The organism is Pseudomonas sp. UTLPPB19802, assembly GCF_059730225.1.
Genome location: NZ_AP048545.1, coordinates 5700132 through 5812627, shown reverse-complemented (window position 1 = coordinate 5812627; position 112496 = coordinate 5700132). Strand labels below are relative to the sequence as shown.

The window sequence follows — 112496 nt, the reverse complement described above, 5'->3', positions numbered from 1 at the left end:
GCGAAGCGCGGCAACTCATTCAGGCCGGGCAGCAACTGGTTGAGAGTCTGATCCTGGTACAGGCCGTTGATGACGCCATGGAACTGATGCTGCAACTTCAGGAAATAGCCGTAGCGCTCCAGGCTCTCGAACGGGCGGGCGGCCATGACCAGATTGTCGACGCTGTCGTGGTCGCTGCTGGTACCGCTTTTCAGTTGTTTGCTCAGGGGCAGTTGGGGGGCGTGCTGGACGATGGCGTTCATGGGCGGGTTCCAAGGGGTGTGTAGAGTTGCGCCCATCATGGGCAGGCCCGCGTCGCGGAACAACGAGCCAACTATTAAGAATGCTTAACCGTCTAGAACGATGATTCGCGGATCAGCAGCGCCAGGGCCGACTGCCAGGCGCGCATGACCAGGCTCTGGGCCTGGCCCTCGATGATCACTGTGCCGCGTAGTGCCTGACGGGTGTCCTGGGTATCGTTGGTGGGGCTCAGAAGTGCCCGGTAGAGTGCCTGTTCCGGTTCCGGCAAACGCTCGTGATCCAGCGTAGCAGCAATCGCGCCCTGATAGGGCGAGGCCAGTTCCGGCGCCGAGGAAAGGCGTCGCACTGCGGTTTGCTCCAGCTCGTCGAGGTTCAGGTCGACCGGGGCACGGTCGAACGCCTCGGGATAGAAACGCGCCGGATTGCCTACGGCCAGGCGGGCCAGGTCATGCTCCTCGATGAAGGCTTCCACTTGGCGGCCCTGGTGTCCGACCAGGGTCCCCAGCCATTCCCCGGCCGGCAGCCATTCCCCGGCCTGCAGCGGGTCGGCAAGATCCACCAGCATGCCATCGAAAGGTGCACGCACCGTCAGTTGTTCCTGCTGCTGGCGCAGCAGCGCCTGGCGCTCCAGCGCGGCGGCGAGCTCCTGGCGCACCACCCGCAGGTTGGCGGCGGTTTCCCGGTTGAGCAATTGGAAGCTGTTCTGCCATTGCAGGGTGACGATGCGCCGATCAAGGCTGGCCAGCTCCTGCTCAAGCTCCGGTGATACCAGTTGGAACAGCGCCTGGCCGCGCTGAACCCTGGCGCCGGGCTCCAGCAGGATCTGCTCGATTCGGCCACCGACCGGCGCGAACAGGCTGGCCTGTTGTTGCGCACGCAGCAGCGCTGCGGCGTGTATGTCGCTGCGCCATGGCACGCAGGCCAGCAGGAGCAGGGTGGCGGTAACGGACAGGGTGACCAGGGCGTTGCGGTTCATGCGGTAGTCCTTGCGCCGGGCGTACCATTCGCGCAGCTCGTTGACGATGGGCATCAGCAGGAAATAGATGATTTCGACGATAAACAGCAGGATGCCGAGCAGCTTGAAGGCGAAGTGATACACCAGCAGGGCAATCCCCAGGAACAGGAAGAAGCGGTAGATCCAGGTGCCGAACGAGTAGACCAGTAAGGTGCGCTCCAGCCACGGCGAAAAATGCTCGGGGCGCGGTTCGTCGAAGCGGAACAACCATTCGCGCAGGCGCCAGCGGGCCAGGCGGAACGCGCGGATCTGCAGGTTGGGCACATCCAGCAGGTCGGACAGCAGGAAGTAGCCGTCGAAACGCATGAACGGGCTCAGGTTCACCGCCAGGGTCAGAATCCAGGTGGTGGTCGCCAGCATGAAGGCGGCGCTGCGTAGCATACCGTCCGGCAGGAAACTCCAGGCCAGGGTTGCCCAGGCTGCCAGGGCTGTTTCGCTGAGCATGCCGGCCGCGCCGATCGCCAGGCGCTGGTGCCGCTGTTTCAGGCGCCAGGCACCGGAGGTGTCGGTGTAGAGCACCGGCCACATCACCAGCAGGGCCACGCCCATGGTCGCCACTCGCCCGCCGAAGCGCTTGCAGGTGTAGGCGTGCCCCAGTTCGTGCAGCACCTTGGCCAGGCCCAGGGTGATGCCGGCAATGGCTGCGCCTTCCAGGGTGAAGAAATGCAGGAAGGTATGGACGAAGGTGTCCCATTGCCGCGCGGCGAGGAACAGCCCGAGGCCACCGGCCAGCAGGGTCAGGTAGAGAAAGGTCAGGCTGTAGAACGGCTCCACCAGCGGCAGGGTCCGTTGCAGGAAGGCATCCGGGCGCAGCAGCGGAATGCGCACGAACAGGTAGTTCTTCAGCAGCCACTTGGCCCAGCCGGCTTTCTGCGCTTCGGCGATGCGTTGCAGGCGCGCGTTGTCTTCGGCACCGCAGCTTTGCAGCAACTGGTTGTTCTGCAGGAACTGGCGAAATTCCTCGACGTCCTGCGAGTCCAGCTCCAGGGTGGTGTCGGTGTCGATACTGCGGGCGATGGCGCCGACGTCGCCGTGGTGCCAGCGCGAGAGCATTTCCAGTTCGGCCCAGCCCAGGCGGAAGAACTGCCCGCGGGCAGGGTCTTCCAGGGTCCAGGTCGGCGAACCATCGCGATTGCGCGGGCCTTCGTGCAGGCGCAGTTCTTCACGCAGTGCTGGCAGCCTGGCCGGCTGTGGCGCCGCAGAGGGCAGCGCCATGCCGGCCGGTGCGAGGGCAGGGGCGTTCACAAGGCCAGCCAGATACGCAGGGCCGACAGCGGTCGGCGCATGACGTAGTAGAACAGGCTGGTGCGCTCACCATAGAGTTTCGCCGTGCCCTTGAGGCCCACGCGGATCAGCGGGTCGCTGCCTTCGAAGTCGGCTTTCAGGCGATAGGCCATGCTGCCTTCGGCGGTCGGGCTGGCGCGGTAGGAGAGGCGCTTGAGGCTGGCCTCCAGCGGCGAGGCGGGCGCGGTATTGAGGAACAGCTTGACCTCGGCGCCAGGCTCCAGGGAGATCGCGTCGCTCACCGGCAGGTGGATCTCCAGTTGCGCTTCGTTGGGCTGGGCCACGGACATGATCCGTTCGCCCAGCGACACCGGTCGGCCGACCCAGTCACTGGGGTCATCGAAGACCGCCACCCCGGCACGGGGCGCGACAATGTTCATCCGTTGCAGGTTGGCCTGCAGGTAGTCGACTTCGCCCTGGGCCTGCTCGCGCCGTCCCTGTAGCACCGCCAGGCTGGCCTTGCTGCGATCGTCGCTCAGGGCCTGCTGCTGGGCCTGGCGGAATTCCGCATCGGCGACTGCCAGGGCCTGGCGTGACGACTCCAGGCGGCTCTGCATCTCGCGGGCGTCCAGCAGCGCCAGCGGCTGGCCGACCTGCACCCGCTCGTTGGGCTGCACCAGGATGCGTTCCACTACGCCCTGCAGGGGCGCGCGCAGCACGCTGGGGTGCAAGGCCACGATCTCTGCGGGGGCCAGCACCGATTGCCGTACGGGCAAGGCCAGGATTACTACGGCAGCGGCGCCGACCAGCCACCAGACGCGTCGGCGGTTGTGCTTGAGCAGTGCCGGCTTGGTCTTGCCCAGCAGCGAGGCCCAGGCATGGCCATAGGCGTCGAGCAGCAGTTCCAGCAGGCCCAACTGGGCTTGCGTCGGCGGCTCTTCGCAGGCCAGCAGCAACGCGCCGAGCGGGCTGGCGTCCGGGCGCCGCAAGGGTAGCCAGGCCAGGTGTGCGGGCAGGTGTTCATCCCAGTGTTGCCGGGCTTCACCGGCCAGTTCATCGCGGCTGAGGAAGCGGATCTGCGTGCCTTGGGCAGCGTCCTGCCAGCCCCGGCACTGCTCGCGCAGCCAGACGTTGAAGGGCGCGTCGTGCTCGACCACGGCCAATCCGGAGACGGCCTGCAGGCGCTGGCTTTGCGCGTTCCACAGGAACGCCTGGCGGTAGGGCAGCAGCAGGCGGGTGTCATTGACCATGACAAAGGCCAGGGCCTGCTCGCCCTGGGCGTGGCGAGCCTGTTTCTCCAGTTGCAACAGTTGGCCCAGGCCGTTCAGGGCGTGGTTGGCGGCACCCGCCGTGGTAGTCATGGTGCGCTGACCGCGGGTTGCTCGCTGAGGCTGGCGACCCCGCTCATGCCCGGCAGCAGTTGGCCGTCGACCCGGGTGAGGCGACCGAAGACCTTGATCGACTGGCTCAGCGGGTCGACCACCGAACCCACGCGCACCACCTTGGCCGGGTAGCTCTGGCCGGTTTCATCGAGGCTGACGCTGAACGGGTGGTCGGGCTTTAGCCAGGTCAGCCAGCGTGAAGGGACGATCAGCTCGACATCGAAGGCGCTGTCGTCATAGATATCCAGCAGCTTCTCGCCCTCGGCCACGTATTCGCCCGGCTGGACCTTGCGCTCGGCGACTCGCCCGGAAAACGGTGCGGTGATGCTGCAGCGTTGCACCATGACCCGGCCCACGCCGCTTTCCGCCCGCGCCATGGTCAACGCCGCCTGTGCCTGGTCGATCTCGCTGAGGCTGATGGACTGCAACTGGTTGAGCCGCCTGGCCACCTCCAACTTCTTGCTTGCGGCCGCTTCGGCGGCGGTCGAGTGATTGAGGCGAGCCTGGTGAACCGCGCAATCGAAGCTGACCAGCCGCTCTCCCTGCTTGAAATGCTCGCCTTCCTTGACCTCCAGCTGCGTGATCTTGCCCGCCAGTTCGCTGGAGATCACCGTGTGGCGGCTGGCACTCAACTGCACGCGGATATCCGGCGAGCTGCCGGTGGTACTGACTGTGGTGGGTGGTGGCGCCAGCAGCGGGGTTTGGGCAAGGCTGGCGGTGCTCAGCAGCGCGAGCAGCAGCGGCGACAGACGTAGCAGTGGGGCAGGGTGCATGGAAGGGCATCTCGATAGAACCCGGCGCGCAGGCGCACGCCGGTTTGGGGCGGTGGTGGGGGGAGGGATCAGCGCAGGGCGCTGACTTCCACCGGTACGGTGCTTTGCAGGGAACCCAGGCTGTTCCACATGTCCAGCCGTTCGACGGCGGGCTGGGCCGGGCGCAGCGGCGCGGGTGGCTGGGCGACCACCATCAGGTTCTGCGCCCCCGGCAGGCGTGGCACGGCCACGGCGCCCTGGGCCAGGGCCAGGCTGTTGCGGCTGATCGCCTGGGTCAGGGCGGCGACACTGCTGTCGGTGAGTTTCGCCGGCAGCGGATCGAGGCCGGCGGCCTGGTAGATGGCGCCATAGGCGCTCTGCAGTTCGGCGAAGCTGCGGTCACGGGTACGCGTGGCCAGCACGGTTTCGGTACTGGTACGGATGCGCTCGACCAGGGTCTGCGCGTCGCTCTGCACGGCGTTCTCGGTCTGGGTGAGAATACCGCGCTGCACCCGCTGCAGTTCATTGGAGCGTTCGAATACCGCGCTGGCGCGCTGGTATTGCTGCCAGGCGACGTTTACCTGGGTCAGTACGGTCATGCGCAGCGCCTGGCGACGGATATCGGCCACGGCTTCGCGGGCTTCGCCAGCGCGGCTGATGGCCGGGTAGGAGAGCACGCTGAGCAGGTTCCAGCTGACCTGGACACCAGCATCGGCCCAGTTGTGGTTGGCCAGGTAGCTGTTGCTGTCGTAGTTGCTGCCGACGAACAGCGAGGCCCCCGGTAGCAGGCGCAACATTGCGCTGCGGGTTTCCAGCACGGCATTGCGCGCCTGGTAGGCCTCTTCGCTGACCTCGGGACGCTTGACCATGGCCATGGTTTCCAGGTCGTCGAGGTTGTAGGCCAGGTTCGGACGTACCAACTGCTGTTCGGTGGGTAGTACCAGGCTGTACCGGGTCGCCGGCGGCAGGTTCATCAGGGCGGCCAGGCGCGACTTGGCGGTGGCCAGTTCGCTGTCCACGGCTTCCAGCTGGCGGACCATTTCCAGCAGGCCCTTCTGGAAACGCAGGGCTTCCAGTGGCGCCAGCAGGCGTTGCTGTTCGGTCTGGCGGGCACGCTCCAGGGCCACGCGAGCGTCAGCCAGGGCGTGTTTCACTTCCGGTTGCAGGCGCTCGGCGGTGGCCGCTTCCCAATAGGCCGAACGCACCTGCTGGATGATGTCGGCGACAATGCGCCGGCGGCGCTCCTCGGCGGCCAGGCTCTTGTTGGCCTGGGCCTTGGCATTGAAGTAGCCGAGGCCGAAATCGAGGACGTTCCACGACATCTGCAGGTCGGCGGTGCGGCTTGAACGGTCCTGGCTGGTGGAAGGCACCACCGACTGCCTGCCGGTGCTGATCGATTGGCTCGACGACGCCTGGGTGTTGTCGCGTCCGCGCCAGCCGGCGCGGGCGGTCAGCTTGGGCAGCATGTCGAGGTTCTGCACATCCAGCAGGTTGTCTTCCAGGGCGCGTTCCATCAGGCCCAGGCGCTGCTGCAGGTTGTACTTCACGGCACGGGCCATGGCCTCTTCCAGGCCGATCGGGTGGCTGACCGGCTCCTGCCCGTCGAACATCTTGATGCGGTCGGCGGTGGCCTGGGCAATCTGCTGGTCCAGGTTCACCGGTTCCGGTTTCACTGCACAGGCGCTGAGGCCGAAGATCGCCAGGCCGATGGACAGGCGCAGCATGGCGCCGCTGGTGACCCCCGGCAGTTTATGGTTGCTCACAAGATTTCCCCTAAGTGCGATTCACGCCATCTGTTTGGCTGTGTCGTTGCGCAGTGGCGGCAAAGATAAGAATTATTCCCATCTCTAGGCAATCGCGGGTTCATTAAGAATGGTTAATGAACCCGCGTTCGTTGCGGTCAGGCCCGATCGCGTGGTTTCGTTTCCGGTTGTTCGGGCGTATTGCCCAGCAGCGTGGCGATCAGTGCCTGGGCACGGCTCAGCAGGCTGTCCTGGCTGGCGCCTTGCAGGTGCTGGCTGAGGTTGTGCCGCGCCGCCTCGCCGTGGTTTCGGTCAGTACTGCGATCGGTGCGCGGGAGCGGTTCCGCGGCTTGCCGGTTGGGCGTGGCCTGCGGTTCCACCTGCAGCTCGACCGGTACCCGCAACGGCTTGTCGCCCGGGCCCTTGCCCACCAGTTGCAAGTGCAGGCGCTGGGCCTTGATCATTGCCGTGCGGTCCAGCTCGATGGCGCCGGTGCGGCTGTCGTGGCGGACCCATTGCGGCAATGGCAGGCCGTTGCTCAGGCGCAGGCTGTAGCCTTCGCTGTAGCTGTTGAGCAGGCGTGCCGGCAGTTGGAAGTGCAGCGTGTTCGCCGCGCCATTCACCTGCAGCAAGGCACTGATGCGCGCAAGGCCTGCGCTGTCGTCCAGCGTAGTGCGGCTGTAGTGGGGTTGATCGAGGTCCAGGTTGTCGTCCAGGCCGCTGGTTTCGCCCAGCCCGGCCAGGCTCGACAGGCGCAGCTCAATCGGGTTGGCCGGATGGCTGTCGATCCCGCGTGCCATGGGCGTCCAACTGCCCGGCGCGGTTTGGTGAGGGGCAGGCGCACTGAAGTGTGGTGCCGGGTTCGCCAGGATCACCGGCGCCACGCTGTTGTTGCTGTTGCCACTGTTGCTGGTGTTGTCACCTGGCACCGGCACGTCCACGTTGGCCTGTGCCACTTCGAGGGTGATGCTGCGCGAGGCCGTCTCACCCTTGGCATCGCTGACACTGACAACCAGCACATAACGGCCGGCACTGCCGATGGTGCCGGACAAGGTACGGCTGTCCGGGTCGAAGCTGAGGCCGGACGGCAGGCCACTGGCGCTCCAGGTCAGGCGATCGCCATCGGCATCGCTGAACAGCCCGGCCGGAATCACCGCGTTGTAGGCCTGGCCGCTGACGGCCGGAGCGGGCGTGTAGGCCACCCCGGTGTCGACTGGGGCGTGGTTGCCCGACAGCAGCGTGACCTGCACGTTGTAGGCATTGCCATTGTCCTCGCCATCGTTGAGTTGCAGGACCACCGTACGGGACCCAGCCTGCTCGCTGCTGCTGGCATAGGTGAGCTGATGGAGAAGGGCATTGGCCTGTTCGCTGCTGGCGGCGCCGGTGAAACGTAGTACTGCGGTGTTGCCGGTCTGCTCCAGGGTGGCGATCACGCTGCCGTTCAGCGAAATGTTGTTGCCGGACACGGTGTAGCCGGCGCCTTCCTGGAAGCCGAACGTGTCGCCGCTCTGGCCGCTGATGGTCAGCGTTGCGCCCTGGTAGTTGTTGGCGGCATCCAGTTCGGCGTCGCCCAGGTGCAGGGTCGGTGCCAGCAGGGTCGGATTACCGCCGATCAGCACGCTGGGCGCCGGAATGCTTGGCGCGTCGAGCACATCGAGACGGCTGCCCACCACCAGCACGCCTTCGCCGACGCGCAGCACCTGGTGCACGTCATTCAGGCCGGCTTGCGAACCGACCAGGGTCAGTTGGTTGCCCGCCGTGGCGTAGTAGTTGAGGCTGCCATCGGCGAGGCTGACGAACAGCGCGTTGCCGTTGGCGGACAGGCTGATGTCGTTGATCGCGAGTCCCTGGGCCAGGGTGCCCAGGTGGGTGAGGGCGCCGGTACCGGTGTCCAGGCGGAAGGCGTCGATCTGGCTGGCGCTGGCGACATACAGGGTACGGCCATCGCTGCTGACGCTGACATGCTGCAAGTCATCGAGGGTGATGGTCTGGCCGCTGGCGTCGGGTTCGCCCGAGTGGATATTGCCCAGGGCCGTCAGGCTGCCATCCGCCGCACGTTGATAGACGATCAGCGTCGCGCTCTGGTAGGCGTTGGTGACCACGTACAGCAGGTCGCCCTGCATCGTGACGGCGGTGGGTTGCCACAGGTACGGCGGGCTGGACATGCTGCCTTCCAGGGCCGAGCTGTAGGTCAGTGCACCTGTCTGCGCGTCGCGGGTGAACGTCAGCAGGTTGTAGCTATTGGTGACGTAGAGGTTCTTGCCGTCCGCGGAGAGCGCCATGTCCTTCATGTAGAACAGGTTGCCGCCGGTGGCCTCGTTATCGACCAGGGTCGCCTGCAGGGTCAGGTTGCCGCTGCTGTCGCGGCTGAACCAGGCGAGGGCATTGCCTTCGCTGTTCAGGGCATACACGCTGCTGCCGTCGCCGGAGACCTGCATATGCGCGATGCCGCCCAGGGCGCTGACGGCGCTGAAGGTGCGCACGTAGGTCAGCTGGCCGCTGCTGGCATCACGGCTGAACAGGGCGATGGCGCCCTGGCTGTCGGCCAGGTAGACGCTGCTGCCATCGCTGCTGACCACGCTGCTGGACAGCTGGCCCAACCCGGCGATGCTGGCCAGCGACTGTACCGACTGCAGGTCGCCCAGTGACAGGCGCGGGTCGACGCTGATGACCGGGGCATCGTTGACGGCCGTGATGCGCAGGGTCAGTGCCAGCGCCGTGGAGGCCAGACCGCGCTGGTCGCTCAGGGTAATGCTCACCGCGAGGCTGGCTACCGGCACGTCGCTGCTGTTGGCGTAGGTGATCTGGCGCAGGGTGTTCTGCACGTCGGCGCTGCTCGGGCGGGTGCCGGCCGCATCGCTGAAGGTCACGGTCAGCACGCCGTTGGCGGTGCTCAACTGGCCGATGACCACGCCATCCTTCATCAGGTTGCCGCCACTGAGTGTCAGGCCGTTGCCGCTACGGAAGCCCAGGCTGTCGGCGCTGCTGGTGCCGCTGCCCAGGGTGAGGGTGAGCACGGCGCCGTCATAGTTGCCGGCGCCGCCGTTGAAGGCATCCATCTGGGTGTCGTGGACCGTCGCCGTCGGGGCGATCAGCACGGCGTTGGCCTGTTCGGTGTAGCTGACGTCGCTGCCGCCGCCGAGCACCGGTGCGGTGTTGCTGGACAGGGCGCCCGCCAGGGTGACCACGGCCTGCTGGCTGAAGGTGCTGACATCGTTCAATGGTTGCGGCTGGCTGGTATCGACACTCTCCCTGACCTGCAGGGTGATCGTCCGCGTGCCGCTGGTGGCGTTGCCACTGTTGCCGTAGGTCAGGCTGTCGATGACCTGCTGGGCGCGTTCCGCGCTGCTCTGCAGGAACAGGGTGACGGTGGTCTTGCCACCTTCGGTCGTCACCATGTAGGTGAGGCCGGTAGCGGTGGTCTGTGTGCCGCTGGTGTCCTTGTCCAGCAGGATCCTGCCGTTCTCCACACCCAGTACGTCACCGCGGTTGGCCGGTTCGAGAATGACGATCACCTGGGCGATGGCCTGGCCTTGCTCCACCGTATCGATCCGGGTGTTTTCAAACAGCTTTACCCGTTCACCCTCGGCGTTGTAGGTGGGCGAGAGGGCACTTGTCTGCACGATGGCCGGGTCGTTGCGGCCCTCCAGTTGCACGTCCACGACCAGATTGTCGCTGTGGCCGTCGCCGTCGTTGAGCTGTACGTCGAAGTGGGCCACGTCGCCATTGCGGGTCGGGTCGCTGTTGCTGTTGCCATAGGTAATGTGCTGCAGCACCCGTTGGGCGTCGGCGTGGCTGATGGCGCCGGTGAAGGTCAGGGTCAGGCTGCCGTTGCTGCTGGCGAAGGTGCCCACCACCACGTTGTCGAGCAGGATCTGCCCGCCGCTCAGGGTCAGGCCTGCACCGTCGCTGAAGCCGAAGGTGTCATCGCTGTTGGCGCCGCCCTGGCGTTGCACCACGATGCTGGCGCCCTGGTAGTTGCCCAGGCCGTTGTTCAGCGCATCGAGCTGCGGGTCGCTCAGGGTGCCGCCCGGCAGCAGGGTTACCTGCGTGCCTTTCTCGATGAAGGTCGAGGACTGGCGGGCCAGGTCGAGCAGCAGCAGGCCGTCGGCCCAGCCGAAGGTGCCGCTCAGGTACAGCTGCTTGCCGTCGCCGCTCAGGCGGGCGCCGGTAATTTCGTTGATGCCGGTGCCTGCGAAGCTGTCGAGCGTGCTGCGCAGGGTCAGGGAGCCGTCAGTAGCGCGATCATATAGATCGATCCGCTTCTCGCCGATGACGAACAGGATCGCGCCATCCGGCGAGGCGACCACGCTACTGGCCGCAGCGGACAGGGCCACGTTGCCCAGCGCGGTGACTCGACCGTCACTGGCGATCGACAGGCTTTGCAGGGCATAGCCATTGCCATCGGTGGTGATGGCGTAGAGGGTCTTGCCGTCGGCGGAGAAACTCAGGCTGCTGGCGTAGTATTCACCGCTGCCCTGGGCGGCCATGAGGAACGTCAGGGCACCACCGCTGCCGACCTGGAACACGCTGACCAGGCTGCCGCCACCCGAGGTGGCGACATACAGGTAGTGGCCGTCGGCCGACAGCAGAAGTTTGTTGGCGGCATCCAGTTGCACGCCGCTACTGCCTTCGTCGCTGTAGCTGTGCAGCAGGCTGAAGGTACCGTTGGCCTGGCTGTACACCTTTAGGCTGTCGCCGCTGGTGAGGTAGACATTGCCATCTTGCACCAGCACGTCGCGGATCAGTGCGGACGGGCCCACCTGCGTCGCGTCGAGGCTGCCCAGGGCAGTCAGCGCGTGGGTGCTGCTGTCGCGGCTGAACAGCGTTACGCCTTCGTCGGCGAGCACATAAACAGTGTTGCCGTCGGCGGAAACCCCCACGCCAGTGGCGGCGGCCAGGCTGGCGCGGTCGCTGCTGCTGAAGGTCTCCTGCAGGCTCAGGGAACCGTCCGAGCCACGCAGGTAGACCGACAGGGTGCTCACCGATTCGCTGTTGGTGCTGATCACGAAGACCTGGTCACCGAGGGTGGTGACGCCGCGGATGCCGGTGAGGTCGCCGCTGACCAGATCGGCATAGGTCAGCGTGCCGGTGCTGGCGCCGAGCTCGGGGCTTTGCCCGACCTGGACGTTGACCTTGGCCTGCAGGGCCGGGCTGGCGGTGTCCTGCCCACCGTTGTCCGTGCCGCCACTGTCCTTCACTGCGCTGAGGGTAATGGTCCGCTCGCCAACGCTGGCCGCTGCGCTGTTGGCGTAGGCCAGGCCGTCGATCAGGGCGGCAGCGGCCTGGCCGCTCATGCCCGCGCTGCTGATGACGAGGGTGGCGGTGCTGCCATTGAGCGTGACGGTGTAGCTGTAGCCATCGACGGTGGTCCCGGAACCCGTCACCAGGTTGATGGTGCTGCCGTTGACCCGCAGGGTTTCGTTGGCACCGTCCAGCAGGCCGCCGATGGTCAGGGTCAGGCTGCTGATGGTCTGCCCGCTTTCCACGGTGGAGACACTGCTGGCGCTGAACAGGCTGACCGCGCTCTTGCCGGCGTCGTAGTTGGCGCTGGTCACCGGGGTGGCCGTCACTACGGGGGCGTCGTTGACACCGGTGACGGCCAGCGCAATGGTGAAGTGGCTGACGCCGCTGACGAACTGGTCGGCCACGGTCAGGGTCAGGCGGATGGCGGCTTGCGGGTCGTTGCTGGCGTTGTCATAGGTGATCTGGTGCAGCACCGCATTGGCGGTGGCGGTGCTGACATCGGCAGTGAAGACGATGGTCAGCTTGCCGTTGGCGCTGCTGAAGTCGGCGATCTTCACATCGTTGAGCAGCAGGCTGCTGCCGTCTACCCGCAGGCCGCTCCCGGCGGCGAAGCCGAACAGGTCGTCGCTGTTGGCACCGGCCTCGCGCGCCAGGCTCAAGGTGGCGCCCTTGTAGTTGCCGGCGCCGCCAGCCAGGGCGTCGTACTCGACGTCGGCCAGGTTGAGGCTGGCCCCCGGCTTGAGGGTGGTGCCTTCGGTGTACTTGAGGTTGATCAGGTCGCTGGGGCTGAGCTGGCCCAGGCCGGTGGAGCCACCGTTGACGTTGTTGCCGATGAACACCTGGCCGTCCGCAGTCGCCTGAATCCGGTAGATGCGGGTGATGCCGGTGTCCACGGTCTGCGACAGGCTCAGGGTGCCGTCGGCAGCGACGTTGTAGATCATCAGGCTGGAGGTGAAGCCGTTGCCCACGTAAAGGAGCTTGCCGTCGGCCGACATCGCGACGCTTGAGGGGTAGATGTTGGGGTTGAGAGTGACGACGGTCTGCACCTGGGTGACGGTATTGCTCGCCGCATCGTACTTGAGCACCAGTACCGTGAAGTTGCTGTAGGTGGTGATGTAGATATAGCCGTTGTCCGAGGCGGTCAGCGAGTAGGCGGTGCTGAAAGCGCCGGAGCTGCCGGCGGTGAGGCTGGTGAGTGTGCCGTTGCTGTCGTACTGCCGGTAGACCAGGCCACCGGAGTTCTGCAGCGTGCCGCGGTAGGTCAGTTGGCCGTTGTTGGTGTCGTAGGTGAAGATCGCCATGCGCCCGTTGCTCATGGCGTAGACGGTGCCGTCGCTGGTGACCGTCATGTCGCGCGTCAGCGAGTTGAAACCACCGGTGTAGGTAGGCACCAGCGATTGCTTGAGGGTCAGGCTGCCATCGCTGCCGACGGTGTAGTTGTACAGGGTGTTGGTCGACAGCACGAACAACTGCTTGCCGTCGCTGGAGGCGCTGATCTCGACGATCTTCTGCTCGAGGTTGGCGACGCTGCCGACCCGTTCCAGGGCTCCGTCGGCAGCGACCTTGAAGGTGACCACGGTGTAGTGTGAGTCATTGCCGCTGGCGCCGTAGCCCGCCACGTACAGGTACTTGCCGTCTGCCGAGAAGGCAATCGAGGTGACCGCGGACAGTCCGTCGGCCTCGATGCCATTGCTGGCGTTGCCGTCGTCGCTGGTGCCCTGCACGAAGGTCTGCAACAGGGTCAGTTCGCCGGTGGCGAGGTTGCGGCTGTACACGCCGAGCACGTTGCTGCCCTGGCTGGAGACGCTGCCGACGGCGCTGGTACCGGTACTGCCGGCGATCACCACCAAGGTACCGTCCTTGGACACCTGCACGCTGTTGACGTAGTAGTTGTAGCCGCTGAGGGTGCCGTCGCTGGCGTAGACGAGCTTGTCCGGGTCGGCATGCACGCTGGGCGCGTTGTTGCTCGACTCGGCCTGGGAAATCACCCGCAGGGTCAGGGTCTGCTCGGCGCTGGCGCCATGCTCGTCGGTGGCCTTGACCACGATGCTGTAGTCGCCCAGCACGGTCGGCGTGCCGCTGAGGGTGTGACTGCCGGCGTCGAAGGTGAGGCCGGCCGGCAGGCCGCTGACCGACCAGGTCAGGGTGCTGTCGCTGTAGATACTGTCGGGGTCGCTGAACAGCTTGCTGTCGAGCACGGCGCTGTAGCTGCCATTGACCACCACGGCGCTGAGGGTCTTCGCCGCATCGGCGTTGGCCACCGGCGCGCGGTTGGCAATCTGCGCCACCTCCAGCGTCAGGGCCAGCTCGGCCTTGGCGCCGGAGGCGTCGGTGGCGCGGATCACCAGGTTGAAGCTGCCGATCTCGCGGGTGGTGCCGGAAATGGTGCGGGTCGCGGGGTCGTAGCTGAGGCCGCTGGGCAGGCCGCTGACCGTCCAGCTCAGGATATCGCCGTCGGCGTCCTTGAACAGGTTGGCCGGCAGGGTGACGCTGTAGCCGGTTTCCGTGGTGGCGGCGCCGAGGCTGTAGCCATTGGCGACGCTGCTGTCGACCTGCGGCGTGCTGTTGATGCGCAGGGTCAGCACCTGGCTGTTACTGCTCAGGGCGCTGTCCTTGGCCCGGACGGTGAGGGTCAGCAGGCTGCCCGCTGCGGCACTGGCATTGGCGTAGGTGAGCTGGTGCAGCACCTGGTTGGCCACGGCCTTGCTGGTGTCGCCGGTGAAGCTGACGGCCAGGCTGTTGCCGCTGGTGGTGAAGGTGCCGATGACCGTGCCGTTGAGCAGCAGGTTGTTGCCATTGCGTGTCAGGCCATTGCCCTCGACCAGGGCGAAGGTGCCGCCGCTGACGCTGGCATCGATGGTCAGGCTGGCACCCTTGTAGTTGCCCAGGGCGTCGTAGTTGCTGTCGGCCACGCTCAGGCCATGGGCGAAGTTCAGCGCCTGGTCCTGGCTGAGCGACTGGATGCTGCTGTAGCGGTTCAGGCTGCTGCCGGCGACCAGCACCGACAGCCCGTCGCCGGAGACGGCGATGTCACCGCCGCCGGTTCCGCTGAGGGTGGAGCCCAGGCTCAGGGTGCCATTGGCGGCGACCTGGTAGATGTTCACCGTGCCGTTGCCGTTGCTGGCATAGAGCAAGCTGCCGTCCGGGCTCAGGGCGATGTCCCTGATGCCGCTCTGGCTGATGTTGGCGACTTCGCTCAGTTGCCCGTTGTTGAAGCGGAAGACGGTCAGGGTGCCGGCGTTGGGGTTGCTCGCATACAGGTACTGGCCATCGGCCGAGGTGAGCAGGGTGTAGTCGGTTGGCGTGTAGCCCGTGGCGCTGGTGCTCAGGCTGTCCACCAGGCTCAGCAGCCCATCGCTGCCACGCTGGTAGACAGTGAGGTTGTGCGGCGAACCGACGTACAGGATGTAGACGTAGTCGCCACGGCTGGTGATGACCCCGGCGCGGCTGTTGCCGTCGCTCACCGCGCGCCCCAGGTAGCTCAGTTCACCCGTGCTGGAACTGCGGTTGTAGATCACCACGTCGTTGTATTCGGTACCCACATAGACCTGGCGGCCATCGGCAGAGATCGCCAGGCCGCCGTTGGCGTTACCGTTCTGTGTCGCGATGGTAGCGCTGTAGCTGAGCCTGCCATCGCCATCCACCTGCAGTTGCACGATATTGCTGGCGCCGGAAGCCAGGGTGTAGGCCGACTTGCCATCGGCGCTCAGCACCAGTTGGCTGACACTGCCCAGGTGGCTGTCGCTGAAACTTTGTACTGCCGTCAGGCGTCCGTTGGCATCGACACTGAACACATCGATGCCGTTGCTGCCGCTGACATAGGCGTACTTGCCATTGCTGGAATAGGCCACGTCGGTGCCGCTGCCGATATCGCCCAGGCTGATGTTTTCCCGGCTGTCCAGGCCGCCATCGCTGCCCAGGGTCGGGGCCACGTTGATATCGCTGGTGATGGTCAGGGTGGAGCGGATGTTGAGCTGCGCGGTGTCGCCGCCGTCGTCGCTCAGGCTGGCCAGGGTGACGTTGACGGTGCTGTTGGGCACCGTGTTGTCCAGGGAGCGGTAGGCGATACTGTCGATCAGCTTGCCGACATCGGTGGGGTCGGTTTTATCCGAGGAGGCGATACTCAGGGTGATGGTGGTGGTGTTGCCGCTGACGGTCACACTATAGGCGTACTTGTTGTTGGCCGTGCTGACCGGGTCGTCGGTGGCCTGCAGGGTGATCTGCGTGCCATCGATCACCAGTGCCTGGTTGCTGCCCGTGGTATTGACCGTGACCACCAGATTGTCCAGGGGCTGGTCGGCCTTGTCGCGGCTTACGCTGACATCGCTGAACAGGTCCACGGTTTCAGTGGTGCTGTTGTCATGGAGGGCGACCGTTGCATCCACGCCCTTGGCCGTGACGCCAGGGGTCGTGTCGGTGGCCGCGACCACTTGCGCGGCGGTGGCCACGGCGGCAGCGTCGAACATCATCCGAGGCTCCAGGGCCAGGGCGAGGCTGTTGTGCTTGCTGCGTTTGCGCGGTGCGTTCATGGTGCGGTCCTTTTGCAAATGGCGTGATCGGCCACAGGCCGGGTCGTTACTCGACCAGGCGGGCGTAGTATTCGTGTTTGATTTTCTTGGCGATGTCTTCGAGCAGGGTGTGGATCTGCTTTTCGCCTTCGACGAAGTTCGTGGCATTGGCAAACACCATGCCGCCGGTGCCCTGGGTGCAGATGCTCAGGCCCGGGACGGCCACGCGGCCGAACAGCCCGCGGCCGAAGTCCTCCGGATCACCCGGGCGTACGCCAATGAAGTAGAACTTCAGCTTGCGGTCCTTGAAGCTGTTGCACAGGCTGATGAAGCGCTTCTGGGCCTCGTCCACGGCCCCTTGCGTGCCGGCCTGGGCACCGCCGATGGCCTGGCCGACCACGGCGGTGTTGTAGGCATCGGTGTCGAACCAGTCGCCCGTGGTATTGGCGAGCATGACCATGATCTTCACGTTCTTGTCGCTCTCGCCGTCGCTGAAATCCAGCGGCAACTCGCTGTCGCCCCAGCCCGCACTGCCGCGAAACTTCGGCGACAGGGTCATCGCACCCCAGCCCATGGCAATGGCGTAGTTGGTGTTGAAACCGGTGCGCATGTTGTCCAGGCGCTCGTCGATATCATCGATCTTTTTGCTCAGCGGCAGCACGGCGGCCTTCGGGCAGCCCTTGTCGGCGACGATCCAGCGGGTGTCGTTGGTGCCGTTGGCCTGGCCGAAGTCGGGGTTGGGACCGACCCAGGACACCGAGGCTGCGGTGGGATCGTTTTCCGGCAGGTCGTGGCGGTAGTAGACCCGGGTGAACTGGCCGGCTGGCGCGCGATCCCAGAAGTAGTTTTCGCCCAGGAGCAGGCCGCGGTTGAGACAGGTGAGGCGGGTCTTGAGATCGGGAGTACGTTGGTCACTCAGGCTTGAGACCTTGCCGGAGCGGAACAGCGACCTGAGCTCGACCGGGTTCAGCGCCTGCGAGGTCGCCCAACTGCTGACTCGACGCGGGTCCTTGGTGTCATACACGTTGACTGCCTGGCTGTAGGGGACCAGCGACAGCCAGGTGCGCTGCTGGTCGTTGCCGTCGTCGAGCAGGCTGCTGGCGAAGAACTTGCCCAGGCGACGCAATGCCGCCAGTTCATTGTCGTTTTCGGTGCCGGTGTTGGGCAGCACCAATGCCACTTCGGTAGCCCGTGATACCACCTCCACCGTGGAGTGCACTTGCAACAGCTGGCGTTCGCCGCCGAGCAGTTCGGGGTCGGCATGGAACTCGACCTGCACCTTGTAGCGGGTGTGGCCCTCGTCGTCTTCGCTCTCGGTCAGGGTGAGGCTGTCGCGGTCGATCTGTTGGGCCAGCTCACTGTCCATGCCGAGGTTGTTGGTGACGTAGTTGTAGGCCAGCAGGTTGAGGCTTTCCCGGGTCGCGTCCTTGTTGATCAGGCGCTCGTTGCCAACGGCCATGGCGGCGGCATCGGTCGCCCGTTTCACCTGCGCGGCGCCATTGACCATGCGGCTGGTGTCGAGGGCGTAAGCGGTGGCCATGAGCACGCCGCCCATGGCCAGGGCCATGAACGGGGCGATGTTGCCACGTTGCCGGGCCCGTTGGCCGAGGGCCGCGCCAAAAGCGGCACCGCCTGGACCCGACCGCGCCGGCTTTGGAGTACTGAGGGTTGTCATGGACGTGCGTGATTCCTGCCCGGTGGAGCGCCGGCACCAAAGAGGGCCGGCAAAGTGCGGGAAAGATAAGAATTATTCGCAACTTCAGGCAATCACGGCTTCATTAAGATTGCTTAATGCGTTGCCGAATCCGGGCGGGCAGCCTGCCTTTCAGCAGGCCTTTTCGGCACGGCAGAATGCCGGTACATGAGGTGCCAATTGCTCCGGGCGCGACCAGATGTACAGCGCACCGCAAGCCATGCCGCCGCCGGCGCACAGCAGCAGCCAGAGTGGTGGCTGGTGCCAGAGCAGGATCGCCAGGCACACGCTCATGCTCAGGCTCGCCAGGCACTTGCTGCGCCGGCTGATCACGCCGCCATTGCGCCAGTTGTGCAGCAGCGGCCCGAACAGTCGATGCTGTTCGAGCCAGAGGCTCAGGCGTGGGGAGCTTTTGGCCGCGGCCCAGGCGCTGAGCAGCACGAATTCGGTGGCCGGCAGTCCAGGCAGGATCACGCCGAGAATGGCGCAGCCCAGGCTGGCATAGGCCAGCAGCAGAAAGGCCCAGCGCTTGAGGCCCTTGGCGACAGGTGGTCCACTGGTGTCACGGGGGTTGCAGCTGGGGGCTGGGGCACGGCGCATCATGGGCAACGGAACTCATCCGGGTTGTGGCACAAGGTCCGTCCAGTAGAAATTCTTGCCCTCCCGCGGGCAAGTTAAGATGGCTTAAGTTTTGCCCGGCGCCGGGCCTATTGCTCGTTCTTGTCCGGCTCCTGGCCGACTTCCTGGGCCAGGGCATCGTCGAGCTTCAGATCGTCGTAGCTCATGCGGCTGAATGCGATGGAATGCATGGTCTTGTCTACCAGCAGGCCGCTGCTCAAGGCCAGGTTGTCGCTGTTGCGGCACAATTGCACCACCAGGATGCTGGTGGTGCTGGTGCTTTTGGTGGCTTCGTTTTTCTGTTCCTCGGCCGGCTTTTCCTCAGGCAGTTCGCCGGTGTAGTACTTGGCATCGCTGTAGGTCGGACACAGTTCGGTCATGCTGCCACGATACAGCGGCTTCCAGGGCATGGCCCGGTCGAGGCTGACCCGGCTGATCACCAGTTCGTAGTCGCCCAGCAGGGCAGGGGCGGCAGCCTGGTCGATGAGCGCCTGCAGGCCGTTGCTGTCCATGCGATTCTGCATGGCCAGCACCGAGGCGATGTTGTGCGCCGACTGTTCCATGTAGCTGCGGGCCTGGCTGACGTTGTAGAGGTCGGCAGCGATCAGCGCGGTGCCGATCAGCAGTGGCATGATCAGTGCGGTTTCCAGCAGGGCATTGCCACGCTGGCGGGCGGGGCCGAAGGATTTCATTCAGCCGTCTCCTTGTCGCTGGTGAGGTTGCCCAGCAGGTGTCGATATTGGTACTGGAAGGCATTGCCGAGGCCGAAGAGCGCGGGCAACGGAGTCATGAACTGCTGGGTCAGGTCCACGGTGATGCTGAGAATCGGTGGCGACTTGTCCTGCTTGTCCACTTCCTCGTCGGGCGCCCCGCCGCCGAATTGGCGCAGCGTGTCGAAGGCGAGCACGTCGACGTTGAAGTTGTCCTCGGTGAGAAAACCATAGGAGGAGTCGACCATGCGCTTTTCTATCTCGTCCTGCAGTTGCGCGGCACCCAACTGGTAGTAGGTGGGATTGCTGCGAAAATCCTGCACGGCGCGCTCCAGCGACAGGCTGCCGACGCCGATCATCAGGGCGATGCGTGCCAGCTCGAACAGCATCATCACGCCAAACAGCAGCACCGGCAGGATCAGCGCGGTTTCCACGGCGGTGACGCCATCCTGTTCACGCAGCAGGCGGTTGGGGCCCAGGGACTTGCGCATGCTCAGGCTCAGTCCTTGTCGTTGAGGGTGAACGGGTGCTGGCTGGCGGCAAGCAGTTCACTGGCCAGCGGCGTACCGTTGCGTACGCGTTCGCGGGCGGACTGGAACGCCTCTAATACGGTGCGGGTACGGTCAGCGGGGAGCTTCTCCAGCAGCACCTTTTGCGCGGTGTCGTCGTGCCCGGCCAGCACGTAGGCCAGCGCCAGGTTCAGTTCGATCGCCACGTCACCGCTGCTGCGCGACTGGTTGAGCAGGCCGATGGCGCGGCTGCTGTCGCCGTCGGCCAGCCAGGCCAGGGCCAGGTTGTTCACCGCCGCGCTGTAGCCGGGGTCGATCTCCAGGGCCTTCTCGAAGTAGCTGCGGGCCTGTTGCCCCTTGCCCTGCAGGTTCAGGGCGACGCCCATGCCGTTGAGCGCCTGCGGGTTGTTGCCCTTGACGTCCAGCGCGCACTGGAAATCGCGCTCGGCCTGGGCGGCCATGCCCAGTGCCAGGTGGGCGCGGCCGGTGCCGCTGCATAGGGTCTGGCGTTGGGCCGGCGGCATGGCCGAGAGGTCCTGGCCGAGTTCGCCGGCGGCACGGCGGAACAGCTCCAGGGCCTGCTTCGGTGGGCGTATGGTGGAGGCGACACTGGCGTACTCCAGCATATAGGCACCGTGCAGTTGCCGGCGCTCGTCCATGCGCTCGTACACTTCGTAAGCCGCCTCCAGGCGGCCGTTGTCACGCAGCACATGGGCCAGGCGCAGGGCTTCCTGGGCTTCCTTGCCGCTGGGGGCGGCGCTGTTGCCGGTGTGCAGTTGGGCGAGGTTGCTGCAGCCGCCGAGGGGCAGCAGGGCGAGCAGGAGCAGGTGGGGTTGCAGGCGTGGCATGGGCGATGGGTTCCGTAACGGTATAGGGGGTCAACTGCCCAGCAGGCGGATGATGCGCACCATGGCAGGTGCGCCCATCATCGCCACGATGGGCGGCAGGATCAGGGTCATCAGGGGCACGCTGAGCTGCGCAGGCAACTTGCCGGCACGCTCTTCGAGGTCGAGGATCAGCGCGGTGCGGCTCTCGTCGGAGATGGTCCGCAAGGCCTGGGACAGTGGCGTCCCGTAGCGCTCGGCCTGGATCAGGGTGGCGACCATGCTTTCGATGCCACTGACGCCGGTCCTTTCGGCCAGGTTGAGCAGGGCACGGGTGCGGTCGCTGAGAATCTGCAGCTCGGCGAAGGTGTAGCGCAGTTCGTCGGCCATCTCCGGCGCGGACAACGCCAGCTCCTTGGATACCACCTGCAGTACGCGGCCCAGCGGCAGGCCGGCCTCGGCGCAGATCACCATCAGGTCGAGGGCATCCGGCAGGCTGCGCGACAGCCGTCCACCGCGCCGGGCGCTGCGCACCTTCAGCCACAGTTCCGGCAGGGTGGTGCCGACGAACAGGGCGATCAGGCCCGCGGCGAGGCCATTCAGACCAAAGCGCGAATGGCTGTCGAGCAGGCCGAACAGCACCAGCGCCGCCATCAGCAGGCCCAGGCCGTACTTGGCGACCATCAACAGCCCCAGCGCTTCCTGGCTGCGGATGCCGGCCATGGCGAGCAGGCGGAGCAGCTTCTGGCGGTCGCTGGCGGTGCCGGCCAGGCCGTCGCCGAAGCGCGCCATGGGCAGCAGCACCGCCTGCAGGCGCGGCGACAGTTGCAGGCCCTGGTTGCGCAGGATGTTCTGCCGGGGCTCCGCTGCGCTCTCGGCCTTGGGCTTGGCCAGGCGCGAGCTGAGCGGGCTGCCCTGGCGCCGGCTGTGCAGGCCGATCAGGGTGATGCCGATACCGGCCAGCAGGGTGGCCAGGGCGCCTTGCAGCGCAGGATCGTCGAACAGCGCGGTCATGCGACCCTCCGTACCATCATCTGGGTGATCGTCAGGCCCAGGGCCACGCTGCCAAAGGCGTAGAACAACACGCTGTTGCCCGTGGCATCGTTGAGCAGGAAATGAAAGTCCTTCGGCGAATTCAGGTACATGTAGCCGAGGGCGAGCGGTACCAGGGACGCGACGATCTTGGCCGAGGCACGGGCTTCGGAGGTCTTGGCCTGGATCTTCAGTTGCAGCTCCTGGCGTTCGCGCAGGGTCTTGGCGAGGCGGTCGAGGGTTTCCCCCAGGCGGCCACCGGCTTCCTGGTTGATGATCAGGATCACCGCGAAGAAACGATACTCGTTGAGCGGAATGCGCTTGGCCGAGTCCTGCATCGCCTGGCGCAAGGGCAGGCCCAGGCGCAGCCAGTTGTCGATCAGGGCAAACTCGACGGCCAGGGCGCCCGGGATGTTCTCCGCGACCAGGGCAAAGGCGTTGCTCACCGGGACCCCGGCACGGGCGGTACGGGTAATCGCGTCGATGGCTTCCGGCAAGCTCTGCTTGAGTTGCTTGAGGTGCTTGGCCAGGGCCGAGCGATAGATCAGGTTGCCCAGGCCGGCAAAGGCGAGTAGCGCCAGCAGGCTGCCGAACAGCCAGGGCATCGGCGTCTCGCGGCCCAGCAGGGTACCGATCATCAGGCTGACCAGGCCCAGCAGCACCAGGCGTGTGCGCAGGGAGTTCTTCCAGCCCAGCACATTGAGGTTGAGCCAGACTCTTGCGAGCACGGGGCCGACGATCGGTGCGTTGGCCAGCGGCGTGCGCTCCATGTCCCGCAGGATGTCGTGGGTCTGGGCGAAGGTGCGCAGGCTGTCGTTGGCATCACCACCGCTCAGCCGGCCCTTGAGTCGCGCCAGGTGTTGCACGGCGGCCTTGTCCTGCTTGCGCCGGCCATTGAGGCTGCGGGCGAAGAAATAGGCCAGCAGCACGCTGGCGAAGACCAGCAGGGTGAGCAGATCGAGAACGGCGTCCATCAGGCTTGACCTTCGAACAGGTGCGCATGGCTGGTGTAGAACTGCGGTCGCTGGCCACTGGCGACGAACTGGCCGCTGAGGCGGCCCTTGGCATCGACACTGGTGGTCTTGAAGCTGAACAGCTCCTGGGTCTGGATCACGTCGTTTTCCATGCCGCAGACTTCGGTCAGCGACACGATACGGCGGGCGCCATCGCGCATCCGCTCGACCTGCACGATGAGGTTGACCGCACTGGCGATCTGTCGGCGAATGGCCTCCAGTGGTAGCTGCATACTGGCCATCATCACCATGTTTTCCAGACGCATGATGGCGTCGCGCGGGGTATTGGCGTGCACCGTACACAGCGAACCATCGTGGCCGGTATTCATTGCCTGCAGCATGTCGAAGCTTTCCCCGCCACGCACCTCGCCAAGGATGATGCGGTCCGGGCGCATCCGCAGGGCGTTGCGCACCAGGTCGCGCTGGTCGACCTTGCCGGTGCCCTCGGCGCTGACCGGACGGGTTTCCAGGCGCACCACGTGGATCTGCTGCAGTTGCAGCTCGGCGGCGTCCTCGATGGTGATGATGCGGTCCTCGTCGCTGATCTTCTGCGACAGGGCGTTGAGCAGGGTGGTCTTGCCCGCACCGGTACCGCCGGAGACGATCACGTTGAGCTTGGCGACCATGGCGCGGCGCAGCACTTCGACCATCTCGAAGGAAATCGCCCCGCGCTCGGCGAGGTTCTCCAGGGACATGTTGCGGCGCATGAACTTACGGATCGAGATGGTCGTGCCGTCGATCGCCAGCGGGTAGGTGATGACGTTGACCCGGCTGCCATCGGCCAGGCGCGCATCCACCATCGGATGGCTTTCGTCGATACGCCGGCCCACGGCGGCCGCGATGCGCTGGGCGGTGTTGAACACATGCTCTTCGTCGACGAAGGTGATCGATGACAGCTCCAGTTTGCCGAAGCGCTCGACGAACACCTGGCCGGCGCCGTTGACCAGGATGTCGTTCACCGTGTCGTCGGCCAGCAACGGCTCGATCGGGCCGATGCCGACCATCTCGTTGAGCAGTTCTTCGGCGATGGTTTCCTCTTCCTGGCGCGACAGCTGCAGGCGGTTGTCATCGCAGATCCGGCGGATCATCGACTCGATCTGCCCGCGCAGTTTGTCGCGGCCCATGGCTGCGGCCTTCAGCGGATCGATCTGGTCATACAGGTGGCCGCGGATCAGCCGGCGGTTCTGGACGGCGACCGGGTCCAGGGCCTTGCCCTGAACATTGCGCTGCACGCTGGTGGCGCGCACTTCCTGGCTGGCCGGTGGCTCCTCCACGCGGGGTTTGCGGGCGGGTTGCGGTTTTTGCGGTTGGCGAATGAGCATGCTGGAATTCCTTGGCCTCAGGCCACCTTGCGGTTACGCCCCAGGGCGAGCTTCAGGCGCGTGATGATGCTGCCGGCGGCTGGTTCGACCTTGCGCGGGGTATGCCCGCAAGCCTGGTCCGCCAGTTCGAGCAGGCTGCTCTGGAACACCGAGGCGGTAGCCAGGCGCAGGGGGCCGGTGAGCAGGCTGTTGCTCAAGTGCTGCCCGGCGTGGGGCAGTACCAGGTCGATGCCGCGTTCGACGAAATCTTCGAACTGCTGGCGATCGAGAGTGCCGAGCTGGGCGGAGCGACTGGGGTTGGCCACCAGCAGCAGGTGCTGGCCTTCGCTTTCATCGCCGATCTCATGCAGCAGGCGGTGACACTTGCGGGCGTCCTGCACGTTGAAGTCGGTAAGCACGATGCGGGTCTGGGCGTGGGCGAGCACGTCGAGTGCGCCATGGGGACGGCTGGCGGGCAGGTCCCAGACCACCTGGTTGAACATGCGGCACAAGCTGGCACCCAGGGTCAGCAGGTGTTCGCTGCTGAAATCGTGGTCGTGGCGCAGGCTCGGCTCCTGGGCCAGCAGGTGCAGGCGCTCGTTGATCCGGCCCATGGAACGTTGCAGGAAACGACTGTCGATTTCGCTGCTGGACAGCGCTCCACCCAGGCCGGCGTCGCCGTCGTAGCCGAGCAGCAGCGCCTGGTCGCCGTTGGTACGGTCGAAGTCCACCAGCGCGGTAGCGGTGTGGCGTTGCTCGGACAGTAGCAGTGCCAGGCCGGCGGCGATGGTGCTGCAACCGCTGCCTCCCGATACGCCGGTGACGGCAATGGTGCGGCCGCTACGGGCGCCGGGCGCTTCCAGGTGCCCGCTATTCTGCGCCCGGTTCAGGGTAGCGGCGAGCAGGTCCAGGGGCACGGGCTTGACCAGGTAATCGAACACGCCGCTGTGGACCAGGGTGCGGTACAGGTTCACATCCTGGGTACTGCCCAGGGCGATGATCTGGCAACCAGGGTCGCAGACCTCGATCAGTTCACTGATCGATTGCAGGGGCAGCGGATCACCGTCGATATCCACCAGCAGGACGCCCGGTGGCGGGTTGTTCCGGCTCCATGCGATGGCTGCGGCAATACCGCCGGCCTGGGTTTGCCCTGGGGCATGACCCAGGCGGTTCATCTGCTCGGCAAAACGCTGGGCGTCCGCGGCACTGGCAGCGAACAGCATGAGCTCGTTCGGGCGGGCGGTGTTGTCGTGGCTGTCGTTCATTTCGCTATTCTCTTGGCGGTCGTGCGGCGTTGCGCAGGCGCGGACGTCATTTCTGCTGGAAGTCGATGTCGAGCAGGTCGCGTACCTTGTCGTTGTGGTAACGGCCAACCGCGTTGACGGCCGCGGTACCGTCGCCGGCGTCCAGGGCCTGTGGGCGGCTGAGGTCGCGTGGGTCGGCAACCATGCGGGCGATGTTCGAGCGGTTGGCGCAACCCAGCGGGCCGGTGGCCTGGAAGGGTTGCACGCTCCAGGCCTGGCTGTTGGCGATGCCGCAGTCCGGGGTCTTCACCACCAGGGCTTCGGAAATCACCTGCAGGTCCCATTCTTGGGTACTGGCGGCCTGGGGAGTGCCAGCGTTCTTCAGGGCGACCGGGGCGACGATGACCTGTTGCGGGTTGGCGCCCTGTTCACGCAGGACCGTGGCCAGGCGTTGGGCCAGCCTCTCGCCGGTTGGCGTGAAGGGGCGCAGGGTCAGGGTCTGCGCATGCAGGCGCCCCTGGGCCTGGAGCAGGCTGTTGAGATTGGCCAATGATTCCGGGGTGAAACCACCGCCCGGTGCGGCCTGCAGCGAGGTGGTCAACGCCGATGGCGCCACCGTGGCCTGGGGAGCAGCGGTGTAGGGGCCGAGACGGCGCTCGCGCATCTTGTTCAGGGTGCTGTCGCAACCGCCCAGCAACAGGGAGGTAGCCAGCAGCGCCAGCAGGGGTTTGGTCGCAGGCATGATGATGCTCCGGTGTCAGTAGAGGTAGCCGGCAGATGCCTGGCTCGGAATTTGGCTGTCCAGCGCACGAATGCCGCGACCTGGGGTCTGCAACTCGCCCGGAGCAGTGGGCTCGACCACATAGGCGGTGGCGATGATCACCAGTTCCGTGTCCTCTTGCTTGTTGGCTTCGCTTTCAAACAGGCGACCTACGCCCGGAATGCTCTTGAGCCCCGGCACACCACTGATTTTCTGGCTGAGGTTGCTGCGCAGCATGCCGGCCAGGGCGAAGCTCTGGCCGCTGGACAGCTCGACCGTGGTGTCGGCGCGACGCACCTTGAACGCCGGGATCACGTTGCCCTGCAGGTTCACGGCACCTTCGTCGGAGAGGTCGCTGACCTCCGGTGCCACGTGCAGGCTGATGCGATTGGGCGACAGCAGGGTCGGGGTCATGCGCATGATCACCCCGTACTGCTTGTACTCGATGCTGACGTTGTTGTTGGTAATGATCACGATCGGGACTTCACCACCAGCGGCGAAGCCGGCCGTTTCTCCGGACATCGCCGTCAGGTTGGGCTCGGCCAACACGGTAGCCAGGCCGTCTTCCGAAAGTGCGCTGAGGACCCCGGCCACCGTGGTGGAGCCACGGGTATGGAAACCGCCGGCCACGGCGTTGGTGGTGCTGCCGCCGGTAAAGGCGCCGGTGGTGGCGTCGAACAGGCTGGCGGAGTTGCGCAGGAAGTAGTTGCCGTCCTTGAGGGCGACATCCCAGTTGAGCCCCAGGTTGGTGGTCAGGCTGCGGGCGACTTCGACGATACGCACACTGATGTTGACCTGTGCCGACAGCTCCACCTTCAACTGGTTGACCACTCGTGGCGGCTTGGCACCGCCCTGTCCGCCGCCGGCACCACCACCTCCTCCTTGGCCGCCGCCGCCGCCCGCGCCGCCACCACCACCGCCGCCCGCACCACCGGCCTGGTTGTTGCTGTTGGCACCCAGGTAGGCCTCGACGCTGTTGATGACCTGCTTGGCCTGTTGCGGCGTGCGCACGCTGCCGCGCACGATCAGGCCGTTGCCGGAGGAAGGGCCGAACTCGACCTTGGAACCGGGGACCTCCTCGGCGATCTGCTTGCTCAGGGCCGTCAGGTCATGCTCGGCGACCAGGCGGATCGCCGAGATCACCTGGTCGTTGGCGTCCATGGCGTAAAGAGTGGTGGTGCCGGCATTCTGGGCAAAGACAAAAATGCTGCCAGGGGTGGGCATCTGGAAACTGGCCACGTTGGGGTCGGCCACCAGCACGTTGACGGCGGCGCGCGGCAGTTGCAGCAGGCGACCCTGCTGGACCAGCAGGTGGACATCCTCGGTGGTCTGCACCTGGGTGAGCTTGCTCGGGAAATGGGTCTGGCGTGGCGCGGCTTCTTCGCCCGCCATGGCGACGGCATCGACGTCGTCATAGGCCTCTTCGGCGTGGGCAGTGGCGAGCGCCACCTGGCCGACGAGCAGCGAGCAGGCGAGTGAGAATGCAGGGGCTTTCGAGACGAACTTCATTGTCTGTGCTTCCAGGTTGGCTAGTGCGGCCGATATCGCCTCGGCCTGTGCTCGATTCGGGGATCAGCGATTCATTTCGAGCTTTTCAGTGGTGGTGCCGCGAAACAGTTGCACCTTGGGTACGACAGCGGCGCTGGGACCCCGGAAGCTGCTGTAGATGTTGGTGGTCTGGGCCAGCGAGGTGACCTGGCCGGTGGCGGCATCCACCGGTTCGCCGATCGGTTCGCCGGCCCCGATCAGCACCAGTTGCAGGGTGCCGACTTCCTTGGCCACCGCCAGCTGTTCGGCTTCGGCCGGGGTGACTTCCAGGGTCACGGTTTCGTAGCTGCTGTATTCGCGTCGATTACTTTTCTTCTGTGCGTCCTGGTCGTTGCGCACATTCAGTTCGCCGCGAGTGACGTTGTTCAGCGCCAGTACGCGCACGTCACGCAGCAGGGTCTGCGAAGCCAGGCGGGGCGGGGCAGTGGGGTTTTCCTCGGTGCTGGTGTCCTTGCTGCGTTCAAGGCTGAGAATCACGTCGACGCGGTCGCCGGTGGAGACCAGGCCCGAGTTGCTCGCCACGGCGCTGGTGGGTACCGAGATGGCCCGCAGGCCCGGATGCAGCACGGCGGCGATGAAGCCCGGTTCGCCCGGCCGTACCAGCAGGTTGCTGGCCAGGGCTTCGTTCTTGCTGATGGGCTGGCGCACGGTGGCGCCGAGCACCACGCCGACGTTGTCCTTGTCGCGGAGGAAATACAGCAACGGCGAATGCTCGCTCTCGGTTTCCTGCCAGCGCACGGCGGAGGTGTCGATGAACTCGCCTGGCTTGAGGTCACGGTCGGCCACCAGGATCGCCTGGTGGATGACGGCCTTGGCCGGTTGCTGTTGCACCACTACTGGCGGCGCGGGCTTGAGCATGACGCGTACCAGCAGTGCGGCACTGCCGGCCACCAGCACGGTGCCGGCCAGTAGAAGGATGGAAGGGGCTTTCATGAATTGAACCGCGCTTGTCAGGAGTGGGTAGGGGCGAACAGGATGTAGAGCGCGCCGGCGGCAATCGCCAGTCCGTAGGGAATGCCTTGGGGGCGATCGTCGGTCAGCACCGTCGGAGTCTCGATGTCCATGTGCAGGCGTTGCGTGGCGAACTGCAGCCAGCTCTGCGCCAGGATGTTTTCCAGCAGCGTCAGCAGCGGTAGCGCGATGGCCAGTACACCGCCCACCAAGGCGGTGACGATCAGGAACGCCATCTGCTCGTCGCCTGCCCACAGGCACAGCACCGCCATCAGCTTCACGTCACCGGCGCCGACGCGGCCCAGGCGGAACAGGCTGTAGCCCACCACCAGCACCACGATTGCACCGGCGAAGCAACGCATCAGCAGGCACAGGGTGTCCGAGGTGGACAGCTGTCCCCAGGGGCCTGCACCGAATGGCACCGACAACGGCACGCTCAGCCAGACCAGCAGCAACAGGACGACGAGCAGGTTATGGATGCGCCGGTACAGCAGGTCAGAGGCGATCACCCAGGCCAGGGCAGGAAGCAGGACCATTAAGGCCAGGTTGTCGCCCATGATGTGCTCCGAATCCGAACTTACTTGCTTGCGCCAGGATTGTTGGTGTTGGTGATCTGGTCGGCGATCGAGGAGAAGCGCTCTTTCAGCGCGGTGACGAAGACACCGTCGGAGCCAAAGATGACGCCAATCGCGGCGGCCATGGCAGCCGCGAGAATGCCGTATTCAATGGCGGTCACACCGCTTTCATCAGACAGGAATTTTTTCAGCGAAGGGGACATCGGTGGCTCCAGGATGCAATTGAAACGAGGGCTCCAGTGGGCCCTGAACGAATTGATATTAAGATTTGTTCTCAATTGGAAGGCAAGCACGGGATCATTAAGAAAGCTTAAGGAAGCCGCTTTACGGCAACTCCCGGAGCACCTTGATTTTCAGGGCTGCGCGCAGGCCGGGCGCGTTGTCGACAAGCCTCAGGTCGCCGCCGTGGAGGTCGCAGATCGCCTTGACCAGGGTCAGGCCGAGGCCGTTTCCAGGGGCGTTGCCGCTGGTGTCCAGGCGCTGGAAACGCTCGACCGCCTTGCCGTTGAGCTCCGCCGGAATACCGGGGCCGCGGTCGGCGACACCGACGCAACTCCAGTCCCGCTGGTGGTTGGCGAACAGGGTGATGGGCCGTTGCGGCGGCGAGTACTTCAGGGCGTTATCCACCAGGTTCGCCAGCGCCTGGAACAGCAGGGCGCGGTCGCCATACAACTGACAGTTGCGGCCGGTCTCGACCAGCAACGGACAGCCGCGCTCTTCGGCCAGCGGCAGGTAGTAGTCGCGTACGTCTGTCAGCAATTCCCAGGCCTGGATCTGCTCGAAGTTGTGGGCACAACGGCCGGTTTCCACTTCGCCCACGCGCATCACCGCGCGAAACAGGTTCTGGATACGCTCGCTGTCTTTCACCGCGCTCAGCAACTCCAGGCGCACATCGCCGGCAACCTGCTCGGTGGCGTTCTGCAAGCGGCTTTGCAGGCGGGTCAACGGCGTGCGCAGTTCGTGGGCAATGTGGCTGGTGATGTTGCGCACCTCGTCCATCAGGCGGTTGGTGCGGTACAGGCAATGGTTGATGTCGCTGGCCAACTGGTCGAACTCGTCACCGTTCTGCCGATAGGGCGCGGTGATGCTGTGGTCGCCCTTGGCGTATTGCCCCAGCGCCTCGCGAATCCGGTTGATCCGGTGCACGTTGCGCATGCTGAACGACAGGCTGGTGAGCAGGATGAACAGCAGGATCAGCAGCAGCCCGGCACCGGTCATCAAGGGAATGATCCGGGTGCGTTCGAGCATCGGCCGCAGGTCGTAGGCGCTGAAGTACTGGCCGCCATCGCGCAACGGCACCAGCAGGCCGAGGATTTCGTTCTCGTGGCCCTCGGAATCGATCATCGTCGAATGGCGCCAGTTGCCACTGCAGAAGGTGCCGCAATGCAGTTGCGGCACCAGCTTGGCATCCCCGTAGATGACCTGGCCCTGGTTGTCGAGTACCAGGGCATGGCGGTCCTTGCGTATCTCGAAGGGGCCCCGGTAGTGGATGGCCGAGAGCACCTGTTTGGCGTTCTTCAGGTTGCCGTGCATCTGCTGGGCGCGCACGTCGGCCAGGATCATTTCGCGCACATGGCTGCGCATCACGATCTCCAGCAAGTGATTACACAGGATGATGGAGGCGAGGGCTACCAGCAGGCAGATGAAGGCTATGGTCGTCGCTTGGCGGAAGCTGCTGGTATTGAGCAGCAGCTTGACGTTGTCGCTGTCAGCCAAGGGCATAACCTATGGCGCGGATGGTCCGGATGATCGAGCGCTGGAAGCCCTTGTCGATCTTGGTGCGCAGCTTGGACAAGTGGACATCGATCAGGTTGGTTTGCGGGTCGAAGTGGTAGCCCCACACCCGCTCCAGCAGCATTGCTCGCGTGACCGTCTGGCCCTGGTGTTCGGCGAGGACATGCAGCAGCTTGAACTCCTTGTCGGTGAGATCCATCTTCTGGCCGCCACGGCTGACCTCGCGGCGGTTGAGGTCGATGGTCAGGTCGTCGATATGCAGGCGCTCGTCGGCTGTTGATTGCGAGCGGCGACGAGCCAGCAGTTCCAGGCGCAGCAGCAGTTCGGTGAAGTCGAAGGGTTTGCCGAGGTAGTCGTCGGCGCCAGCGCGCAGGCCTTCGATGCGATCCGCCGATTGGTCGTTGGCCGACAGGATCAGGACGGGAGGGCGTGCCTTGCCATGCAGGCGGGTGAGTACCTCGATGCCGTCCATTTTTGGCAGGATACGATCGAGAATGACCACGTCGAAGGCCTCCTTCTCAAGCATCTGCAGGGCGCTTTCACCGTTGTCGATAGTGCGGCAGTTGTGTCCACACGCATGCAGTTTGCTCCCAAGCCAGTGACTGACAGAGGGATCGTCCTCCACTACCAATACGCGCATGTTAATGATCCTTATTTACTGTAGGAGGGGCTGCCGCCTTTTTACCAAAGACGGGACGTGTCAATGTTTAAGAATTCTTAAGTCAAATGATAATCAATATCAAATGCATTTGATAGTAGTTATGAGCTATGACATCGTATTTTTCCGCAGCGAGGCCCCTGAGCCACCCATTGCTCCACACCAGGGCAGTGCCTGTCTCGATGTCGGGGTCTTCGGCTGTTCATGAAAGGTGCGGTAGAATGCCGCATCTGGGACTAGCTCTTATTTGAGTTGTACGATAACGTACCTCAAGGCCGAGCCAATAAATCCCCAATAAGTGCTATCGGAGAGCGTGTTTGTGAAAGTCCGCAGTATCGAGATCATCCGCCTGAGCATCCCCTTCACCGCAGGGACGACTGAGCGCCAGTCCCAGGGCCAGGCCAAGGATGATGATGCCTTCAATGCCGCCTCTCCCCGCCATCGCCGCATGGAATGCCTGGCCATCAAGATCACCACGGACGACGGTCACGTCGGTTGGGGTGAAGCCTTCGGCCATGGTTCGAACCCGGCGACCTTCAAGGCGTTGACCGATATCGTCGCACCGCAGTTCATTGGCAGCTCGGTGGCGGATCACCTGGCCCAGATGGAAAAGGCGCGCCGCGCCCTGCACGGTTTTGGCAGTACCGGCCCGATCTTCTATGCATTGTCGGGGATCGACATCGCGCTGTGGGACCTGGCCGCCCAGGCTGCCGGCCAGCCGCTCTACAGCTACCTCGGTGGTACGGCCCGGGAGCTGGAACTGTATGCCAGCCTGGTCAGCTACGGTGGCGATCCCGAGGAAGTCTTCCGCCAGGTTCGCCGTGCCCGCGACCTGGGTTTTCGCAAGATCAAGCTGCACGAGACCACCTACGAATCCATCGCGGCTGCGCGCGAGGCACTCCCGGCCGACGCGGGCGAGTTGATGGTCGACGTCAACTGTCCGTGGACGGTGGAGCAGGCCGGCGAGATGGCCGCTCGCTTGGACGACCTGGACCTGACCTGGCTGGAAGAGCCGGTCTGGCCACCGGACGATGCCCGTGGCCTGGCGACCGTACGCGCCAAGGGCGTGCCGCTTTCCGCCGGTGAAAACGCCGCTGGCGTCAACGGCGTGCGCGCCTTGCTCGACCAGCAGGCGATCGACGTGGTGCAACCGAGTGTCGCCAAGGTCGGCGGTATCGGCGCCATGCTCGAAGTGTTCGAGTTGGCCCGGCAGTACGGCGTGAAGGCCGTGCCGCACTGCTTCTACTATGGGCCCGGGCTGTTGGCCGTTGCCCACCTGTGCACGCTGCTGCCGGAAGACGTGGCGGTGGAGGTGCCTTTCATCGAGTTCGAGCGCCTGTTGTTCCCTGCCTTGGCGTTCCAGCCGCACATGCACCTGGGCACAGCTCCGGGGCTGGGTTTTGCACCGGATCTCGACGTCCTGGAAACCTATTGCATCGATCGGGCGGTTATTGGCTGACCCGCTGCATCACCTGTTCAAATAACTATAAAAGGCAATACAACAATGATGGGCAATTACCGCTGGAAGATCGCCGGGCTGCTGTTTTTCGCCGGCATCCTCAACTATCTGGATCGTGCCGCGCTGTCGGTGGTGGCACCGCTGCTCAAGACCGAGCTGCATATCGATGATGCGCAGATGGGCTTCATCTTCAGCAGTTTCTTCATCGGTTACTGCGCCTTTTGTTTCATCGGCGGTTGGGCGGCGGACAAGTTCGGGCCCAAGCGGGTCTTTGCGATTGCCGCCGGGACCTGGTCGGCGTTTTGCGGCGCCACGGCGCTGATCACCGGTTACTTCCAACTGCTGGTGTTCCGGGTGCTGTTCGGCATGGGCGAGGGGCCGATGGGCACCACCACCAACAAGGCCATTTCCAACTGGTTCCCGCGGGAAGAGGCAGGACGGGCGCTAGGCTTGACCAACTGCGGTCAGCCACTGGGTGCAGCGTTGGCCGGCCCGATTGTCGGGATCGTTGCGCTGAACTTCGGCTGGCGTATCTCGTTCGTGGTGATTGCCCTGCTGGGCATGGTCTGGCTGGCGGCCTGGCTGATGTTCTTCAAGGACACGCCGGACCAGCATCCGAAGGTCTCGGCGGCTGAGCGCGAACTGATTCGCAGCAGCCGTGCCACGTCTGCCGTCGAAGGTGTGCAGGAGGAGCGAAGCCTGGTTTCGTGCATTTTCTCGGCGCCGGTGCTCGCGGTTGCGACCGCGTTCTTCTGCTTCAACTATGTGCTGTATTTCTTCCTGACCTGGTTGCCCAGCTACCTGATGGACTTCCAGCACCTGGACATCAAGAGCATGAGTATCGTCAGCGTCATCCCCTGGTTGGGCGCCGCCGTGGGCTTTCTTGGTGGCGGTACGCTGACCGACGTCTTGAGCAAGAAGCTTGGCAGCGTCATTCGTGCCCGCAAGATCATGCTGGTGGTGGGGCTGGGTGTCGCGGCGGCCTGCGTGCTGCTGACGACCCGAGTGACTTCGCTGCACATGGCGGTGGCCTGCATCACCGTGTCCAGTGTGTTCTTGTTCGTAACGCCGCAGATCTGCTGGGCGCTGATCCAGGACATCGTGCCTGGTAATCGCGTGGGCGGTACGGGTGGCTTCGTGCACTTGCTGGCGAACATCGCGGGCATCATTGCGCCGTCGCTGACTGGCCTGCTGGTGCAGTACGGCGGCGGTTATAGCGGCGCGTTCGGTGTGGCGGCGCTCGTTTGCGCGGTGGGCGGCCTGGTGGTGGTCGTGGCCGTGAAGGGCCGGGACTCCGGGGCCGCGCAACTGGCTGCGCAGCACTGATTTGAATATCTGTCCGGGTGGCCCAGGAGCCGCTCGGGCAAGCAATGCGTGGGCCGGTGGTGATTGCTATCCGGCCTGGCGTATCCGGTAGGGCGTCACAAGCGCCTTGCTGGCCTCCCACGATAGATGACTGGTTTCTTGCAGTGACGGCGCACCACGAGTGCGCCGTTTTTTTTAGCAGGATCAAGATCAAGAGCTTCGCGGGCAAGCCCAGCTCCTACGGTTTTGCGTCGTACACAAAGCCTGCATACGGCACCAATCTGTAGGAGCAGGGCTTGCCCGCGAAGAGGCCAGCCGCTTCACCGGAAGACCTCCGGATACCAGAGCATGCCGGGCCTACCACATGAACTTCAGCTCAACCCCCAGGTAGTTGCTGTCGTCCCCGCCCGCATCGCGCAGCGCCTGGCCGACTTCGTAATGCACCGCTTCGATGGCGCCGGACAGGTTGCGGTTGAACGCATAATCCATCCGCAACTGATCGTAGTAGCCGGTCCAGCGGCCGCCATGCCCGGCCGTGCCGGCCACCGGCAGGTTCGGTTGGGTGTAGACGGCATCTTCGGTGGTCTGGCGCCAGAGCAGGCCGACGGCCGTCTGGATCGACAGGTCGGTGACCGGCTTGAAGGTGATCGACGGCTTGACGTGGATCAGGTTGCTGTAGCCGGTGTAGCCCGCCAGGGAGAAGTAGTAGCCGTTCGGGAACAGCGGGTTGAAGGTGTTCAGCGTACCGTCGCCAGGATGCCGGTCACCCGAGGCTGCATCGAGTTGCAGGCCCAGGCGCGGTTTCCACGGGGTCGATTGCCAGGTGTAGCCCAGGCGGCTGCCGCCACCCCAGGCGCGAATGTCCTTGGAGCCCACCGAGCCGCTCTGGACCATGGCTTCCACGTCCCAGTCGTAGGGGCCGGAGGCGCCTCCGAGACGGACGTCGAAGATGTTGCGATGCTCGTCGCCCTGGGCGTCGAGGAAGCGCGCATCGCGTTCTTCATAAAGACCGTAGTACGCCGACAACTCGTTCTTGCCGTCGATCAGCCGTTCGATCCGCAGCATGTGGAACGCCACGTCCGAGTTGGACTTGTCGTCGAAATGCCGCCCATCCAGATACTGCACCGGATGGCTGGCCAGGCCGATGAAACGCCAGTTCTCGGTTTCCCAGTCACCCCACACCGCATCGAATGACTGGCGCACATTCGGGCCATCGCGCGAGGAGATGAAGCGCTGCAGGTCGAAGGCGAAGTCCTGGCGACCGACCCGGGCCTTGAAGGTGTGGTCGGCGCTCTGGTCGACGTATTCGGCAAACGCCAGGCGCAGGTCGAGATGGTTCTGGTCGGCACCGCCGATGGTTTCCTTGCCGAAGGCGCGGGCGTCTTCGAGTTGGGTGAAGATGCGCCAGTGTTCGTTCAGGTGCAGGTCGGCATGGGCCTGCAGCCGCTGGATCAGCCAGGAGTCGCGTGAGCGGCCACCAATACCGAAACCGCTGGCATCGTTGAGTTCGAAACGTTCGCGCAGGGTCGCGCCGAACGACAGGTAGGATGCCGGATTGTCCGCGGACAGCGGGATGTACTTGAGGTCGTCGAGTGGAGCGGTCTTCAGGGCCGGGTTCTGCAGCACCGACCAGTCTTCCTGCCAGCGGTTGGTTTTCAGCACCGGGCGTTCGGCGGGTTCGGCGGCATGGCCGCTGGAAACTCCCAGCGGCCACAGCACGGCCAGAGCCCAGGCATAGACGTTATGCGAAGGGCGTCGGCTCATGGTTCACCTCTCTTCAAGTCACTTTGCCGCAACGGGCTGGTGGATCTCGGCGACGTAGCCGCCAGGGAATTCGACGATCGCCGACTGCCGGCCCGGCTCTGCCTTGGGCTCGACCACCAGGCGTGCGCCCGAGCTTTCGGCCTTGGCCACGGTGGCTGCCAGGTCGCTCACCTCATAACCGGTGGTTTCCCGACCGTACGGGTAAGGCAGGTGACCGTCGGTGACGAACACGACCATCTTGCCGAAGTCGGATTCCAGCTTGACCCGGCGGATGTTCTTGCCAGGCTCGCCGACCACGGCGCCGTCCAGGCGTTTCTCATCGGCGACGACCTTGCCGTGGGAGAAACCGACGAAGCCCTTGATGAAGGCATCGGCGCGCTGCTCGGAGAGGTACACGCGGTTCTCCGGAACGGTCTGGAAGGCCGCGTAGTCCGGGGTCTTCGTGTGCCAGTAGAGCTGCATGTTCACGCCGCCCGGCCACTGCACCACGGCATCGCGGCCGATCGGATCGGGGAAGTCGTGGACGATGACGTCGGCGCCATGCTTCTTCGCTTCGGCCAGGGCCACGTCGAGGTCCTTGACCAGGTAGCCGTTACGCTCGGCGCCGAACGGATACGGTACCGGCGTGGTGAAACCGAACAGCGAGACGGTACCGACCGGCGTCTGCAGCAACTGCGAGGTGGTGCTGCTCGGCACCGGCAGGACGTTGACCACGACCTGCGGCGTGCTCTTGCCGCCGAAGGTGGCGAGGAAGCTCTTGACGAAGGCGTCCACGTCGGTTGGTGCGACGTACACGTGGCTGGTGTCGTATTGCGGCGCGACGGCCACGCTGGCGGACGTGGCGGCATGCACCGACAGCGACGCGGTGAGTCCCAGCACCAGGGCCAGGGAGAGAGGCTTGAGCGAGTGTTTCATTGAATATCCTTTCAGTGAAAGTTAGCGGTGAGGGCGCCGACATCGGATATCGGGCGCCATGACGTTCCGGATGGCTTGAGAGTCAGGGCTATCGGGTTGCGGTAGTTCAGGGGAGGAGGGAGCGCGCAGGCTCCATCCATCGATGAGGGGACGAGGCGTGCGCCTATTCGGCCGCGAGCCAGCCTGCCAGCCAGCGGGTCACCTTGGGCATGATCAGGTAGGTGACGAGGCCGACGATGCAGGCGGTGATGATCAGGTTGCTCGGGATGATGCCGCCCAGTTGTGGCTGCGCCTGGAACACCGGGCCCCAGAGCTGCGGGATCACCATCGACAGGGGGGCGATCACCACATAGCTGAGCAGCGCCTGCTTCCACTTGGGCGGCTGTTTGGAGTCGGTGTGATTGGGGGTGAACCAGAACTCGGCCTGGCTTTCGATCTCGGGGTGGTCTTCCTCTTCCAGCATCGGCGCGACTTCGCTGATCAGTCGCTCGCGCAGTTGCGAGTTGATCCAGGTTTGCAGGCGCACGGAGTCGATGAACCGGACGATGGTGGTGAAGGTATTGTCGGATTCGCCAGGGCGAATGACGTTGACGCCCAGATGGCCTTCCTGCGACATGGCGGCGCGCACCGAGGTCTTGAGCCAGGCTTCGTACTGGGCAAGATACTCGGTTCGTACACGGTGCCGGACCACGAGTGTCACGATGTCATTGGGAGCGGTCAGGGTCGGCATCAGGGGATCTCGTACAGGGAAAACATGCACCAGAGGATAGAGAGTGAGAACCATCCGTGATTGGACTGATGTGCTGTCTTCCCCGAGCGGCCGTCTCGGCGGCTCCGCTACTCGTTCAGCGTCGGCACGAACATCCCGGTTTTCACGTTGCTCATCGACACCAGGGTCTTGAAACGCTTGACGTTGTTGTTCTCGAAGAACAGCTGCCGGGTCAGCTGGGTGTACTGCTCCATGTTGCGAACCAGCATGATCAGCACGAAATCACATTCACCGGCGACGTAATAGCACTGTTGTACCTGGGGGCAGGCCAGGAAGGTCTTCTTCATATCGTCGAGCAGGTCCAGGCGCTCGTTCTCCACTTCCACCTCGGTGATGACCGTGAGGTTGTAGCCCAGTGCCTGGGCATCGACCTGGGCGACGGTGCCTTGGATAACGCCCTGGGCCGACAGCTTCTTCAGCCGCCGGTTGACTGCGGCGGAGGACAGGTTGACCTGGGTGCCGAGGTCCAGTTGCGAGGTGCCGGCGTCGCGTTGCACGGCGTCGAGCAGGGCCAGGTCGAAGTGATCGAGGTCCATGGGGAGCTCTCCGTAAGGCGGTGACGAGAAATACGTTGTAGGCGCAATAAAATTGCACCTATCGAGTGAAAATCAAGCTTTTCGTACGCTCGTAACGAATAAGATTCTCCCATGATCGATAACAGGGGCTGCGCGCAGATTTGCGTGGCCCCGGAGGAAATGGCGGATGAAGGCGAGTACACCCCTGCAACTGAATGGCCCGTTGCTGCTGGCGCAGATCCAGGCGTTGGGCCTGCTCGGCGCCGATGCCGAGCAGGGCGGGCGAACCCGGATCGCCCTGACCGATGCGGAAAAGGCTGGCCGCGACCTGCTGGTCGGCTGGATGCGCGAGCTCGACCTGGAGGTCCAGGTCGACCGCATCGGCAACATCTTCGGTACCCTGCGTTCGGCCAGCGATGCCGGCGACCAGCAACCGTTGATGATGGGCTCGCATATCGACACCGTAACCAACGCCGGCGCCCTGGATGGCTGTTATGGCGTGCTGGCCGGTCTCGCGGTGATCCGTGCGTTTCGCGATGCCGGGATGTTGCCGCAACGTTCGATCACGGTCGCGGCGTTCACCAACGAAGAGGGTGTGCGCTACCAGCCGGACATGATGGGCTCGCTGGTGCATGCCGGCGGCCTGTCGGTGGACGAGGCGCTGGACAGCATCGGCACCGATGGCACGCGCCTGGGTGATGAACTGCAGCGCATCGGTTATGCCGGCGCGCTGGAGCCGGGCGCCATCGTGCCCCATGAGTACATTGAGTTGCACATCGAGCAGGGGCCGATCCTTGAAGCGGAAAACACCCTGATCGGCGTAGTCGAGAACCTGCAGGGCATTTCCTGGCAGCAGGTCGAGGTCAAGGGCAACGCCAACCATGCCGGTACCACGCCGACCCGCCTGCGTCATGACGCCGGCTTCGTCGCCAGCGCCATCGTCGCCGAACTGCGCAACATCGCCGTCGAAGCCGGTTCGACCCTGGCCACCGTTGGCTGCATGAAGTTCGAACCGGATGTGATCAACGTGATCCCGCGCAAGGCGACCTTAACCGTCGACCTGCGTGATCCCGACGAAGCCCGTCTGGTCAGCGCCGAGCAGCGCCTGAGCCAGTACCTCGGCGAGATCGCCGAGCGTGAGGGCGTGACCATCGCTACCGAACGGCTGGTGCGCTTCCAGCCGGTGATCTTCAACGCCGAACTGGCCGATGAAATCGAGGCCAGCGCCCGGCGCTTCGGCTTCAGCCATCGGCGCATGACCTCCGGCGCCGGCCACGATGCCCAGATGATCGCGCGCATCGCGCCGGCGGCGATGATCTTCGTCCCCAGCCGCGGCGGCATCAGCCATAACCCGCGCGAACACACCGACGATGAGCAACTGATCCAGGGCGCCGAAGTGCTGCTCGACGTCGTCGGTCGCCGCCTTAGCGCTTCCTGATTCCACGGTTTCACCCCGATCCGCTGAACATCGAGTTCAGCGGTATCGGCCCCCCTTTGCCTGTCAAAAGGAGTTCCTGATGTTTATCGCCAACCCCAAGGCCCGCCGCCAGCCATACCCCGACACGCTGAAATCGGTCATGAACATTGCAAGGGCCCAGGAAAGTCGCCAGTGGCTGGCGCCCTGGAAGCGCCTGAATGCCGGTGCCACGCCGCTCTATTCGCTGCCCGACCTGGCCGGTGAACTGGGCATCGCCCAGTTGTCGGTGAAGGACGAGTCGGTGCGCTCGGAACTCGGCAGTTTCAAGGCGCTCGGTGCGCCGGTCGCGCTGTTGCGGCTGATCCTGAGTACCTTTCCCGAGCAACGTTTCGAACCGCACAAGCTGCTCGAAGGCCAGTACGCCGATGCCCTGGCGGACTTCACCGTGATCAGCGCCACCGACGGCAACCATGGCAAGGGCCTAGCGGCTGCGGCCCAGAGTATCGGCTGCCGCTGCGTCATCGTCCTGCATGCCAATGTCAGCATCGAGCGCGAACAGGCGATCGCCGCCTATGGCGCGACCATTGTGCGCATCGCCGGCAACTATGACGAATCGGTGGAGGAGGCCGCCGCGCTGGCACTGGCCAACGACTGGATCGTGGTGTCCGACACCTCCTATGAAGGCTACGAAGTGATCCCCCGCGATGTGATGCAGGGCTACGGCACCATTGCCGCGGAAATTATCGAGGCTAGCGCCGACGCCCCGACATTTACCCATGTGTTCCTGCAGGGCGGCGTCGGCGGCCTGGCCGCCGGTATCGCCAGCTACCTGTGGGAGCACCATGGCGCCCAGCGTTCGACCTTCGTGATGGTCGAACCGGTGCAGGCCGACTGCCTGTACCAGAGCGCGCTGCTGGGCAAGCCGGCCAAGGCCACCGGTTCGGTCGACTCGGTGATGGCAGGCCTGGCCTGTGGGGAAACCTCGCCACTGGCCTGGCGTTTCCTCGAATCCTGTGTCGACTTCTTCATGACCATCGAGGACGACGAAGCCGTGGCGACCATGCGTTGCCTGGCGGCCGGCAGTGCCCGCGACATCCCTCTGGTGGCGGGTGAGTCCAGCGTCGCCGGCCTGGCGGGGCTCGCGCGCCTGGTCAAGGGTGGTGGCGCGGCGGATATCGGCCTCGATGCCAGCTCGCGGGTGCTGATCATCAGCACCGAAGGCGCTACTGCTCCGGGCGTGTATGCCGAACTGCTCGGCGAAACCGCCAGCTCCGTGCTGGAGCGCCAGCAAGCCTGGGCCAAAACCGCCTGACCCCCTGCCAGTCAACGCCTGTGGACGGGACGAAGCCGGTCCGCAGGCTGCTCCACACAAGAAGAATAACGGGAGACTCCATGAACAAGATAAAACGTGACATCAGCCCCTGGTCGCTGATGCTGACCGGCCTCGGCTCGATCATCGGTTCGGGCTGGCTGTTCGGCGCCTGGCACGCCTCGGCCATCGCCGGGCCGGCGGCAATCCTGGCCTGGATCATCGGTGCCGTGGTGGTGCTGGCGATCGCCCTGACCTACGCCGAAATGGGCGCCATGTTCCCCGAGTCCGGCGGCATGGTGCGTTATGCCCGCTATTCCCACGGCTCGCTGGTCGGCTTCCTGGCCGCCTGGGCCAACTGGATTTCCATTGTTTCAGTGATTCCCATCGAAGCGATCGCTTCAATCCAGTACATGGCGTCCTGGCCGTTCCCCTGGGCCCGGGCGCTGGTGTTGAACGGCGAACTGACCAGCAGTGGCCTGGTCGCCAGCGCAGGGCTGGTAATGGTCTATTTTGCGCTCAACTACTGGGGCGTGAAGCTCTTCGTCAAGACCAACACGGCGATCACCGTGTTCACGGTGCCGAGATCGTCCTGGCGTTGCAGACCATCGTCTCGCGCAATGTCGACCCCAGCCACTCGGCGGTGATCTCCTGCACCGAGTTCATCACCGATGGCATCCGCAATGCGATCCCCACCCATGTCACTATCATGGGCGATACCCGCAGCTACAGCCCCGCCGTGCAGCGTCTGCTGGAGCAGCGCATGCGCGAGATCAGCGAAGGCATCTGCCAGTTGCACGGGGCCCGTTGCGAGTTCGAGTACACCCATGAATTCGCGCCGACGGTGAACTGGGCGGACAACACGGCTCTCGCTGTGGCCGCGGCCCGTCGGGTGGTGGGAGAGCAGGCGGTCGATGCGGACGTGTCGCCGATGATGATCTCGGAAGACTTCGGTGCCTTCCTCCAGCAGGTGCCGGGCAACTTCGTGTTCATCGGCAATGGCGCCGAAGGGCAGGAGGGGGCGACGCCGTTGCACAACGCATCCTATGACTTCAATGATGCGATCCTGGCGACCGGTGCGCGGTACTTTGCCGAGGTGGTGCGCTTGAGCCTTCCGGCCTGAGGGTTTCAGGGGGGCCTGTGGCGTGGCTGATGGCCCTTTCGCGGGCAAGCCACGCTCCTACAGAATGGGGGGGACGCACATTTTGCGTACGATACCGTCCCTGTAGGAGCGCGGCTTGCCCGCGAAGGCGTCAGCAGCCTTTCCTTTAACCAATAGCTTGGCGCGCCGTTGCCAGGGTTGGCTCCGGCCTGCGGGTAAATACCCCGAGGGCGACGATCAGCGCCGCCAGGGCCAGGGTCGCCGTCACTTCCATGCGATGCTCGGGCATGGTGAACATCACGCCCAGGGCAAACACCACGAAGGCGATCACCAGCCAGGTCAGCCACGGGAACAGCCACATGCCGAAGGCGATGGTTTCACCGTGCTTGTGCCGTTGTGCGCGGCTGCGCAGTTGGCTGACGGCGATCACCAGGTACACCAGCAGGGCGATGGAGCCGGAGGTGGCCAGCAGGAAGTCGAACACCGCCTTGGGTGCGAAGAAGTTGACCACCGTGGCGAGCATGCCGATCAGGGTGCTGGCGATGACGGCGGCGCGTGGCACGCCGGCGGCCGAGGTGCGCTGGATCAGTGAGGGTGCATCACCGCGCTTGGCCAGGGAGAAGACCATCCGCGACGAGATATAGATAGAAGAGTTCAGGCAGCTGGCGACCGCCACCAGCACCACCATGTCCACCAGGGCCTTGGCGTAGGGGATGTTCATGAGTTCCAGGGCGCGCTGGTAGGAACCCTGTACCGGCAGCAGCGGGTCGTTCCACGGCACGATGGAGATGATCATGAAGATCGACAGCAGGTAGAACACGCTGATGCGCCAGATCACCGAGCGGGTGGCGCGGGTGATGTTGCGCTCCGGGTCACGGGACTCGGCGGCGGCGATGGTCACCGCCTCGGTGCCGACGAAGCTGAACATGGTGGTCAGCAGGGCGCCGATGATCGCGGTCCAGCCGTTGGGCATGAAGCCACCGTGGGTCTGGGTCAGCTTGCTCAGGCCACTGACCTCGACGTTCGGCAGCAGATGGGCGAGGCCCGCGGCGCCGAGGGCGATGAAGGCGACGATGGCGATTACCTTGAGCATGGCGAACCAGAATTCGAACTCGCCGTACTTGCTGACGCTGAAGAAGTTGGTGGCGGTCAGCGCCACGGTGATGCCCAGCGCGTACACCCAACTGTCGAACATCGGCAGCCAGTGGTTCAGCACGTTGCCGGCGGCGATCGCCTCGATCGGAATCACCAGCACCCAGAACCACCAGTACAGCCAGCCGATGGTGTAGCCGGCCCAGCGGCCGATGGCCTGGTCGGCGTAGGTGGAGAACGAACCGGTGTCGGGGTTGGCTACCGCCATTTCGCCGAGCATGCGCATCACCAGCACCACCAGGGCTCCGGCCATGACATAGGCGAGGATTGCGGAGGGACCTGCGGAAGCGATGGCGTGGCCGGAGCCGACGAACAGTCCGGCGCCGATGATGCCGGCGATGGACAGCATGGTGATATGACGTGTCTTGAAGCCTTGCGCGAGGCTGCCGCCAGCGCCGGAGGTAGGCATGGTCATCATTGGAGCCCTTCTTATTGAAATTGTCGAGGGCAACGCCTGAGGGCGATGTCGCCTATTACGCTAAGCAGGGTGGGGCGGGCGAGGTTGTTCCAGATCGTCGTAAACGTGCACGTGAGCGTCGTTTATCGATTCAGTAGGGGGCGATGCGGCGGGAAAGGGGGACAGGATGCGCGGGGTAGAGCCCCCATACGCCGCAGGCGCGGCGCGTGAGGGGCAAGCGTACCGCGTGGATCAGTTGGCGTCGATCCAGATGGTCTTCAGTTCGGTGTACTGGTCGTGGGCCCACTGCGACTTGTCGCGACCGCCGAAACCGGACTGCTTGTAGCCACCGAACGGCGTCGAGGCATCGCCTTCGCCGAAGGTGTTGACGGTGACGATACCGGCCCGGATTTCACGGGACAGGCGCAGCGCGTTGCGCAGGCTGCCGGTGTAGGCCGAGGCGGCCAGGCCGTAGAGGGTGTCGTTGGCCAGTTCGATGGCCTGGTCGAGGGTTTTGAACGAGGTCACGCTCAGGACCGGGCCGAACACTTCTTCACGGAACAGGGTGTTGTCGGACGGCACGTTGTCGACCACGGTCGGCTCGACGAAACCGTCGTTCGCCTTGCCCCCGAAGATGATCGACAGCTTGTCGCCGGCGGCCTTCTCGATGTAGCTGCGGACTTTCTCGAAGTGCGACTTGCTGACCAGCGAACCCAGGCGGTTGGCCGGGTCCATCGGGTCGCCCAGGGCCCAGTCGCGCAGTTGCACGCCGATGCGCTCGAGCAGAGCGTCCTTGATGTCCTCGTGGACGATCAGGCGCGAGGAGGCCGAGCAGTTCTCGCCCATGTTCCAGAAGGCGCCGTTGACCACATGACGGGCCACGCGATCCAGGTCCTCGACGTCATCCATGACCACGGCGGGGTTCTTGCCGCCCAGCTCCAGCACGATGCGCTTGAGGTTGGATTCGGCTGCGTACTGCAGGAACAGGCGACCGGTGTCGGTCGAGCCGGTGAAGCTGACCATGGTCACGTCGTCATGACGGCCCAGGGGCTCGCCAACTTCCTTGCCACCGCCAGGCACGACGTTGAACACGCCAGCCGGGATACCGGCCTGGTGCGCCAGTTCGGCAACGCGCAGGGCGGTCAGGGTGGTTTCCTTGGCGGGCTTGACCACGATGGAGCAGCCGGCGGCCAGGGATGGGCCGATTTTCCAGGCCAGCATCAGCAGCGGGAAGTTCCACGGCAGCACCAGGCCGACCACGCCGATCGGCTCGCGCACGACCATGGTCAGCGCGCCGGAACCGGTAGGCGCGGTGGCGTCGTAGATCTTGTCGATCAGCTCGGCGTGCCAGCGCAGGGTATGGATGGTCTCCGGCACGTCGGTCGCCTGGCATTCACCGACCGGTTTGCCGCTGTCCAGGCTTTCCAGCACGGCCAGCTCGTGAGAGTTGTCTTCCAGCAACTGGGCGAAGCGCAGCAGCACGTGCTTGCGCTCACCCGGCGAGAGCAGGTGCCAGCGACCGTCGTCGAAGGCTTCCTTGGCGGCGGCCACGGCCACGTCGACGTCGGTGCTGTCGCAGGCGGTGATCTTCGCCAGCAACTGGCCGTTGGCCGGGTTGAAGGTGTCGAAGGTCCGGCCGCCCAGGGCGTTGCGGAACTCGCCGCCGATGTAGGCCTGGGTCGGGAATTTCAGTTTGGCGGCAATCGCCGCGTATTCGTCCTTGCTCAGTACGTCGGCCATTTCGTTAGGCTCCCTTGATTGCGGCGACTTTGGCCTTGAGGGTCTTGATGACTTCTTGCAGGGCGGTTTGCTCCTGCTCGTCCAGGCCGCTCAGCGGCGCGCGCACGCCGCCGGTGACCAGGCCGTTGAGGGCGACGCCGTGCTTGATCGACTGGACGAACTTGCCGCCTTCGAGGAAGTCCATCAGCGGCATCATCGCGGCCATGATCTTGCGGCCCTTGGCGAAGTCGCCTTCCAGCACGCAGGCTTCATACAGGGCGATATGTTCGGCCGGGATGAAGTTGGAACCAGCGCAAACCCAGCTGCGCGCGCCCCAGGCGAAGAATTCCAGGGCCTGGTCATCCCAGCCACAGGACAGGGCGATTTGTGGGTAGCGCTCGGCGAAGTGGTGGATACGGGCGATGTCGCCCGAGCTTTCCTTGATCGCGACGATGTTGCGGCTGCCGCTCACGGCCTCGAAGAACTCGGGCCCCATGTCGACGCTCATCCGGCCTGGGTAGTTGTAGAGCATGATCGGCAGGCCGGCGGCGCGGTCGACAGCCAGGACGTGGTTGGCGATTTCCTGTTGGGTCGGCAGCGCGTAGGGGGGCGAACCGACCAGGATGGCGTCGGCCTTGGCCGCCTTGGCGGCTTCGGCGTAGGCGACCGATTCTTCGGTGCGGATGGCGCCGGTGCCGATCACCAGTGGGCTGCGGCCGTTGATCACTTCGGCGGCCAGGCGGGTCAGGTCCAGGCGCTCCTGGATGCTGTGGGCGTAGTACTCGCCGGTCGAACCACCGATGATGATGCCGTGGACCTTCTGCTCGATCAGGTATTCCAGGACCTGGGCGAAGGCACCGGTGTCGATCGAGCCGTCAGCGGCCAGGGGGGTGATGGCGGGGGTGAAGATACCGTCGAAGTTCATGCTTTTATTCTCCAGGGAAACAAGGGTCAGGGTGGCGCCGCCAGCGAACGTGGTGCTGGCGGCGCCGGTGCTACTCAGTTCAGTGCAGTCAATTCAGTAAAGCGGTCAGTTCAGTGAAGCCGCCTGCTGCAGGTTCAGCGAGCGGGTTTCCGGTGCCAGGGCCCAGGAGAAGGCCAGGCCGACGAAGGTGACGATGGCGGCGGCATACATGGTCTGTTCGATCCCCATGCTGTCGAGCGCCGCCGGTACCAGCCAGGTGCCGACCGCCGCACCGATGCGTGACATCGAGGTGCCGACGCCAACGGCCTGGGCACGGATTTCGGTCGGGAAGATTTCGTTCGGGTACACCAGTTGCAGCACCTGGGCGCCGCCGATGAACAGCGCGTAGGCACCGAACAGGGCGAGGATCACCAGCCCGGAAGCGTTGTGCGAGGCGCCCAGGGCGAGCAGCGCCAGGCCGGACCAGAAGAAACTGTGGATCAGCATCCGGCGGCGACCCAGGCTGTTGATCAGGCGGGTGGCGACGATGCAGCCGACCACGAATAGCAGGGTGATCGCCACCGAGCCGACCGAGGCCAGGGTGCCGTCCAGGTTGAGGGCGCGCAGCACCTGTGGGGCGAAGGCGTAGACGGCGAAGACCGGAATGACCGAACAGGTCCAGAACATGGTCACGAACAGCATGCGCTTGCCGTAGCCCGAGTGCAGCAGGCTGAGGATCGAGACTTTGCGCTCGGCCGGCTCTTCAGGCAGGTTGGCCAGGGAGTACGATGGGCCGAACACCTGCTGGATGATTGCTTCGGCTTCCTGCGGGCGGCCTTTCTTGAGCAGCCAGCGTGGCGACTCGGGCGTGCCCAGGCGCACCAGGAACAGCAGGGCACCGATCACGGCGGCACTGGCCAGGACCAGGCGCCAGGCATCCGGGCCGGCGAAGTGGATCAGCAGTTCGCCCACCAGGTAGGCGAAGGCGGCACCGGCGAACCAGAGGATGGTCAGCGTGGCCAGGCGTGGACCACGATACTTGCGCGGCAGGAACTCCACCAGCAGCGCGGTGGCCACCGGGTATTCGATGCCGATGGCGACCCCCAGCAACAGGCGGGCGAGGAATATTTCCTCACCGGACTGGGCCCAGAGTTGCACCAGCGAGCAGACGATGAACAGGACGGGGCCGACGAAGAAGATGCGCTGGCGACCGAAGCGGTCGGTCAGCCAGCCGCCGACGAAACCGCCGAAGAAGATGCCGATCAGTGCCGAGGCGGCGATCAGGCCTTGCCAGAAGGCATTCAGGCCCAGCGCGGCGGCCATGTGCACCATGGCCACGCCGACGATACTGAGTACGTAGCCATCGACGAAGGAGCCGCCGCCGGAGCGGACGGTCAGGCGCTGGTGAAAGCGGTTGAGGGGAGCGTCTTCGATCGAGTGATTGTTGTTTTTCATGTTGTCTCCACGTGTTGATCGTTCGCGGTATCCAGCCGGACTTCAGGCAAGGCCGGACCGCGCCGCGACACCCGGGGATGCCACGGCAAGTGGTTCAGGTAGCCGTCGGGAGAAGGGCCTCAGCTCTCCGCGCCGGCGCGGTACTGACCCCAGCGCAGGTTCATGTTCACGCCCATCGACAGGAACGGCTGCGGCGGGTTGGCGGACGGTCCCGGGACCTTGAGCAGGTACTGGGTGAGTTCGTCGTCCTGGCCGCTGAGCCAGTCGCCCAGCAGCTTGCCGGTGGCGGTGCCACGGGTGACGCCCAGGCCGTTGCATCCCAGTGCGCCATAGACATTGGGCGCCAGTTGGCCGAAGAAACCGTTGTGGTTGCGGGTCATCGCCAGGGCGCCGCCCCAGGTGTATTCGAATTCCACGTTGGGCAGCATCGGGAAGCGTCGGTCGTAGGAGGCACGGTGATGCGCGACGAAACGTTCCAGGTAGCGCTCCTTGGCGCGTCCGTCCGGGTTGAAGCTGAAGCTGTTGCGAATCAACAGGCGCTGGTCCGGGGTGCGGCGTACGGTGGTGCCGAACGGGTCGGCCGGAATGATGCCCCAGTACGGGTTGCCACCCAGGCGGGCCTGCTCTTCTTCGGTGAGCGGGCGGGTGATGCTGGCGTAGGTGAAGATCGGCAGCATGCGGCCCTTGAGGAAACCGAAGTGCATGCCGAAGGCGTTGTTGGCCAGCACCAGGCGATCGGCCTCGATGCTGCCGTTGGCATGCTTGAGGAGGATGCGCGGGCTGTACTCCACGTCGAGGATCGGCGTGTGTTCGTACAGGCTGACGTTGGCCGGCAGCGTGTCGGCCAGGCCCTTGACCAGGGCCGAGGGTTGGATCAGAGCGGTTCCGGGGGTGAACAGCGCCTGGCGGTAGAAACCGGTACCGACCCGTTCACGCAGGGCCTCGGCGCCGATCATCTCGCACGGTTCGCCGAGTTTTTCCAGCCCGCGCCGGTAGGCGTCGAGAACGGCCATGCCACGGTCCTCGACTGCGGCCTGGTACTTGCCGCAAAAGGTCATCTGGCAGTCGATGTCGTAGGTGTCGACCAGTTGCTTGAGGTAGCGCTGGCCGGACAGGTTCAGCTTGAGGACGGTCTTGGCGTTGTCGATGTCGCCGATGTAGTCGTCGGCGCCGATATCGTGGGGCAGGTCGATGGCGAAACCGGCGTTGCGCCCGGAGGTGCCGAAGCCGACTTCCTGCGCTTCCACCAGGATCACTTCGTCATTCGGATGGCCCAGCGCCAATTGACGGGCGGCCGCCAGTCCGGTGAAACCGGCGCCGACCACCACCCAGCGTGCCTTGGAGTTGCCGGTGTGCGCGGGGCGTGCCTGGCGCTTCTGGCTGAGGTGATACCAACCGCAGGTGTTATCGTCGGCTGGAAGAGAACTGATCTGTACCATGGGCACCGCTCTATTGTTATTTGACATCACCCGCCGACGACATGAACCGTCGTGGGAAACCAGATGTATACATGTTGTATCCATAAATATGCGGCAGCTCGTCGCAGCTGTCGAGTGCCGTTGGGCATGCTTGTGGGCAAATGGGTGTAAATGTCGTTGGCAGACCAAGGGATGTCGCAGGCAAACTGATCGACCTGGGTGTGATGCCCGGAAAACGGCGGAAGGTGCCCAGCACGTTTGAAAAAGCGCTGTTTATCGATTTCCGACAGATTCATACTCAAAACCGACTATTTTTCACATTGCGAATATCGGTTAAGTGTTTGATTCAAAACAATAAAGTGTGAATTTGTCTTGTGTTCACAGTGTGTACAAGATGAATTCAACGGATTGACCACGCCCGAGTTGCGTGGGAGTCTGTTTCCCACCACGGTGCCATCACTGGCATCCAGAACACCGGAGGTCCCTGGTGAAAAGTGGCAAAACTGGGCTTTACGAAGACCTGAAGCGGCAGATCCTGACGATGGAACTCGATCCTGACCAGGTTCTGGATGAGGTCACTTTGAGTGAACGCTACGGGCTTTCTCGCACCCCGGTTCGAGAAGTATTTCGGCGCCTGGAAGGCGAGGGCTACCTGGACATCCGCGAGAACCGCGGAACCCGGGTGATCCCGATGAACCATTCGACGCTGCGCAATTTTTTCCTGGTTGCACCGATGGTCTACGCTGCAATCGGGCGTTTGGCGGTACAGAATTTTACACCGGCACAACTTGAGGAACTGAAACAGACCCAGCAGCGTTTTCGCCAGGCCTCGTTGGAAAGAAACCCCCTGGCACTGTCGCTGGAGAACAACCGCTTCCACGAAATCATGGGTGAAATGGCTGGCAACCCGTACCTGAAACCAAGCCTGTCGCGGTTGTTGATCGATCACGCCCGGATCGGCCACACGTTCTACCGGCCACGTGATCAGGACATGGAGCAACGCCTGGATCTGTCGGTGGAACATCACGACGAGTTCATCGAGGCGATCGCCAGGCACGATGAAAGTCGGGTAGTGGATCTGGTGTTCGAACACTGGGAGTTGTCGCGAGCGAACATGCAGCTGTTCATTGCCCCGCAGGCGCTGAAGGCTGACTCGTTGGTGGAGGGCCCGCTGAATTAAATGGTGGAGTATGCGTCTTGAGGTTCGAAGGTATGAATGCGCCGCCGTTGTACGCGCCGACCATCGACTGAAACGCCCGTAATTCTCCGGCCGCTTCCACAGGGCCGGTACATGCGCGATGGCATGGGCCCGGCGAATACGGCTAGGGCCTTTTCAATATCTTGAATACCAACGTCAAGCCTGACGTTGCACAGACTTTCTGGCAGAGATTTTTGCCAGGAACGGTTGACTACGTGCCGTAAAAGAGGGTCGAGACACCTACACAGACAATAAAAAACAAACATCGAAGTCCAAAAACAATAGCAAGTGCTTGTTCTGCCGTTTCAAAAAATAACCAATTCGGGGAACCACCATGAAGATGTTTAAAAAAGCGTTTTGTGCATTGGCTCTGGCGGCGGCAGTTGTTCTGCCGACACACGCCGAAGAAAAAACCATCACCATGGGCACCTTGTCCTGGGAAGACCTCACGCCGATTACCGGTATTACCAAGAAAGTTCTTGAAGACCAGGGTTATACCGTCAAGGTTACCCAGTTCTCCGAGTGGGGTATCGCCTACGCCGCTCTCGGCAAGGGCGATGTGCAGATCCTTGCCTCGCAGATCGACTATGCCGCCAACGACTACTGGAACAAGAACAAGAACCGGCTCGAGAAGATCTCGCCGGTGTCCTACGGCCTCTACCAGGCCATCGCCGTACCCAACTATGTAACGATCAATTCGCTGGAAGAGTTGAACGCCAATGCCGACAAGTTCGGTGGCAAGATCGTCGGTATCGAACCCGGTTCGGGCCTGATGAGTGACGCAGCCAATGCGGTCAAGGCTTATGGCCTCAAGCTCAATCTGCTCGAAGGCAGTACTGCGGCGATGACCGCTGCGCTCAAGGCTGCCGTGGACCGCAAGGAATGGATCGCCGTGGCGATCTGGGACCCGTCGTGGATGACCCAGAAGTTCGACGTCAAGTTCCTCGCTGACCCGAAAGGTATCTTCCCGCCACCGCAAGGCTACTACTGGATTGGCCAGAAGGGTTTCAGCGCGGCCAACTCGCGTGCGCGTGAAGTGATTGCCAGTGTGTATGTCCCGTTGGCCGACATCAAGGCCATCAACGGTGAAGTCAAGGACGGCAAGAGCATGGACGAGGCCATCAAGAACTGGACCGACAGCCATGCCGAATTGCTCAAGCGTTGGGAAAACATCAAGAAAGACTGATGGTTTTCAAACTTGCCAACTGCCGAACTTGAATGCACTACAGGCCTGAACTACCAAGGGCCGGACGGGATTGATATGAGTACGCAAACTGCAGATGCCCATGAAGTACTGGTAAGTTGCCAGTCTGTCTGGAAAGTATTTGGCGAGCGCTCCGAAGAAGCGATGCGCGCAGTCATTGAAAAGGGGCTCTCGAAGAAACAGATACTTCATGACTACAGTTGTGTCGTGGGGGTATCCGACGTCAATCTGGAAGTGCGCCGTGGTGAGATCTTCTGCATCATGGGCCTGTCCGGCAGTGGCAAGTCGACACTGATCCGGCTGTTGAACAAACTCATCACGCCCAGTGCCGGCAAGGTGCTGGTCAAGGGGCGTGAACTCAACTCACTCAACGCTGCGCAACTGCGCGACATGCGTGCCAAGCATATCGGCATGGTGTTCCAGAGCGTGGCGCTGTTGCCGCACCGCACGGTGCTGGAAAACACCGCCTTCGGTCTCGAGGTCCAGGGTGTGCCCAAGGCCGAGCGGTTGAAGATTGCCGAGAAGGCCTTGGCCAAGGTCAGCCTCAGCGATTGGGCCAATCGTTACCCGAACGAACTGTCCGGCGGCATGCAGCAGCGTGTCGGCCTGGCCCGTGCGATCACCGCGGACCCGGAAGTGATCCTGATGGACGAACCCTTCAGTGCGCTCGACCCGCTGATTCGCCGCCAGCTGCAGGACGAGTTCCGCCAGTTGACCAAGGAGCTGGGCAAGTCGGCGGTGTTCATCACCCACGATCTGGAAGAGGCGATCCGCATCGGTGATCGCATCGCCATCATGAAGGACGGCATGATCATCCAGGTCGGTACGGCCGAGGATATCGTGCTCAATCCGGCCGACGACTACGTGGCCGAGTTCGTCGCCGGCATTTCCCGCCTGCACCTGGTCAAGGCGCATTCGATCATGGCGCCGGTGGCGGTGTACCAGCAGGCCCATCCGGGCGTCAATGTGGCGCGCCTGACGCAAGTGGCGCCGGACGCGGACCTGGATCACATCATTGGCCTGGCCACCCAGGGCGACAGCGATTCGGTCGCCGTGGTCCAGGCCGGCGTGGTGATCGGGGTGATCACCATTCGTGACCTGTTGCGCGGCGTCCAGGGCATCGCCAACGAGTTCGCCAGCACCGGTGAACAGCGGGAGAGGGCGTGAACATGGCCTTCGAAAGTTTTCCCGAGCAGTTCGATGCGCATGTCGACGCGATGCTGGAGTGGTTGCAAGACAACGCCTCGTCGCTGTTCGACGGGATCAATGCCGGATTGCAGGGGGTGTACCAGGGCTTGTACTGGCTGCTGCAGCTCCCACCATTCTATGTGATGGCCCTGTTGCTGGCGGTGCTTGGCTGGCGCCTGGCGGGGTTGCGTTTCGCCATCGGGACACTGGTGGCGATGCTCTGCTGTGCATTCATCGGCCTGTGGGCCGAGACCATGAGCACCCTGGCGCTGGTGGTGGCCGCCACGGCACTGGCGCTGCTCGTCGCCATCCCGCTCGGGGTCGTCGCGGGCCTGTTGCCGGCCCTGGACCGGGTGGTAGAACCGGCGCTGGACCTGATCCAGACCCTGCCGCCGTACATCTACCTGCTCCCGGCGATCGCCTTGCTCGGCTACGGCCCGGGTACGGCGCTGATCGCCACCTTCATCGTCGCCTTCGCCCCGGCGTTTCGCCTGACGGCACTGGGTATTCGCATGACGCCCAATGCGTTCGTCGAACTGGGCAATGCCAGCGGCGTGACCCGTTGGCAGATGTTCAGCAAGATCCGCCTGCCATTCGCCCTGCCGAGCATCATGGCCGGGGTCAACCAGAGCCTGATGATGGCCTTCGGCATGGTGGTGATCGCCGGTATCGTCGGCTCCGGTGGCCTGGGCCAAGTGATCTACAACGCGATCCGGACCCTCGACATCGCCACCTCGATCAACGCCGCCATCGCCATCGTGATCCTGACCATGGTGATCGACCGCATGGCCCAGAGCGCCACGCCCAAAGCCCGGGAGAATCGCGAATGAGCCTCGCCGATCTGCAGTTTTCTCCAGGGCGCTACATCGCGCCGCTGGTCGACTGGTTGAACACCAACATGCACGGCTTCTTTGCCGCCCTGAGCAACCTGATCTCGCTGGTACTCGGTGCCGTGGAGTCCGCCTTCCTGGCGTTGCCACCGCTGGCAGTGATCGCGATCGTGTTCATTGGCACGTTGTTGGCGGTACGTCTGCGGGTGGCGGTACTGACGGCGGTGATGCTCGGTTTCTGCCTGATCGCCGGGTTGTGGACCGCGTCGATGCAGACCATCGCACTGGTGTCGGTCTCGGTGCTGATCTCGGTGAGCATCGCGTTCCCGCTGGGTATCCTGGCTTCGCGCATCAAGCGTGTCGATGCTGCGCTCAGCCCGTTGCTGAACGTGATGCAGACCGTGCCGCCATGGGTCTACCTGATTCCGGCGGTGATGATCTTCAGCCTGGGCCGCGTGCCGGCAATCATCGCCACGGTGATCTACGGCATTCCACCGATGCTGCGCCTGACCACTCTGGCGTTCAACCAGTTGCCCAAGCACATGCTGGAACTGGGCAATGCCATGGGCGCTTCGCCGCGGACCATCCTGTTCAAGATCGAAATCCCGCTGGCCATGCCGACCCTGCTGGTCGGCCTGAACCAGTGCATCCTGCTGTCGCTGGCCATGGTGGTCCTGGCCGGGCTGGTCGGGGCCGGTGGCCTGGGCGCCGAGGTGACCCGTGGGCTGACGCGCATGGAAATGGGCCTGGGCCTGCGCGCCGGGCTGGCGATCGTCGCTGTCGCCCTGCTGCTCGACCGCGTTTCGCGCGGCGCCCTGGACCGTAATCAGAAGCCACGCCACGGGAAATGATCGCCATGAAGAACAGCTTTTTCTGCATCGACGCGCACACCTGCGGCAACCCGGTACGACTGGTGGCGGGCGGGGCACCGATGCTGCCGCATCTGCCCATCGCCGAACGGCGCGCGCTGTTCGTCGAGCATCATGACTGGATCCGCCAGGCGCTGATGTTCGAACCACGCGGCCATGACGTGATGTCCGGCGCGATCCTCTATCCGCCGTATCGTGACGACTGTGACGTGGCGGTGCTGTTCATCGAGGTCAGCGGCTGCCTGCCGATGTGCGGCGCGGGGACCATCGGGCTGGTCACCAGCGCCCTGCAGGAAGGTCTGGTGACTCCGCGGGTGCCCGGCCAGCTGGCCCTTGAAACCCCGGCCGGGCGGGTCGATGTCGAATACCGGATGGAGGACGGCCGGGTCAGTAGCGTGAAGATGCTCAATGTCACCAGCTACCTGCATGCCATCGACGTGGCAGTTGAGATCGAGGGTGTCGGGCGCCTGACCGTCGACATCGCCTACGGCGGCAACTACTACGCGGTGGTCGAGCCCCAGGAGAACTGGCCCGGCCTGGAGGGCGCCAAGGCCTCCACGCTGATCGCACTGAGCCAGAAGCTGCGCGCTGCACTGGCCTCGGTGATTTCACCGGTTCATCCGCTCGATGAGCGGATTCGTGGGGTGCACCACGTGATCTGGTGCGACCAGCCGGACGATGCCCAGGTCGACGGACGCTGCGCGGTGTTCTACGGCGAACAGGCCATCGATCGCTCGCCGGGCGGCACCGGCACCAGCGCGCGCATGGCGCAACTGCACGGCCGCGGGCGGCTGCAGGTGGGCCAGGAGTTCCGCCACCAGAGCCTGATCGGCACGATTTTCACCGGCCGGGTCGAAGCCCAGGCGACCCTCGGTACCTATACCGCTATCCAACCCAGCGTAACGGGTTGGGCCAAGGTCATCGGTTACAACACCATCATCGTCGATGATGAAGATCCGTTGGCCCATGGTTTTCAGATCACTTGATATGAGCAATAAATGGTAGATAGAAGAGTTTTCAGCGGTGGTCTCCAGGTCAAGAACTATCGCTATGTACAAAAGGATGAAGTCTCGCCGCCAGGGCAGGCGGCTGTCGGGTTCATCCTGCTGGAGCATTTTTCGATGCCGGCCTTCACGCAGGCCCTCGACACCCTGGTCACGGCAAACCTGCTGCAACCGGCGCTGTTCGCCACGCGAACCATGACGGTCGATGGGCAGGACGTGGTCAGTGACCTGGGTATCGTCATTCGCCCCGACTCCAGCCTGGCCGGCTGCAGCCTCGACCATTTCGACCTGATCGTGGTCTGCGGTGGCCTGCGTACGCCCCTGCATGAGCAGCCGGAGCTGCGCTCGTTCCTGAAGAAGACGGCCGACAAGTCGATCGCGCTCGGCGGGCTCTGGAACGGCGCCTGGTTCCTGGCCCAGGCCAACCTGCTCGAAGGCTACCGTTGTGCAATTCATCCCGAACATCGGCCCGCCCTGGCTGAGGCGGCCAGGGAAACCCAGGTCACCAGTGAAAGCTACATGGTCGACCGCGACCGGCTGACCGCTGCCAGCCCCACCGGGGCGTTCTACATGGTTCTCGAGTGGATCGGGAAAATGCGCAACACGGCACTGGTCGACGGCATCATCGATATCCTCGCGTTCGAGGATTCGCGTTACCGGCGGGTCAATCCCAAGCTGCACATCAAGATGGCCGAGCCGCTGCGGGAAGTGGTCAAGCTGATGGAAGCCAACCTCGAGGAGCCGTTGGACCTGATGCAGCTGTCGAGCTACGTCAACCGTTCCCGCCGGCAGATCGAGCGGCTGTTCAAGGAGCAACTGGACACCACGCCACGGCGCTATTACCTCGAACTGCGGGTGACCGAAGGGCGGCGGCTGCTGCAGCACTCGGGGCTGACCATCGTGCAGGTCGCCGTGGCCTGTGGCTTCGTGTCGCCCAGCCATTTCAGCAAGTGCTACACCGCCTATTTCGGCTACCCGCCCTCCCGGGAAAAACGCTTCGAATAAACCGCCCTCGACTGCCCCTGGCCCTCCTTACGTTCTGGACCGAGCACAATGAAAATAAGAGATAAACTGACGTGTGTGTTTGCCGGGATCGCCGGTGTGCCGCTGCTGCTGGTCGCGGCGGTGGTGGTGGTCAATCTGCGCGACGAGGCGCGGGACAGCTTCGTCGACAGCAGCACCCGCGAGATCGTGCAGATCGACAACGGCATGCAGCAGTTTTTCGACGGCATTGCCCAGAACGTCCAATACCTGTCCCAGGACCCGCGCCTGGCACCGATCACCGGGCTCAAGCGCTACATGGCCGCCGATGCGCCCAGCGTGGCGCCGCCGGCGGTGGCCAAGGCCACCCTGGACATCTTCGACATGTTCGCCAAGGCGCATCCGAATACCGCCTATGTGTCGTTGGCCACGGACGACGGTGGGTATGTCGCCTGGCCGGATGTGCCGGACCTGGCCGGCTACGATCCGCGCACGCGACCCTGGTACCGCCTGGCCATGGCGGCACCGGGGACCATTGTCCGCACGCCGGCGTACTACTGGGCGGCCAGCGATTCGGTGCTGATCTGCACCATGCGCACCCTCAGTGATGCCCAGGGCAACCCCCGTGGCGTGGTCGGCCTGGACGTATCGCTCAAGCAACTGACGGAGCTGGTGCGCAAGATCAAGCTGGGGCGCAGCGGCTACCTGATGCTGACCGAGGCTGACGGCAACGTGCTGGTCGATGCGGCCGACCCGGCGCATTCGTTCAAGCGGCTCGCCGAGCTGGGCAACGACTACGTGCCCCTGGCGGCCCTGCGTGAAGGCTCGACGGAGGTGACGCTCAAGGGTGTCACCTACATGGCCAACGTCTATACCTCCAAGGCCCTGGGCTGGCACCTGATCGGGCTGATCGAGAAGCAGGAAGTGATGGCCAAGGCCGATCACCTCAGCTGGATCATCCTTTGGGCTGCGCTGGCCATGGCGGTGCTGTTTGCCCTGGTCGGTGCGCGGTTTGCCGGGATCATCGTGCGGCCGATCCGTGGTGTTGCCAGCGGCCTGCAGGACATTGCCCAGGGCGAGGGCGACCTGACCCGCAATCTCGCCGTACGTGGCAATGACGAAACGGCGGTGTTGGCCGGCTGGTTCAACGAGTTCCTCGGCGCCATTGCCCAACTGGTGCGCAACATTGGCCAGACCTCGGGCAAGCTGCACCACACCAGCGGCGGCAGCCGCCAGGTTGCCCACGCGGTGAACGATGCCGCGCTGCGCCAGCGCGAAGCGGTCGAACTGGTCAGTACCGCATTCAACGAGATGGTCGCCACCGCCAACGAAGTGGCGCGTTCCTGCACCGAAGCGGCAGCCTCGGCCGAAGCCGGCCAGCGCGATGTGCAGAGTGGGCAACGACAGATCGACGAGGCCACCGACAATGTCGGGCAGCTATCGAACAACCTCGAACAGGCCACCGAGGCCATGCAGGCGCTGGAGGCGGACAGCCGCAACATCAACGGCATTCTCGATACCATCCGCTCGATTGCCGAGCAGACCAACCTGCTGGCGCTCAACGCGGCCATCGAGGCCGCCCGTGCCGGCGACCAGGGGCGTGGCTTTGCCGTGGTAGCCGATGAGGTACGGGCGCTGGCGCGGCGCACCGCCGACAGCACCGGTGAAATCGACGGCCTGCTGGGCAACCTGGTGCGCGGTACCGAAAACGTCACCCGGCAGATGCAGGCCAGCGTCGACATGTCCCGCCAGAGCGTGGACCGCATCCAGCAGGCACGGGAAAGCTTCAACAAGATCCGTGATCAGGTGGACAACATCCGCGACCAGAACAGCCAGATCGCCACGGCTGCCGAAGAGCAGCACCAGGTGGCCGAGGACATCAACCGGCACATCACGCAGATTCACACTGATGCACGCGAGGTCGAGGACCTGGCCCGCGCGGCCCGCAACGACGCCGAGCAACTGGCGGATATTTCCAGCGAACTCAATACGCTGGTCGGGAGGTTCAAGTACTGAAGTAATGCCTAGCGTTGCCGGTGCGCTCCAGGCCTATCCGGCGACGGTTTTTGATACAGGGCGACAGAGCCAGACTTTACGGATGTCCAGCGTTCCTCCAAGGGATGCGGCATCCGTTTTTTTTGCCTTGCCGGAGTGCGATGAACGCACCGATGGCAAGGCTGGCCAGTCGTTGGCACAGGTCGGCGACGAGGGTAAACACCTGTAGGATGGGGCTCTGATGCGGGGCGGGTATTGCCAGGATGCTTGAAAATGAGGCAATTATTCCGATCCGCACTACATTAACTTCAGACAGACGAATAGTTGAGCGCCACCGGCAGGAGCCACCCATGACGATGATCGACTCGGAACTCTTGACACCTTACCTGGCGGCCAGGGACAGCGCCCGCGCGGCCTGGCGGCTGACGGTGGCCTCGTTGAGCAAGACGCCACCGTCAGCCCTGGAAGAGGGTTTCAAGGCGGTCAAGATCGCCGAGCGCGCTTATTTCCGGTGTTGCGAGGACCTTTGCGACGTGGTGCGCAGCGAGATCGCCCGGGCAGAAGAGGTGGCTGCCCGGGAGGTTTCACACAAGGGTGGCGTTGAGAACAACCTGTAGTCGGAGTGACTCGCTCGGTTGTTTTCTCAAGTGCGGTGGCTGATTGCATCGCCAGTGCGCCCGGCACCCGCTCCATCGCAACTATCACTCCCTTCTGGTGCTTTTCGCCTTGCCCTGCCCGCGCTGGTACAAGGCCTTGCCCAATTCCTGGCGCTCATCCTGCGGCAGGTTGCCGGCAAAATCCGCCAGGGTGTTGTCGACCAGCACCCGCAACGAGTTGTCCGCTTCACGGGCCCGGCCCAGGTCGGTCAGCAGGGCATTGCGGTCCAGGGTCGGCGCTTCCAGCTGGCGGATCACGTCCAGGCGTGCCTCACGCCCGGCCATGACCAGCGGCTGGCTGTTGGCCTGGTTCTGCCGCAGCAACTGGCGCAGTTGCTTGCGCCGCGGTTCGGGCAACTGCATCAGTGCCTGGCGCAAGCCATGCTGGTTGACTGCGACCACGGTGGGCTTGGCGTTGACCAGCCAGTGATACAGCCCGCCGGCGATGCCGCCGACCAGGAATATATTGAGCAGCAACGACACAACCAGCAGCGGCTTGAGGTACTTGGGTGGGGTCATTGCTCGGTTTCCTCGGCGTTGACGGTAAAGACGATGTCGGCATCGCCGTGGTCGAAGACGCTCGGCAGCACTTCGGCCGAATGCATCGGCAACGGCAGGCTCAGGGATGCCACCAGGATGCCGGCGGCGATCCCGGCCACGCCGACGCCGACAATGCCTGCCGGCGACAACCAGCCGGCATAACGTTGCCAGAACGATGGAACACGCTTCGTTGCGGCCGACAGGCGAATCTGCCGGATCAGCGCCGGGTCCGGTGCAGGTAGCCGATAGCCGTCGAGCAGATGGTCGAGCGTGCTAGCCTGGTCCAGGGCGGCGAGGGCGGTGCCGTCGCCCTGTTCGAGCAGGACTTCGGCGCCGGCCCGCTCGGTGGCCGGCCAGCGCCGCAGGTCCGCGCCATGGGCTTCGGCCAGTTGGGCAAATCGTTCGGGCGTCATGGTCTTTCCCTCCCTAGTCCGGCATCGCCGAGCGTCTCGGCAAGGTAGCCGCGCAGGTTGCGCCGGGCCCGCGACAGCAGGCTCTCCAGTGCCTCGACGCTGATGTTCATCAGCGCCGCGGCTTCGATGTTCGACAGCTCCTGGTAATACTGCAGCACGATAGCCTCGCGCTGGCGTTCGGGCAGTGCGGCCAATGCCGCGGCCATCTGTTGGCTACGCGCGGCGGCTTCCAGTTGTTCGTCGGGCGCTGGCGTGCTGTCGGGCAGTTCCAGCGGCTGGTCGTCATCGGTCAGCGGACGTTCCTTGCGTCGGCGCAGGTGATCACGGCACAGGTTCAGTACGACCCGATGCAGCCAGGTGTCGAAGCGTGCCTCGTCGCTACGCCAGTTCGCTGCCTGCTTCCAGATACGCAGGAAACTCTCCTGCGCCACATCCCGGGCCTCATCGGCATCGCCGAGCAGCCGGGCGGCGAGCGCCAGCAGGCGGGGCAGCTTGCGCGACACCATCTCGTTGACGGCCGCCGGCTCGTTGTTGCCGATGCGGGCCAGCAACTCCACGTCCGGATCAGTTTCTTTCAATATGGCAAATCCCGGTCCGGTGGCTGAACCTCGGATTGATCGGAAGTCCCGGCTGCGCGCCGCGCAGCCGGGGACCGGTACTCAGCGAATCCAGTGGCCTTCGATCCATACCCAGTTCGGGCCGCGTGGTGCCCAGTGGCCCGGTTCCCAACGGGCATTGCGGCGCACCGGCTGCCAATGACCCGGCTCCCAGACGTAGCCGCGACCTTCCCAGCGCCAGTGCCCGCGATCCCAGGCATAGCCGGGACGCTCGACGGGGATGGTTTCCACGCGCATGGGCGGCGGAGCCTCGCGAATGATGATTTCGGGCTGGGCAAAGGTCGGGGTGCTGGTCAAGGCCGCGAAGGCCAGGGGAATCAGCAGGGCAAGGCGAAATTTGGCCAGAGGTCGTGCAGGTCTCATGACAACTCCTTCATGCGGCGTACGAAAATGAACGCTGCTGATGGGTTGAACGCAGGACACCGGGAAAAACCGTCGCGGCAAAATCAAAATTTTTCGCAGGGTTTTTCAGCGGTATCGAGCAGAAGTATTGCTCAGGGTGGGCGGGGTGTTGATGAAATCGTGCGAAGGCCGCGACGGATTCCGGCAGTTGGCTGCGTTTAACCGGTAACCGTTGGCAATCGGCAGTGTGTTTGTGCTGTTCGTCGGCCGGTCTTACCTACCCGCACCATGAGGAACCTCACCATGTCTCGTCGTCTCTCGCTGCTCGTTGCCGCTGTCCTGCTGCTGAGCCTCAGCGGCTGTGTGATTCTGCCGGGGCACAGGGACCATTGCTGTTGGCGCTATTACGGCGCTGTCGCCCACTCGACGCAGGACGCGGCTGCCTGACTCGTCATCCCGGGCCCATGGAACGACGGGCCCGGGATTGACCTCATTGCACCGGCTGAGAAGCCAGGGCCTGGCGCAGCAGGTCGTTGATGAGGGTCTGGCTGCCGGTCGTGTCGTTTTGCGCGCGTGCCCGCGCTGCCGTGACGACGGCATCGTCGAGCAGGAGGGCGATCCGGGTCTTGCCAACGTTGCTGGCAACGGCGCCGCGCTTGGCCCTGGCGAAATCGTATTGTGCTTTCATCAATCAGATCTCCAGATACTGGCGGGCTTCATTGCTCGAGGCGATTCGTGCACCGATGACTTGCACGATGCCGGGTTCGGTCTGTGTGTAGGCAGCAACGAGCAGGCGTCTGGTCGCATCCAGCCCCATGATGATCCAGGGCTGGCGCTCATGATCCCGGTCGTGGAGCCTGAGGGCTCCGTCATCGTAGAAAACTACCTCGGCATCGGCCAGGCTGACGCCCGCATGTTGCTGTTTATTGGCGGTGTTGCTGGTTTCTTCGTATTGGATCTGGAATGTACTCGTCATGTGCCTTCCGAAGGTCAATTGAGATGGGCTGATACCGCCTGGAGAATGAAAACGTCTTCCTGAGACGCAATCCTGATGAACAGCGGTAAAAGGGGGCATCAACGACGTGTGACGTTTCGAATAGGGTCGAGCGACGCGGCAGTGCACTGCGACGCGGGGTCCGTGGCAGCTTTGTCATAAATAGAATTATTTTGTCGCTTGCATTTTTGCCTTTGTTTTAACTGGAAATTCGGCAAGAACCGGCCCATCATTCGCCGCACTGTTTCCACGCTCCGGGCGGTTGCTGCACGCCTGGACGAAGACCACTCGCCTTTTTTCAGGAACTCATTTTGTCTAACGTCTGCTCCAGCGGCCTTGATATTGGCTTCGCTTCTCTGAATTACCTACAGATCGGCATCCTCGGGATCATCCAGGGCATCACCGAGCTGCTGCCGATTTCCTCAACTGCGCACATGCGTATCGTCCCGGCGGTGCTCGGTTGGCAGGATCCGGGTTCGGCGTTCTCTGCGGCCATGCAACTGGCGGCGCTGGCGGCGGTGGTCAGTTACTTCTGGCGTGATGTGCGTGATGTGGTCGGCGGCAGCATCACGGCGGTGCGTCAGCGCGACTTCGACAGCCAATGGTTCAAACTGGCGGTGGCGATCATCCTGGCGACCATTCCGATCGGTATCGCCGGCCTGGCCTTGTCCTCCACCCTCAATACCTGCGATTCGCCGCTGCGCGGCCTGACCGTGATCGGTGTGTCCTGCCTGGTGATGGCGGTGCTGCTGGCGGTGTCGGAATTCAGTTGCCGGCACCAGCGGGTGGTCGGTGAGATGCGCCTGCGCGATGCGCTGATCGTCGGCATCGCCCAGGTCGGTGCGCTGATTCCGGGTGTCTCGCGTTCCGGCTCGACCCTCACGGCGGCACTGTTCCTCAACTTCAAGCGTGAAGAGGCGGCGCGTTTCTCGTTCCTGCTCGGTCTGCCGGCAATTGCCCTTGCGGGCCTCAAGGAGCTGTGGGTGCTGTACCACGCGCAGATCCCGGCCGAGGCCTGGAGTCACCTGCTGTTTGGCATCGTGGTGGCCAGTGTCTCGGCTTTCGCAGCGATCTGGGGCCTGATGCGTTTCCTCGAGCGTTTCTCCACCTGGCCGTTCGTGATCTACCGCGCCGTCCTCGGTGTCTTCCTGATCGTCGCCGTACAGCAAGGCTTCCTCTCCTGATTCAAGGGTCAGGCGCGGCCGTGGTGCCGCGCCTGGTCACTTGTCGGTCCCCAGCGCATAGCGCCGGCAGTGTTCCAGATAGCCCTGCTCATGACTGCCCACCAGTTGCACCACGCTGGTCCATAACCACGACGGTGCATCCAGGGTCCTGGAACGGTTCAACTGCAGTTCCGCCAGCCAGCTTCTGCGGGTTGCTTCATCCATCTGCCGGGCATGGGCGATGCCGACTACCCGCGCCAGGTAGCCAGCGGCATGCTTGGCATCGGTGTTGTCGAGGGTATCGAGTTCGAGCTTGAGGTCCTGGGGCAGCAGTTCGCGAATGAATACCCCGTGATCGAGGAAACGCGTCGCCATCATCCGCTCGCCCAGGCTCGGCGACAGTTGGCGAGCGCCCTCGAGCACGCGCCGGGCGTTGTCGCGCGGCATGTGCACATGGGCTCCGCGTGGGGCCAGGGCGGCCACGGCTTCCTTGACGTCGAGCAGGCAGAAATCCTGTTCGTCCTTCTCGCCGACTGCCAGCAGCACCGCATAACGCATCAGCCCCAGGGAGCTGCAGCCCTTGACCCAGTAGGCGCTGTCGAGCAATTGCACCCGCGCATCCCGTGGCCGGCCCTTGAGGGCAGTGACCAGTTCATGGATCTCCGGCCCTTCGCAGAGCGCCTTGATCGCGGCTTTCTCGCTGCGTGAGGTCGGCCAGAAGTGACGGCCGATGGGCAGGGTCGGCTGGGTGTGTTCCATGCGTTCGCGGGCGAGGTGTTTCCAGGTGCGCTTGACCGCATCGCGCAGGCCGGCCTTGACCTGGGATGGGCGATGCGGGACCAGGTCGGTTTCGTCCTGCAGGGCCTGCTCGTAGCCGACCATCATCTCTTCGAGCATGCGTGCGGTGGTCACGCCGGGCAGGTCCGAGCCGCGGGCGGCGGTTGCCAGGGACAGCGCCAGGCGTACGAGATCGTGCACCGGGTTGCCGATCACGGTCTGGTCGAGGTCGCGAATATGGATATCGGTATCACCGTTGACGTCGCCGGTGGGCCCGAGGTTGCCGACGTGGCAGTCGCCGCAGATCCACACATTCGGGCCGTGGGGCAGGCGTCTGCCGCGCTGGCTGTGCAGCCACTCGTAGAACTGGGCGGTATTGCCGCGCACATAGGCGTGGGCGGAGCGGGCCATTTTCTCGTTGCGCAGGTTGGACAGGATGGCAGCGCGTTGGCTGGGGCGAGGTGGTTTCAAGGGGCACGCTCTCTGGCTGGGACATGAGCGTTGGAGCGTTCGTCGAGCGTATTGGTTTCGCCCTGGCTTGGTGTTCTTGCGATAGTTTTTGGACGGCCCGTGAGTGCGAAAAAAAAGCCCGCATGCGGGCGGGCTTGAATGGGAGGTTCATCAAAGGAGCGGGTTCACTATAAACAGCCCGGTGCCTGGGCACCGTGAAAGAAGTTTTACCTCAAGGCCACGTCCGGCAAGGCTTCTGGGCGGTTTCACGGCGTGGCCGCCGGCGTCGCCATAAAGATTTCTTCATCCTGATACCGAGTGCCCGGTTTTGCCTGGAAGTTTCGGTCGCCGCTGTTCCTTGTGGGAGGAGGAGTCAGCTTCGCTGGAGGCGCGCCTGCAACTGTTCGCGTACTTCGGGCCACTCCTCGTCGATGATGCTGAAACGCACGGAGTTGCGCTTGCGGCCATCGGGCATGATCCGCTCGTTGCGCACGATGCCTTCCTGCTTGGCGCCCAGGCGCAGGATCGCTGCGCGCGAGCGGGCGTTGATTTCGTCGGTGGTGAACTGCACCCGCACACAGTCCAGGTCCTCGAAGGCATGGCGCAGCATCAGGTACTTGGCCTCGGTGTTGACGAAGCTTTTCTGCCACCGCGAGGCTATCCAGGTGCTGCCGATTTCCAGCTTGCGATAGTTGCGATCGATCTTCCAGAAGCGGGTGGAACCGATGACTTCGCCGCTGGCCTTGAGCACGATGACGAAAGGCATCACCGTACCGGCTTCGCGCCCGGCGATTGCCGTGCCGATGTACGAGCCGACGGTGGCCTGTGAAGGCACCACGGTGAAGGGCAGGTTCCACAGTTCGCCATCCTCGGCGGCGCGGACCAGCGCATCGGTATCATCGGGTTGCAGCGGGCGCAGCAGCAGGCGCTGGCCTTCCAGGGGGCGGGTAAGCAGCAGGTTTTTCACGGTGTGGGCTCAGGCGTTGGTTCTTCGACCATTACAGTCAGCCCGGTGTGCCTTGGCAAGGGCCATTGGCAAGGAAAACACCGGGACCAATCTGCTTGGAGCGGTCCGGCCTAGACCTGGCTGATATCGAGCAGCCGTGGCTTGGCGATCGCCAGGTAGTCCTCGCTGGCGAGGATTATCGAGGCGTCCAGCCGTCCGGCATTGAAGGCGATTTCCCCGTAGCGACGGGTCAGGCTCGGGTCGACGATCAGCTCGATCCGTTCATCGAACACGAACGGCGGAATCGCGCCGATCCGGCAGCCCGTCAGTTCCATGGCCGTCTCGGCCTTCACCAGCTCGGCCTTTTTCCCGCCGAGGGCGGCGCCGAGTTTCTTCATGTCGAGCTTCCGGTCACCCGGCAGGATCGCCAGGGCATACCGTTCAGCCTGGCCCTTGAGGGCGCAGAGCATGGCCTTGGCACCCTGGCCCGGTTCGGTGCCGCGGATGTCGGCGACACGGAACGATTGCCCCTCGGCATCGTGCTGCAGAACGCGGTAATGGGCGCCATGGCTGTCCAGCAGGCTCACCAGTCGATCGAAAACGGGGTACATGGGCGTTCCTCAGATTGTCTTGATCAGGTCGTAGGAGAGCTTGCTGATCAGGATCACCAACAAGACCAGGAACAGCGCGCGGACGAAGGGCACGCCCCTGCGCACGGCGAGCCAGGTACCGGTGAGGGCGCCGAGGATGTTGAACAGCGCCATGGGCAGGGCTATCAGGTACAGGACGTTACCGGTCGGGATGAAAAACACCAGCGCGGCGACGTTGGTGGCGATGTTCACCAGTTTCGCCGAGGCCGAGGCATGCAGGAAGTCGAAGGCGAAGCAGCGGATGAACAGGAAGATCAGGAAACTGCCGGTACCGGGGCCGAACAGGCCGTCGTAGAAACCGATGGCGCCGCCGATCAATACCGCCAGCAGTTTTTCCCGAGGGCCGATCTGCAGCGGTTTGTGCAGGGCGCCGAAGTCCTTTTTCCAGAAGGTGTAGAGCGCCATCAGCACGATCATCACCAGTACGGCCGGGCGCACCACCGATTGTGGTACGGCCGACACTGTCGCTGCGCCAAAGAACGACATGACGAATGCCGCACCGGCCGCCGGGACCACCAGGCTCCAGTCGATCACCACCTTGCGGACGAACGAGCGTGCCGCGAAGGTCGTGCCGCAGGCTGCGGCGACCTTGTTGGTCCCCAGCAGGGCGGCCGGCGGGGCCGAGGGCAGGACGTTGAACAGCGCGGGGATCTGGATCAGTCCGCCTCCGCCCACTGCCGCGTCGATCAGGCCGGCGGCAAAGGCGAAGAAGCACAGGGTGACGATATCTAGCATGGAGTCAGGCTCTTACGATAAAGGGTTGGGTCGGGTCCAGCGGCACCACGCGCGCCGGATCGTCGACCCCGAACACCCGGATCATCCAGCGGTCGCGGCCGTCGTAGCGCGGTGCGAAGCCATCTCGGGCGTGCAGGGTCTGCTGGTTCTTGAAAATCAGCATGTCGCCGGGCTGGAGCAGGATGTGACGGATGACATCGGGGTGGTTGGCAGTGGCCGAGAACAGTTGCATGGCGAAGTCGGCGTTGGCCGTGGTCGCCGTGACGGCGGCCTTGTTGTAGCGGCAGTGCAGGCCGCCGGATTGCGGTTTGTAGAGCAGCGGTACGTTTTCGAGGACGTTACCCGGGCTGCCGAACGATTCCGGCCGGCGAATACTGAAGTTCGGCCGCAGCAGTTCCTGCTCGACGAAATCGGGCAGGATATCCAGCACGTCGCGGATGGCGACGATACGGGTCGGCACGTCCAGTTCGCAGCGTAGTCCGGTCAGCGTCAGGTACTCGGGGCAGGCCGACAGCCCGCTGACCGGTTCGCAGGTCAGCGGCAGGTGCGGGTTGTCGACATGCATGCCCAGGCCCAGGCGCGAACCGAACGAGCTGGCTTCGGTTTCGCGTTCCTGCTTGGGCGAGACGTGACGGAATACCGTGTTGTCGCTTTCGCCGGCGTAGCCCACGGGACGGGTGCCCAGGGTCGCCAGTACGCAGAGAATTGCGGCCGCAAGCACCGGCAACTGTTCGATGCCAGGCTCGGCGTCATAGGGCGTTGCCGGCAGTTGCAGGTCGACCGGCAAGCCCCGAACGATCATTGCCACCGAGTCGGACTTGGGGAAGTCCCGCAGCGCCTGCTGTTTGTCGGCGCTCAATACGGTCTCCAGCAGGCGTGCCAGGGCCGGCATCTGCTCGATACCCGAGGCGCTGTCGTGGATAGCGAAGGAGGTGAGTGCTTCGTGCAATTGTCGCTGCTCGGCGAACGATAGATTGAGTTCGGGCAGGGACTGCAGCATCGCTGCCGGCTTGTTCCGGACCAGCCAGTCCGGGTTTGCCTGGCCGGCGCGGCTGGCCGCATTCCCGACTATCTCATCCAGTTTTGACACGTCCTTGCTCCTTTATTCCTACATCCCTGTGGGTTAAGCGCGAAGGCTAACGGAAGGGACCTTTTTGTGTTGCAATGCCACATTGCGAAAAGTGCAACGAGGTGAATGATGGCGCTGGATATGTTGAGTGAGCTCGAAGCGTTCGCGACAGTGGCGCGCAAGCGCAGCTTCATTGTTGCGGCGCGAACTCTGGGACGCTCGCCAAGCGCCGTGACCCGTGCTGTCCAGGCTCTGGAAGAGAGCGCCGGGGTGAAGCTGTTCAATCGTTCAGCCAACGCGGTGAGCCTGACCGAGGCGGGTGAGCGCCTGTTGCCCCATGCCCACAAAATGCTGGATCTGCAACGTGAGGCCGATGAAGACCTGGCCGGTATCAGCGGCCTGGCCAACGGTTGGGTCCGCTTCTCGGCGCCGGAGTTTCTCGGTCATGGAGTCATGCCCAGGCTGATCGCCCAATACTGCGAGCGCTACCCGCAAGTGAAGATCGATGTGATTTTCACCGATGAAAGCATCGACCCGGCCAGGAGCGAGCTGGACTTCTCGATTCGCGGCGCCTTTCCGCAATCCAGCGACCTGATCGGTTTTCCCCTGTGGAGCTATGCCCGCTTCCTATACGCCAGTCCTGCTTATCTGGAGCGCTGTGGCACTCCCGACTCGATAGAGGCATTGGACCTCCATTCGTTGATTCTGCACACTGCCCCGCGGATTCTTAAAGAGTGGAATTTTCGCAACGAGCAGCAGGCAATCAGCTTTCGAGTGCATCCGAAATTTCGCTTCAGTTCGGGCGCAGCAGTATTTCAGGGGGCATTGGCCGGCCTGGGGATTGCCCGTCTGGCGGACTGGCTGGCGGAACCCGAGGTTGAGCAGGGGCGACTGGTGCGGGTTTGTCCGGAGTACCGGTTGACCTCCAGCAGTGGCGAGAACCCGCAGATGCATGCGGTGTATCCGGCTGGCAACCTGCCGTTACGGGTCAAGATGTTGCTGGAGCTGATCCGCACCTTTGGCGATAACGCCAGCCGGTTCTGACCAGGGCTTCGCGGCCAGGGCAAAGCGCTCGCGAACGAGGTCGGCAAAGCGTGCCGCCGCCGGCCCGAGCGTCTGCCCGGTGCGGGTGATCAGGCCGATTTCACGGCTGACGCCGGTGTGCTCCACCGGCAGGCACCTGAGGCCGCCTTGTCGATCATCCGCCGACTCCGGCAGGAGGGTCATGCCCAGGCCTTGGCGCACCAGGGCCAGGACGGTGGACATGTAGTTGGCTTCCAGGCCCGGGACCAACGTCAGGCGTTGTTCGTCGAATAACTGCTCGACCCGTTCGCGCACGCTGCTGTCGCGTCCGGTGAGGATCATCGGCTGGCCGCTGAGGTCGGTCAGTCGTACGTTTTGTTTGCGGGCCAGCGGATGCTGTTCGGGTACGAACAGGCAGAGTCGGTCGACCATCACCACCTCGAAGTCCAGGCCATGGCTCAGACGCGCCCGCACGCCCAGGCCGAAGTCGACCTCGTTCTCCCGGACCAGAGCGTCGATGCGCTGGGCGACCACGTCGCGCAGACGGATTTCCACACCCGGATAAGTCTCGCGAAAGGCACGCAGCACCGGCGGCAGGGCACCAGAGCAGATCGACGGCAAGGCGGCGATGGTCACCACGCCGCGTTGCAGGCTGGCCAGGTCGCGGGAGCCGCTGACGATGTTGTCCAGATCCAGCAGCAGCTTCTCCATCGGCCCGCGCGCCTGCTGCCCGGCGCTGGTGAGGCTGACCTGCCGCGGGCTGCGTTCGAGCAGCGTGACCCCGAGCCAGTCCTCCAGCTGTTGCACCTGCACGGTCAGGGCCGAGGGCGACAGGTGCAGTTCGTCCGCTGCGCGGGTGAAGTTGCCGGTACGGGCCACGGTAAGGAAGGCGCGGATATGCTGGATGGCGTTCTTCATTCTGTTTTTCCGAATGCAAGGCAGTGAACATTCCAATTTACAAAGCTTAACCGCATTCCAATACTCCAGGGAAAACAATAACCGTCCGCTCTCGGGCTTCTGGCCTGACGGTGCGGCTCACTGGAGTCTTCCCATGCTTGCCACGCTGGGTGTCATCACCATTCTCTGTCTGCTTGCGGCTGTCATGAGCAAGCGTCTTTCCCCCCTGGTCGCCCTGATCGCCTTGCCGATCATCGCCGCATTGATCGGCGGCTTCGGCCTGCAGACCAGCGCCTTCATCATCACCGGCATCAAGAACGTCGCCCCGGTGGTCGGCATGTTCGTCTTCGCCATCCTGTTCTTTGGCGTGATGACCGATGCCGGCATGCTCGACCCGATCATCGACCGTATCCTGCGCACTGTCGGCACCCGACCGAGCCGGATCGTCATGGGTACCGCGCTGCTGGCGTTGCTGGTGCACCTCGACGGTTCGGGGGCGGTGACCTTCCTGGTCACGGTGCCGGCGATGCTGCCGCTGTATACCCGGCTGGGCATCGACCGGCGGATCCTCGCCTGTGTCGCGGCGATGGCCGCCGGGGTCAATTTCCTGCCCTGGACCGGGCCGGTGCTGCGCTCTTCGGCAGCGCTGCACGTGCCGGTGGCAGACCTGTTCCAGCCGCTGATCCCGGTACAGGTCGTTGGCCTGCTGTTCGTGTTCGCCAGTGCCTGGTGGCTGGGTCGGCGTGAGGAGCGCCGCCTCGGCCTGGGGGCCGGCACGGCGGTGGACAGCGTGCCGACCCGAGTGATCAGTGCCGACGAGGAACGGCTGCGGCGGCCTCGGTTGTTCTGGGCCAACCTGCTGCTGACGGTGCTGGTGATGGTGGTGATGATCGCCGGCTGGGTCGACCCGGTGGTGATGTTCATGCTCGGCACCGTGGTCGCGCTGTGCCTGAACTACCCGAATGTCGACGCCCAGCGCGAGCGTATCGATGCCCATGCCAGGACCGCATTGACCATGGCCAGCATCCTCCTTGCCGCCGGGGTGTTCACCGGCATCATGCAGGGTACCGGCATGCTCAAGGCCATGGCCGAGGTGGCGGTGGCGCAGATTCCCGCCGGGCACGGCAAGCTGATTCCGACGGTGGTGGGGCTGCTGTCGATGCCGCTGAGCCTGTTGTTCGACCCGGACTCGTTCTACTTCGGGGTGATGCCGGTGATTGCCGAGGTCGGCAAGGCGCTGGGGGTCGAACCGCTGCAGGTGGCCCAGGCGTCACTGCTCGGCGTGCACACCACCGGTTTCCCGGTCAGTCCGCTGACCCCGGCGACCTTCCTGCTGGTGGGGCTGTGCAAGATCGAACTGGCCGATCACCAGCGCTTCACCATTCCATTCCTGTTTGCCGCCTCGGTGCTGATGACCCTGACGGCGTTGCTTCTGGGCGTCTTTTGAGAGGAAGGACTTTGCGATGAAAACCTTGCGTATCGGCTCCGGTGCCGGTTACTCCGGCGACCGTATCGAGCCGGCCGTGGAATTGGCGGCGAAGGGCGAGTTGGATTACCTGGTATTCGAATGCCTGGCCGAGCGCACCATCGCCCTGGCCCAGCAGGCGCGGTTGAGCGACCCCGAGGCCGGCTACGATCCACTGCTGCGCGAGCGCATGCAGCGGGTGCTGCCCTTTGTCGCCGGCAATGCACGGCGGTTGCGGATCATCACCAATATGGGCGCGGCCAATCCGCTGGCGGCGGCGCGGGAAGTACGACGAATCGCCGGCGAACTGGGCCTGCCGACGCTGAAAGTGGCGGCGGTCACCGGCGATGACGTGCTGGCGGCCTTGCAGGCCGAGCCAGAACGGCTGCTGGACAATGGCCTGCGGGTCGCGCAACTGGGCGATCGGCTGGTTTCGGCCAACGCCTATATGGGCGCCGAAGGCATCGTCCAGGCCCTGGCGGAGGATGCCGACGTGGTGATCACCGGGCGGGTCGCCGACCCGTCGCTGTTCCTCGCGCCGCAACTGTTCGAGTTCGGTTGGGCGGCGGATGACTGGCAGCGGCTTGGTCGCGGCACCCTGGTCGGGCACCTGCTCGAATGCGCGGGGCAGATCACCGGTGGTTACTTTGCCGACCCTGGCGTCAAGGAGGTACCGCGCCTGGCCTACCTGGGTTTCCCGCTGGCCGAGATCGATGAACAGGGCGAGGCGGTCATCACCAAGGTGGATGGCAGCGGTGGTCGGGTGGACCGCGCCACCTGCGCCGAACAACTGATCTACGAGGTGCATGACCCGGCGGCCTACCTGACCCCGGATGTCACTGCGGACTTTTCCCAGGTGAGCTTTGCCGACCAGGGGCCGGACCGGGTACGGGTGCAGGGCGCCACGGGGCAAATGCGGCCAGGGGCACTGAAGGTTTCGGTCGGTTACCTGGATGGCTGGATCGGCGAGGGGCAGATGTCCTATGGTGGCCCTGGCGCGCTGGCCCGTGGTCGACTGGCGCGGGAAGTGGTGTTGGAGCGCCTGCGGATCATCGGGATCGAGGTGGATGAGGTGCGTGCCGAGCTGATGGGTGTCGACTCACTGCATGGCGAGCGCCTGGGCGGCCGCACCACGGATGAGCCGTGGGAGGTGCGCCTGCGCGTGGCCGCCCGCTGTGCCCAGCGGTCCGATGCCGTGCGCGTCGGTAACGAAGTGGAAACGCTGTACACCAACGGCCCTTCGGGCGGCGGTGGTGCCAGCAAGAGCGTGCGTCAGGTGGTGGCCGTGGCGTCGCTATTGCTGCCGCGGGAAAGCCTGGCCGCCCGGGTTCATCTGGAGGATCTGCAATGAGTGGCTTGAGGCTGCGGGCGCTGGCCCATTCGCGTACTGGCGACAAGGGCGACACGTCGAACATCTCGGTGATTGCCTACCGCGCCGAAGACTATCCACGGTTGCGCGAATGGTTGACGGCGGAACGGGTTGCGGCCTGGTTCGCCGAGCTGCGCGACCCGGCTGCCGCGCCGGTGCGGCGCCATGAACTGCCGGGCGTGCAAGCGCTGAACTTCGTGCTGCCGGGTATCCTGCGCGGTGGCGTGACCCGCTCCCTGGCGCTGGATGCCCACGGCAAGAGCCTGGGCTCGGCGTTGCTGGACATGCCGCTCGATGACTGACTAGTGTCCTGTGTGGCTAATTCGCTTACTCAACTTCGCGTCCAAGTCTTCGCCAGGCGGCGTTGCCATTCCTCGCCGTAGCCCTGCTACGACTCGTCATGGCGCCTTGCCTGGCAAACCCTTGGACGCAAATTTAAGTATTCGAATTAACCGTACAGGACACTAGCGCGGCCCCAGGAGCCGGTCGGCGATCATCTCGCCAATCGGCATGGCCGACGTGGCGGCCGGCGAAGGCGCGTTGCAGACGTGGACCATGCGCGCGGTCTCGGCGAACAGGAAATCATGCACCAGGCTGCCATCGCGCATGACCGCCTGGGCGCGGATACCGGCTTCGTAGGGCAGCAGGTCCTCGACTTCCAACGACGGGCAGTACTTGCGGCACAGTTGCAGGTAGCCGCGTTTGCTCAGGGAGTTCTTCAACTCCTGGGTGCCGGAGCGCAAGTTCTGCCGGATGGTTTTCCAGAAGCCGGGAAAGCTGGCGTACTGCGCGACATCCCGCCAGTTGACCGAGAACTTGCGGTAGTTCTCCCGACCGAGCCCCAGCACCGCGTTCGGTCCGACGGTGACGCTGCCGTCGATCATGCGGGTCAGGTGCACGCCGAGGAACGGCAGGTCGGGGTCGGGGATCGGGTAGATCAGGTGGTTGACGATGTCGTTCTTCGACGCCGGCAGGCGGAAATACTCGCCACGAAACGGGATGATCTGGTGGTCGATGGAGATCCCGGCCAGGGTCGCCAGGCGGTCGGACTGCAAGCCGGCGCAGGCCACCAGTCGGCGTGCCTGCCAGGTGCCGCCCTGGGTATCGACGGTGACGCCGTCGGTATTTTCCCGGATCGCGGTGACGGTCTGCTCCAGGCGGATTTCCCCGCCGTTGCTGCTGATCACCCGGGCCATCGCTTCGCAGACCTGGCGGTAGTCGACAATCCCCGTGGCATCGAGAAACAGCGCGCCAAGGCCGACGATGTTGGGTTCGCGGCGGCGCAGCTCATCGGCGTCCAGGCGTTCGACCTTCAGGCCATTGAGTTGCGAGCGCTCGTACAGTGCGTTCATCCGCTGCATCTCCAGCGGCGTGGAGGCCACCAGCATTTTGCCGCAGACCTCGTGGGCAATGCCGTGCTCGCGACAGAAATCCTTGGTGGCCTGGGCGCCACGCTTGCACAGGTCGGCCTTGAGGCTGCCCGGTGCGTAGTAGATGCCGGCATGGATCACGCCGCTGTTGTGCCCGGTCTGATGGCGGGCGAGGCTGGCTTCCTTTTCCAGGATGACCAGGCTGGCGCCAGGTTGGCGCTTGAGCAGTTCCATGGCGGTGGCCAAGCCGACGATGCCGCCGCCGATGATGCAGAAGTCGTGGATCATTGTCTGGGTTATCCCTGGCGTCCGTGTTTGCCTGGTCGGCAGGTTGCCAGAGAAAGGCCGCTTGTGGGAGACCCCTGGGGTGTGTGGGCGGGCTCGAGGTCGTCTTCGCGGGCAAGCCCTGCTCCTACAGGGGTGGTGTTGTACACCAACGCTGCGTACACCCCAGATTCTGTAGGAGCAGGGCTTGCCCGCGAAGAGGCCCTCCAGTTTTGCTCAAATCCCCAAGGGGCAACGCCAGCCCAAAGGACTACTGCAGACCGAGCCGCTCGGCCGCGCGGGCGGTGATTTCGCCCCGCACGCGACGCGATTCCACCACACGCTGGCGAGCGGCATCGAGCACGGCCTGGGGCGCGGTGTCCGGGCTGCCGGCGTCGAACGGTGGCGCCGGGGCATATTCCAGTTGCAGCTGGATCACCTGGGCTTCATCGGCGCCAACCAGCTCGCTGGCCAGGGTCAGGGCAAAGTCGATGCCGGCGGTGATGCCGCCACCGGTCAGCAGGTTGCCGTCACGCACCACGCGGTCCTTCACGGCAATCGCCCCGAGGGTCGTCAGCATGTCGTGGTAGGCCCAGTGGGTGGTGGCCTTGCGCCCGCGCAGCAGGCCGGCGGCACCCAGTACCAGCGAACCGGTGCAGACCGAGGTGACATAACGCGCCTGGGCCGCCTGCTGGTTGATGAAGGCCAGTGTCTCGGGGTCTTCCATCAACGGCCCGACGCCTGCGCCACCCGGTACGCAGATCACATCCAGCGGCGGGCAATCGTCGAAGCGGGTGGTTGGGGTGAACACCAGGCCAGTACTCGACTTCACCGGTTCCAGGTCTTTCCAGACCAGGTGCAGCTTGACCCCGGGCAGCGAGGCGAGAACGTCGTAGGGGCCGGTCAGGTCCAGTTGCTGAACGTTGGGGAACAGCAGGAAACCGATGTGCAGCGTCATGGCGAAAGCTCCTTGTTGCGCAAAGATCAGGTGCGTGTAGACGGCTTTACTGTAGTTTCGTAGGATCTGGCGAATACGCCATACAGCCCACTTTTTACGCCAATCGCCATGAATACACCCCGCAGCATCGAGATACTGGCTTTTCCCAATGTGCAGTTGCTCGATGTCACCGGGCCGCTGCAAGTGTTTGCCTCGGCCAATGACCTGGCCCGTTCCCAGGGCCAGCCGCTGCCCTACGCGCCGCGGGTGATCGCCGCCGAGGGCGGCGCGGTGATGAGTTCGGCCGGCCTGGCCATGCTCGCCGAGCCGTTGCCCGAGCCGGGAACATCTTGCGACAGCCTGGTCATTGCCGGTGGCTGGGGCACCTACGCGGCGGCTGAGGATGCGCAACTGGTGGCCTGGGTGCGCCAGCAGGCGGCCTGCGCGCGACGGGTGGCGTCGGTCTGCACCGGGGCATTTCTGCTGGCGGCCAGCGGCTGGCTGGATGGCCGGCGAGTGGCGACCCACTGGACCCGCTGCGAACAGTTGGCCGAGCGCTATCCGCAGTTGCAGGTCGAGCCCAATCCGATCTTCATCAACGATGGGCCGGTCTGGACCTCAGCCGGTGTGACTGCTGGCATCGACCTGTCCCTGGCGCTGGTGGAGCAGGATCTCGGGCGGCCGATGGCTCTGGAAGTTGCCCGGCACCTGGTGGTGTTTCTCAAGCGCCCGGGCGGGCAGTCGCAGTTCAGTGCGACGCTGTCGCTGCAGAAGAGCACCAGTCGTTTCGGTGACCTGCATGCCTGGATCGCCGAGCACCTGGCTCTGGATCTGTCGATCCCGATCCTGGCGCAGCAGGTGGGGATGAGCGAGCGCAGCTTTGTCCGTCATTATCGCCAGGAAACCGGCCAGACGCCGGCGCGGGCGGTCGAGAATATCCGTGTGGAAAGCGCTCGCCGCCTGCTCAGCGATACCGCCACGCCGATCAAGCGAATTGCCGCCCGTTGCGGGTTCGGCAGCGAGGAGACCCTGCGTCGCAGTTTCATGCGGGCGGTGGGGGTGACACCCCAGGCCTATCGCGAACGGTTTTCGGTGCGCCCGCAACTTGTATGATGACTCCGGTTGGGAAAAGTGTCTGTCGACGCTGATAAAACTCTACCGGCCTGTGATCGAGTTTTTCCTTCAGTACTTGCAAGGTCGGTAAGTATGGGGGCGTACTGGTGACTGTTACGGCGCTATATCGGTTTCATCGAAAAAGCCCTGGGCATCTTGTCGTGCAGGCATTCAGAGGCCACGTGGCGCGGGTTTCAGGCGGGGCATAAGTTCGCGTTCAAACGCTGGAAAACAATTACGTCGCCAGGCTAATTGTTAAAAAGTTTGCAGATTGTAAAAGTTTGTATAGCCCTGTTTTAGGCGATAAATTTATTTATCGTGGATCTGGAATTTATTTACAATGGCGCGCTTATAATACGCGCACTTTATATATCTACAGATTGTCACTTATGGAAAGTTCGACATTGAGCAAAGTCTTGCTTGTTGAAGACGACCTCAAGCTTGCCGCGCTGGTCGCGCAGTTCCTCTCCCAGCACGGTTTCGAGGTGCGCACGGTAAATCGCGGCGATTTGGCCTTGGCGGCTTTCCAGGAGTTCAAGCCCAGGATCGTGGTGCTCGACCTGATGTTGCCGGGGCAGAGCGGCCTGCAGGTGTGCCGCGATATCCGCGCGATCGCGGAGACACCGATCGTGATTCTGACCGCCAGGGAGGATGACCTCGATCATATCCTGGGCCTGGAGTCCGGTGCCGACGACTATGTAATCAAACCGATCAAGCCGCCGGTGCTGCTGGCCCGGCTGCGTGCCTTGCTGCGTCGCCAGGTACCGGACGCAATGGCGCGAGGGACGCTGGAGTTCGGTCGCCTGAGCATCGACCGCAGTTGTCGCGAGGTGCGCCTGGCGGGCGAGGTGATCGAGTTGACCACCATGGAGTTCGAACTGCTGTGGCTGTTGGCCAATGCCGCCGGCGAAACGCTCTCCCGTGACGATATCCTCAACCGCCTGCGGGGCATTGCCTTCGATGGCCTGAACCGCAGCGTCGACGTCTACGTCAGCAAGCTGCGCAGCAAGTTGCATGACAACCCTCGCGAGCCGGTGTGCATCAAGACTATCTGGGGCAAGGGGTACCTGTTCAATCCGTTTGGTTGGGAGCTTTAGATGCTGCGCCTGTTCCTGCGTCTCTATTTCCTGCTGGCGCTGGGTATCGGTGGTGCCATCTATGCGGTCGACTATGTCTTCACCGAGCTGTTGAACGGGCCGACCGAAGCCCTCAACCGCGAGTCGGTACGTGGCCAGGCCTATGCGCTGGTCAAGGACCTGCGCCCGCTGGATCGGGATGGGCGGGAGCGGCAGTTGCTGGAGTGGAAGCCGCATTACGGCTTGACCCTGGGCCTGGTGGAGACCGACACGCTCAACCTCTCTGCTCGGGAACAGGCGTTGCTGGCGTCCAATCAACTGGTGGTGCGCGACGAGTTCACCGAGTTCATCTCACGTATCGACGATGGCTCGCAGTTGCTGATGATCAAGCTGCCGCCCGAGCCCAGCATGACAGTGCCTTACACCATTGCGGCCTACATCATGCTCGCCGTGCTGGTGGGAATCGCGCTGTTCTTCTGGGTGCGCCCACACTGGCGTGATCTGGAACTGCTGCGCCTGGCGGCCCAGCGCTTCGGCAACAACGACCTGGGGGCCCGTGCGTATCTGCCCAGGCGTTCGAACATCTACGAACTGGCGGAGCATTTCAACCAGATGGCAGCGCGCATCGAGGGGTTGATCGCCAACCAGCGCGAGCTGACCAACGCGGTGTCCCACGAGTTGCGCACGCCGATTGCGCGGTTGTCGTTCGAACTGGACCAGTTGCGCCAGCATGTCGACCCGCAACTGAGCGGCGAGTTGATCGGCGACATGTACGCCGATCTTGGTGAGCTGGAGGACATGGTTTCCGAGCTCCTGACCTACGCCAGCCTCGAGCATGGGGCAGGGGAGAGCCGGCGCCAGCTGATCCAGGCCCAGAGCTGGCTCGACAGCGTGGTTGCCAGCGTGGCGCTGGAGGCGGAGGCCGCCGGCGTGCAGTTGACGATCTCGGCCTGTGACGTCGACACCGTCTGCGTCGAGCCTCGGTTCATGGCCCGTGCGGTGATCAATCTGCTGCGCAACGCCATTCGGTACGCACAGGGGCGGGTGCAGGTATCGCTGACGCGTGAGGCCGATGGCTACCAGGTGGTGGTCTGTGACGATGGCCCCGGCGTACCGCCGGAAGGCCGCCTGAAGATCTTCGAGCCATTCCTGCGCCTGGATGCGAGCCGGGACCGCCGCACCGGTGGCTTTGGCCTCGGCCTGGCGCTGGTGCGACGGGTTTCACAGTGGCATGGCGGACAGGTCGAGGTCAGGGATTCGCAGTGGGGCGGGGCTTCGTTCCACATGAGCTGGACCGACGGCGAAAACACCTAGGCTATGTACGAAATCGCTTGAAACTTGGTTATGCGGCGTTAAAAACCGGCTCGGAATGCTCATTGACAGCCAGTCAAGTCGGGCGCGACCCCGGCCGTTCCTCGCCGGTTTTTGCCTTGCCTAACCTGCGTTTCAAACAATTTCGTACACAGCCTAGTGTCCTGTGTGGATAGGCGTCAGATGTGCAACCAGGCCATCGAACCGAGTAGCACGCTGGCGCCCACCGCGGTATAGGACAGGCGCTTGAGCCATTCCCGGCGGGTCAGCAGGGTGATCGCTGCCAGTGAAATGGCAATCTGGATGGCGGTCATCGCCTGGGCCCAGCGATGATGCTGGTGCAGCACTTGTTCCGACTTGGCATCCCATTCGCGACTCTGGGCTTCGAGTCCTTCGGCCTTCTGCCGTACCGCTTCCTTTTCCTTCCGGTAGCGCTCGGCCTCGGCGGTGTAGTGTGCGGCATCCAGCCCTGGAATGTGACTGGCCATTTCCGAGAGATTCTGGCGGCTGGACTTGGCCTGGTAGTAGTTCCACTGGTTGGCGGCCTCGGTCTTGATGATGGCCGCGTTGTTCTTGTCCATCGCCGCCTCGCTTTCCGTGGAGCCCGCCTGGTAGCTGAGCATGGCGCCGATGGTGGCCATGACTGCGGTCATCACCGCGATCCGACTGGCAAAACCGTCGCCCCGTGAGTGGGCGTGCTCGGTGGTGTGCTCGACATGTTTTTCGTGAGGGCTGGGGACTTCGAAAGCTTCGCTCATAAACGCTGGTCTTTGGGTGAGAGGGGGCAGGGGTGCAGCGATTGCAACAGCCACGAGGCCGAGTTCAGTGCTCGGCTCGGTCAGCTCAGGTGATGTTTCTTTGCTAGGGGGGCTAGTCGCGCAGCATGCTCTCGCCGTACTCGCTGAAGCTGCTGCCCAGGTTGCGGTTCATCGAGCCATTGTCCTGGCTCAGGCGGGCGCTGCTGTTGTAGTGCTGTTGGCAACTGAGGGTCGAACAGGCGCTGTTGTAGTGGGTGCTCATATCCGATGAGCAGGCGCCCAGCAACAGGCTACCTGCCACCAGCGCGGCTTTGACGAGAGTTGGTTTCATTGGCGATTCCCCCGGGCTTGCCGGTTTGGTCATGGTTGCTCGGGGCATCTTACGCCTTCGTCGAGGCACGCTACATGAAACTTTCCGGACTCAGATAGCGCTCGGCGCTGAGGCTGTAGAGCAGGCTGTGGGGCTGGCCGGGCACGTCGTCGAGTTCGCCGTCGAGGATCATCCGCGCACGCTCCAGAGTGCGGCGCGAAGGCAGGTTATCCGGCCGTACCAGGCCGATGACCTCGTTGCGTTGCAGGTGCCTGAAGGCCAGGTCGAGCGCCGCCTCGACCATTTCGCTGGCGTAGCCCTTGCCCCAGGCGTCGACCGCGAAACGGAAGTACAGGTTCAAGCCGGTGCGTGAGCCGAAACTGGCGTCCTGCAGTCCACCGAAGCCCAGTACCCGCTCCGGTTGTTCCCGGTCGCAGACGGCCCAGTAGCCGAAGCCCTTGCTCTTCCAGTGCTCGACCCAGTTGAACAGGTTGCTGCTGGTGGTTTCCAGGGAAGACGGGCCCTTGGGGTTGTAGCGATTGGTCTGTGGATCGCCATGAATGGCCTGGGCCACCTTGAGGTCGTCCGCCCGCACCGGGCGCAGCAGCAGGCGATGGGTGTGGATCTCGGGTACAGGCATGGTCATGGACATGTCAGGCCCTGCGCGCCATCAGCAGCACTGAAGCCGCGCCCGACAACAGCACCGCGCATCCACGATTGAACAGGCGCTTGCCCTTGGGCTCGGCGAACCAGCGGCGCATGTGCAGGCCCATGTAGGCATAGGCACTGATGGCGATCCATTCCAATGCCAGGAACAGTGCACCCAGTACCGCGAATTGTTGAGTGACGCCTTGGGTTGGGTCGACGAACTGCGGCAGGAAGGCGGTGAAGATCAAGATGGCCTTCGGATTTCCCGCTGCGACCAAGAACTCCTGGCGGGCGAGGGCCGGCAGACTGGCCCGGGTGTCCTCTGCCTGGGTTTCGGTGTCCGGGCTGGCGCGCCAGAGCTGGATTGCCAGGTAGATCAGGTAGCCCGCACCGAGGATCTTGATCGCGTGGAACAACAGTTCCGAGGTCTGCAGCACCACTGCCAGGCCTGCCGCCGCCAGGGCAATCATCCCGGCGAAGGCCAGCAGTCGTCCGAGGCCTGCCAGGCAGGAAGTGCGAAAGCCATGGCGGGTGGAATTGCTGACCGACAACAGGTTGTTCGGGCCGGGAGCCATGTTCAGTGCGAAGCACGCCGGGATGAAGAGAAGCAGGGTCGAGAGGTTCATGGCGTGCTCCGGCAGGGAAGAAAAGTCCCACAGTAACCCTGGATACGTGCCGCCGCCAGCCCGTCGCGGCTTTTGCCCGGCTGTACCGGAAACTTGTTGCCCAGGTGTATCGTTCAGTGCCGGTAAACCAAGGCATTCGGTCTTCGTCCCGCAGGGGAGTTTTCTTCAATACCTTGCGCGGACGGCTGGGTACCGTACTCCTCACCTTCAATCGAGAGAGACGTATCCGATGAGCGTTATGCTTTCCATGGCCGCCTTTGCGCTGGCTTCGTCCATCACCCCGGGCCCGGTCAATATCGTTGCCCTGAGTTCCGGTGCGCAGTTCGGTCTGCGGGCCAGTTTGCGGCATGTCACTGGCGCGACCGTGGGCTTCACATTGCTCCTGGTGCTGATCGGCCTGGGCCTGCATGAACTGTTGCTACGGGTTCCGGCCCTGACCCGGGGCATTCAGCTCGGCGGCGTGGCATTTCTGTTGTACATGGCCTGGAAGCTGGCCCTGGATGACGGCTCGCTCGACGCCGGCCAGGCCGGCAAGCGCCCGACCCTGACCCTCGGCGCGGTGATGCAGTGGCTCAACCCTAAGGCCTGGCTGGCCTGCGTCGCCGGTATGGGCGCGTTTGCCGCCAACGGCGATACCCGCGTGGTGCTGGAGTTCGCCCTGATCTACTTCGTGATCTGCTACGGCTCGATTGCCTGCTGGGCCTTTGCCGGGACCTTTCTGCGCCGGTATCTGGAGAACCCGCGGGGGATGCGTCTGTTCAACCGGCTGATGGCCTTGCTGCTTGCACTCAGCGCGGCCTACCTGTTGCTGCCTTGAGTTTGATCGCCGCGGTACTGGCCCGGCGTAGCCGCCAGGTGCTGCTTGAACGCCCGCTGGAAGTGCGCCTGGTCGGCGAAACCGGCCTCCAGCGCAACGTCGGCGATGAGCCGTCCACGCCGCAACTGGTTGCGCGCGTACTGGATGCGCCGGTTGACCAGGAAGGCATGGGGCGTCATGCCGTAATACTGCTTGAAGGCGCGGGTCAGGTAGGACGCCGAAAGTTGCGCGGCCTGGCAGATATCTTCCAGCTTCAGCGCCTCGGTGCAGTGCTTGTGGATATAGGCGGCGGCCCGCTCCAGCTTCTGGTTGATCTCGCGGGCAGGGATCGGCGCCGGGTTCAGCCGGTGTTGCAACAGGGTGAAGAATTCGACGATCGCGCACTGTTTTTCCAGGTGCGCGGCGTCATCGTCCACCAGTTGTTCGTAGAGTGCGTTCAGCCACTGGTAGAGCAGCGGGTCGCGGCTGTGGGGGGCCGAGAACCGGCGGAAATCCAGGTCCTGGCTGAACCCCAGTTCGTGTTGCAGCGCAGTCAGCCAAGGCGTCTCGACGTAGAACATGCGGTAGGCCCAGGGCTGGTCGTCGATAGGGTTGCAGGCATGCACTTCGCCAGGGTTCATCAACACCACGGTGCCGGCCTCGACCTGCCACTGTTGCTGCTCGTTGATGTAGGTACTGCGGCCTTGGATGATTGCGCCGATGGAGAAATGCTCGTGGGAATGGCGGGCGTAGCAGACCTTGCGGCCGTCCTGGATCGACCGTGCCTCGATGAACGGCAACTGCGCATCGCGCCAGAAATACGGTGCCTTGTCATCCTGTTGGGCGGTACTGGGTCTGCTCATGGTCGCTTTCATTCTCTCGGGCGGTCGAATCCTGGACATGCTCCTACAGTAGCGCCGGTCTTTCCAGTGCCTGCCAGGCGCTGGCATCAGCGGCGTCGTCACGTGTCAGCCAGAGTTCGCCATGGCGCTCCAGGGGCTCGGTGGGCCATTGCAGGATGGCCTTCAGGTCGATCTGCACCCGGCGACCGGGGTCCGAACCGTCGCGCAGGTCCCAGTCGTTTTCGTATTGGCGCAGGTGCAGGGTGTCGCCGGTGAAATCGATGAACTGCGGGCGATTGCCCAGCCAGTTCGGTGCGATGCGCAGGGTATGGGCCTCGACATCCAGCAGCAGGAGTTTCCAGGCGCGCTGGCTGTATTCGAAATCCGGATGTTCGAGATAGAGCCGGGTCAGCGCCAGGTACCGGCCCTTGGGTGACCAGATCATCGATGGCGCGAGGTTGGACAGGGCGCAGCCGGAGGCGGTCAGCAGATGCCCTCCCAGGCGTGGACACTGGCCGCGCAGCAGATCGTCGCCGTATTCGGTGCCGCTGCCGAACAGCCAGGCGGCATCCAGGCCGGTCGGCGCGGGCTGGATGAACTCGCCTTCGGCGGTGGCGATCTGCGGTTGGTTGACCACGCGCCAGGTCGGCTGGATTTCAAGTGTGTCGTTGTCGAGCTTGAGCTGGCGCATTTCGTAGTACACGCGTGAGTCTTCGCGATAGGCGCAGAATTCACCGGCCTTGGCTGCCGCCGGTGCCGGTTCGCTGAAGCGACGCAAGGGCGTGCCGGTGTCGTCACGCGGCAGGCGGCCGACGACGACCGCGATGCTGAGCAGCGGACCACGGAAATCCACCAACCCGGCAACCCGCAGTGGTGGGCTGTCGAGCAGACGCTTGCGGCCGGGGTCGGCCACCACCACTCTGTCTGGCAAGGCCGCCGCTTCGGTGAAGGGAATCAGCGCCAGGTATTGGCCGTCGTCGCTGATTCGGTGGTCCAGTTGCCAGACGCCGGGCAGTTCCCAGTCGGCCAGTTGGCAGCGGTAGCCGCTGCTGCCATTCCCGTTGTCGCTGACCCAACTGAAGCAGGCGCGGCAGCCATCCAGCAGTGGGGCGGATTCGATCCGTACTGATGCGGCCTGCCCACCATTCTCCAGTGGCAGGGCCAGGAGTACGCGGGCACGGTTCCAGTCGCCGTCCTGCTCGCGCCCGAGCGCGTCGTGGCCGACAAGGATTTCCGAGTCGCTGTGAATGTTGTGCAACTGGTAGCCGAAGCGGCCATTGTCCGGCTGGTTCAGCGGCAGGTAGCTCTCCAGTCGGACGAACTCTGCGTCCAGTGCCACCGGCTCGCTCCAGTAGCCGGAAGGGCTACGATCATTGGCACTCCACGGCGTGCGCAGGGCTCGCCAACCCTGGCCCCGCTGCCACAGCCAGAGGTCGTGGGGTTGTCCGGCCGGCTCTCCGGCGACGGTGGCTATGCAGACCAGCCGCTGACTGTCATCGCTCCAGACCAGGGCCGTGTCTGCCTTGATTTGCAGCGATGTGGGCTCGCCGTCCAGGCTCAGGCGGTAATCCGGGTGTGACAGGGCTGCCAGAGGCTGGTCCAGCTGCCGCAGGTGATCGGGCAGGCTGAGCTGGCCTTCCAGCAGGTGCCGGCCGTCCGGGGAGCGGTGTTCGATCTGCTGGCGAGCCAGGCTCTGTTGCCAATAGCCGGGTTCGAGCCAGAGATCGCCGATGGGCAGCAGGTTTACCCGCTGTGCGGCCTTGAGCAGGGTGTCCAAGTCGACCTGTTGGCTGCTGTTGTCCACCAATGGACTGTGGCGTCCGCCCAGCCCTTGTTCATTGAAGGTGTCCAGCTCCCAGAAACGTTCGTCGTCGCAGCGATAGAGCTGGTGTTGATGGCGGTCGAGAATCACCAGGCCCCAGCTCTGGCGCGAGGGTACCGGCGCGGCGAAATAGCGGCCGTCACTGGAAAAGCGCGCCGACGATCCGAGGCCTTCGAGCAGCACGCCATCGGGAAACAGGTAGTCGCAGACGACCGGCCCGCCCATGGCGATTTCGCTGTGGTTGAACACTCGGATCGGCTCGCCTTCGGGCGTTTCGCTCGGTTCCTGGCCTCCCCATGCGCTTCGGCTGGCCGTGGAGGCGCTGGGCGGCGCCAGCCCGAGTCGGCGTTCCCAGATGGCGACACAGGCCAGTCCGGGAAAAATGGCCAGGCAGGCTGCGGCGATATCCCAGTAGTCGGGCAGGGCGCGGCCGAGGCTGAAGCCCAGGCCGAACACTGAAGAAATCATCAGGCGGGCCGCGCCGCGTCCGCCAGCCAGCCAACCGAGCCGGGCGCAGAGCCACATGCTGGCGGCGGCAGCGAGCACCACGGCAAGGGCCAGGGGCGGCGGCAGGGTCGTCACCAGGAAGATCGGTACACCCAGCACCAGCACCTGCCAAACCAGCTCCAGCAGCAGGCGACCGATGCTCTTGGGGGCGTTGCTTTCGTCGCGGGCGGCGCTCACGGGGACATCCTGTGCGGTGATGGCGGAGGGCGAGTATGACCTTTCGCACCCGTGGCGCCCATGCCTGGGTATCGGGTTGTGCGGCCGGTCACAGGGAGCGGGAAACTGGAACCGCTGATCAGGCGCCGTTCGGCGCCTGAAAGAAGAACATCGGAAAATTTACGCGGTCCATAGCGTTGTACCGACTCATTTATTGACTACGCTTGCATGATCGCAAGCCTGGGATGTCTGTGATGTTAGCACCGAAGAAACCTGCCGATGAAACGGCTCGCGTGGAAAAGCTGCGCTCGCTGAATGTCCTCGATACTGCGCCCGAGGAACGTTTCGATCGCCTGACCCGCCTGGCCAAGCGCCTGTTCGATGTGCCCATCGCGCTGGTCAGCCTGGTGGATGAGAACCGGCAATGGTTCAAGTCCTGCGTCGGGCTGAGCGCCAGCGAGACGCCGCGGGATATTTCCTTCTGTGGCCACGCGATTCTGGGTGATCAGGTGCTGCTGGTTCCCAATGCAGAGAACGACGAGCGCTTCCACGACAATCCGCTGGTGACCGGTGCTCCTGGCATCCGTTTCTATGCCGGCTGCCCGCTGACCGTGGGCGACGGCAACAAGCTGGGCACCTTGTGCCTGATCGACACCAAGCCGCGGACCCTGGATGACGAAGAGCGGTCATTGCTCTGCGACCTTGCGCAAATGGCCGAGCAGGAACTGGCGGCGGTACAGATGGCGACCATGGACGAGCTGACGCTGCTGTCCAACCGCCGTGGCTTCGAAGCGCTGGCCAACCAGGGGCTGAGCGTTTGCAAACGCATGGGCAAGCCGGCTTCGCTACTGTTCTTCGACCTCAACGACTTCAAGCAGATCAACGATGTGTATGGTCATGCCGAAGGCGACCTGGCGCTGAAGAACTTCGCCGATGTGCTGCGTATCGCCTTTCGCGAGAGCGATGTGATCGGACGCCTGGGCGGCGACGAATTCGTGGTGCTGTTGACCGGTTCCGACCATGTGGAAGTCGACACCATCATGGCGCGGCTGCGTGAGACCCTGGCCGAGCGCAATTCAGGGCAGCAGCGGGGTTATGACATTCGCTTCAGCGTGGGGCAGATCGAGTATGACTCGCAGCGCCATGACTCGATCGCAAGCCTGCTGGCGGACGCCGATAAGGCGATGTACGCCCATAAACAGGCACTCAAACGCCAACGCGGCTGAACGCGGCCCGGAAAACCGAGCCGCTTGCACCGGGCTTACTTTGCTACCTGTTCGCTCGCCTGGCGTCCCTTGAGGTTCTTGTCGGCCTTGTAGCGCAGGGCCACGTCCGGCACGTTGCCGCCCTTGCCGGTCTCGACCCAGTTGCGAATCCGGCTGGCATCGGCGAAGTGGGTGTACTTGCCGAACGCGTCGAGAATCACCAGGGCGACCGGGCGGTTACCCATCTCGGTGACCAGCACCAGGCAGTGGCCGGCCTGATTGGTGAAGCCGGTCTTGGTGATCTTGATGTTCCAGCTCTCCTTGTTCACCAGGTGGTCGGTGTTGCGAAAGCCCAGGGTGTAGTTGGGCTTGCGGAACGCCACGGTCTTTTCCTTGGTGGTGCTCAACTCGCTCAGCATCGGGTAGTGACGGGCGGCCATCAGCAGCTTGCTGAGGTCGCGGGCGGTGGAGACGTTATGGATCGACAGCCCGGTCGGCTCGACATAGTGGGTGTTGATCATGCCCAGGGACTTGGCCTTGGCGTTCATGGCGGCGATGAATGCTGCATAGCCGCCTGGATAGTGGTGAGCCAGGGTGGCGGCCGCGCGGTTCTCGGACGACATCAGGGCAATCAGCATCATTTCCTTGCGGGGCAGCTCGCTACCGAGCTTGACCCGGGAAAACACCCCTTTCATTTCCGGCGTGTCGCTGATGTTCACCGCGATGTATTGCTCCATCGGCAGCTTGGCATCGAGCACGACCATGGCGGTCATCAGCTTGGTCACCGAGGCGATCGGCACGACCACGTCGGGGTTGCTCGAGTACAGGGTCTTGTTGGTCTGCAGGTCGATCAGCAGGGCGCTGCCGGAGGCGACTTGCAGGTGGCTGGTATCGCGAGGGGCCTGGGTGGTTTCACGCGCCTCGACGACAGGAGTAGCAACGGTGCCGGCCAGGATGAAAAAAAGGCCGAGGATGGAATGACGAATGTTCACGCGGATGGACTCGCTAAAAATGGATATACCGTTGGCAACGGGCTTTCTTGAAAAAGCGTTACGTTTGATGAATATAGCTCGGAAAGTTGCCACAGCTCTGCAGATAATGGGCGTAACTGACACAAAATTTAATTTTGTATCGGTTCCGTTCCCGTTCGCTGCTCGAACTTTCCGATTGTTGCCCGATCCCTGGTTGGATTCAGTCATTGCATGGGCTGCCCGGAGGACCCGGAAGACGTGCCTTGGCTGTCTGGCGAAGACCCTGTCGGGTCCATACTGGCCATAAGGCATATGGTAGCGTAGAGCTGTCCGTCGTTACATCGGTTGCGGGCCTTTATTTCGCAGGTTACAGCGATTTTTCCAGGTTATTTCGCGGCGCTTCCCCCAGTGGCTTCCGTCAAGCTCGCCAGAAGATGAAAAAGCCTTTCAATTCAAGTGTTAGCTAAGGTTTTCCCTGAGTGCTGAAGGGGGATCATGTATCGGTATCGATATGTAATGGTGTCTGCCCCGAACTGCGATTAGCATCGGCGCGTATATCGAGATCGATGCCTTGTGGACTTCAGGAGTGGGGTAATGCCAAAGATTTCTTTCAGCAGGGACTACCTGCCCATGTTGGTGTGGGCAGGGATCGTCGCGGTATTGCTGCTGGGGTTCGCGTTTTTTCCGAAATCGGCCGACTGGTATGGCTGGATTCAGGCCGTGGGACTGATTGTCGGCTTGATGATGGCGATCGCCGTACCGGCGATCCAGCGCAAGCAGGAGTTCCAGGCCGAGCGACAACGCCTGCGCGAGCGTGAAGTGGGATATGCCCGGCGCCTGCACTACTTCGGCCTGGAAATGCTCGAACTGCTCGGGCGGGTGACCGCCAGCCTCATTCATTTGCGTGCCTCCGACCGGCATCGCTACCAGCGCAATCTCGAAGACTTCCTGCACCGCCTGTTCGAGTCCCACAAGCAGGATTTGAATGACGACAGGGTTCTCATCATTCATGAACTGCGCAAGGTCGCCAATATGCTGATCGACGAGCTGGAGAGCGGGCGTTCGGATCGGGCGGTGATGGTCGAGCTGGACAAGCGCCTGCAGAAACTGGGGCATCGCACGCAAATCAATAGCGTCCAGGCCGAGCGCAGCTGAGCGGCATAAAAAAGCCCGCAACGAGTGCGGGCAAGGGGTTGTGCGGAGCAACGCACGTTTGAGAAGTCGGTGGGCGGTCAGGCGTCGAAGGCATGCAGGTCCATGCGTTCGGACAGGGCCTTGGCCGCTGGCAGGGAAGTCAGGGGGCCGCTGATCCGTACGCCATCGCGCACCAGGTACCAGCAGGCGAGCAGGCCCAGCTCCCTCAGCGAGGCGGGAACGGCGCTACCGATAACGGACATGATCTGAACCTTGGGCATAAGTACCTCCATCAATCTATGGCGCTACCTTACGGTGACGGTGGCTCAAGGAAAAATCACCGTGCTCGATAGTGGACATTGACGGAATCGAGCCATGGCCCATGGCAGGCCATCTCTCCTTGAAATTTCAGCGGCAGCGCTTCATGATTCCGGTGCGGATGTAACAAAGTGTGTTTCAGGGAAGAGATCGATCGCGACAGCGGGTGCACAGGTTCAGACTGCACCTCCAGCCCCTAGCTTTTCTTCTTCGCCCTTACCACGTTTCTTACAGCCACTCGATCAGGCGAGCGGGCATCGTTCGTCTTTTTTCAGACAAGGTTATTCAAGGAAGGGCGGCATGATTATTTGGGGATCGGGAGGCGGCAACGCCGATCTGGGGAAGGCGGAAACGCGGCACTGCGAGACCTGCGAGAAAGAGCGCGATTTCAAGGTAATCCTTAACTATCGCTATGCGCACCTGTATTACCTGCGCTGGGTGACGGAGAAGAAGTATCACCTGATCTGTGATATCTGCAGCCGTGGCTGGAACCTCAAGGCCAAGGATGTCGAGGACAAGCTCGAGAAGAACCCGATTCCGTTCATGACACGTTTTGGCTGGGCCTTCCTGGTCGGCGGTATTGGACTGTTGTTCCTGCTCGCCACGTTCAAGTAAGCGGACGCAATACGTTGTTGCTGGAACCCTTTTCGAAGCCCTTCATCCACTGAAGGCACTGCTCATGCCGGATCAGTCGACCACCTGGTCCAGCATGTTCAAGATTTCCTGTTCATTCAACAAGCCCTTGCGCACCAGGTTCTCGGCCAGCAGCGAGAGAAACTTGGCCGTGCGATGGCCCTCCAGCTGCTTGAGTTCGGTGAGTGCGCTATAGACCTTGCTGGAAGTGCAGAGGCCGGCGGTGCGATGCGGATTTTGCGTAGGCATGGTTCGTCCTTGTTCTTATAGGGAAGCCTTCGACGATAGACGTCGATCTTGCCGCCAACGGATGGCATAAATATGACAGTGATATGAAGGGCTGATCAACCCGGTAATCGGCAGTCCTATCATGCGCCATTGGTGGACGATTGCTGTCTTGCCTGCGACCTTTACCTCTGCAATTCAGACGAGGAGGGGCGTATGTGCAGGGATATCCGTCCGGAATTCACGTCTCCCAGAACGAACCAGGCCCCGTCTTGCGAGCGGGGCCTGGTTTTTAGCGGGCGGTTACCAGCGTGGGCCGTAACCGTAATGGGGGTGACCGTAGTACACGGGGCGACCGTAGTAGCCGCCACCACCGTAGACCACCACCGGTGGAGGAGGCGGTGCCGCGTAGACAGGGGCCGGTTGTACGTAGACCGGAGCCTGCTGGACGTAAACCGGTGCTGGCTGCGCGTACACAGGCTGCTGCACGTAAACGGGACGTGGGCTCGACACTACCGAACCGACAATGGCACCGCCGATCACGCCGCCCAACAAGGCAGGACCCACCCAGCCGCCACCACCGTGGGCAGAGGCCTGGCCTGCGACAGCGAGTGCACCAACGAGCAAGGCTATCTTGGGAATTGTACGCATCATGATTATTCCTCGGTTTCCAACCCCAGCGCTTGTTGTCTGCAATAGACTCAAGAACTGTCGCGGGGATACTGCTATGACAGCGGCTCTCTGAAAATCTTCGACGCCGCTGAGTAAATTTTGTGTAAGGTTCGGGGCGGTGCTTCTTTACAGTCCTTCTACAGTCCCGCGACACCTGCGCCAGAGCCTTGCAAACGTTCCTTATGATCAGCGAAAACACGGGTGGATGGCTAATCCCGTTTATCCGAAAGTACCCCTCAGGAGATGAAACATGCAGATGAATCCGAACAGAGACACCCAGTTGTGCATGTCGTTGTCTGGGCGTCCCGGCAATTTCGGCCTGCGCTTTCATAACCACCTTTACGAGCAACTGGGCCTGAACTTCTACTACAAGGCCTTCAGCAGCCAGGACCTGCCGGGCGCCGTCGGCGGCATCCGCGCCCTGGGCATTCGTGGTTGCGGCGTGTCGATGCCGTTCAAGGAAGACTGCATTGCCCTGGTCGACGAGCTGGACGCTTCGGCGGCGGCGATCCAGTCGATCAATACCATCGTCAACACGGCAGGTCATCTCAAGGCCTACAACACCGACTACATCGCGATAGCTCAGTTGCTCGACACCCATGCGGTGCCGAGGGATACCACCTTCGCCCTGCGCGGCAGTGGTGGCATGGCCAAGGCCGTGGCCTCGGCGTTGCGCGATGGCGGTTACCGCAACGGCGTGATCGTGGCCCGCAACGAAACCGCCGGCAAGGCACTGGCGGCGATCTGCGGGTATGAGTGGCAGGCCGAGCTGGGCGGGTCGCGTCCGCAAATGCTGGTCAACGTCACGCCGGTGGGCATGGACGGTGGCCCGGAGGCCGGGCAACTGGCGTTCGAGCCGGCGGCGTTGGACGCGGCCGAGATCGTGTTCGATGTGGTGGCGATTCCTTCGGAGACGCCGTTGATCGTGCGTGGCCGGGAACAGGGCAAGCGGGTCATCACCGGCCTGGAAGTGATCGCGATCCAGGCGCTGGAGCAGTTCGTGCTGTACACCGGCGTGCGGCCGACCGAGGAGCAGTTCCAGAAAGCGGTGGCATTCGCCCGGGCGTAGGCTCCGGGCTCGCGCCGTAGAGGCCCGCTGTTACTGTTCCAGGCGGGCCAGTCGTTCTTCCAGGGCCGCGATCCGTGCTTCCAGTTCCTCGATTCGCTCCGCTGACACCGCGCCACCGGCTCCGCGTTCCGGCGCCTGCTGGCGCGCGGCAAGGATCGCCTCGATATCTGCCGGATCACCCAGGGCATGGGTGTAGCGGTCCTCGCGCTGGCCGGCCTGACGCGGAATCAGCAGGGCCAGCCCGCGGGCGATCAGTCGCTCGAGCTGGTGCACGACCTGCTCGTTATCCTCGAAGTCATGCATCCGACCACTGCGGGTCAGCAGTTCGTTGACGGTCTGTGGCCCCCGCAGGAACAGCAGCCCGATCAACACCACCTGGGCCGGCACCAGCTCAAGGGCCTTGTCGACCCGTTGTTCCCAGCGATCGGCCCGGCTGCCCATCACCAGCCGGGCAAAGCCCCGGCCTTCCAGTGCCCGCAGGCTCTGGCCGACCTGGCCCTGGCTGAGGTTCATCACCGGCTCGCGGCTGGTTTTCTGGTTGCAGGCGAGCAGCAGTGCGTTGAGGGTCAGCGGATAGGTTTCCGGACTGGTGGCCTGTTTCTCGATCAGCGAGCCCAGGATGCGGATTTCCGTGCTGTTCAAGCGGGGTTGTTCGACGGAAGTCTCTTGCTCGGTGCTCATGGTGCGGTTCCCTATGCATTGGAAGCCGCTAGCCTAGGTCTTCACAACGCAAAAAGACAAGCGGCAATACGACCGGCTCTGGCTATAATCGGCCGGCTGTACTCCCGCCATTTTCATTGTGAGAACCCCATGACCATTTCCCTGTACGCCGCTTCCATCCCGGTTTTCAAGCAAATGCTCAACGCCCTGAGCGACGTCCTGAACAAGGCCGAGGCTCATGCAACGGCCAAGAACATCGACCCGAGCGTATTCGTACAGGCCCGCCTGGCTCCGGACATGTTCCCGCTGGTGCGCCAGGTGCAGATCGCCGTCGATTTCGCCAAGGGCGTTTCCTCGCGCCTGGCAGAGATCGAAGTGCCGTCCTACCCCGATAGCGAAACCACCTTCGCCGAACTGCAGGCCCTGATCAGCAAGACCCTGGCGCACCTGGACAGCATCACTGCGGCCCAGGTCGATGGCAAGGAAGGCATCGAGATCGTGACCCGTCCGGGCACGCCGAAAGAGAAGCGCTTCAGCGGCCAGTCGTACCTGCTCACCTATGGCCTGCCACAGTTCTTCTTCCACGTGACCACCACCTACGCGATCCTGCGCCACAACGGCGTGGAAATCGGCAAGCGCGACTACATGGGCGCGTTCTGATTGAACACTGCTGAAGCTCGCCTGGCAGTCGACATTTCTGTTCTGTTGGCTCATAGGTAGCCTTCGCGGATAGATCCGGCTTCCACTGGATACCGCGGCGACACACGACTTCTGTGTACGCTGCAACGCTGTGGGAGCCGGATTTACCGATGCGTCGGACCGCCGCGATCAGGCCATCACTGACACCGCATTACGCATTGTCATACCCGGTCTGTTACAATCCCTCATCCTCATTTCCTTCCTTCCAGTGAGCCCCAGGGCTATCGCTGGCGCTGTCGTTTGCGGAGTCATTCATGTTCCTAGCCATCCTGCTGCTGTCGGCCGCCGGTTTTACCGTGCTGACCACGGAATTCGTCATTGTCGGGCTGCTGCCCGCCATTGCCCGCGACCTGGAGGTCAGCATCCCCCAGGCCGGCCTGCTGGTGACCCTGTTCGCCTTTACCGTGGCGGCCTTCGGTCCATTCCTGACCGCCTACTTCTCCCGTTTCGAGCGGCGCCGGCTGTTCATCAGCATCCTGGTGATCTTCGGCGTGGCCAATACCGTGGCGGCGCTGGCACCGAACATCTGGGTCATGGCCGCCGCCCGTCTGCTGCCAGCCCTGGGCCTGCCGGTGTTCTGGGCCCTGGCCAGTGAAACGGCGGTGGACATCGTCGGCCCGGACCATGCGGGGAGGGCGATCGAGAAGATCGGTTTCGGCATCGTCTGCGCGACAGTATTCGGCATTCCGGTGGGTACGCTGGTTGGCGACGCCTGGGGCTGGCGCATGGCATTCACCATCCTGGCGGTGGTGGCCCTGGTCAAGGCGCTGCTGCTTTGGCGCTACCTGCCCGCGACCCGCCTGCACCTCAATCAGGTTTCGATGCGTTCGCAGTTCGGCATTCTGCGCAGCCCGCTGATGCTTGGCCATGTACTGCTGTCGATCCTGATCTTCAGCGGCATGTTCACCGCCTACACCTACCTGGCCGACATTCTTGAGCGGCTGGCCGGCTTCAACGGCACGGTGGTCGGCTGGTGCCTGATGGCGTTCGGTGCGGTCGGCCTGCTCGGCAACGCCCTGGGCGGGCGCATGGTCGATCGCCAGCCGCTGATCGCCTCGATGGTGTTCTGCGCGTTCATGATTCCCGCCCTGGTGGCGGTGATGCCGAACATCAACTCGTGGCCTGGTCTGGCTGCCGCGCTGGCGGTCTGGGGCATCACCCAGGCGGCGCTGTTCCTGGTCAGTCACGTCCGCCTGATGAAGGTGGCGCCCCAGGCACCGGCCTTCGCTGCATCGCTGAACATCGCCGGAGCCAACCTGGGCATCGGCCTGGGGGCGGTGATCGGTGGCCGGGTTATCGAGGGTGTCGGCCTGACCGGCCTTGGTTTCGCTGCCGCCGCGCTGATCCTGCTGTCGATCCTACTGGCGATGGCCCTGATGACGGCTGATTCGAAGACGGTAACAGCCTAGGCTATGTACGAAATCGCTTGAAACTTGGTTATGCGGCGTTAAAAACCGGCTCGGAATGCTCATTTACTCCAGTAAACTCCGCTTCCTCGCCGGTTTTTGCCTTGCCTAACCTGCGTTTCAAACAATTTCGTACACAGCCTAGGATTCGGGCCCCATGAACAACTCGCGGCGCGCCCCCTCGGTGATCGCCAGCGTGCCGGGGTGCTTGATCTTGCGCTCCACCGAAATGGCATAAAACGATTCGCTTACGGCGTCGGTCTGGCCCATCAGCCTGACGTCGTACTGCCGACACACTTCATCGGCGATCACGCTCGGGGCGACGAAGAACCCGCTGCCGGATTGGCCGAATGCCTGCATCAGGGCACTGTCATCGAATTCGCCGACGATCCTCGGCTGGATCTGCTGCTCGGCGAGCCAGCGCAGCAGCCGGCTGCGGACCACCGTTTCCTGGCCGGGGATCAGCAGCGGCGCACCCTGCAGACATTGCGGAAAGTCACTGTCGTAACGTTCCGCCAACGCCTTTGTGGCGAAAAAGCTGACACCACATTCCCCCAGCTTCTGGCTGTAGCCCTTGATGTCGAGATGGCTCGGCATCGGGCTGTCGGAAATCACCAGGTCCAGGCGCTGGATCGCCAGGTCCGCCAATAGGCGTTCGAGCTTGTCCTCGCGACAGGTGATGCGGATCGGCTCCTCCAGCTCCATGGTGGGAGCGATCAGCCGGTAGACGATGGACTTGGGCACCACATCCGCCACCCCGACCCGAAACAGCAATTGCTGCTCCCTCGGCTGCGCCTGCAGCATCGCCTGCAGTTCGTTGCCCAACTGGAACATCTGCTCGGCATACGGCAGGGCCTGGCGCCCGGCTTCGGTCAGTTCCAGCTGGCGCCCGGCCTTGCGGAACAGCTCGACGCCCAGGCTCTGCTCCAGCAGGCTGATCTGGCCGCTGATGGTCTGCGGGGTGAGGTTCAACTGGTCGCAGGCCCGGACGATGCTGCCGGTCTTGGCCACGACCCAGAAATAATGCAGCTGGCGATAATTGAGCATGCGGGGTATCACTTCGTAAAAATCGAAGTATAACGCTTAAAAATACGAATTTTACTGAAGTGTCTCGATCCCTAGAATGCGGCGCTATCGGTGAGCCACTGCTAGGCTGTGTACGAAATTGTTTGAAACGCAGGTTAGGCAAGGCAAAAACCGGCGAGGAACGGCCGGGGTCGCGCTCGACTTTACTGGAGTAAATGAGCATTCCGAGCCGGTTTTTAACGCCGCATAACCAAGTTTCAAGCGATTTCGTACATAGCCCAGGCTTGCCTGGGACTCTACTCAGGACTAAACCATGGAATACCTGTTGGAACTCGCTCTCAGCCCCACCGCCTGGATTGCCTTGTTGACGCTGATCGTCATGGAAGTCGTGCTGGGTATCGATAACCTTATCTTCATTTCGATCCTGACCAACAAGCTGCCTGCGCAGTTTCGGACCAAGGCGCGACGGATCGGCATCGGCATGGCGCTGATCCTGCGTCTGGGCCTGCTGGGCACCATCGCCTACATCGTCAAGCTCACCGCGCCGGTGATCGAAGTGTTTGGCCAGGCGTTTTCCTGGAAGGACATGATCCTGATCGCCGGTGGCCTGTTCCTGGTGTGGAAGGCCACCACCGAAATCCACCACAGCATGGACCCGCAGGAGAAGGAGAGCGAAGACAAGAATTCGCGGGTATCCCTGGGCTTTGCTGCGGCCATCGGCCAGATCCTGATGCTCGACCTGGTGTTCTCCATCGACAGCATCATCACGGCAGTGGGCATGACCGAGCACCTGCCGATCATGGTGATCGCGGTGATCGTTGCGGTGGCGGTGATGTTGCTGGCTTCCGAACCGCTGGCCAGGTTCATCAATGACAACCCGACCGTGGTGATGCTGGCCCTGGGCTTTTTGATCATGATCGGCATGACGCTGATCGCCGAAGGCTTCGGTGCCCATGTGCCTAAAGGCTATGTGTATGCCGCCATGACCTTCTCGGCGGTGATCGAGGGCCTGAACATGCTGGCTCGCCGCGCCCGGCAGAAGCGTGAGGCAATGCAGGGCTGATCCAGGCGTTGCAACGAACAGGGCCGCCTGGTTTCGATAGGGAGCCAGGCGGCTTTTTCATGCGGGAGATTCAGTGGGCGCTGGCAGGGCGCCCGGTTGCTTTCTCGGTCTTGTTTGGCCGTGAGGGCAGGGCATGGGGATGGTGGTGGCGACGGGAAACCCTCAGGACTCCCCACAACATGGCGGCGGCAACCGCCAGCCAACCCAAGATCAACAGTGCAACTGTCAGGACAAGGCTCATCAGCGCCTCCTTCGCCCCGCTCGGGGCTCTTCTCACTTCGTCTTTCTTGTAGATCAGTCTAGTCGCTGGGTTGTTTCAAGCTATTGACCAATGGTCGTGTGCAGTCAGCCATTTCGCTCTATGACGCCAGATAAACTGCGATGAAAGGCTATACCCCCGTGCGACGGCAACCTATGATCAGGGCCCGAGCCAGGGCGGATCTGCCTGGCAACTGATCAAGAGAGTGAAGATGTTCAAGGGATCAAGCCATTTTCAATCCGTGTCATCCCGTCGATTGCTGATGGTGGGAGCCTTGCTGCTGGCGCTGGGCGGTTGTTCCAGTGGCGGCGGGCAGCCGCCGCAACTCCAGCGGCTGCCGGAGCGCGTGGAACTCAACGGTGTACCGTTCTTTCGTGGCGAGGCCTACCAGAGTGGCCCTGGCGCGTTGGCCAGCATGTTGGCGCAGCAGGGCGTGACCGTTACGCCGGGGCTGCTGGACAAACCGTTGAAACTGCCAGGCGCGGAAGCGGACCTGCAGAAGAACATGCAGGTGCTGGCGCGTGAGTACGGGATGGTGGTCTATCCGCTGGATGCGGATCTGTCGGCCTTGCTGACCCAGGTCGCGGCGGGTTACCCGGTACTGGTGCGCTTCAACGAAGGGCGGGTCTGGTCCGAGCCGCGTTATGCGGTGGTTGCCGGGTATAACCGATTCAAGCACACGATCCTGCTGCGGGCGGGGATGAATCGACGGATGCCGATGGATTTCGACACCTTCGCTTCGGCCTGGAAGGGCGCGGGTGGCTGGGCAGTGTTGATCCAGTCGCCGACGCAACTGCCGGCTCAGGTCGATCAGCAGCGCTGGTTGAAGGCGGCTGACGAGCTGGCTCGTGCAGGCCAGGAGCAGGCTGCGGCCAGTGCCAGGAAGGCATTGGCCGGGCATTGATTCCGGCAGTTGGAAAACTTCGCGGGCAAGCCCGCGAAGCTCCTCGGTATCTAGACACCGAGCTTGTCCCGCAGCGCGTAGTACCAGGCCCCCAACGCGCTGAACGGCGTGCGCAGCAACTGCCCGCCAGGGAACGGGTAGTGCGGCAGGTCGGCAAAGGCATCGAAACGCTCAGCCTGCCCGCGTAGTGCCTCGGCCAGTACCCTGCCGGCCAGATGGGTGTAGGTCACGCCGTGGCCGCTGCAGCCCTGGGAGTAGTAGATGTTGTCACCCAACCGACCGACCTGCGGCAGACGCGACAGGGTCAGCAGGAAATTGCCGGTCCAGGCGTAATCGATCTTCACATCCTTGAGCTGCGCAAAGGCCTTGAGCATCTTCGGCCGGATGATCGCCTCGATGTTCGCCGGGTCGCGCGCACCATAGACCACTCCACCGCCGAAGATCAGGCGCTTGTCGTCGGAAAGCCGGTAGTAGTCGAGCAGGTAGTTGCAGTCCTCGACGCAGTAGTCCTGCGGCAGCAGCGATTTTGCCAGCGCATCGCCGAGAGGCTCGGTGGTGATCACCTGGGTGCCGCAGGGCATCGACTTGGCGGCCAGCTCCGGTACCAGGTTGCCCAGGTAGGCGTTGCCTGCGACGATGATGAACTTGGCCCTGACCTTGCCCTGGGGCGTGTGCACCACGGGATTGGCGCCACGCTCGATACGCACCGCTGGCGATTGTTCGTAAATCCTGCCGCCCAGCGACTCGACCGCCGCCGCTTCACCCAGCGCCAGGTTCAGTGGATGGATATGCCCGCCGCTCATGTCGAGCATGCCGCCGACATACTGGTCGCAGTTGACCACTTCGCGAATGCGGCGCTGGTCCAGCAGCTCCAGCTGGGTATGGCCAAAGCGTTCCCAGAGCTTCTTCTGGGATTCGAGATGGCCCATCTGCTTGTTGCTCAAGGCGGCGAACACGCCACCGTCCTTGAGGTCGCACTGGATATTGTACTTGGCGACTCGCTCGCGAATGATCCGGCCGCCTTCAAAGGCCATCTGCCCGAGTAGTTGCGCCTGCCTCGGCCCGACAGTGCGCTCGATGACATCGATATCGCGGCTGTAGCTGTTGACGATCTGGCCGCCGTTGCGGCCCGAGGCGCCGAAGCCGACCTTGGCTGCTTCCAGTACAGTCACCTTAAACCCGTTCTCCAGCAGGAACAGGGCGCTGGACAGGCCGGTATAGCCGGCACCGATCACGCACACATCGGTTTCGACATCATCTTGCAAGGGCGGACGCTCGGGAACCGGATTGGCCGATGCGGCGTAATAGGACTGGGGGTAGGGAGTGTTCGCCATCCTGCAACCTCTGTTTTATATTTTTTACGAGTCGCCTGATGCTACCTCAGTTGAAATACCCCCGCCAGCCGCTCGAAATCGGGAGGTTGTCGGAGGTCTGATAAAAAATATGCCTATTCAGGGACTTAGCAGAAAGAAAGGTGTTGACACCCCTCGGCAAATCCGTAGAATGCCGCCTCACAGCAGGCACGTAGCTCAGTTGGTTAGAGCACCACCTTGACATGGTGGGGGTCGTTGGTTCGAGTCCAATCGCGCCTACCAAACAAAATCCGCTCTGCTGGGCGGTGTGAAAAGGCCAATCGAAAGATTGGCCTTTTTTTCGTCCTGAAAAAAATTCGACCCTCGCTCTGTGCTTGGGGGCTATTTCGCCTCGCTATTGTTGTGTTGAAGATTTTTCCAAGCCTATTCATGGACTTAGCAAAAAAATAGGTTGCCTCCCGGCAGAAAATCCGTAGAATGCAGCCCACAGCAGGCACGTAGCTCAGTTGGTTAGAGCACCACCTTGACATGGTGGGGGTCGTTGGTTCGAGTCCAATCGTGCCTACCAGATAAAATCCGCTCTGCTGGGCGGTCTGAAAGGGTCAATCGAAAGATTGGCCCTTTTTTGCGTCTGGCGTTTGACGAATTCTCTCTTCGCGCCGAGTCCGCAATCCTGATGAGTGTAAGTTAGCGCCGGTTTTGGCACCAATTTGCGTGATGTTTGGCACCGCAGTGATACGGCTATATTCGGTAAATCCTGCACAACATTTGACACTGCCGCTGCCGCAAGAATGAACGAGCGAACTTGATTCGACGCGAGGGGCATCAAATCGCTAGGTTTTACCTATTTTATGCAATGTAGCTAATAGGTTTTCTATCTGCTGTGGGGTATTGTAGTGGTGTACTGATGCACGAACAAAAAAGTCATACCCTTGTGCTGGCATGAATAAAGGGGTATGGCTTGCCGTTGCTTTCCAGCAGTGGCTGTCAGCCTCAGCAAGCTCCTTAACTACGTATCTCGCATCAAGAGATTCATGTACAAAAGCAACAATACCATTGTGTGAGTGGCCTGGCTCTATAACTTTGAATCCAGGGAATTTTTTTAACTCCATCCTCAGGTGGTCGTAGTTTTCCCTTGTATAGTGCTTTCTTATATCAAAATGGTATAATAGGGCTGAATTTAAACCAATTATGGCTGTATTGTTACGTTCTGCGAATTCAAATTTTCTAGCAGTGTTCTCTATAGAGATATAATCAGTGGTCTCGAAGGTAGTAACATGCAGGTCTGTGAAGAGTAGTTTTGCACAATTTATAAATCTGTCGGAAAAATAACCAAATCCAGTGCCGCGTGGGCCGCAAATAAACTTTCTGCCAGCAGCCGTCAGTATGTCACATCTTATTTTTCCAATATCCAAGTCAAGCAACCCTGCGGATTGGCAGGTATCGACAAAATAAAAAGTTCCTTGATTATTTACCAGCTGTCCGATGGACTCAATATCATTTGTTATTCCGCATGCGGAAGGTATGTGGGGTATTGATACAAGTTGGACATCATTTTTTATATTGATGGATAGCCATTTTAGATCTAGCGTCCCATTCTTCTCAGTTGGAATTATGTCTATAGAAAAGAGAAATTCTCTTTGCAGTGTGCGCAGCGCGATGAGATTCCCTGCATATTCGTATGGGGTAATAAAAACCCGCCCGCCTTTTCTCCATGGAAGGCATTGCGCTGCCGTAACCCAAGCGCGGGTACCACTATCAAATAGTGCAATATTAATTTTTTGGCAATTTATTAGCCTTGCAAGATTAAGGTAAACTTCATCGGTCAGGATGTGCTCATTGAGTATTTCTGCCTCATAAGCACCGATGGATTTTTCTTGGGCCAAAAAAGCATACATCGCTTCAATCGTCGAGTGATCGAGCAAGCCTGCTCCTGCAGTGTTGAAATGAGCCATGATATTATCTTTTGTTTGTGGATGTCTTTTTTGAACCTAGAAAATAAAACAAGCCAGAAAATAAAATTAATGCTTCTAGAATAAAAAACATGAAATTCGGGGGGTAGGTCGCCAGTGCAAAACCACAGAGTATTGGGCCTAGCGCTGCGCCAAAATTTGAAAAATTTTGAGCACCATAATATATACCGCGTAGGTTTTCTGGGGCGATTCTATCGATGAACATATATTCGGCGGGGATTACGATGATCTCCCCCAGAGTAAAAAATATCATGGCAATAACCCAGGCTAAAGGAGTAATTGAGATTGAAAAGCCGTAAAGCCCAATTAAAAATAAACCTAGGCCAAGCATTAAGTAGGCGAGCAAGTTTTTGTTATTTATTCGCCGACCAATAAAATATTGTAGAGCTATAACGGTCAGCGCGTTGGTAGTTACAATGATGCTAATAATTTCTGTAGTCTGTTCAGGTGCGGAGGTAGATAATAGGTACTGTGATAGGTAGGCGGTGAATTGGCCGAAGATGATGGCGCTGAGCATTCCTCCAAGCGTGAAATATACCAGGCGAGAGTCTTTAATCAGATGATGGATTAGGCCAAAAAAGGATATGGGTTGAGGTGAGCTAAATTTGTAAATGGATTTTCTCCCGAAGAAAAGATAAGTGAGAATAAAAAATAATGCGAGAGCTGCTGAAGTGATAAAGGACAAATGTCCGTCTATGCTTATAAGTCCAGCACCTAGAAGTGGTCCGATAGCATAGGCGATATTTGAAAGTGTATACTTAAAGGAAAAGGCAGCCCCTCGTTTATCGTCAGGCAATAAAATGCTAAAGCCGGATTTTATCGCGATATCTATTGTGGCGTACGAGAGGTTGACGGCGACAAGAGAAATATAAAACGATTTTATATCGTGGGATAAATAAGCAGTGATGAATGCCACTATAAAAATAGTAGTGGACAAAGTAATGATTGAGAAGGAAGAAAGTTTGTCAACCAGAAAGCCTCCGTATATGCTGAGTATCGAGCTGATTAACAATGTGCTTCCGATGAAAACTCCAGTAGTACTAATATTTAGAAAAAAATGATTTGAAAGATAAATTACTAGATAGGGGAGGCTTATTGCTCTTGCTAGGGTTAATGTAAAAGTTGCAAGAAACAAGATCTTTATGTTGTTTGAGTGTTTTTGTTGTGCTGTTGTCATGAGTCCCCCTTGTGATGAATGTTTTTTTCAAGTGCTAAGCATTTTTAAGTATATGGTCTGCTCATGCAATCTGACGATTTGGCGCTCTGATGAAAGTAGTTTTTTGTTTTCAGAAAGCAGAAAGATGGAGCCAGGACTGTCTAGTAATGAGATCGTTTTTTGAAGATATCCTTTATCTTGGATTTTTACACTATGCAAACAAGTTACACTTCTTTTCCAGCTTCGAATATTTGGGGGGTTTTTTATTTCTCCCTCTTGATCGCTGATAAGAAAAATGCATGACGAGTGAAATTTTAAAGGTGTGCGTGGGCTGGATATAAAATCAAGAAAGCGCCCAGGATCCAGTAAAGATAGTATCCAAAGCTCTAGCTGGTTATATCCGAGGGCTTTGGTGTATGCCGAGAGATCTATGCCTCCAGGAAGCCGTCCTGCGGTTTCTAATAAAACGGGTTTGTCATTTACAATCATTACCTCGCTGTGCCCAACACCATACTTCAGATTTAAGGCGTCGAGTACGTTAAATACATATCTTGAAAGCACTTCGTATGTGCGGCGGTTTTCAATAGGGCATAGGAGTTCATTGTAGTCATGGACTGGAGAGTCGTTAACTCTTACACGGTAGACGCGAATTATCTCGCTAACATAATGTTTGCCGGCAAGGCTGACGGTGTTGACGCAATACTCCACATCTGTAGGCTGTGTCGTTAATTTTTTATGGGGAGTATTCTCGAAAGAGAAATCTGAATTATCTAAATATTCTTGTATCAATACTTCATGATTGGGGTCAAGGAATATTGTTCGATTTTCAATGATGCAGTTGAATGCATATTCAATTTCCTCGAGGGATTGGCAAATATGAACATTGTCAGTACCTGCACTGTCTATTGGTTTTACTACCACAGGGTATTTTTCGTGGTTTTTTGCCCACTCTATAATGGTGGGTAGAGAGTTGGAACGGAAGTGCTTTATTGATGCAATTTTGGCCCGCTTTAAGGTTTCATGCATTAGGTATTTATTACGTAGAAGTATGGCTTGATCGGGGTCGTTCAACTGCGGCGTTTGGAAGGTGTGAGCTAGTTTTGCGGCAAGTTCGACCCCGGATTCACAGCCAGCGAGTACATAGAGTACATGGAATTCTTGTAAGTTTTCCTTGAGTTTGCATTCTGAAAAATAAGAAAAATTTTTTATGAAGTCATTAGTTCTATATGTTGCTATATAAAATGGGTTGACGATGTCGGTTGATTTGACATGAACGCAGTTAAAACCCTTGGAGATGAAGGCTGGTGCGATCATGCTTCCAGTCGAGTAGGCATCTACTATGATAATGATATTTTTTTTAAATAGCATATTTGGCGCCTTGTCTGGAGGCTGTAAGTCCACGTACCGTGTTTTTGATAATCTCGGCAGCGGTAATTATGTCGGTTTTGCATATATTGAGATGTGCCATGAAGCGAACTTCTTTAGTGTTATAGGCTAGGCTGCCAACTCCATGGCTGGACAGTAGTTTGACAAAATCTGGAGTTGATATGTTGAGTTTTGAAATGTCTATCACTGCCATATTTGTGCCGCGATAGGTTGCTGGTGCTTCTTCTATATCTCGGATAAGGTTGTATAGAAGCTCGGTATTGAGATGATCTAAATGTAGTCGGTCGATATTGTTGCGCATAGCGTAAAGACCTGCTGCTGCCATCATGCCCGCCTGATGCATATCACCGCCAAACCATTTCCTATACTTCCTGGCTTTGGAAATCAGTTCTTCTGAACCTACCATTATTGATCCTACTGGAGCCCCTAATCCTTTTGAAAGGCACATGGAGAAAAGGTCTGCAGTATCTGTATATGATCTTACATCGATGCCCGTTGCAATTGATGCATGTAGAATTCTTGCCCCGTCTAGATATCGATAAGCACCTATGCTCTTGGCATAGTTAAAAATTTCTTGCATTCTCTCCAAGGGAAAGACTCCACCTACCTTACAGCCAAGAGTATTCTCTATGACAATGAGTTTTGGGAGCGAGTAGTTTGTGTTCCAGCGGCATTTGCTGGCATACAGATCTTTGAGGTTGTCGACTGAGTAAACCCCATCATCGGAGTAGACCTGAGAAAAATTTACGCCAGAGAATGCTGACGTTGAAGCGGCCTCAAAATAGTTAATATGATAAGATGCATCGAGTATGACCTCGTCACCCGGGCAGGTTAGTGTCTTTACTGCAAGTTGATTGCTAAGTGTGCCGCCTGTGGTAAACAGAGCTGCTTCTTTATGGAAATAGCTCGCACAATACTCTTCCAATGCTTTGACTGTTGGGTCGTCGCCGAAACAATCATCACCTACCTCTGCAAGGTATATTGCTTTACGCATACCGTCGCTAGGTTTGGTCACTGTGTCACTTCTGAGATCGATATACATTTTAAATTCTCTTAAGGTTAGTAGTGTTCTGCAAAAACTAATCTGTCTGGATAATAAAAATCTGCCAGAGACTCTAATAAATTGGTGGGGGACTCCGCCAATCTATGTAGAAAATGGAGGAACCAGTTCTCACCGTAAACTGTTGATATTCGACAAGTGATGCCTTGCTCACGTAAATTCTTAATAACGTTTGGCTGCACGCCATGAAGCATCTCAACTTCAATGACATGTTTGAGCAAACCGCAATCTGCCAGTGAGTTTAGTAGTTTTTGATCTTGAGTGGCACAGGCTAACTTATCGTGTTTGGATGTAATTGTTTCCAGTAGGGTCATATATCTACGGTTAAGTTTCACACCGCGGTGTAGTGCGATTTTTGGATTTTCATTGTATACTCCTTTAACGAGCCGAATTTTTCTGTCGTGTTTAATAATGCTTTGTAGGTCGTCTTCAGTTCGATGTAGCTGAGCTTGCAATGTGAATCCGATATTTTCATGTTTCGGAGCAAGGTTTTCAAAAATATTTAATATGTTGTCAACTTGTGAGGATTGCTCCATGCTGATGATGATGTTCACATTCAGCTTTGCTGCGGCATCGAGTATTTTGGTTGTGTTTTCTATTGCCAAATCCTGTGATATCAACATTCCTACGGCGCTTAAATCAAAGCCTAGCTGAGGAGAAAATGTAATTTTTCTATAATTACTAAGTAGATTTAGGTATTCATTTACAAATTTTGAGATTGTATGGATGTCTCGGTTTTCTTCGCCAACGTACTCGACACCCAATTCGTATCCTTTGCTATGTAGAATAGATAATTTCTCAAATAAATTTTCTTGAGTCTCAGAAATCAGATAGCGCATGGCCGACCTTTTGAAAAGATCTTTAAATAGTGTGCCTTCATGAAACGCTGCGCGGCTTGTTGGGTCGAGTGCTATTTTTTTTAGGCCGTTGCAGGCGAGCTGCAATGTTTCACTTGATAGATTCATTTCTCACCTTTTGTTATAGGTCAAACCTGAATATGAACTTCATCTGCGTTGCTCAAGATATTGTTGCAGGCTAACGTTGTAGTGCGTGCATTTAACATTTCTACAGCATAGGACTGGCCTACCTTTTGTGGGAAAGTTACAAGCCAATCTTTATAGGCCTTCACGTAGCTGAGGACACTTTCCTCACCGTCACGTGTTCGGGTTATGATTCCTCCCCAAATCCCATCCCATGCCCGATAACGTGGATCCTCTAAGAGAATACAATGTGCTTTGCGCATGTTGTAAAAAGGTATGGACGGTCGTAGGTGATGTACCAGGTGATAATTGTCATTGTGACGTCCGAAAATAAAACGTTCCAGCAGCCATCCATGTCTATTTCTAGTTAGCAGTAATGATGATGTTTCGGATTGGGGAAGTGGGTAGTGTTCGGAGAGTTCAATGATCCAGCCTATTGCAACTGCAGTGGTGAAAAGAGGTATAAGCCAGAAAACAATCAGATAGATGAAAACTCCATGGTAGAGCGTTATTAATGATATGAGGGACCACATGGAAATTAGGGTCAATCGCTCGGCTCGAAATCCCATTAGGGCATGTCCATGTCTGCCTTTTCTTTCTCCACTGTAGAGTATGCGATCGCGGATGATATAGTTAATGTAATTCCAGCTTCTGAAACCTATAAGTGTCAGTAGTACATTTTTGACGATGAATACCGTTGAGGATTCATTTTGGTAATTGTACAAACCACATTGGATGTGGAATTTATAATCAGGATCGAGTTCTGGGTCTCCGAGCTTGGGGTGGTGATTTTGTATATGAGAGGCTCGATAGGGTATGAACATATGAAAGACTAAATGCCCAGAAAATACAGTGCCGCCCAAGTAGTTGAGCAGCTTGCTTTTTGCTAGCGTTGCATGTGTTGCCTCATGTAAAAGATTGGTTAGTGCTCTCTGGGTTGAGCCTATTGCAATCAGGGTGATTGGATATAGGTACCAGCTAACGCTAAGACAGGTATATATAGATATGATGATTAAAGAATAGTCAAAGATCAATGCTTTTAGGAGTGGGGTGTTTCTTTTTTCGGCGAGCGGTGCTAATTTTTTAATGATTTCAGGGGGGATGCTATAGTTTTCAAATAGCTTGGATGTGTATGTTTTCATATTATCTTCCGTGAAAAATGGAATTTTATAAATTATAATTCGCCTGGTTCATTGAGAACGCTTATTGATATTAAAGTAGTGGTGTTGTCGTAAAGTGATTGGGTGTGTTGCCGGGGGGAACCGTTCTTTAGTTGTTGGGGTATTACGCATTTTTTCATTGTGGGTGCCTAAATGCTACTTGGTCGGGTCTTGCGATTGTGTCGAGCTTTAAAGTCTCTTTTCAACTATCCGAACGGATAGGTTTTTAAGTATTTTGTTACATGCAGAGTGAGTGAAAGGGATATTTATCCTGTTGGATTAGTGAAAGATTTTTATCGAGTTTGGCACAAGGACACGGCAGAGCAGGCGATCGATTAATGTTCAACGGCGTGCTCTGGGGGGGCTTTGCTTCAGCGCCGCATGACGAGACTTGTCTAATGATTCGGGGCTGGTTATCAGCTGACACTGAATGCAGCCAGTGATTCCCAGCGTGACTAGATCAAAATAACCCCAATAGAATCAGTATGTCGGTGAGAAAAGAAACGGAAGCACCCTGAGGCGTTGAGCCGTTTCCTTTCCTCTGTCCATTTCAGGAGAGAAAGAAACCGGGTTTAGTTGATGAGAGCGCTCTGGAATCAGGTGGTCGCGTTATGGAGCGGGCATGACCTCCGAATCGAAGGTGCAAAACAGTCCACAAAGGTGAGGTCGCTTTCGTAGATTGATCGTGTCCCAGGCAGTGGTGTAACTGAACTGTAGTGGTCATGCTGGGCCTGGAGTCGGCCCGCGCCCTGACAGGGGCGACCATTGATCAGCTGTATGTGGTCTTCGATTCTGCGACAGAAGAAAGGCTCTAGGCACTGACGGAGTAGAAGCTGATGCATCCTTGAGGTTACGCAACTCGCCCAACAGCCGCTGATTTTCTCTGAATAGGTGATCGCGCTTTTAGGTAATCAGGTCGATGGCGTTGTCGGCGTCTCATCACACCTTGCCGATATGCGCTCAAGGGCGTCCCTCAGAGCTGACTCTGCCGAAGCCTTGCCGGTGGCGAGCAGGTCATTCATCTGCACCAGACCTGCGATATTTGCCCTGGCCTTCCGCAGCATCGCCTCGGTCTGAATGAGCTCGTCCTCGAGGAGGGCGCACTGGTGTTGGTACATTTCTAGGGGTGTTGGGCAGCCAAGCCAATCATCGGTTTCCATGTCAAGATTCATACTCGTATCTCAATGCTGTGTGTGCGTACAGTTTTGAGGTGCGTCAGATTTGGGAGTGGTGTTCGTCGGCAGGACGCCTGGAGAGGGTATTACTGTAGGAATATCCAACGCTAAGTTATTGATTCATATAGCGCGTATGCTGAGTTTTGAAGGTGACGGAAAGGCTATAAATTACATTGTCAGTGGGATAGGCCTGACTGCCGGTCACCTTGACATGGTGAGGGCGTTGGTTCGAGTCCAATCGTGCCTACCAGATAAAATCCGCGCTGCTGGGCGGTCTGAAAGGGTCAATCGAAAGATTGGCCCTTTTTTGCGTCTGGCGTTTGATTAATCCTTTCCCAGCGTCGAGCCCGCATTTCCAGCCGTATTTGACAGATCGTGAACTGCTCGATCAGGCAAGCAGCGAGTTGCAGGTGCTACGGGTGGAGTTTCGTCATCTTGGCAGGCAGGTCGAGGGTAGGGCGGGAAGATAACGGAAGGGGCCAACCCATGAGCGTGGCCCCCTCGCTTGTGATGTGGGCTGTGAACCGAGGACGCCACGAATGGCGGTGGGCGTCCTCCTGGCTCCGGACCTCAGTCCGATTTGCGATCCTGCCGGGCGTCGATGAAGGGTAGGGTGCCGCTTGGCAGTACGGTGGTTGGCAACACGCCGTTCCAGCGTTCGGCCTTGGTCAGTTCCACCAGGTTCTGGTTGCTTGCCAGCGCCTGGGCGCGAGCCTTGATCGCTTCGGCCTCGGCACGACCACGCAGCTCGGTCGCCTGGGCATCGGCCTTGGCCTGGGCCAGTTGGGCATCCGCTTCGGCCTGGGCCTGGGTTACGCGAATTTGCGCCTGGACCTGCTCGGTCGCCAACTGCTGCTCACGGGTCTTCACCTGTACCTCGGCTGCCATGCGCGCCTCGATCGCCTTCTCATAGGCGTCGCTGAAGTCGATGTTCTCCACCTGCACGCTGTCGATAATCACCGGGCCGGTGATCGAGGTCTTGATGGCGGCGGATATGTCGTTGACCAGTTGCACGCGATTCTGCACGGCGGCCACGGCGTTGAATTGGCCGAAGACGTTCTCGACCTGGGTCGGCACCTGGCGGCTGATGAGGCGATCGCGAATGCCTTCGATATCCTTGAACTGTGTATAGACCTTGGCCACATCGGACGGCGCGACGTGCCACGAGACCGAGACCTTGAGCTGCGCCGACTGCTGGTCCTTGCTGTAGGCCTGCAGGTTCTCGTAACCCGACACCTGGCTCTGGATGCTGATCAGGCGAACGCTTTCGATGAAGGGCATCTTGAACGACAGGCCGGGATCGACCACGCCGACCAGCGCGCCGTTTCTCAGGAGCACGCCGCGCTCGGTTTCATCCACGGTGTACCAACTGCCAAAAAACACGATGAGCAGGAGCAGGGCCGCTACGCTGCCTGCTGCTTTGCCAATCAGATTGGGGGTCATATTTCGTTCCTTTGATGGGCGGGAAACCACTCCCTGAATACGCTGCCCGATTACCCGGAGAGCGTGTCCCGCCGACATGGCCAATAAGTGTGCAAGCCGCCGCGCCGAGCGCAAGCAGCCCGCCATGATAACCGCCGGACCTGATCAGTGCCGAGACGGTGTTCCCAGACTTGAGGCCGCAGGGAACAAGTTGCGAAAAAACGGATCATAGCGATGTGCCATAGCGGCACTTCACAAGGACGACGCACGATGCTCCCTCGCCGCAATCCCGCTTTCTCCCTCCGCTTTACTGGCGTATTCGCACTGCTGTTGGGTAGCCTGGGGTTGCCGTTCCAGGCCCAGGCCGCAGTTGAGATCGAGCGTTCCGATGCCTCCGGCTACGATGCGGTGCTCGCCAGTCATGGCGACGCGGGGTCCGGATATACGCTACGCAACAGCCGATTCACGGTGGATGACCTGCAGAAATTGCGCGAGCAGCAGAAGCGCAGTGCCGATGAACTGGATGACCTGAAGAAGATCGTCAAGGAGCAGGCTCGTACCATCGAGGAGTTCAAGCGTGGCAGCAGCTCGTCCTCCAGTTCGAGCAGCAACGACCTGTCGGCGCTCAAGCGCAGGGTAGACGAGCAGGATCGAACGATCGACAAGCTCAGTCGCACGGTGGACGAGCTCAAGCGCAGCTCGGGCTCCGGATCGAGTTCCAGCGAACTGTCCGGGCTCAAGCGGGATGTCGGCGATCAGGGGCGTGAGCTGGATAACCTCCAGCGCAAGGTGGATGACCTGAGCCGGAAGGTGAAGTAACCCGCCATCAGGCCGTTCACTTTTTAGGACGACCGCTTGCCGCCTTTGCCGGACGGCGGGCTTTTGTGGTTCTGGTTCCGGTGGCCTTGCGCTTTTTCTTCCAGGGGGGCGGTGCCGCCATGCCAGGCGGCATGCTGATCTGCAGCTTCAACTCGACACAACGCCCCACCTGCTTGCTCATCCACGCCGCCTGCTTGGCGACGAATTCCTCCAGGCTCATCTCGCCGCTTTGCACCATGTCCAGCGCCTGCTCCCAGATGGCCGTGGTGCCTGGATCGGCAATCGCCCGTGGCACTGCATCGATCAGGCTGAAGGCCGCGGGGGTTGCCGACAGGCTCTTGCCGTGCTTGACCAGGTAGTTGCGGTCCAGCAGGCCCTGGATGATGCTCGCGCGGGTGGCCTCGGTACCGATGCCAGTGGTTTCCTTGAGCTTCTGCTTCAGGCGCGGGTCTTCCACGTACCTGGCGACGTTTTTCATCGCCTTGATCAGGTCGCCTTCGGTAAAGGGTTTTGGCGGCTGGGTCCACAGGTCCTTGAGGTCGACCCGGTCTACCGCGCATTCGCTGCCCTCGTGAAGTTTCGGCAAAGCCTGTGGTTCTGGCGCTTCTCGGCCCTTGGTCGGTGCCAACGCTTGCGGCAGGGCGCGTTTCCAGCCGGGTTCGATCACCTGCTTGCCCACTGCCCTCAATGCCTGTGCCGCGCAGTCGAAATCGGCCTGGGTGCGGTCGTACTCGTGGTTGGGCAGGAACTGCGCCAGGTACCGTGCACGGATCAGCGTGTAGACCGCTCGCGGCTTGCCCTGCAGACGTTCCAGGTTGGCGCCCGAGCCGGTCGGGATGATGCCGTGGTGCGCGGTGACCTTGGCATCGTTCCAGGCCCGTGAGCGGCGTGTCGGGTCCAGGTACGGGGCGAGCTTGCCCAGGCTCGGGTCGGCCCGTTCCAGCGCCGTCAGTATCCGGGGAGCATCGCCATGCTGGCTGAGGGGGAGAAAGCCGCAATCACTGCGCGGGTAGGTGATGACCTTGTGGGTTTCGTACAGCGACTGGGCGATGTCCAGGGTCTCCTGGGCGCCCAGGCCCAGCCGTTTCGAGCAGATTTCCTGCAACGTGCCGAGGTCGAAGGGCAGGGGCGCGGGTTCGCGAATCCGCTCGGTCTTGAGTTTCACCACCCGCGCGCTGCTGGCCACGCTCATGGCGGCGGCAGCCTGTTGGGCAAGGGCCTGGTTCAGGCAGCGATCCTGGTCATCGCAGGCGTCCGAGGGCGCGCGCCATTGGGCGACGAAGGGCTGGCCGTCATGCAGCAGGTGTACATCGATCGCCCAGTAGGGTGCCGGCACGAAATCGGCGATGCTGCGGTCGCGATCCACCACCAGGCGCAGGGTTGGCGTCTGCACCCGGCCTACCGGCAATACGCCCTGGTAGCCGGATTGGCGTCCGAGCAGGGTGAACAGCCGGCTCATGTTCATGCCGATCAGCCAGTCGGCCCGCGAGCGTCCCAGGGCCGAATGGTAGAGGTTGAAGGTTTCGCCACCCGGCTTGAGGGTGGCCAGGGCCTTGCGGATCGACGCGTCGTCGAGTGCCGACAGCCAGAGCCGCTGGATCGGTCCGCGATAACGACAATGTTCCACCAGCTCGCGGGCGATCATTTCGCCTTCGCGGTCGGCGTCGGTGGCGATCACCAGTTCCCCGGCCTCGCCGAGCAGGCGCTTGACCGCCTTGAACTGGCTGGCGGTCTTGGGCTTGACCTGCATCTTCCATTTGTCCGGGACGATTGGCAGGTCGGCCAGTACCCAGCGTTTGTAGCGGGCATCGTAGGCGTCCGGCGGAGCGGTTTCCAGCAGATGCCCGATGCACCAGGTGACCGTGGCATTGGCACCGACCCAGCAGCCATCGCCACGGCGCGTGGCGCCGAGCACGGCGGCGATGTCCTTGGCCTGGGAGGGTTTTTCGCAGAGAAACAGCCGCATGGCCACCTTCGTTCGATCGTGCGCGGGAGAGAGCGGACAGCATGCTCGGTGGCGGGGCCGTGAGCAATCCTTGTCTGTATGTATATACAGTCTATTTGTTTCAGCGCTCTGCGGCTACCGACAGTTCCCGTACAAGGAAATCGATGAACGCCCGGGTCTTTTGCGGCACCCGGCGTGCCGAGGCATATACGGCGTTGATGCTGATCGGCGGCGCCTGCCACTCGCACATCACCGGCACCAGGCGCCCGGCGGCCAGGGCATCCTCGACGATGAAGTCCGGCAGCAGCGCGATGCCCATGCCCGCCTCGGCAGCCTGGGCCAGCAGATCGCCGTTGTTGGCGTGCAGTGGGCCGGTGACCGTGACCCGCTGGGTCTCCTTGCCATTGCTCAGTTGCAGGCTGACGCCACTTTGCAGGTAGCCATAGTTCAGGCACTGGTGGGCGCACAGTTCCCGTGGTGTCGTAGGAATACCGGCGCGCTCCAGGTAGCCGGGAGAGGCGACCATGATGCGCGGGGCCGGGGCCAGCAATTTGGCGATCATCGATGAGTCCGGCAGGCTGGCGATCCGGATGGTCACATCGAAGCCGCCCTTGACCGGGTCAACCTGCTGGTCGCTGAGTACCAACTGCAACTCGACGTTCGGATGTTCCTCATGGAACAGCGGTATCAACCGTCCCAGTCGTCGCAGCCCGAAGGACATCGGTGCGTTGACGCGCAACACCCCGCGCAGCTCGCCGATGCCGTCGCGGGCGCGCTGCTCGGCTTCATCGAGCGACGCCAGCAGTTCGCGGGCGGACTCGTAGTACTCGGCGCCAGCCTCGGTCAGATGCAGGCTGCGGGTGGTGCGCAACAGCAGTTGCACGCCGATCGCCTCTTCCAGCGCCTGGATCTGCTTGCTGACTTTCGAGCGTGGTACGTCCATTGCTCGTGCCGCCGCGGCAAAGCCATTGGCCCCTACGGTGGCGACAAACGCCCGCATGCATTCGACGCGATCCATGACTGTTCCCTAAATAGAATCAATGATTTCCGATTTTATGGAATTGTCCCTTTT

The 112496-nt window shown here is 62.0% G+C and carries 101 protein-coding genes, 3 tRNA genes and 3 pseudogenes (1 of these 107 only partly in view); 38 read left to right on the top strand and 69 right to left on the bottom strand.

The annotated features are described in order from the left end of the window. The 22 genes from AC6I6U_RS25075 to AC6I6U_RS24970 form a co-directional block, all read right to left on the bottom strand. Positions 1 to 242: the 5' portion of a biliverdin-producing heme oxygenase gene (locus AC6I6U_RS25075; protein ID WP_497878693.1), read on the bottom strand. 346 nt of this gene lie to the left of the window's left edge; only the first 242 of its 588 coding nucleotides appear in the window; it begins with the start codon at positions 240 to 242; its stop codon lies off the left edge, out of view. Between the two features lie 92 nt (positions 243 to 334). After that, positions 335 to 2500: a hypothetical protein gene (locus AC6I6U_RS25070; protein WP_497878692.1), complete on the bottom strand. Its 2166-nt coding sequence runs from the start codon at positions 2498 to 2500 to the stop codon at positions 335 to 337. Then, positions 2497 to 3840, bottom strand: a complete 1344-nt coding sequence (locus tag AC6I6U_RS25065; protein ID WP_497878691.1) for an efflux RND transporter periplasmic adaptor subunit — start codon at positions 3838 to 3840, stop codon at positions 2497 to 2499. The genes AC6I6U_RS25070 and AC6I6U_RS25065 overlap by 4 nt, the downstream gene beginning before the upstream one ends. Continuing rightward, positions 3837 to 4634, bottom strand: a complete 798-nt coding sequence (locus AC6I6U_RS25060) for an efflux RND transporter periplasmic adaptor subunit (protein ID WP_497878690.1) — start codon at positions 4632 to 4634, stop codon at positions 3837 to 3839. The genes AC6I6U_RS25065 and AC6I6U_RS25060 overlap by 4 nt, the downstream gene beginning before the upstream one ends. A gap of 68 nt (positions 4635 to 4702) precedes the next feature. After that, entirely contained in the window at positions 4703 to 6376 is a 1674-nt protein-coding gene (locus AC6I6U_RS25055; RefSeq protein ID WP_497878689.1) for a TolC family protein, read from the bottom strand. A 137-nt stretch (positions 6377 to 6513) separates the two neighbouring features. Then, entirely contained in the window at positions 6514 to 16131 is a 9618-nt protein-coding gene (locus AC6I6U_RS25050) for a beta-propeller fold lactonase family protein (protein ID WP_497878688.1), read from the bottom strand. 46 nt (positions 16132 to 16177) lie between these two features. Further along, positions 16178 to 17785: a TadE/TadG family type IV pilus assembly protein gene (locus AC6I6U_RS25045; RefSeq protein WP_497878687.1), complete on the bottom strand. Its 1608-nt coding sequence runs from the start codon at positions 17783 to 17785 to the stop codon at positions 16178 to 16180. Between the two features lie 150 nt (positions 17786 to 17935). Next, positions 17936 to 18406 (bottom strand): YbaN family protein, encoded by a 471-nt coding sequence (locus tag AC6I6U_RS25040; RefSeq protein ID WP_497878686.1) that lies wholly within the window; start codon positions 18404 to 18406, stop codon positions 17936 to 17938. A gap of 104 nt (positions 18407 to 18510) precedes the next feature. Then, positions 18511 to 19113 carry a TadE/TadG family type IV pilus assembly protein gene (locus AC6I6U_RS25035; RefSeq protein ID WP_497878685.1) on the bottom strand — a complete coding sequence of 201 codons (603 nt, stop codon included), beginning with the start codon at positions 19111 to 19113 and terminating at the stop codon, positions 18511 to 18513. Continuing rightward, the gene (locus tag AC6I6U_RS25030; protein ID WP_497878684.1) at positions 19110 to 19622 is read right to left on the bottom strand and encodes a TadE/TadG family type IV pilus assembly protein; all 513 of its coding nucleotides are present in this window, start codon (positions 19620 to 19622) and stop codon (positions 19110 to 19112) included. Before AC6I6U_RS25030 ends, AC6I6U_RS25035 begins: the two co-directional genes overlap by 4 nt. 8 nt (positions 19623 to 19630) lie before the next feature. Next, a complete protein-coding gene (locus AC6I6U_RS25025) occupies positions 19631 to 20488 on the bottom strand; it encodes a tetratricopeptide repeat protein (RefSeq protein ID WP_497878683.1) in 858 nt (285 codons plus the stop codon). Positions 20489 to 20518: 30 nt separating this feature from the next. Then, the gene (locus AC6I6U_RS25020; protein ID WP_497878682.1) at positions 20519 to 21478 is read right to left on the bottom strand and encodes a type II secretion system F family protein; all 960 of its coding nucleotides are present in this window, start codon (positions 21476 to 21478) and stop codon (positions 20519 to 20521) included. Further along, positions 21475 to 22470, bottom strand: a complete 996-nt coding sequence (locus AC6I6U_RS25015) for a type II secretion system F family protein (protein WP_497878681.1) — start codon at positions 22468 to 22470, stop codon at positions 21475 to 21477. The genes AC6I6U_RS25020 and AC6I6U_RS25015 overlap by 4 nt, the downstream gene beginning before the upstream one ends. After that, on the bottom strand, positions 22470 to 23831 hold the full coding sequence (locus tag AC6I6U_RS25010; RefSeq protein WP_497878680.1) for a TadA family conjugal transfer-associated ATPase: 1362 nt from the start codon (positions 23829 to 23831) through the stop codon (positions 22470 to 22472). The genes AC6I6U_RS25015 and AC6I6U_RS25010 overlap by 1 nt, the downstream gene beginning before the upstream one ends. A 17-nt stretch (positions 23832 to 23848) precedes the next feature. Continuing rightward, positions 23849 to 25075, bottom strand: coding sequence for a CpaE/TadZ family protein (locus AC6I6U_RS25005; RefSeq protein WP_497878679.1), 1227 nt, complete (start codon positions 25073 to 25075; stop codon positions 23849 to 23851). A gap of 46 nt (positions 25076 to 25121) precedes the next feature. Then, positions 25122 to 25796, bottom strand: a complete 675-nt coding sequence (locus tag AC6I6U_RS25000; RefSeq protein WP_497878678.1) for a CpaD family pilus assembly lipoprotein — start codon at positions 25794 to 25796, stop codon at positions 25122 to 25124. Between the two features lie 15 nt (positions 25797 to 25811). Next, complete coding sequence (locus AC6I6U_RS24995; protein WP_497878677.1) at positions 25812 to 27323, bottom strand: type II and III secretion system protein family protein; 1512 nt, start codon at positions 27321 to 27323, stop codon at positions 25812 to 25814. 63 nt (positions 27324 to 27386) lie between these two features. Then, complete coding sequence (gene cpaB / locus AC6I6U_RS24990; RefSeq protein WP_497878676.1) at positions 27387 to 28295, bottom strand: Flp pilus assembly protein CpaB; 909 nt, start codon at positions 28293 to 28295, stop codon at positions 27387 to 27389. 17 nt (positions 28296 to 28312) lie between these two features. Next, positions 28313 to 28870 (bottom strand): A24 family peptidase, encoded by a 558-nt coding sequence (locus AC6I6U_RS24985; protein ID WP_497878675.1) that lies wholly within the window; start codon positions 28868 to 28870, stop codon positions 28313 to 28315. Positions 28871 to 28890: 20 nt separating this feature from the next. Beyond that, positions 28891 to 29091, bottom strand: coding sequence for a Flp family type IVb pilin (locus AC6I6U_RS24980; RefSeq protein WP_497878674.1), 201 nt, complete (start codon positions 29089 to 29091; stop codon positions 28891 to 28893). Positions 29092 to 29212: 121 nt separating this feature from the next. Continuing rightward, positions 29213 to 30604, bottom strand: coding sequence for a sensor histidine kinase (locus AC6I6U_RS24975; RefSeq protein ID WP_497878673.1), 1392 nt, complete (start codon positions 30602 to 30604; stop codon positions 29213 to 29215). Next, on the bottom strand, positions 30597 to 31262 hold the full coding sequence (locus AC6I6U_RS24970; RefSeq protein WP_497878672.1) for a response regulator transcription factor: 666 nt from the start codon (positions 31260 to 31262) through the stop codon (positions 30597 to 30599). Before AC6I6U_RS24970 ends, AC6I6U_RS24975 begins: the two co-directional genes overlap by 8 nt. 337 nt (positions 31263 to 31599) lie before the next feature. Between AC6I6U_RS24970 and AC6I6U_RS24965 the strand changes: the two genes are divergently transcribed. Both AC6I6U_RS24965 and AC6I6U_RS24960 read left to right on the top strand, forming a co-directional pair. Next, complete coding sequence (locus AC6I6U_RS24965; RefSeq protein WP_497878671.1) at positions 31600 to 32739, top strand: mandelate racemase/muconate lactonizing enzyme family protein; 1140 nt, start codon at positions 31600 to 31602, stop codon at positions 32737 to 32739. 45 nt (positions 32740 to 32784) lie between these two features. Next, positions 32785 to 34065: an MFS transporter gene (locus AC6I6U_RS24960; RefSeq protein ID WP_497878670.1), complete on the top strand. Its 1281-nt coding sequence runs from the start codon at positions 32785 to 32787 to the stop codon at positions 34063 to 34065. Positions 34066 to 34401: 336 nt separating this feature from the next. Here the strand turns inward: AC6I6U_RS24960 and AC6I6U_RS24955 are convergent, their stop codons facing one another. The 4 genes from AC6I6U_RS24955 to AC6I6U_RS24940 all read right to left on the bottom strand — a co-directional run bounded on the left by AC6I6U_RS24955 (position 34402) and on the right by AC6I6U_RS24940 (position 38028). Then, complete coding sequence (locus tag AC6I6U_RS24955) at positions 34402 to 35808, bottom strand: alginate export family protein (RefSeq protein ID WP_497878669.1); 1407 nt, start codon at positions 35806 to 35808, stop codon at positions 34402 to 34404. Positions 35809 to 35826: 18 nt separating this feature from the next. Then, on the bottom strand, positions 35827 to 36723 hold the full coding sequence (locus tag AC6I6U_RS24950; RefSeq protein ID WP_497878668.1) for a VOC family protein: 897 nt from the start codon (positions 36721 to 36723) through the stop codon (positions 35827 to 35829). Between the two features lie 163 nt (positions 36724 to 36886). Continuing rightward, positions 36887 to 37453, bottom strand: a complete 567-nt coding sequence (locus AC6I6U_RS24945) for an antibiotic biosynthesis monooxygenase (RefSeq protein WP_497878667.1) — start codon at positions 37451 to 37453, stop codon at positions 36887 to 36889. A 107-nt stretch (positions 37454 to 37560) separates the two neighbouring features. Beyond that, positions 37561 to 38028, bottom strand: a complete 468-nt coding sequence (locus AC6I6U_RS24940; protein ID WP_497878666.1) for an Lrp/AsnC family transcriptional regulator — start codon at positions 38026 to 38028, stop codon at positions 37561 to 37563. Positions 38029 to 38194: 166 nt separating this feature from the next. Between AC6I6U_RS24940 and AC6I6U_RS24935 the strand changes: the two genes are divergently transcribed. The 4 genes and pseudogenes from AC6I6U_RS24935 (at position 38195) to AC6I6U_RS24920 (ending at position 41856) form a co-directional block, all read left to right on the top strand. Continuing rightward, complete coding sequence (locus AC6I6U_RS24935; RefSeq protein ID WP_497878665.1) at positions 38195 to 39445, top strand: Zn-dependent hydrolase; 1251 nt, start codon at positions 38195 to 38197, stop codon at positions 39443 to 39445. 79 nt (positions 39446 to 39524) lie between these two features. Further along, the gene (locus tag AC6I6U_RS24930; RefSeq protein WP_497878664.1) at positions 39525 to 40736 is read left to right on the top strand and encodes a diaminopropionate ammonia-lyase; all 1212 of its coding nucleotides are present in this window, start codon (positions 39525 to 39527) and stop codon (positions 40734 to 40736) included. 80 nt (positions 40737 to 40816) lie between these two features. Continuing rightward, a pseudogene (locus AC6I6U_RS24925) lies at positions 40817 to 41254 on the top strand (APC family permease); the annotation flags it as partial. Then, complete coding sequence (locus AC6I6U_RS24920; RefSeq protein ID WP_497883096.1) at positions 41155 to 41856, top strand: M20/M25/M40 family metallo-hydrolase; 702 nt, start codon at positions 41155 to 41157, stop codon at positions 41854 to 41856. The pseudogene AC6I6U_RS24925 and the gene AC6I6U_RS24920, both read left to right, overlap by 100 nt. Before the next feature lie 145 nt (positions 41857 to 42001). Here the strand turns inward: AC6I6U_RS24920 and gabP are convergent, their stop codons facing one another. The 5 genes from gabP to AC6I6U_RS24895 all read right to left on the bottom strand — a co-directional run bounded on the left by gabP (position 42002) and on the right by AC6I6U_RS24895 (position 48901). After that, complete coding sequence (gabP, locus tag AC6I6U_RS24915) at positions 42002 to 43405, bottom strand: GABA permease (RefSeq protein ID WP_497878663.1); 1404 nt, start codon at positions 43403 to 43405, stop codon at positions 42002 to 42004. A gap of 231 nt (positions 43406 to 43636) precedes the next feature. Beyond that, positions 43637 to 45124, bottom strand: coding sequence for an aldehyde dehydrogenase (locus AC6I6U_RS24910; protein ID WP_497878662.1), 1488 nt, complete (start codon positions 45122 to 45124; stop codon positions 43637 to 43639). Positions 45125 to 45128: 4 nt separating this feature from the next. Next, positions 45129 to 46028, bottom strand: a complete 900-nt coding sequence (locus AC6I6U_RS24905) for a dihydrodipicolinate synthase family protein (protein WP_497878661.1) — start codon at positions 46026 to 46028, stop codon at positions 45129 to 45131. A gap of 105 nt (positions 46029 to 46133) precedes the next feature. Further along, the gene (locus tag AC6I6U_RS24900; RefSeq protein WP_497878660.1) at positions 46134 to 47462 is read right to left on the bottom strand and encodes an MFS transporter; all 1329 of its coding nucleotides are present in this window, start codon (positions 47460 to 47462) and stop codon (positions 46134 to 46136) included. A 119-nt stretch (positions 47463 to 47581) separates the two neighbouring features. Further along, a complete protein-coding gene (locus tag AC6I6U_RS24895) occupies positions 47582 to 48901 on the bottom strand; it encodes an NAD(P)/FAD-dependent oxidoreductase (RefSeq protein WP_497878659.1) in 1320 nt (439 codons plus the stop codon). A 466-nt stretch (positions 48902 to 49367) separates the two neighbouring features. Here AC6I6U_RS24895 and AC6I6U_RS24890 point away from each other — a divergent pair, with 466 nt between their 5' ends. From AC6I6U_RS24890 to AC6I6U_RS24845, 10 genes and pseudogenes are all read left to right on the top strand, one after another. After that, positions 49368 to 50060 carry a GntR family transcriptional regulator gene (locus tag AC6I6U_RS24890; protein ID WP_497878658.1) on the top strand — a complete coding sequence of 231 codons (693 nt, stop codon included), beginning with the start codon at positions 49368 to 49370 and terminating at the stop codon, positions 50058 to 50060. A 352-nt stretch (positions 50061 to 50412) separates the two neighbouring features. Beyond that, entirely contained in the window at positions 50413 to 51264 is an 852-nt protein-coding gene (locus tag AC6I6U_RS24885) for a glycine betaine ABC transporter substrate-binding protein (RefSeq protein ID WP_497878657.1), read from the top strand. 75 nt (positions 51265 to 51339) lie between these two features. Continuing rightward, positions 51340 to 52449, top strand: a complete 1110-nt coding sequence (locus AC6I6U_RS24880) for a quaternary amine ABC transporter ATP-binding protein (protein ID WP_497878656.1) — start codon at positions 51340 to 51342, stop codon at positions 52447 to 52449. Positions 52450 to 52451: 2 nt separating this feature from the next. Beyond that, positions 52452 to 53300 (top strand): ABC transporter permease, encoded by an 849-nt coding sequence (locus AC6I6U_RS24875; protein ID WP_497878655.1) that lies wholly within the window; start codon positions 52452 to 52454, stop codon positions 53298 to 53300. Continuing rightward, a complete protein-coding gene (locus AC6I6U_RS24870) occupies positions 53297 to 54151 on the top strand; it encodes an ABC transporter permease (protein WP_497878654.1) in 855 nt (284 codons plus the stop codon). Before AC6I6U_RS24875 ends, AC6I6U_RS24870 begins: the two co-directional genes overlap by 4 nt. 5 nt (positions 54152 to 54156) lie before the next feature. Continuing rightward, complete coding sequence (locus AC6I6U_RS24865) at positions 54157 to 55155, top strand: 4-hydroxyproline epimerase (RefSeq protein ID WP_497878653.1); 999 nt, start codon at positions 54157 to 54159, stop codon at positions 55153 to 55155. 12 nt (positions 55156 to 55167) lie between these two features. Beyond that, positions 55168 to 56178, top strand: coding sequence for a GlxA family transcriptional regulator (locus AC6I6U_RS24860; RefSeq protein ID WP_497878652.1), 1011 nt, complete (start codon positions 55168 to 55170; stop codon positions 56176 to 56178). Between the two features lie 48 nt (positions 56179 to 56226). Next, positions 56227 to 57309 (top strand): annotated as a pseudogene (locus AC6I6U_RS24855) (cache domain-containing protein); the annotation flags it as partial. Positions 57310 to 57465: 156 nt separating this feature from the next. After that, positions 57466 to 58170, top strand: coding sequence for a methyl-accepting chemotaxis protein (locus AC6I6U_RS24850; RefSeq protein ID WP_497883095.1), 705 nt, complete (start codon positions 57466 to 57468; stop codon positions 58168 to 58170). Positions 58171 to 58499: 329 nt separating this feature from the next. Beyond that, the gene (locus tag AC6I6U_RS24845) at positions 58500 to 58766 is read left to right on the top strand and encodes a hypothetical protein (RefSeq protein WP_497878651.1); all 267 of its coding nucleotides are present in this window, start codon (positions 58500 to 58502) and stop codon (positions 58764 to 58766) included. Between the two features lie 84 nt (positions 58767 to 58850). Here the strand turns inward: AC6I6U_RS24845 and AC6I6U_RS24840 are convergent, their stop codons facing one another. The 4 genes from AC6I6U_RS24840 to AC6I6U_RS24825 form a co-directional block, all read right to left on the bottom strand. Next, positions 58851 to 59324 carry a periplasmic heavy metal sensor gene (locus AC6I6U_RS24840; RefSeq protein WP_497878650.1) on the bottom strand — a complete coding sequence of 158 codons (474 nt, stop codon included), beginning with the start codon at positions 59322 to 59324 and terminating at the stop codon, positions 58851 to 58853. Then, complete coding sequence (locus AC6I6U_RS24835; protein ID WP_497878649.1) at positions 59321 to 59758, bottom strand: hypothetical protein; 438 nt, start codon at positions 59756 to 59758, stop codon at positions 59321 to 59323. The genes AC6I6U_RS24840 and AC6I6U_RS24835 overlap by 4 nt, the downstream gene beginning before the upstream one ends. Beyond that, the gene (locus AC6I6U_RS24830; RefSeq protein WP_497878648.1) at positions 59755 to 60336 is read right to left on the bottom strand and encodes an RNA polymerase sigma factor; all 582 of its coding nucleotides are present in this window, start codon (positions 60334 to 60336) and stop codon (positions 59755 to 59757) included. The genes AC6I6U_RS24835 and AC6I6U_RS24830 overlap by 4 nt, the downstream gene beginning before the upstream one ends. A gap of 81 nt (positions 60337 to 60417) precedes the next feature. Further along, the gene (locus AC6I6U_RS24825) at positions 60418 to 60738 is read right to left on the bottom strand and encodes a YXWGXW repeat-containing protein (protein ID WP_497878647.1); all 321 of its coding nucleotides are present in this window, start codon (positions 60736 to 60738) and stop codon (positions 60418 to 60420) included. 282 nt (positions 60739 to 61020) lie between these two features. Between AC6I6U_RS24825 and AC6I6U_RS24820 the strand changes: the two genes are divergently transcribed. Beyond that, on the top strand, positions 61021 to 61164 hold the full coding sequence (locus AC6I6U_RS24820; protein ID WP_017904009.1) for a hypothetical protein: 144 nt from the start codon (positions 61021 to 61023) through the stop codon (positions 61162 to 61164). 43 nt (positions 61165 to 61207) lie between these two features. Here the strand turns inward: AC6I6U_RS24820 and AC6I6U_RS24815 are convergent, their stop codons facing one another. Both AC6I6U_RS24815 and AC6I6U_RS24810 read right to left on the bottom strand, forming a co-directional pair. After that, entirely contained in the window at positions 61208 to 61405 is a 198-nt protein-coding gene (locus tag AC6I6U_RS24815; protein ID WP_497878646.1) for a hypothetical protein, read from the bottom strand. A 3-nt stretch (positions 61406 to 61408) separates the two neighbouring features. Beyond that, a complete protein-coding gene (locus tag AC6I6U_RS24810; protein WP_497878645.1) occupies positions 61409 to 61693 on the bottom strand; it encodes a BrnT family toxin in 285 nt (94 codons plus the stop codon). 329 nt (positions 61694 to 62022) lie between these two features. Between AC6I6U_RS24810 and AC6I6U_RS24805 the strand changes: the two genes are divergently transcribed. Continuing rightward, positions 62023 to 62895, top strand: a complete 873-nt coding sequence (locus tag AC6I6U_RS24805) for an undecaprenyl-diphosphate phosphatase (RefSeq protein ID WP_497878644.1) — start codon at positions 62023 to 62025, stop codon at positions 62893 to 62895. 36 nt (positions 62896 to 62931) lie between these two features. On the opposite strand, the gene AC6I6U_RS24800 is transcribed toward AC6I6U_RS24805, so the two are convergent. The 5 genes from AC6I6U_RS24800 to AC6I6U_RS24780 form a co-directional block, all read right to left on the bottom strand. Further along, positions 62932 to 64122 carry a DUF2252 family protein gene (locus tag AC6I6U_RS24800; RefSeq protein ID WP_497878643.1) on the bottom strand — a complete coding sequence of 397 codons (1191 nt, stop codon included), beginning with the start codon at positions 64120 to 64122 and terminating at the stop codon, positions 62932 to 62934. Positions 64123 to 64474: 352 nt separating this feature from the next. Then, positions 64475 to 65068 carry a GNAT family N-acetyltransferase gene (locus tag AC6I6U_RS24795; protein ID WP_497878642.1) on the bottom strand — a complete coding sequence of 198 codons (594 nt, stop codon included), beginning with the start codon at positions 65066 to 65068 and terminating at the stop codon, positions 64475 to 64477. A 110-nt stretch (positions 65069 to 65178) separates the two neighbouring features. Next, complete coding sequence (locus tag AC6I6U_RS24790; protein ID WP_497878641.1) at positions 65179 to 65658, bottom strand: YbaK/prolyl-tRNA synthetase associated domain-containing protein; 480 nt, start codon at positions 65656 to 65658, stop codon at positions 65179 to 65181. A 9-nt stretch (positions 65659 to 65667) separates the two neighbouring features. Next, the gene (locus AC6I6U_RS24785; protein ID WP_497878640.1) at positions 65668 to 66432 is read right to left on the bottom strand and encodes a sulfite exporter TauE/SafE family protein; all 765 of its coding nucleotides are present in this window, start codon (positions 66430 to 66432) and stop codon (positions 65668 to 65670) included. A gap of 4 nt (positions 66433 to 66436) precedes the next feature. Beyond that, a complete protein-coding gene (locus AC6I6U_RS24780) occupies positions 66437 to 67522 on the bottom strand; it encodes a TauD/TfdA family dioxygenase (RefSeq protein WP_497878639.1) in 1086 nt (361 codons plus the stop codon). A gap of 108 nt (positions 67523 to 67630) precedes the next feature. On the opposite strand from AC6I6U_RS24780, the gene AC6I6U_RS24775 reads away from it, so the two are divergent. Continuing rightward, positions 67631 to 68545 (top strand): LysR family transcriptional regulator, encoded by a 915-nt coding sequence (locus tag AC6I6U_RS24775; RefSeq protein ID WP_497878638.1) that lies wholly within the window; start codon positions 67631 to 67633, stop codon positions 68543 to 68545. Here the strand turns inward: AC6I6U_RS24775 and AC6I6U_RS24770 are convergent. Next, positions 68483 to 69442, bottom strand: coding sequence for a LysR family transcriptional regulator (locus tag AC6I6U_RS24770; protein WP_497878637.1), 960 nt, complete (start codon positions 69440 to 69442; stop codon positions 68483 to 68485). The genes AC6I6U_RS24775 and AC6I6U_RS24770 overlap by 63 nt on opposite strands. On the opposite strand from AC6I6U_RS24770, the gene AC6I6U_RS24765 reads away from it, so the two are divergent. The 3 genes from AC6I6U_RS24765 to AC6I6U_RS24755 are packed head-to-tail and all read left to right on the top strand — an operon-like array spanning position 69429 to position 72557. Further along, positions 69429 to 70868, top strand: coding sequence for a CitMHS family transporter (locus AC6I6U_RS24765; RefSeq protein WP_497878636.1), 1440 nt, complete (start codon positions 69429 to 69431; stop codon positions 70866 to 70868). The two genes, AC6I6U_RS24770 and AC6I6U_RS24765, sit on opposite strands and share 14 nt — an antisense overlap. A 16-nt stretch (positions 70869 to 70884) precedes the next feature. Further along, positions 70885 to 72237 carry an acyclic terpene utilization AtuA family protein gene (locus AC6I6U_RS24760; RefSeq protein ID WP_497878635.1) on the top strand — a complete coding sequence of 451 codons (1353 nt, stop codon included), beginning with the start codon at positions 70885 to 70887 and terminating at the stop codon, positions 72235 to 72237. A gap of 5 nt (positions 72238 to 72242) precedes the next feature. Further along, the gene (locus tag AC6I6U_RS24755) at positions 72243 to 72557 is read left to right on the top strand and encodes an AtuA-related protein (RefSeq protein WP_497883094.1); all 315 of its coding nucleotides are present in this window, start codon (positions 72243 to 72245) and stop codon (positions 72555 to 72557) included. A 162-nt stretch (positions 72558 to 72719) separates the two neighbouring features. Here AC6I6U_RS24755 and lhgD read toward each other — a convergent pair whose 3' ends face one another. Both lhgD and inhA read right to left on the bottom strand, forming a co-directional pair. Beyond that, positions 72720 to 73913, bottom strand: a complete 1194-nt coding sequence (gene lhgD, locus AC6I6U_RS24750) for an L-2-hydroxyglutarate dehydrogenase (RefSeq protein WP_497878634.1) — start codon at positions 73911 to 73913, stop codon at positions 72720 to 72722. Positions 73914 to 74160: 247 nt separating this feature from the next. Continuing rightward, positions 74161 to 74847, bottom strand: coding sequence for an isonitrile hydratase (inhA, locus tag AC6I6U_RS24745; protein WP_497878633.1), 687 nt, complete (start codon positions 74845 to 74847; stop codon positions 74161 to 74163). 108 nt (positions 74848 to 74955) lie between these two features. Here inhA and AC6I6U_RS24740 point away from each other — a divergent pair, with 108 nt between their 5' ends. The 3 genes from AC6I6U_RS24740 (at position 74956) to AC6I6U_RS24730 (ending at position 78329) form a co-directional block, all read left to right on the top strand. After that, positions 74956 to 75939 (top strand): GlxA family transcriptional regulator, encoded by a 984-nt coding sequence (locus AC6I6U_RS24740; RefSeq protein ID WP_497878632.1) that lies wholly within the window; start codon positions 74956 to 74958, stop codon positions 75937 to 75939. Between the two features lie 389 nt (positions 75940 to 76328). Further along, entirely contained in the window at positions 76329 to 77036 is a 708-nt protein-coding gene (locus tag AC6I6U_RS24735) for a response regulator (protein WP_497878631.1), read from the top strand. After that, positions 77037 to 78329, top strand: coding sequence for an ATP-binding protein (locus AC6I6U_RS24730; protein WP_497878630.1), 1293 nt, complete (start codon positions 77037 to 77039; stop codon positions 78327 to 78329). 176 nt (positions 78330 to 78505) lie between these two features. Here the strand turns inward: AC6I6U_RS24730 and AC6I6U_RS24725 are convergent, their stop codons facing one another. The 4 genes from AC6I6U_RS24725 to AC6I6U_RS24710 all read right to left on the bottom strand — a co-directional run bounded on the left by AC6I6U_RS24725 (position 78506) and on the right by AC6I6U_RS24710 (position 80668). Further along, positions 78506 to 79084, bottom strand: coding sequence for a DUF4337 domain-containing protein (locus AC6I6U_RS24725; RefSeq protein ID WP_497878629.1), 579 nt, complete (start codon positions 79082 to 79084; stop codon positions 78506 to 78508). A 112-nt stretch (positions 79085 to 79196) separates the two neighbouring features. Continuing rightward, the gene (locus tag AC6I6U_RS24720; protein ID WP_497878628.1) at positions 79197 to 79415 is read right to left on the bottom strand and encodes a hypothetical protein; all 219 of its coding nucleotides are present in this window, start codon (positions 79413 to 79415) and stop codon (positions 79197 to 79199) included. Between the two features lie 70 nt (positions 79416 to 79485). Continuing rightward, a complete protein-coding gene (locus AC6I6U_RS24715) occupies positions 79486 to 80046 on the bottom strand; it encodes a GNAT family N-acetyltransferase (protein ID WP_497878627.1) in 561 nt (186 codons plus the stop codon). 1 nt (position 80047) lies between these two features. After that, positions 80048 to 80668: a LysE family translocator gene (locus AC6I6U_RS24710; RefSeq protein ID WP_497878626.1), complete on the bottom strand. Its 621-nt coding sequence runs from the start codon at positions 80666 to 80668 to the stop codon at positions 80048 to 80050. A 229-nt stretch (positions 80669 to 80897) separates the two neighbouring features. Here AC6I6U_RS24710 and AC6I6U_RS24705 point away from each other — a divergent pair, with 229 nt between their 5' ends. Then, positions 80898 to 81485 carry a LysE family translocator gene (locus AC6I6U_RS24705; RefSeq protein ID WP_497878625.1) on the top strand — a complete coding sequence of 196 codons (588 nt, stop codon included), beginning with the start codon at positions 80898 to 80900 and terminating at the stop codon, positions 81483 to 81485. Here the strand turns inward: AC6I6U_RS24705 and AC6I6U_RS24700 are convergent. Together AC6I6U_RS24700 and AC6I6U_RS24695 are read right to left on the bottom strand one after the other, a co-directional pair. Continuing rightward, positions 81467 to 82327 carry a helix-turn-helix transcriptional regulator gene (locus AC6I6U_RS24700; RefSeq protein WP_497878624.1) on the bottom strand — a complete coding sequence of 287 codons (861 nt, stop codon included), beginning with the start codon at positions 82325 to 82327 and terminating at the stop codon, positions 81467 to 81469. The two genes, AC6I6U_RS24705 and AC6I6U_RS24700, sit on opposite strands and share 19 nt — an antisense overlap. A gap of 43 nt (positions 82328 to 82370) precedes the next feature. Then, complete coding sequence (locus AC6I6U_RS24695) at positions 82371 to 84812, bottom strand: hypothetical protein (RefSeq protein WP_497878623.1); 2442 nt, start codon at positions 84810 to 84812, stop codon at positions 82371 to 82373. Between the two features lie 233 nt (positions 84813 to 85045). On the opposite strand from AC6I6U_RS24695, the gene AC6I6U_RS24690 reads away from it, so the two are divergent. After that, on the top strand, positions 85046 to 86017 hold the full coding sequence (locus tag AC6I6U_RS24690) for a sensor domain-containing diguanylate cyclase (RefSeq protein ID WP_497878622.1): 972 nt from the start codon (positions 85046 to 85048) through the stop codon (positions 86015 to 86017). A 35-nt stretch (positions 86018 to 86052) separates the two neighbouring features. Here AC6I6U_RS24690 and pbpG read toward each other — a convergent pair whose 3' ends face one another. Further along, positions 86053 to 86988 carry a D-alanyl-D-alanine endopeptidase gene (gene pbpG / locus AC6I6U_RS24685; RefSeq protein WP_497878621.1) on the bottom strand — a complete coding sequence of 312 codons (936 nt, stop codon included), beginning with the start codon at positions 86986 to 86988 and terminating at the stop codon, positions 86053 to 86055. Between the two features lie 573 nt (positions 86989 to 87561). Between pbpG and AC6I6U_RS24680 the strand changes: the two genes are divergently transcribed. Further along, on the top strand, positions 87562 to 88122 hold the full coding sequence (locus AC6I6U_RS24680; RefSeq protein WP_497878620.1) for a hypothetical protein: 561 nt from the start codon (positions 87562 to 87564) through the stop codon (positions 88120 to 88122). Positions 88123 to 88199: 77 nt separating this feature from the next. Here AC6I6U_RS24680 and AC6I6U_RS24675 read toward each other — a convergent pair whose 3' ends face one another. Beyond that, positions 88200 to 88382, bottom strand: a complete 183-nt coding sequence (locus AC6I6U_RS24675; protein ID WP_497878619.1) for a hypothetical protein — start codon at positions 88380 to 88382, stop codon at positions 88200 to 88202. A 337-nt stretch (positions 88383 to 88719) separates the two neighbouring features. On the opposite strand from AC6I6U_RS24675, the gene AC6I6U_RS24670 reads away from it, so the two are divergent. Continuing rightward, entirely contained in the window at positions 88720 to 89034 is a 315-nt protein-coding gene (locus AC6I6U_RS24670; protein WP_497878618.1) for a hypothetical protein, read from the top strand. Between the two features lie 72 nt (positions 89035 to 89106). Here AC6I6U_RS24670 and AC6I6U_RS24665 read toward each other — a convergent pair whose 3' ends face one another. Both AC6I6U_RS24665 and AC6I6U_RS24660 read right to left on the bottom strand, forming a co-directional pair. Next, entirely contained in the window at positions 89107 to 89301 is a 195-nt protein-coding gene (locus tag AC6I6U_RS24665) for a hypothetical protein (RefSeq protein WP_497878617.1), read from the bottom strand. A 279-nt stretch (positions 89302 to 89580) separates the two neighbouring features. Continuing rightward, positions 89581 to 89931 carry a hypothetical protein gene (locus AC6I6U_RS24660; RefSeq protein ID WP_497878616.1) on the bottom strand — a complete coding sequence of 117 codons (351 nt, stop codon included), beginning with the start codon at positions 89929 to 89931 and terminating at the stop codon, positions 89581 to 89583. A gap of 268 nt (positions 89932 to 90199) precedes the next feature. Here AC6I6U_RS24660 and AC6I6U_RS24655 point away from each other — a divergent pair, with 268 nt between their 5' ends. Continuing rightward, positions 90200 to 91018, top strand: a complete 819-nt coding sequence (locus tag AC6I6U_RS24655) for a shikimate 5-dehydrogenase (protein ID WP_497878615.1) — start codon at positions 90200 to 90202, stop codon at positions 91016 to 91018. 30 nt (positions 91019 to 91048) lie between these two features. On the opposite strand, the gene AC6I6U_RS24650 is transcribed toward AC6I6U_RS24655, so the two are convergent. Then, positions 91049 to 91699 (bottom strand): YceH family protein, encoded by a 651-nt coding sequence (locus AC6I6U_RS24650; protein ID WP_497878614.1) that lies wholly within the window; start codon positions 91697 to 91699, stop codon positions 91049 to 91051. 129 nt (positions 91700 to 91828) lie between these two features. On the opposite strand from AC6I6U_RS24650, the gene AC6I6U_RS24645 reads away from it, so the two are divergent. Both AC6I6U_RS24645 and AC6I6U_RS24640 read left to right on the top strand, forming a co-directional pair. Further along, on the top strand, positions 91829 to 92338 hold the full coding sequence (locus tag AC6I6U_RS24645; RefSeq protein ID WP_497878613.1) for a DUF1993 domain-containing protein: 510 nt from the start codon (positions 91829 to 91831) through the stop codon (positions 92336 to 92338). 293 nt (positions 92339 to 92631) lie between these two features. Next, positions 92632 to 93786, top strand: a complete 1155-nt coding sequence (locus AC6I6U_RS24640) for an MFS transporter (RefSeq protein ID WP_497878612.1) — start codon at positions 92632 to 92634, stop codon at positions 93784 to 93786. Positions 93787 to 93924: 138 nt separating this feature from the next. On the opposite strand, the gene nhaR is transcribed toward AC6I6U_RS24640, so the two are convergent. Continuing rightward, a complete protein-coding gene (gene nhaR, locus AC6I6U_RS24635) occupies positions 93925 to 94830 on the bottom strand; it encodes a transcriptional activator NhaR (RefSeq protein WP_497878611.1) in 906 nt (301 codons plus the stop codon). Between the two features lie 292 nt (positions 94831 to 95122). Here nhaR and AC6I6U_RS24630 point away from each other — a divergent pair, with 292 nt between their 5' ends. After that, a complete protein-coding gene (locus AC6I6U_RS24630; RefSeq protein ID WP_497878610.1) occupies positions 95123 to 95872 on the top strand; it encodes a TerC family protein in 750 nt (249 codons plus the stop codon). 70 nt (positions 95873 to 95942) lie between these two features. On the opposite strand, the gene AC6I6U_RS24625 is transcribed toward AC6I6U_RS24630, so the two are convergent. Then, entirely contained in the window at positions 95943 to 96113 is a 171-nt protein-coding gene (locus AC6I6U_RS24625; protein WP_497878609.1) for a hypothetical protein, read from the bottom strand. A gap of 229 nt (positions 96114 to 96342) precedes the next feature. Here AC6I6U_RS24625 and AC6I6U_RS24620 point away from each other — a divergent pair, with 229 nt between their 5' ends. Then, a complete protein-coding gene (locus AC6I6U_RS24620) occupies positions 96343 to 97035 on the top strand; it encodes a PA2778 family cysteine peptidase (RefSeq protein ID WP_497878608.1) in 693 nt (230 codons plus the stop codon). Positions 97036 to 97085: 50 nt separating this feature from the next. Here the strand turns inward: AC6I6U_RS24620 and AC6I6U_RS24615 are convergent, their stop codons facing one another. Then, positions 97086 to 98369: an NAD(P)/FAD-dependent oxidoreductase gene (locus tag AC6I6U_RS24615; protein WP_497878607.1), complete on the bottom strand. Its 1284-nt coding sequence runs from the start codon at positions 98367 to 98369 to the stop codon at positions 97086 to 97088. A 184-nt stretch (positions 98370 to 98553) separates the two neighbouring features. Here AC6I6U_RS24615 and AC6I6U_RS24610 point away from each other — a divergent pair. Both AC6I6U_RS24610 and AC6I6U_RS24605 read left to right on the top strand, forming a co-directional pair. Then, positions 98554 to 98630, top strand: a tRNA-Val gene (locus AC6I6U_RS24610). 209 nt (positions 98631 to 98839) lie between these two features. After that, positions 98840 to 98916 (top strand) — tRNA-Val (locus AC6I6U_RS24605). Between the two features lie 265 nt (positions 98917 to 99181). Here the strand turns inward: AC6I6U_RS24605 and AC6I6U_RS24600 are convergent. From AC6I6U_RS24600 to AC6I6U_RS24570, 7 genes and pseudogenes are all read right to left on the bottom strand, one after another. Next, positions 99182 to 100303 (bottom strand): aminotransferase class V-fold PLP-dependent enzyme, encoded by a 1122-nt coding sequence (locus AC6I6U_RS24600; RefSeq protein ID WP_497878606.1) that lies wholly within the window; start codon positions 100301 to 100303, stop codon positions 99182 to 99184. Positions 100304 to 100307: 4 nt separating this feature from the next. Beyond that, entirely contained in the window at positions 100308 to 101498 is a 1191-nt protein-coding gene (locus AC6I6U_RS24595) for an MFS transporter (RefSeq protein ID WP_497878605.1), read from the bottom strand. A 27-nt stretch (positions 101499 to 101525) separates the two neighbouring features. Then, complete coding sequence (locus tag AC6I6U_RS24590; protein WP_497878604.1) at positions 101526 to 102845, bottom strand: hypothetical protein; 1320 nt, start codon at positions 102843 to 102845, stop codon at positions 101526 to 101528. Then, positions 102835 to 103905 carry a threonine aldolase family protein gene (locus AC6I6U_RS24585; protein ID WP_497878603.1) on the bottom strand — a complete coding sequence of 357 codons (1071 nt, stop codon included), beginning with the start codon at positions 103903 to 103905 and terminating at the stop codon, positions 102835 to 102837. Before AC6I6U_RS24585 ends, AC6I6U_RS24590 begins: the two co-directional genes overlap by 11 nt. A gap of 17 nt (positions 103906 to 103922) precedes the next feature. Continuing rightward, positions 103923 to 104888 carry a proline dehydrogenase family protein gene (locus tag AC6I6U_RS24580; protein ID WP_497878602.1) on the bottom strand — a complete coding sequence of 322 codons (966 nt, stop codon included), beginning with the start codon at positions 104886 to 104888 and terminating at the stop codon, positions 103923 to 103925. Between the two features lie 20 nt (positions 104889 to 104908). Beyond that, the gene (locus AC6I6U_RS24575; protein WP_497878601.1) at positions 104909 to 106045 is read right to left on the bottom strand and encodes a fatty acid desaturase; all 1137 of its coding nucleotides are present in this window, start codon (positions 106043 to 106045) and stop codon (positions 104909 to 104911) included. A gap of 989 nt (positions 106046 to 107034) precedes the next feature. Next, positions 107035 to 107235: pseudogene (locus AC6I6U_RS24570) on the bottom strand (hypothetical protein); the annotation flags it as partial. Positions 107236 to 107385: 150 nt separating this feature from the next. Here AC6I6U_RS24570 and AC6I6U_RS24565 point away from each other — a divergent pair. Next, a tRNA-Val gene (locus AC6I6U_RS24565) sits at positions 107386 to 107488 on the top strand. A 320-nt stretch (positions 107489 to 107808) separates the two neighbouring features. Here AC6I6U_RS24565 and AC6I6U_RS24560 read toward each other — a convergent pair. Beyond that, positions 107809 to 108681 (bottom strand): SPFH domain-containing protein, encoded by an 873-nt coding sequence (locus AC6I6U_RS24560; protein ID WP_497878600.1) that lies wholly within the window; start codon positions 108679 to 108681, stop codon positions 107809 to 107811. Between the two features lie 249 nt (positions 108682 to 108930). Here AC6I6U_RS24560 and AC6I6U_RS24555 point away from each other — a divergent pair, with 249 nt between their 5' ends. Further along, entirely contained in the window at positions 108931 to 109479 is a 549-nt protein-coding gene (locus tag AC6I6U_RS24555) for a hypothetical protein (protein ID WP_497878599.1), read from the top strand. A 16-nt stretch (positions 109480 to 109495) separates the two neighbouring features. On the opposite strand, the gene AC6I6U_RS24550 is transcribed toward AC6I6U_RS24555, so the two are convergent. Continuing rightward, entirely contained in the window at positions 109496 to 111445 is a 1950-nt protein-coding gene (locus AC6I6U_RS24550) for a DNA topoisomerase III (RefSeq protein WP_497878598.1), read from the bottom strand. Between the two features lie 100 nt (positions 111446 to 111545). Beyond that, complete coding sequence (locus tag AC6I6U_RS24545; protein ID WP_497878597.1) at positions 111546 to 112442, bottom strand: LysR family transcriptional regulator; 897 nt, start codon at positions 112440 to 112442, stop codon at positions 111546 to 111548. Positions 112443 to 112496 lie beyond the last annotated feature (54 nt).

Coding starts and splice junctions, on each gene's coding strand:
- AC6I6U_RS24630 (WP_497878610.1), top strand. CDS start 95,123: ATGGAATACCTGTTGGAACTCGCTCTCAGCCCCACCGCCTGGATTGCC.
- AC6I6U_RS24905 (WP_497878661.1), bottom strand. CDS start 46,028: ATGAACTTCGACGGTATCTTCACCCCCGCCATCACCCCCCTGGCCGCT.
- AC6I6U_RS24840 (WP_497878650.1), bottom strand. CDS start 59,324: ATGACCCCACCCAAGTACCTCAAGCCGCTGCTGGTTGTGTCGTTGCTG.
- AC6I6U_RS24700 (WP_497878624.1), bottom strand. CDS start 82,327: ATGAGCAGACCCAGTACCGCCCAACAGGATGACAAGGCACCGTATTTC.
- AC6I6U_RS24770 (WP_497878637.1), bottom strand. CDS start 69,442: ATGAAGAACGCCATCCAGCATATCCGCGCCTTCCTTACCGTGGCCCGT.
- AC6I6U_RS24850 (WP_497883095.1), top strand. CDS start 57,466: ATGGTCGCCACCGCCAACGAAGTGGCGCGTTCCTGCACCGAAGCGGCA.
- AC6I6U_RS24765 (WP_497878636.1), top strand. CDS start 69,429: ATGGCGTTCTTCATTCTGTTTTTCCGAATGCAAGGCAGTGAACATTCC.
- AC6I6U_RS24660 (WP_497878616.1), bottom strand. CDS start 89,931: ATGATGCGTACAATTCCCAAGATAGCCTTGCTCGTTGGTGCACTCGCT.
- AC6I6U_RS25040 (WP_497878686.1), bottom strand. CDS start 18,406: ATGATGCGCCGTGCCCCAGCCCCCAGCTGCAACCCCCGTGACACCAGT.
- AC6I6U_RS24860 (WP_497878652.1), top strand. CDS start 55,168: ATGGTAGATAGAAGAGTTTTCAGCGGTGGTCTCCAGGTCAAGAACTAT.
- AC6I6U_RS24845 (WP_497878651.1), top strand. CDS start 58,500: ATGACGATGATCGACTCGGAACTCTTGACACCTTACCTGGCGGCCAGG.
- AC6I6U_RS24585 (WP_497878603.1), bottom strand. CDS start 103,905: ATGTATATCGATCTCAGAAGTGACACAGTGACCAAACCTAGCGACGGT.
- AC6I6U_RS25015 (WP_497878681.1), bottom strand. CDS start 22,470: ATGGACGCCGTTCTCGATCTGCTCACCCTGCTGGTCTTCGCCAGCGTG.
- AC6I6U_RS24900 (WP_497878660.1), bottom strand. CDS start 47,462: ATGAAAAACAACAATCACTCGATCGAAGACGCTCCCCTCAACCGCTTT.
- AC6I6U_RS24775 (WP_497878638.1), top strand. CDS start 67,631: ATGGCGCTGGATATGTTGAGTGAGCTCGAAGCGTTCGCGACAGTGGCG.
- AC6I6U_RS24665 (WP_497878617.1), bottom strand. CDS start 89,301: ATGCCTACGCAAAATCCGCATCGCACCGCCGGCCTCTGCACTTCCAGC.
- AC6I6U_RS24705 (WP_497878625.1), top strand. CDS start 80,898: ATGAGCGTTATGCTTTCCATGGCCGCCTTTGCGCTGGCTTCGTCCATC.
- gabP (WP_497878663.1), bottom strand. CDS start 43,405: ATGATGACCATGCCTACCTCCGGCGCTGGCGGCAGCCTCGCGCAAGGC.
- AC6I6U_RS24710 (WP_497878626.1), bottom strand. CDS start 80,668: ATGAACCTCTCGACCCTGCTTCTCTTCATCCCGGCGTGCTTCGCACTG.
- AC6I6U_RS24810 (WP_497878645.1), bottom strand. CDS start 61,693: ATGACGAGTACATTCCAGATCCAATACGAAGAAACCAGCAACACCGCC.
- inhA (WP_497878633.1), bottom strand. CDS start 74,847: ATGACGCTGCACATCGGTTTCCTGCTGTTCCCCAACGTTCAGCAACTG.
- AC6I6U_RS24715 (WP_497878627.1), bottom strand. CDS start 80,046: ATGTCCATGACCATGCCTGTACCCGAGATCCACACCCATCGCCTGCTG.
- AC6I6U_RS24885 (WP_497878657.1), top strand. CDS start 50,413: ATGAAGATGTTTAAAAAAGCGTTTTGTGCATTGGCTCTGGCGGCGGCA.
- AC6I6U_RS24870 (WP_497878654.1), top strand. CDS start 53,297: ATGAGCCTCGCCGATCTGCAGTTTTCTCCAGGGCGCTACATCGCGCCG.
- AC6I6U_RS25025 (WP_497878683.1), bottom strand. CDS start 20,488: ATGCCACGCCTGCAACCCCACCTGCTCCTGCTCGCCCTGCTGCCCCTC.
- AC6I6U_RS25005 (WP_497878679.1), bottom strand. CDS start 25,075: ATGAACGACAGCCACGACAACACCGCCCGCCCGAACGAGCTCATGCTG.
- AC6I6U_RS24600 (WP_497878606.1), bottom strand. CDS start 100,303: ATGGCTCATTTCAACACTGCAGGAGCAGGCTTGCTCGATCACTCGACG.
- AC6I6U_RS24880 (WP_497878656.1), top strand. CDS start 51,340: ATGAGTACGCAAACTGCAGATGCCCATGAAGTACTGGTAAGTTGCCAG.
- AC6I6U_RS24645 (WP_497878613.1), top strand. CDS start 91,829: ATGACCATTTCCCTGTACGCCGCTTCCATCCCGGTTTTCAAGCAAATG.
- AC6I6U_RS24815 (WP_497878646.1), bottom strand. CDS start 61,405: ATGAAAGCACAATACGATTTCGCCAGGGCCAAGCGCGGCGCCGTTGCC.
- AC6I6U_RS24545 (WP_497878597.1), bottom strand. CDS start 112,442: ATGGATCGCGTCGAATGCATGCGGGCGTTTGTCGCCACCGTAGGGGCC.
- AC6I6U_RS24760 (WP_497878635.1), top strand. CDS start 70,885: ATGAAAACCTTGCGTATCGGCTCCGGTGCCGGTTACTCCGGCGACCGT.
- AC6I6U_RS25060 (WP_497878690.1), bottom strand. CDS start 4,634: ATGCACCCTGCCCCACTGCTACGTCTGTCGCCGCTGCTGCTCGCGCTG.
- AC6I6U_RS24910 (WP_497878662.1), bottom strand. CDS start 45,124: ATGGCCGACGTACTGAGCAAGGACGAATACGCGGCGATTGCCGCCAAA.
- AC6I6U_RS24955 (WP_497878669.1), bottom strand. CDS start 35,808: ATGAGCCGACGCCCTTCGCATAACGTCTATGCCTGGGCTCTGGCCGTG.
- AC6I6U_RS25030 (WP_497878684.1), bottom strand. CDS start 19,622: ATGCGCAAGTCCCTGGGCCCCAACCGCCTGCTGCGTGAACAGGATGGC.
- AC6I6U_RS25035 (WP_497878685.1), bottom strand. CDS start 19,113: ATGAAATCCTTCGGCCCCGCCCGCCAGCGTGGCAATGCCCTGCTGGAA.
- AC6I6U_RS24590 (WP_497878604.1), bottom strand. CDS start 102,845: ATGCTATTTAAAAAAAATATCATTATCATAGTAGATGCCTACTCGACT.
- AC6I6U_RS24940 (WP_497878666.1), bottom strand. CDS start 38,028: ATGGACCTCGATCACTTCGACCTGGCCCTGCTCGACGCCGTGCAACGC.
- AC6I6U_RS24650 (WP_497878614.1), bottom strand. CDS start 91,699: ATGAGCACCGAGCAAGAGACTTCCGTCGAACAACCCCGCTTGAACAGC.
- AC6I6U_RS25000 (WP_497878678.1), bottom strand. CDS start 25,796: ATGCCTGCGACCAAACCCCTGCTGGCGCTGCTGGCTACCTCCCTGTTG.
- AC6I6U_RS24945 (WP_497878667.1), bottom strand. CDS start 37,453: ATGCCGACCCTGACCGCTCCCAATGACATCGTGACACTCGTGGTCCGG.
- AC6I6U_RS24995 (WP_497878677.1), bottom strand. CDS start 27,323: ATGAAGTTCGTCTCGAAAGCCCCTGCATTCTCACTCGCCTGCTCGCTG.
- AC6I6U_RS25065 (WP_497878691.1), bottom strand. CDS start 3,840: ATGACTACCACGGCGGGTGCCGCCAACCACGCCCTGAACGGCCTGGGC.
- AC6I6U_RS24875 (WP_497878655.1), top strand. CDS start 52,452: ATGGCCTTCGAAAGTTTTCCCGAGCAGTTCGATGCGCATGTCGACGCG.
- AC6I6U_RS24970 (WP_497878672.1), bottom strand. CDS start 31,262: ATGCGCGTATTGGTAGTGGAGGACGATCCCTCTGTCAGTCACTGGCTT.
- AC6I6U_RS24690 (WP_497878622.1), top strand. CDS start 85,046: ATGTTAGCACCGAAGAAACCTGCCGATGAAACGGCTCGCGTGGAAAAG.
- AC6I6U_RS24835 (WP_497878649.1), bottom strand. CDS start 59,758: ATGACGCCCGAACGATTTGCCCAACTGGCCGAAGCCCATGGCGCGGAC.
- cpaB (WP_497878676.1), bottom strand. CDS start 28,295: ATGAAAGCCCCTTCCATCCTTCTACTGGCCGGCACCGTGCTGGTGGCC.
- AC6I6U_RS24555 (WP_497878599.1), top strand. CDS start 108,931: ATGCTCCCTCGCCGCAATCCCGCTTTCTCCCTCCGCTTTACTGGCGTA.
- AC6I6U_RS24790 (WP_497878641.1), bottom strand. CDS start 65,658: ATGTACCCCGTTTTCGATCGACTGGTGAGCCTGCTGGACAGCCATGGC.
- AC6I6U_RS24785 (WP_497878640.1), bottom strand. CDS start 66,432: ATGCTAGATATCGTCACCCTGTGCTTCTTCGCCTTTGCCGCCGGCCTG.
- AC6I6U_RS24935 (WP_497878665.1), top strand. CDS start 38,195: ATGAAGGCGAGTACACCCCTGCAACTGAATGGCCCGTTGCTGCTGGCG.
- lhgD (WP_497878634.1), bottom strand. CDS start 73,913: ATGATCCACGACTTCTGCATCATCGGCGGCGGCATCGTCGGCTTGGCC.
- AC6I6U_RS24675 (WP_497878619.1), bottom strand. CDS start 88,382: ATGCCCAAGGTTCAGATCATGTCCGTTATCGGTAGCGCCGTTCCCGCC.
- AC6I6U_RS24980 (WP_497878674.1), bottom strand. CDS start 29,091: ATGTCCCCTTCGCTGAAAAAATTCCTGTCTGATGAAAGCGGTGTGACC.
- AC6I6U_RS24580 (WP_497878602.1), bottom strand. CDS start 104,888: ATGAATCTATCAAGTGAAACATTGCAGCTCGCCTGCAACGGCCTAAAA.
- AC6I6U_RS25050 (WP_497878688.1), bottom strand. CDS start 16,131: ATGAACGCACCGCGCAAACGCAGCAAGCACAACAGCCTCGCCCTGGCC.
- AC6I6U_RS24550 (WP_497878598.1), bottom strand. CDS start 111,445: ATGCGGCTGTTTCTCTGCGAAAAACCCTCCCAGGCCAAGGACATCGCC.
- AC6I6U_RS24640 (WP_497878612.1), top strand. CDS start 92,632: ATGTTCCTAGCCATCCTGCTGCTGTCGGCCGCCGGTTTTACCGTGCTG.
- AC6I6U_RS24625 (WP_497878609.1), bottom strand. CDS start 96,113: ATGAGCCTTGTCCTGACAGTTGCACTGTTGATCTTGGGTTGGCTGGCG.
- AC6I6U_RS24950 (WP_497878668.1), bottom strand. CDS start 36,723: ATGAAACACTCGCTCAAGCCTCTCTCCCTGGCCCTGGTGCTGGGACTC.
- AC6I6U_RS24735 (WP_497878631.1), top strand. CDS start 76,329: ATGGAAAGTTCGACATTGAGCAAAGTCTTGCTTGTTGAAGACGACCTC.
- AC6I6U_RS24720 (WP_497878628.1), bottom strand. CDS start 79,415: ATGAAACCAACTCTCGTCAAAGCCGCGCTGGTGGCAGGTAGCCTGTTG.
- AC6I6U_RS25020 (WP_497878682.1), bottom strand. CDS start 21,478: ATGACCGCGCTGTTCGACGATCCTGCGCTGCAAGGCGCCCTGGCCACC.
- AC6I6U_RS24930 (WP_497878664.1), top strand. CDS start 39,525: ATGTTTATCGCCAACCCCAAGGCCCGCCGCCAGCCATACCCCGACACG.
- AC6I6U_RS24670 (WP_497878618.1), top strand. CDS start 88,720: ATGATTATTTGGGGATCGGGAGGCGGCAACGCCGATCTGGGGAAGGCG.
- AC6I6U_RS24595 (WP_497878605.1), bottom strand. CDS start 101,498: ATGACAACAGCACAACAAAAACACTCAAACAACATAAAGATCTTGTTT.
- AC6I6U_RS25045 (WP_497878687.1), bottom strand. CDS start 17,785: ATGACAACCCTCAGTACTCCAAAGCCGGCGCGGTCGGGTCCAGGCGGT.
- AC6I6U_RS24960 (WP_497878670.1), top strand. CDS start 32,785: ATGATGGGCAATTACCGCTGGAAGATCGCCGGGCTGCTGTTTTTCGCC.
- AC6I6U_RS24725 (WP_497878629.1), bottom strand. CDS start 79,084: ATGAGCGAAGCTTTCGAAGTCCCCAGCCCTCACGAAAAACATGTCGAG.
- AC6I6U_RS24655 (WP_497878615.1), top strand. CDS start 90,200: ATGCAGATGAATCCGAACAGAGACACCCAGTTGTGCATGTCGTTGTCT.
- AC6I6U_RS24865 (WP_497878653.1), top strand. CDS start 54,157: ATGAAGAACAGCTTTTTCTGCATCGACGCGCACACCTGCGGCAACCCG.
- AC6I6U_RS24730 (WP_497878630.1), top strand. CDS start 77,037: ATGCTGCGCCTGTTCCTGCGTCTCTATTTCCTGCTGGCGCTGGGTATC.
- AC6I6U_RS24620 (WP_497878608.1), top strand. CDS start 96,343: ATGTTCAAGGGATCAAGCCATTTTCAATCCGTGTCATCCCGTCGATTG.
- AC6I6U_RS24575 (WP_497878601.1), bottom strand. CDS start 106,045: ATGAAAACATACACATCCAAGCTATTTGAAAACTATAGCATCCCCCCT.
- AC6I6U_RS25010 (WP_497878680.1), bottom strand. CDS start 23,831: ATGCTCATTCGCCAACCGCAAAAACCGCAACCCGCCCGCAAACCCCGC.
- AC6I6U_RS24985 (WP_497878675.1), bottom strand. CDS start 28,870: ATGGGCGACAACCTGGCCTTAATGGTCCTGCTTCCTGCCCTGGCCTGG.
- AC6I6U_RS24825 (WP_497878647.1), bottom strand. CDS start 60,738: ATGAGACCTGCACGACCTCTGGCCAAATTTCGCCTTGCCCTGCTGATT.
- AC6I6U_RS24560 (WP_497878600.1), bottom strand. CDS start 108,681: ATGACCCCCAATCTGATTGGCAAAGCAGCAGGCAGCGTAGCGGCCCTG.
- AC6I6U_RS24740 (WP_497878632.1), top strand. CDS start 74,956: ATGAATACACCCCGCAGCATCGAGATACTGGCTTTTCCCAATGTGCAG.
- nhaR (WP_497878611.1), bottom strand. CDS start 94,830: ATGCTCAATTATCGCCAGCTGCATTATTTCTGGGTCGTGGCCAAGACC.
- AC6I6U_RS24680 (WP_497878620.1), top strand. CDS start 87,562: ATGCCAAAGATTTCTTTCAGCAGGGACTACCTGCCCATGTTGGTGTGG.
- AC6I6U_RS24615 (WP_497878607.1), bottom strand. CDS start 98,369: ATGGCGAACACTCCCTACCCCCAGTCCTATTACGCCGCATCGGCCAAT.
- AC6I6U_RS24895 (WP_497878659.1), bottom strand. CDS start 48,901: ATGGTACAGATCAGTTCTCTTCCAGCCGACGATAACACCTGCGGTTGG.
- AC6I6U_RS24820 (WP_017904009.1), top strand. CDS start 61,021: ATGTCTCGTCGTCTCTCGCTGCTCGTTGCCGCTGTCCTGCTGCTGAGC.